General features: G+C 68.5%; 92 protein-coding genes, 2 tRNA genes and 1 pseudogene. 53 read left to right on the forward strand and 42 right to left on the reverse strand.

Annotation, left to right across the window (positions count from 1 at the left end):
• A pseudogene (locus tag KBY71_RS01540) lies at nucleotides 1-390 on the forward strand (CCA tRNA nucleotidyltransferase); the annotation flags it as partial.
• A gap of 9 nt (nucleotides 391-399) precedes the next feature.
• Nucleotides 400-1,182, forward strand: coding sequence for a 3-deoxy-manno-octulosonate cytidylyltransferase (gene kdsB / locus KBY71_RS01545; protein ID WP_254927245.1), 783 nt, complete (start codon nucleotides 400-402; stop codon nucleotides 1,180-1,182).
• Here kdsB and KBY71_RS01550 read toward each other — a convergent pair.
• The 5 genes from KBY71_RS01550 to galE are packed head-to-tail and all read right to left on the reverse strand — an operon-like array spanning nucleotide 1,179 to nucleotide 6,787.
• Nucleotides 1,179-1,748 carry a KdsC family phosphatase gene (locus KBY71_RS01550; protein WP_396095051.1) on the reverse strand — a complete coding sequence of 190 codons (570 nt, stop codon included), beginning with the start codon at nucleotides 1,746-1,748 and terminating at the stop codon, nucleotides 1,179-1,181. The genes kdsB and KBY71_RS01550 overlap by 4 nt on opposite strands.
• Nucleotides 1,745-2,575 carry a 3-deoxy-8-phosphooctulonate synthase gene (gene kdsA, locus KBY71_RS01555; RefSeq protein ID WP_254927246.1) on the reverse strand — a complete coding sequence of 277 codons (831 nt, stop codon included), beginning with the start codon at nucleotides 2,573-2,575 and terminating at the stop codon, nucleotides 1,745-1,747. The genes KBY71_RS01550 and kdsA overlap by 4 nt, the downstream gene beginning before the upstream one ends.
• A complete protein-coding gene (locus tag KBY71_RS01560) occupies nucleotides 2,572-3,603 on the reverse strand; it encodes an SIS domain-containing protein (protein ID WP_254927247.1) in 1,032 nt (343 codons plus the stop codon). Before KBY71_RS01560 ends, kdsA begins: the two co-directional genes overlap by 4 nt.
• A 54-nt stretch (nucleotides 3,604-3,657) precedes the next feature.
• Nucleotides 3,658-5,754: a selenide, water dikinase SelD gene (gene selD / locus KBY71_RS01565; RefSeq protein ID WP_254927248.1), complete on the reverse strand. Its 2,097-nt coding sequence runs from the start codon at nucleotides 5,752-5,754 to the stop codon at nucleotides 3,658-3,660.
• Nucleotides 5,744-6,787, reverse strand: coding sequence for a UDP-glucose 4-epimerase GalE (galE, locus tag KBY71_RS01570; RefSeq protein ID WP_254927318.1), 1,044 nt, complete (start codon nucleotides 6,785-6,787; stop codon nucleotides 5,744-5,746). Before galE ends, selD begins: the two co-directional genes overlap by 11 nt.
• 53 nt (nucleotides 6,788-6,840) lie before the next feature.
• Here galE and KBY71_RS01575 point away from each other — a divergent pair, with 53 nt between their 5' ends.
• The 5 genes from KBY71_RS01575 to KBY71_RS01595 all read left to right on the forward strand — a co-directional run bounded on the left by KBY71_RS01575 (nucleotide 6,841) and on the right by KBY71_RS01595 (nucleotide 12,549).
• On the forward strand, nucleotides 6,841-8,238 hold the full coding sequence (locus tag KBY71_RS01575) for a nucleotide sugar dehydrogenase (protein WP_254927249.1): 1,398 nt from the start codon (nucleotides 6,841-6,843) through the stop codon (nucleotides 8,236-8,238).
• Nucleotides 8,239-8,241: 3 nt separating this feature from the next.
• Complete coding sequence (locus tag KBY71_RS01580; protein ID WP_254927250.1) at nucleotides 8,242-9,183, forward strand: UDP-glucuronic acid decarboxylase family protein; 942 nt, start codon at nucleotides 8,242-8,244, stop codon at nucleotides 9,181-9,183.
• Nucleotides 9,184-9,293: 110 nt separating this feature from the next.
• Nucleotides 9,294-10,304 carry an NAD-dependent epimerase gene (locus KBY71_RS01585; RefSeq protein WP_254927251.1) on the forward strand — a complete coding sequence of 337 codons (1,011 nt, stop codon included), beginning with the start codon at nucleotides 9,294-9,296 and terminating at the stop codon, nucleotides 10,302-10,304.
• A 39-nt stretch (nucleotides 10,305-10,343) separates the two neighbouring features.
• Nucleotides 10,344-11,624, forward strand: coding sequence for a histidine--tRNA ligase (hisS, locus tag KBY71_RS01590; RefSeq protein WP_254927252.1), 1,281 nt, complete (start codon nucleotides 10,344-10,346; stop codon nucleotides 11,622-11,624).
• 91 nt (nucleotides 11,625-11,715) lie between these two features.
• Nucleotides 11,716-12,549 carry an LpxI family protein gene (locus KBY71_RS01595; protein WP_254927253.1) on the forward strand — a complete coding sequence of 278 codons (834 nt, stop codon included), beginning with the start codon at nucleotides 11,716-11,718 and terminating at the stop codon, nucleotides 12,547-12,549.
• 29 nt (nucleotides 12,550-12,578) lie between these two features.
• Here the strand turns inward: KBY71_RS01595 and hisB are convergent, their stop codons facing one another.
• The 3 genes from hisB to fabI form a co-directional block, all read right to left on the reverse strand.
• Nucleotides 12,579-13,196 (reverse strand): imidazoleglycerol-phosphate dehydratase HisB, encoded by a 618-nt coding sequence (gene hisB, locus KBY71_RS01600; protein ID WP_254927254.1) that lies wholly within the window; start codon nucleotides 13,194-13,196, stop codon nucleotides 12,579-12,581.
• Nucleotides 13,197-13,265: 69 nt separating this feature from the next.
• Nucleotides 13,266-14,156 carry a bestrophin family ion channel gene (locus KBY71_RS01605; RefSeq protein ID WP_254927255.1) on the reverse strand — a complete coding sequence of 297 codons (891 nt, stop codon included), beginning with the start codon at nucleotides 14,154-14,156 and terminating at the stop codon, nucleotides 13,266-13,268.
• Between the two features lie 4 nt (nucleotides 14,157-14,160).
• Complete coding sequence (gene fabI / locus KBY71_RS01610) at nucleotides 14,161-14,943, reverse strand: enoyl-ACP reductase FabI (RefSeq protein ID WP_254927256.1); 783 nt, start codon at nucleotides 14,941-14,943, stop codon at nucleotides 14,161-14,163.
• A gap of 26 nt (nucleotides 14,944-14,969) precedes the next feature.
• On the opposite strand from fabI, the gene KBY71_RS01615 reads away from it, so the two are divergent.
• A complete protein-coding gene (locus KBY71_RS01615; protein ID WP_254927257.1) occupies nucleotides 14,970-15,803 on the forward strand; it encodes an FAD-binding domain-containing protein in 834 nt (277 codons plus the stop codon).
• A 14-nt stretch (nucleotides 15,804-15,817) separates the two neighbouring features.
• Nucleotides 15,818-16,261 (forward strand): hypothetical protein, encoded by a 444-nt coding sequence (locus KBY71_RS01620; protein ID WP_261354546.1) that lies wholly within the window; start codon nucleotides 15,818-15,820, stop codon nucleotides 16,259-16,261.
• On the opposite strand, the gene KBY71_RS01625 is transcribed toward KBY71_RS01620, so the two are convergent.
• On the reverse strand, nucleotides 16,170-16,751 hold the full coding sequence (locus tag KBY71_RS01625; RefSeq protein ID WP_254927259.1) for a hypothetical protein: 582 nt from the start codon (nucleotides 16,749-16,751) through the stop codon (nucleotides 16,170-16,172). The genes KBY71_RS01620 and KBY71_RS01625 overlap by 92 nt on opposite strands.
• A gap of 33 nt (nucleotides 16,752-16,784) precedes the next feature.
• Between KBY71_RS01625 and KBY71_RS01630 the strand changes: the two genes are divergently transcribed.
• On the forward strand, nucleotides 16,785-17,402 hold the full coding sequence (locus tag KBY71_RS01630; protein WP_254927260.1) for a thioredoxin family protein: 618 nt from the start codon (nucleotides 16,785-16,787) through the stop codon (nucleotides 17,400-17,402).
• Nucleotides 17,403-17,412: 10 nt separating this feature from the next.
• Nucleotides 17,413-18,618 carry a DegT/DnrJ/EryC1/StrS aminotransferase family protein gene (locus tag KBY71_RS01635; RefSeq protein WP_254927261.1) on the forward strand — a complete coding sequence of 402 codons (1,206 nt, stop codon included), beginning with the start codon at nucleotides 17,413-17,415 and terminating at the stop codon, nucleotides 18,616-18,618.
• A gap of 12 nt (nucleotides 18,619-18,630) precedes the next feature.
• On the opposite strand, the gene KBY71_RS01640 is transcribed toward KBY71_RS01635, so the two are convergent.
• From KBY71_RS01640 to folK, 3 genes are read right to left on the reverse strand one after another with little or no spacing between them, the layout of a single operon-like run.
• Nucleotides 18,631-20,103 (reverse strand): deoxyribodipyrimidine photo-lyase, encoded by a 1,473-nt coding sequence (locus KBY71_RS01640; RefSeq protein ID WP_254927262.1) that lies wholly within the window; start codon nucleotides 20,101-20,103, stop codon nucleotides 18,631-18,633.
• On the reverse strand, nucleotides 20,103-20,663 hold the full coding sequence (locus KBY71_RS01645; protein WP_254927263.1) for an NUDIX domain-containing protein: 561 nt from the start codon (nucleotides 20,661-20,663) through the stop codon (nucleotides 20,103-20,105). Before KBY71_RS01645 ends, KBY71_RS01640 begins: the two co-directional genes overlap by 1 nt.
• Before the next feature lie 54 nt (nucleotides 20,664-20,717).
• Nucleotides 20,718-21,329, reverse strand: a complete 612-nt coding sequence (folK, locus tag KBY71_RS01650) for a 2-amino-4-hydroxy-6-hydroxymethyldihydropteridine diphosphokinase (protein ID WP_254927264.1) — start codon at nucleotides 21,327-21,329, stop codon at nucleotides 20,718-20,720.
• Between the two features lie 23 nt (nucleotides 21,330-21,352).
• Between folK and bchD the strand changes: the two genes are divergently transcribed.
• Nucleotides 21,353-23,506 carry a magnesium chelatase ATPase subunit D gene (gene bchD / locus KBY71_RS01655; RefSeq protein ID WP_254927265.1) on the forward strand — a complete coding sequence of 718 codons (2,154 nt, stop codon included), beginning with the start codon at nucleotides 21,353-21,355 and terminating at the stop codon, nucleotides 23,504-23,506.
• Here bchD and KBY71_RS01660 read toward each other — a convergent pair.
• A complete protein-coding gene (locus KBY71_RS01660) occupies nucleotides 23,493-24,419 on the reverse strand; it encodes an MlaD family protein (RefSeq protein ID WP_254927266.1) in 927 nt (308 codons plus the stop codon). The genes bchD and KBY71_RS01660 overlap by 14 nt on opposite strands.
• 4 nt (nucleotides 24,420-24,423) lie before the next feature.
• Nucleotides 24,424-25,182 carry an ABC transporter ATP-binding protein gene (locus KBY71_RS01665; RefSeq protein ID WP_254927267.1) on the reverse strand — a complete coding sequence of 253 codons (759 nt, stop codon included), beginning with the start codon at nucleotides 25,180-25,182 and terminating at the stop codon, nucleotides 24,424-24,426.
• A gap of 237 nt (nucleotides 25,183-25,419) precedes the next feature.
• On the opposite strand from KBY71_RS01665, the gene yvcK reads away from it, so the two are divergent.
• The gene (gene yvcK / locus KBY71_RS01670) at nucleotides 25,420-26,739 is read left to right on the forward strand and encodes a gluconeogenesis factor YvcK family protein (protein WP_254927268.1); all 1,320 of its coding nucleotides are present in this window, start codon (nucleotides 25,420-25,422) and stop codon (nucleotides 26,737-26,739) included.
• On the opposite strand, the gene KBY71_RS01675 is transcribed toward yvcK, so the two are convergent.
• Genes KBY71_RS01675 through ndhC form a run of 3 tightly spaced genes read right to left on the reverse strand, consistent with a single transcriptional unit; the run spans nucleotide 26,736 to nucleotide 28,462 of the window.
• Complete coding sequence (locus tag KBY71_RS01675) at nucleotides 26,736-27,347, reverse strand: NAD(P)H-quinone oxidoreductase subunit J (RefSeq protein ID WP_396095052.1); 612 nt, start codon at nucleotides 27,345-27,347, stop codon at nucleotides 26,736-26,738. The two genes, yvcK and KBY71_RS01675, sit on opposite strands and share 4 nt — an antisense overlap.
• A gap of 11 nt (nucleotides 27,348-27,358) precedes the next feature.
• Nucleotides 27,359-28,096 (reverse strand): NADH dehydrogenase subunit K, encoded by a 738-nt coding sequence (locus tag KBY71_RS01680; RefSeq protein WP_254927269.1) that lies wholly within the window; start codon nucleotides 28,094-28,096, stop codon nucleotides 27,359-27,361.
• Nucleotides 28,097-28,099: 3 nt separating this feature from the next.
• Complete coding sequence (ndhC, locus tag KBY71_RS01685; RefSeq protein ID WP_190388657.1) at nucleotides 28,100-28,462, reverse strand: photosynthetic/respiratory NAD(P)H-quinone oxidoreductase subunit C; 363 nt, start codon at nucleotides 28,460-28,462, stop codon at nucleotides 28,100-28,102.
• A 91-nt stretch (nucleotides 28,463-28,553) separates the two neighbouring features.
• Here ndhC and KBY71_RS01690 point away from each other — a divergent pair, with 91 nt between their 5' ends.
• The 12 genes from KBY71_RS01690 to KBY71_RS01745 all read left to right on the forward strand — a co-directional run bounded on the left by KBY71_RS01690 (nucleotide 28,554) and on the right by KBY71_RS01745 (nucleotide 38,430).
• Nucleotides 28,554-28,970 (forward strand): rubredoxin, encoded by a 417-nt coding sequence (locus KBY71_RS01690; protein WP_254927270.1) that lies wholly within the window; start codon nucleotides 28,554-28,556, stop codon nucleotides 28,968-28,970.
• Nucleotides 28,970-29,992, forward strand: a complete 1,023-nt coding sequence (locus KBY71_RS01695; RefSeq protein WP_254927271.1) for a photosynthesis system II assembly factor Ycf48 — start codon at nucleotides 28,970-28,972, stop codon at nucleotides 29,990-29,992. Before KBY71_RS01690 ends, KBY71_RS01695 begins: the two co-directional genes overlap by 1 nt.
• A gap of 125 nt (nucleotides 29,993-30,117) precedes the next feature.
• Nucleotides 30,118-30,366, forward strand: coding sequence for a cytochrome b559 subunit alpha (psbE, locus tag KBY71_RS01700; protein WP_254927272.1), 249 nt, complete (start codon nucleotides 30,118-30,120; stop codon nucleotides 30,364-30,366).
• 3 nt (nucleotides 30,367-30,369) lie between these two features.
• Nucleotides 30,370-30,507, forward strand: a complete 138-nt coding sequence (psbF, locus tag KBY71_RS01705; RefSeq protein WP_190388660.1) for a cytochrome b559 subunit beta — start codon at nucleotides 30,370-30,372, stop codon at nucleotides 30,505-30,507.
• 21 nt (nucleotides 30,508-30,528) lie between these two features.
• Nucleotides 30,529-30,648 carry a photosystem II reaction center protein L gene (locus tag KBY71_RS01710; protein WP_094559111.1) on the forward strand — a complete coding sequence of 40 codons (120 nt, stop codon included), beginning with the start codon at nucleotides 30,529-30,531 and terminating at the stop codon, nucleotides 30,646-30,648.
• A 31-nt stretch (nucleotides 30,649-30,679) separates the two neighbouring features.
• Complete coding sequence (locus tag KBY71_RS01715; RefSeq protein WP_094559112.1) at nucleotides 30,680-30,880, forward strand: photosystem II reaction center protein J; 201 nt, start codon at nucleotides 30,680-30,682, stop codon at nucleotides 30,878-30,880.
• A 151-nt stretch (nucleotides 30,881-31,031) separates the two neighbouring features.
• The gene (locus KBY71_RS01720) at nucleotides 31,032-31,694 is read left to right on the forward strand and encodes a lysophospholipid acyltransferase family protein (protein ID WP_254927273.1); all 663 of its coding nucleotides are present in this window, start codon (nucleotides 31,032-31,034) and stop codon (nucleotides 31,692-31,694) included.
• Nucleotides 31,691-32,989: a glycosyltransferase N-terminal domain-containing protein gene (locus KBY71_RS01725; RefSeq protein ID WP_254927274.1), complete on the forward strand. Its 1,299-nt coding sequence runs from the start codon at nucleotides 31,691-31,693 to the stop codon at nucleotides 32,987-32,989. The genes KBY71_RS01720 and KBY71_RS01725 overlap by 4 nt, the downstream gene beginning before the upstream one ends.
• Nucleotides 32,990-33,007: 18 nt before the next feature.
• Nucleotides 33,008-34,060, forward strand: coding sequence for a tetraacyldisaccharide 4'-kinase (gene lpxK / locus KBY71_RS01730; protein ID WP_254927275.1), 1,053 nt, complete (start codon nucleotides 33,008-33,010; stop codon nucleotides 34,058-34,060).
• Complete coding sequence (gene lpxB, locus KBY71_RS01735) at nucleotides 34,053-35,186, forward strand: lipid-A-disaccharide synthase (RefSeq protein WP_254927276.1); 1,134 nt, start codon at nucleotides 34,053-34,055, stop codon at nucleotides 35,184-35,186. The genes lpxK and lpxB overlap by 8 nt, the downstream gene beginning before the upstream one ends.
• Nucleotides 35,183-36,931, forward strand: a complete 1,749-nt coding sequence (locus KBY71_RS01740; RefSeq protein ID WP_254927277.1) for an ABC transporter ATP-binding protein — start codon at nucleotides 35,183-35,185, stop codon at nucleotides 36,929-36,931. The genes lpxB and KBY71_RS01740 overlap by 4 nt, the downstream gene beginning before the upstream one ends.
• Nucleotides 36,928-38,430, forward strand: a complete 1,503-nt coding sequence (locus KBY71_RS01745; protein ID WP_254927278.1) for a carotenoid oxygenase family protein — start codon at nucleotides 36,928-36,930, stop codon at nucleotides 38,428-38,430. Before KBY71_RS01740 ends, KBY71_RS01745 begins: the two co-directional genes overlap by 4 nt.
• A gap of 33 nt (nucleotides 38,431-38,463) precedes the next feature.
• On the opposite strand, the gene rdgB is transcribed toward KBY71_RS01745, so the two are convergent.
• Together rdgB and KBY71_RS01755 are read right to left on the reverse strand one after the other, a co-directional pair.
• Nucleotides 38,464-39,075, reverse strand: a complete 612-nt coding sequence (gene rdgB, locus KBY71_RS01750) for an RdgB/HAM1 family non-canonical purine NTP pyrophosphatase (RefSeq protein ID WP_254927320.1) — start codon at nucleotides 39,073-39,075, stop codon at nucleotides 38,464-38,466.
• A gap of 19 nt (nucleotides 39,076-39,094) precedes the next feature.
• A complete protein-coding gene (locus KBY71_RS01755; RefSeq protein ID WP_254927279.1) occupies nucleotides 39,095-40,564 on the reverse strand; it encodes a phosphoglucomutase/phosphomannomutase family protein in 1,470 nt (489 codons plus the stop codon).
• A gap of 82 nt (nucleotides 40,565-40,646) precedes the next feature.
• Here KBY71_RS01755 and KBY71_RS01760 point away from each other — a divergent pair, with 82 nt between their 5' ends.
• Nucleotides 40,647-42,140 (forward strand): TM0106 family RecB-like putative nuclease, encoded by a 1,494-nt coding sequence (locus KBY71_RS01760; protein ID WP_254927280.1) that lies wholly within the window; start codon nucleotides 40,647-40,649, stop codon nucleotides 42,138-42,140.
• Nucleotides 42,141-42,158: 18 nt separating this feature from the next.
• Here the strand turns inward: KBY71_RS01760 and KBY71_RS01765 are convergent, their stop codons facing one another.
• Together KBY71_RS01765 and pyrE are read right to left on the reverse strand one after the other, a co-directional pair.
• The gene (locus KBY71_RS01765) at nucleotides 42,159-43,118 is read right to left on the reverse strand and encodes a folate-binding protein YgfZ (protein ID WP_254927281.1); all 960 of its coding nucleotides are present in this window, start codon (nucleotides 43,116-43,118) and stop codon (nucleotides 42,159-42,161) included.
• Nucleotides 43,115-43,723, reverse strand: coding sequence for an orotate phosphoribosyltransferase (pyrE, locus tag KBY71_RS01770; RefSeq protein ID WP_396095053.1), 609 nt, complete (start codon nucleotides 43,721-43,723; stop codon nucleotides 43,115-43,117). Before pyrE ends, KBY71_RS01765 begins: the two co-directional genes overlap by 4 nt.
• Before the next feature lie 75 nt (nucleotides 43,724-43,798).
• On the opposite strand from pyrE, the gene KBY71_RS01775 reads away from it, so the two are divergent.
• From KBY71_RS01775 to KBY71_RS01790, 4 genes are all read left to right on the forward strand, one after another.
• On the forward strand, nucleotides 43,799-44,359 hold the full coding sequence (locus KBY71_RS01775; protein WP_254927282.1) for an Occludin/ELL family protein: 561 nt from the start codon (nucleotides 43,799-43,801) through the stop codon (nucleotides 44,357-44,359).
• Between the two features lie 11 nt (nucleotides 44,360-44,370).
• Nucleotides 44,371-44,443: transfer RNA gene (locus KBY71_RS01780), tRNA-Ile, on the forward strand.
• Between the two features lie 69 nt (nucleotides 44,444-44,512).
• Nucleotides 44,513-45,838: a hemolysin family protein gene (locus tag KBY71_RS01785; protein WP_254927322.1), complete on the forward strand. Its 1,326-nt coding sequence runs from the start codon at nucleotides 44,513-44,515 to the stop codon at nucleotides 45,836-45,838.
• Complete coding sequence (locus tag KBY71_RS01790; RefSeq protein ID WP_254927283.1) at nucleotides 45,835-46,827, forward strand: Gfo/Idh/MocA family protein; 993 nt, start codon at nucleotides 45,835-45,837, stop codon at nucleotides 46,825-46,827. Before KBY71_RS01785 ends, KBY71_RS01790 begins: the two co-directional genes overlap by 4 nt.
• Here KBY71_RS01790 and KBY71_RS01795 read toward each other — a convergent pair.
• Complete coding sequence (locus KBY71_RS01795; protein ID WP_254927284.1) at nucleotides 46,824-50,069, reverse strand: glycoside hydrolase family 15 protein; 3,246 nt, start codon at nucleotides 50,067-50,069, stop codon at nucleotides 46,824-46,826. The genes KBY71_RS01790 and KBY71_RS01795 overlap by 4 nt on opposite strands.
• Nucleotides 50,070-50,128: 59 nt before the next feature.
• Between KBY71_RS01795 and KBY71_RS01800 the strand changes: the two genes are divergently transcribed.
• Nucleotides 50,129-50,854: a WecB/TagA/CpsF family glycosyltransferase gene (locus KBY71_RS01800; protein WP_254927285.1), complete on the forward strand. Its 726-nt coding sequence runs from the start codon at nucleotides 50,129-50,131 to the stop codon at nucleotides 50,852-50,854.
• 51 nt (nucleotides 50,855-50,905) lie between these two features.
• On the opposite strand, the gene KBY71_RS01805 is transcribed toward KBY71_RS01800, so the two are convergent.
• Both KBY71_RS01805 and tgt read right to left on the reverse strand, forming a co-directional pair.
• On the reverse strand, nucleotides 50,906-51,049 hold the full coding sequence (locus tag KBY71_RS01805) for a photosystem II reaction center protein K (RefSeq protein WP_094589924.1): 144 nt from the start codon (nucleotides 51,047-51,049) through the stop codon (nucleotides 50,906-50,908).
• A gap of 29 nt (nucleotides 51,050-51,078) precedes the next feature.
• Nucleotides 51,079-52,212: a tRNA guanosine(34) transglycosylase Tgt gene (gene tgt / locus KBY71_RS01810; RefSeq protein WP_254927323.1), complete on the reverse strand. Its 1,134-nt coding sequence runs from the start codon at nucleotides 52,210-52,212 to the stop codon at nucleotides 51,079-51,081.
• A 37-nt stretch (nucleotides 52,213-52,249) separates the two neighbouring features.
• Here tgt and KBY71_RS01815 point away from each other — a divergent pair, with 37 nt between their 5' ends.
• Entirely contained in the window at nucleotides 52,250-53,017 is a 768-nt protein-coding gene (locus KBY71_RS01815; RefSeq protein WP_254927286.1) for an adenosylcobinamide-GDP ribazoletransferase, read from the forward strand.
• Here the strand turns inward: KBY71_RS01815 and KBY71_RS01820 are convergent.
• Nucleotides 52,986-54,110 (reverse strand): sensor histidine kinase KdpD, encoded by a 1,125-nt coding sequence (locus KBY71_RS01820; protein WP_254927287.1) that lies wholly within the window; start codon nucleotides 54,108-54,110, stop codon nucleotides 52,986-52,988. The two genes, KBY71_RS01815 and KBY71_RS01820, sit on opposite strands and share 32 nt — an antisense overlap.
• Before the next feature lie 436 nt (nucleotides 54,111-54,546).
• On the opposite strand from KBY71_RS01820, the gene KBY71_RS01825 reads away from it, so the two are divergent.
• Nucleotides 54,547-54,918, forward strand: coding sequence for a DUF3155 domain-containing protein (locus KBY71_RS01825; RefSeq protein WP_190388676.1), 372 nt, complete (start codon nucleotides 54,547-54,549; stop codon nucleotides 54,916-54,918).
• A gap of 35 nt (nucleotides 54,919-54,953) precedes the next feature.
• On the opposite strand, the gene KBY71_RS01830 is transcribed toward KBY71_RS01825, so the two are convergent.
• Nucleotides 54,954-55,577, reverse strand: a complete 624-nt coding sequence (locus tag KBY71_RS01830) for an alpha/beta hydrolase (RefSeq protein WP_254927288.1) — start codon at nucleotides 55,575-55,577, stop codon at nucleotides 54,954-54,956.
• 53 nt (nucleotides 55,578-55,630) lie between these two features.
• Between KBY71_RS01830 and purH the strand changes: the two genes are divergently transcribed.
• Nucleotides 55,631-57,175 carry a bifunctional phosphoribosylaminoimidazolecarboxamide formyltransferase/IMP cyclohydrolase gene (gene purH / locus KBY71_RS01835; protein ID WP_254927289.1) on the forward strand — a complete coding sequence of 515 codons (1,545 nt, stop codon included), beginning with the start codon at nucleotides 55,631-55,633 and terminating at the stop codon, nucleotides 57,173-57,175.
• Nucleotides 57,176-57,269: 94 nt separating this feature from the next.
• Nucleotides 57,270-57,734 carry a DUF4079 domain-containing protein gene (locus tag KBY71_RS01840; protein ID WP_254927290.1) on the forward strand — a complete coding sequence of 155 codons (465 nt, stop codon included), beginning with the start codon at nucleotides 57,270-57,272 and terminating at the stop codon, nucleotides 57,732-57,734.
• A gap of 17 nt (nucleotides 57,735-57,751) precedes the next feature.
• Here KBY71_RS01840 and KBY71_RS01845 read toward each other — a convergent pair whose 3' ends face one another.
• From KBY71_RS01845 to sfsA, 3 genes are all read right to left on the reverse strand, one after another.
• Nucleotides 57,752-58,381, reverse strand: a complete 630-nt coding sequence (locus KBY71_RS01845) for a DUF1997 domain-containing protein (protein WP_396095054.1) — start codon at nucleotides 58,379-58,381, stop codon at nucleotides 57,752-57,754.
• Between the two features lie 146 nt (nucleotides 58,382-58,527).
• Nucleotides 58,528-59,724, reverse strand: a complete 1,197-nt coding sequence (locus KBY71_RS01850) for a 4-hydroxy-3-methylbut-2-enyl diphosphate reductase (protein ID WP_254927291.1) — start codon at nucleotides 59,722-59,724, stop codon at nucleotides 58,528-58,530.
• A gap of 26 nt (nucleotides 59,725-59,750) precedes the next feature.
• Nucleotides 59,751-60,515: a DNA/RNA nuclease SfsA gene (gene sfsA / locus KBY71_RS01855; RefSeq protein WP_254927292.1), complete on the reverse strand. Its 765-nt coding sequence runs from the start codon at nucleotides 60,513-60,515 to the stop codon at nucleotides 59,751-59,753.
• Between the two features lie 75 nt (nucleotides 60,516-60,590).
• Between sfsA and murJ the strand changes: the two genes are divergently transcribed.
• Nucleotides 60,591-62,213, forward strand: a complete 1,623-nt coding sequence (murJ, locus tag KBY71_RS01860; protein WP_254927293.1) for a murein biosynthesis integral membrane protein MurJ — start codon at nucleotides 60,591-60,593, stop codon at nucleotides 62,211-62,213.
• Here the strand turns inward: murJ and KBY71_RS01865 are convergent.
• From KBY71_RS01865 to KBY71_RS01875, 3 genes are read right to left on the reverse strand one after another with little or no spacing between them, the layout of a single operon-like run.
• A complete protein-coding gene (locus tag KBY71_RS01865) occupies nucleotides 62,210-62,470 on the reverse strand; it encodes a cytochrome-c oxidase (protein WP_254927294.1) in 261 nt (86 codons plus the stop codon). The genes murJ and KBY71_RS01865 overlap by 4 nt on opposite strands.
• Before the next feature lie 24 nt (nucleotides 62,471-62,494).
• Nucleotides 62,495-62,785, reverse strand: a complete 291-nt coding sequence (locus KBY71_RS01870; RefSeq protein ID WP_254927295.1) for a DUF3181 family protein — start codon at nucleotides 62,783-62,785, stop codon at nucleotides 62,495-62,497.
• A gap of 3 nt (nucleotides 62,786-62,788) precedes the next feature.
• A complete protein-coding gene (locus KBY71_RS01875; RefSeq protein WP_254927296.1) occupies nucleotides 62,789-63,055 on the reverse strand; it encodes a hypothetical protein in 267 nt (88 codons plus the stop codon).
• Nucleotides 63,056-63,110: 55 nt separating this feature from the next.
• On the opposite strand from KBY71_RS01875, the gene KBY71_RS01880 reads away from it, so the two are divergent.
• From KBY71_RS01880 to KBY71_RS01905, 6 genes are all read left to right on the forward strand, one after another.
• Nucleotides 63,111-63,184: transfer RNA gene (locus tag KBY71_RS01880), tRNA-Arg, on the forward strand.
• Nucleotides 63,185-63,310: 126 nt separating this feature from the next.
• Complete coding sequence (glyA, locus tag KBY71_RS01885) at nucleotides 63,311-64,600, forward strand: serine hydroxymethyltransferase (protein WP_254927297.1); 1,290 nt, start codon at nucleotides 63,311-63,313, stop codon at nucleotides 64,598-64,600.
• Nucleotides 64,601-64,664: 64 nt separating this feature from the next.
• Nucleotides 64,665-65,762 (forward strand): glycosyltransferase family 4 protein, encoded by a 1,098-nt coding sequence (locus KBY71_RS01890; RefSeq protein WP_254927298.1) that lies wholly within the window; start codon nucleotides 64,665-64,667, stop codon nucleotides 65,760-65,762.
• A 4-nt stretch (nucleotides 65,763-65,766) separates the two neighbouring features.
• A complete protein-coding gene (locus KBY71_RS01895; RefSeq protein ID WP_254927299.1) occupies nucleotides 65,767-67,035 on the forward strand; it encodes a competence/damage-inducible protein A in 1,269 nt (422 codons plus the stop codon).
• Nucleotides 67,036-67,064: 29 nt separating this feature from the next.
• Nucleotides 67,065-68,474, forward strand: a complete 1,410-nt coding sequence (leuC, locus tag KBY71_RS01900) for a 3-isopropylmalate dehydratase large subunit (RefSeq protein ID WP_254927300.1) — start codon at nucleotides 67,065-67,067, stop codon at nucleotides 68,472-68,474.
• 75 nt (nucleotides 68,475-68,549) lie between these two features.
• Nucleotides 68,550-69,164, forward strand: coding sequence for a 3-isopropylmalate dehydratase small subunit 2 (locus KBY71_RS01905; protein WP_254927301.1), 615 nt, complete (start codon nucleotides 68,550-68,552; stop codon nucleotides 69,162-69,164).
• Here KBY71_RS01905 and KBY71_RS01910 read toward each other — a convergent pair.
• Together KBY71_RS01910 and KBY71_RS01915 are read right to left on the reverse strand one after the other, a co-directional pair.
• Nucleotides 69,151-71,505: a DUF3769 domain-containing protein gene (locus KBY71_RS01910; protein ID WP_254927302.1), complete on the reverse strand. Its 2,355-nt coding sequence runs from the start codon at nucleotides 71,503-71,505 to the stop codon at nucleotides 69,151-69,153. The two genes, KBY71_RS01905 and KBY71_RS01910, sit on opposite strands and share 14 nt — an antisense overlap.
• A 343-nt stretch (nucleotides 71,506-71,848) precedes the next feature.
• Nucleotides 71,849-71,968 carry a photosystem II reaction center protein I gene (locus tag KBY71_RS01915; RefSeq protein ID WP_006172424.1) on the reverse strand — a complete coding sequence of 40 codons (120 nt, stop codon included), beginning with the start codon at nucleotides 71,966-71,968 and terminating at the stop codon, nucleotides 71,849-71,851.
• A 114-nt stretch (nucleotides 71,969-72,082) separates the two neighbouring features.
• On the opposite strand from KBY71_RS01915, the gene KBY71_RS01920 reads away from it, so the two are divergent.
• Nucleotides 72,083-75,013 (forward strand): glycoside hydrolase family 38 C-terminal domain-containing protein, encoded by a 2,931-nt coding sequence (locus tag KBY71_RS01920; protein WP_254927303.1) that lies wholly within the window; start codon nucleotides 72,083-72,085, stop codon nucleotides 75,011-75,013.
• 3 nt (nucleotides 75,014-75,016) lie between these two features.
• Here KBY71_RS01920 and psbN read toward each other — a convergent pair whose 3' ends face one another.
• On the reverse strand, nucleotides 75,017-75,169 hold the full coding sequence (gene psbN, locus KBY71_RS01925; protein WP_094559147.1) for a photosystem II reaction center protein PsbN: 153 nt from the start codon (nucleotides 75,167-75,169) through the stop codon (nucleotides 75,017-75,019).
• A 121-nt stretch (nucleotides 75,170-75,290) separates the two neighbouring features.
• Here psbN and psbH point away from each other — a divergent pair, with 121 nt between their 5' ends.
• The 4 genes from psbH to KBY71_RS01945 are packed head-to-tail and all read left to right on the forward strand — an operon-like array spanning nucleotide 75,291 to nucleotide 76,778.
• Nucleotides 75,291-75,491, forward strand: a complete 201-nt coding sequence (gene psbH / locus KBY71_RS01930; RefSeq protein WP_190388692.1) for a photosystem II reaction center phosphoprotein PsbH — start codon at nucleotides 75,291-75,293, stop codon at nucleotides 75,489-75,491.
• 35 nt (nucleotides 75,492-75,526) lie between these two features.
• Entirely contained in the window at nucleotides 75,527-75,874 is a 348-nt protein-coding gene (locus KBY71_RS01935) for a TatA/E family twin arginine-targeting protein translocase (protein WP_254927304.1), read from the forward strand.
• A 6-nt stretch (nucleotides 75,875-75,880) separates the two neighbouring features.
• Nucleotides 75,881-76,516 (forward strand): aminoacyl-tRNA hydrolase, encoded by a 636-nt coding sequence (pth, locus tag KBY71_RS01940; protein WP_254927305.1) that lies wholly within the window; start codon nucleotides 75,881-75,883, stop codon nucleotides 76,514-76,516.
• Nucleotides 76,517-76,520: 4 nt separating this feature from the next.
• A complete protein-coding gene (locus KBY71_RS01945; RefSeq protein WP_190388695.1) occupies nucleotides 76,521-76,778 on the forward strand; it encodes a DUF3146 family protein in 258 nt (85 codons plus the stop codon).
• On the opposite strand, the gene KBY71_RS01950 is transcribed toward KBY71_RS01945, so the two are convergent.
• The 3 genes from KBY71_RS01950 to ntcA are packed head-to-tail and all read right to left on the reverse strand — an operon-like array spanning nucleotide 76,756 to nucleotide 79,230.
• Nucleotides 76,756-77,241: a resolvase gene (locus KBY71_RS01950; protein WP_254927306.1), complete on the reverse strand. Its 486-nt coding sequence runs from the start codon at nucleotides 77,239-77,241 to the stop codon at nucleotides 76,756-76,758. The genes KBY71_RS01945 and KBY71_RS01950 overlap by 23 nt on opposite strands.
• Nucleotides 77,238-78,446 (reverse strand): DUF3084 domain-containing protein, encoded by a 1,209-nt coding sequence (locus tag KBY71_RS01955; RefSeq protein WP_254927307.1) that lies wholly within the window; start codon nucleotides 78,444-78,446, stop codon nucleotides 77,238-77,240. The genes KBY71_RS01950 and KBY71_RS01955 overlap by 4 nt, the downstream gene beginning before the upstream one ends.
• A gap of 43 nt (nucleotides 78,447-78,489) precedes the next feature.
• Nucleotides 78,490-79,230, reverse strand: a complete 741-nt coding sequence (gene ntcA / locus KBY71_RS01960) for a global nitrogen regulator NtcA (RefSeq protein ID WP_254927308.1) — start codon at nucleotides 79,228-79,230, stop codon at nucleotides 78,490-78,492.
• A gap of 233 nt (nucleotides 79,231-79,463) precedes the next feature.
• Between ntcA and KBY71_RS01965 the strand changes: the two genes are divergently transcribed.
• Both KBY71_RS01965 and dcd read left to right on the forward strand, forming a co-directional pair.
• The gene (locus KBY71_RS01965) at nucleotides 79,464-80,114 is read left to right on the forward strand and encodes a cob(I)yrinic acid a,c-diamide adenosyltransferase (protein WP_254927309.1); all 651 of its coding nucleotides are present in this window, start codon (nucleotides 79,464-79,466) and stop codon (nucleotides 80,112-80,114) included.
• Nucleotides 80,114-80,707 (forward strand): dCTP deaminase, encoded by a 594-nt coding sequence (gene dcd / locus KBY71_RS01970; protein WP_254927310.1) that lies wholly within the window; start codon nucleotides 80,114-80,116, stop codon nucleotides 80,705-80,707. The genes KBY71_RS01965 and dcd overlap by 1 nt, the downstream gene beginning before the upstream one ends.
• Here dcd and thyX read toward each other — a convergent pair.
• On the reverse strand, nucleotides 80,704-81,429 hold the full coding sequence (thyX, locus tag KBY71_RS01975) for an FAD-dependent thymidylate synthase (protein ID WP_254927311.1): 726 nt from the start codon (nucleotides 81,427-81,429) through the stop codon (nucleotides 80,704-80,706). The two genes, dcd and thyX, sit on opposite strands and share 4 nt — an antisense overlap.
• Before the next feature lie 20 nt (nucleotides 81,430-81,449).
• Nucleotides 81,450-82,013 (reverse strand): thioredoxin domain-containing protein, encoded by a 564-nt coding sequence (locus KBY71_RS01980; protein WP_254927312.1) that lies wholly within the window; start codon nucleotides 82,011-82,013, stop codon nucleotides 81,450-81,452.
• 56 nt (nucleotides 82,014-82,069) lie between these two features.
• Between KBY71_RS01980 and KBY71_RS01985 the strand changes: the two genes are divergently transcribed.
• Together KBY71_RS01985 and KBY71_RS01990 are read left to right on the forward strand one after the other, a co-directional pair.
• On the forward strand, nucleotides 82,070-82,483 hold the full coding sequence (locus KBY71_RS01985) for an NIL domain-containing protein (RefSeq protein ID WP_254927313.1): 414 nt from the start codon (nucleotides 82,070-82,072) through the stop codon (nucleotides 82,481-82,483).
• Nucleotides 82,484-82,488: 5 nt separating this feature from the next.
• Nucleotides 82,489-82,965, forward strand: a complete 477-nt coding sequence (locus tag KBY71_RS01990) for a hypothetical protein (protein ID WP_254927325.1) — start codon at nucleotides 82,489-82,491, stop codon at nucleotides 82,963-82,965.
• Here the strand turns inward: KBY71_RS01990 and KBY71_RS01995 are convergent.
• Nucleotides 82,962-84,974 carry a lytic transglycosylase domain-containing protein gene (locus KBY71_RS01995; protein WP_254927314.1) on the reverse strand — a complete coding sequence of 671 codons (2,013 nt, stop codon included), beginning with the start codon at nucleotides 84,972-84,974 and terminating at the stop codon, nucleotides 82,962-82,964. The two genes, KBY71_RS01990 and KBY71_RS01995, sit on opposite strands and share 4 nt — an antisense overlap.
• A gap of 54 nt (nucleotides 84,975-85,028) precedes the next feature.
• Between KBY71_RS01995 and KBY71_RS02000 the strand changes: the two genes are divergently transcribed.
• Together KBY71_RS02000 and glmM are read left to right on the forward strand one after the other, a co-directional pair.
• Nucleotides 85,029-85,244, forward strand: coding sequence for a hypothetical protein (locus tag KBY71_RS02000; protein ID WP_190388705.1), 216 nt, complete (start codon nucleotides 85,029-85,031; stop codon nucleotides 85,242-85,244).
• 39 nt (nucleotides 85,245-85,283) lie between these two features.
• Complete coding sequence (gene glmM, locus KBY71_RS02005; RefSeq protein WP_254927315.1) at nucleotides 85,284-86,690, forward strand: phosphoglucosamine mutase; 1,407 nt, start codon at nucleotides 85,284-85,286, stop codon at nucleotides 86,688-86,690.
• A 1-nt stretch (nucleotide 86,691) separates the two neighbouring features.
• On the opposite strand, the gene KBY71_RS02010 is transcribed toward glmM, so the two are convergent.
• On the reverse strand, nucleotides 86,692-87,547 hold an 856-nt coding region (locus KBY71_RS02010), incomplete at its 5' end, for a BadF/BadG/BcrA/BcrD ATPase family protein (RefSeq protein ID WP_254927316.1).

Raw genomic sequence — 87,547 nt, forward strand, 5'->3', positions numbered from 1 at the left:
CCCCTGCTGGTGGCCCGGGTGGCCGGGGCCAGGGATCCGCTGGCCCTGGCGGAGCGGCTGCAGTTGCCCCATCGCCAGCACCGGCTGCTGGTGCACTGGTTGGAGCTGCGCCGCCGGCTCGGGGAGCAGCCGCAGGGCTGCAGCCTGGCGGTGGACCAGTGGTGTGCCCTGTTGGAAGCCCCGGGCTGCAGCGCCGAGGCGGTGGCCCTGGCCCTGGCCTGCGGCACCGGCCCGCGTCGGCCCCTGCTGCGCTGGTGGCTGCGCTGGCGCCACCTCAAGAGTGAACAGGCCGCGGCCGACCTGCTGGCCGCTGGGATGGGTCAGGGGCCGGAGCTGGGCCAGCGGCTGCGGGAGCTGCGGGCCGAGCGGCTGCGGCGGGAGCGGCTTTAGCGTCAGCCCATGACCGATCCGGTGCGTGATCCCTGCGTGGTGGTGGCCGTCCCGGCCCGGCTGGAATCGGCCCGGCTGCCTGGCAAGTTGCTCGCCGACATCGCCGGCAAACCCATGCTCCAGCACGTGCTGGAGCGCTGCCGCCAGGCCAGGGGTGTGGCGGCCGTGGTGGTGTGCACCGACAGTGACCAGGTGCGCGCGGGCGCCGCTGCCTGGGGCTTCCCGGTGCTGATGACCTCCGCCAGCTGCCGCTCCGGCAGTGAGCGCCTGGCCAGCGTGGTGGAGCAGCTGGTGGCTGCTGCGGGGGGATTGCCTGCGGAAACCTTGGTGATCAATGTGCAGGGGGACCAGCCCCTGCTGGATCCGGGGATCATCGAGGCGATGGTGGCCCAGTTCGTGGCCCTCGAGCGGCCGCCGGTGCTGACCCCCGTCTATCCGCTGGCCGCCGACAAGCTGCACGATCCCAACGTGGTGAAGGTGTTGCGGGCCGGCGACGGGCGGGCCATCACCTTCTCGCGCAGTGCCCTGCCCCACCTGCGCGGGGTGCCGCCGGAGCAGTGGGCCGACCACACCACCTACTGGGGCCATGTGGGCCTCTACGGCTACCGGGCCGATGTACTGGCCGGTTGGATGGCCCTGCCTGTCTCTCCCCTCGAGGATCTCGAGAAGCTGGAGCAGTTGCGACTGATCGACGCCGGTATTCCCCTGCTCACCTTCGTGGTGGATCAGGACTGTCTCTCGGTGGACACCCCGGAGCAGCTGGAGCAGGCCCGGGACCTGGCCCAGCCTTAGGCGTTGCCCTCGCGCCAGCCCTGCTGATGGAGCTGACGCCACAGCCCCCGCTGGTGCAGCAGGGACTCCGCCAGTTCGCGCACGGCGCCATCGCCGCCCCGGCGCTGCAGCACCCAGTCGGCCTGGCGGCGCAGGCCCGCGGCTCCATCGGCAGGGCTGATCAGCAGGCCCGTGGCGGGGCGCACCGTGAGGTCGTTGAGGTCATCGCCGATGAAGGCGGTGTGGTCCCGATCCAGCTTCAGGCTGGCCTGGAGTTGCTCCAGGGCCGCGAGCTTGTCGCCCACCCCCACCAGGCAGTGGCTCACCTGCAGATGGCGGGCCCGTTGCTCGATGGCGCCGCTGCGCCCGCCACTGAGAAAGGCCACCTCGATGCCGGCCCGTTGCAGCATCCGGATCGCCAGACCGTCCCGCACGTCGAAGCGCTTCACCACCCGACCCTGCTCGTCGTAGTGCAGGCCCCCATCGGTGAGCACGCCGTCGACGTCGCACACCAGCAGGCGGATCTGGCGCAGGCGTGGCCTGAGCAGGCGCCGCTGCAGCCGCGAGCGCAGATGCAACCGGCTCACAGGGTGCTCGCCGCCAGGCCGCCTTCTAGGCCCTGGCGCAGGGCCAGCAGCTGGCGCAGCAGGGCTTCGAGCCGGTGCAGCGGCACCATGTTGGGCCCGTCGCTGAGGGCGTTGTCGGGATCGGGGTGGGTCTCCATGAACAGGCCATCCACGCCCACGGCCACGGCGGCTCTGGCCAGGGGTGCCACAAATTCCCGCTGGCCACCGGTGCTGGTGCCGCGCCCTCCCGGCTGCTGCACGGCGTGGGTGGCATCGAAGATCACCGGGCAACCCAGGGCCTGCATCTGGGGGATACCGCGGTAGTCCACCACGAGGGTGTTGTAGCCAAAGCTGGAGCCCCGTTCGGTGAGCCAGAGGCGGCCGCTGGCGGGATCCAGGCCGAATTCCGCCATTTTGTTCACCACCTGGGCCATGTCCCAGGGCGCCAGAAATTGCCCCTTCTTGACGTTCACCACCTTGGTGGTGCCGGCCACGGCTTGGGCGGCCGCCTCCAGCAGGTCGGTCTGGCGGCAGAGGAAAGCGGGAATCTGCAGCACGTCCACGGCCTGGGCCGCGGCGGCAGCTTGATGGCTTTCGTGGATGTCGGTGAGCACCGGCACCCCGAAGCTCTGGCCCACCTCCTGCAGGATCGCCAGCCCCTCCTCGGGGCCTGGACCGCGAAAGGATTGGCCCGAGCTGCGGTTGGCCTTGTCAAAGCTGGCCTTGAACACGTAGCGAATGCCCAGCTTCTGGCAGAGCGCGCTCACCTGCTCGGCCACCCGCAGCACGAGCTCGCGGTTTTCGATCACGCAGGGCCCGGCGATCAGGGTGAAAGGGATGGCCGTCATGGGCGCTCCGCGGCGGGGCTGGTGGTGAACCCAGCCTGCACCAGATCGTGCAGCCGCAGCAGACCCAGCAGCTGGCGGGGCTGGGCCGGATCCACCACCGGCAGCACCGAAATCGCCTGGCGGGGGTTGCGCTCCATCAGCTCCAGGGCCGCGACGGCCAGGGTGTCCGGCGCCACGGTGATCGGGTTGGCGGTGGCCATGGCGCTGGCACGCAGGGCGGCCCAGCTGTCGGGGGCATGGCGTTGCAGGGTGCGGCGCAGGTCCCCGTCGGTGATCAGCCCGGCCAGCTCGGCGGGGTTGTGGGCGGCCTGCACCCAGGCGGCGCCGAGGCTGCCCTTGCCGTTGCTGCCCTCGGTGAGGCGACCGATCACCTCCGCCAGTGGAGCCTCGGGGGACAGGCCTTCCAGATCGGCGGCCGGCACCATCAAATCGGCCACGGTGAGGGTGAGCTGGCGGCCCAGGGATCCGGCCGGGTGGTTGATGGCGAAGTCCTCCGGCGAGATGCCGGCCCGCTCCATCCACACCGCCGCCAGGGCATCGCCGATCGCCATCGCCACTGCCGTGCTGGCGGTGGGGGCCAGGTTGAGGGGGCATACCTCCCGATCCACTGCGCCATCGAGAACCACGTCGCAGCCCAACGCCAGGCTGGAGGCCAGGCGTCCCACCAGGGCGATGCGGGCGGTGCCGCGGCGGCGCAGGTGGGGAAGGATCGCGAGCAGCTCTTCGGTTTCGCCGCTGTTGGAGAGCAGCAGGGCTACGTCGTCGGAAGCCACGATGCCCAGGTCGCCATGCAGGGCGTCGACCGGATTGAGAAACACGGCCGTCAGGCCGATCGAGGAGAAGGTGGCGGCGATCTTGCGGGCGACGATGCCGCTCTTGCCTACCCCCGTCACCACCAGTTTGGCCCGCCGCTGCCGGCAGCCTTCGAGCAGCTCCAGGGCCGCTTCCACCTGGGTGCTGCTGAGGCGCTGGGCGGCGGCGGCGATGGCGGCAGCCTCTTCCTCCAGGCAGCGGGTGAGGGCAGACACGATGCCGGGATCAGCAGTGGTGCCATTCTCCCTGCCGGCCCGCTGCGGCGGGACTCAGGTGTGCACCTGGCCGATCAGGGCCGCCTGGGCGAATCCCGCCTGCTGCAGGGCGGCGAGGGCGGCGTCGCATTGATCGGCGGGAATCGCTGCCAGCAGGGGGCCGCAGGTCTGGGGGTCGATCAGCAGGCCCTGGCGGGCGGCGTCGGCTGGGCCATCGAGGCGTACCCGCTTTTCCAGCAGGGCGAGGGCGCTGGCATTGGAGGGGGCCAGGCTGCTGGCCCAGCCCTGCTCCAGCAGGGGCAGGGCCCCGGCCAGGGCCGGAATTGCGGCGGCCTTCAGCCTCACGTGGCTGGGCTCGGGGCTGGCAGCCAGCATCTCGCCCAGGTGTCCCAGCAGCCCGAAGCCGGTCACGTCGGTGCAGGCCCGGCAGCCGTGGCGGGCCAGGAGCTCCACCAGGGCCGCCTGGCTCTGTTGCATCTGGAGCAGGGCGGCGTCGATCCAGGCGGGCTGGGCCCTACCCGCCATGGCGGCGGCAAACAGCACGCCGCTCCCGATCGGCCGGCTCAGCAGCAGGCCATCGCCCGGCCGCAACGGCCCCTTCGCCCAGGGCTCCCCGGCGGCCGTGCAGCCATTCACGCTCAGCACCAGGCTCAGGCCACCGGGATGTCCTAGAGGGCCTGCGCCATCGCGGGCCTCGAGGGTGTGGCCGCCGATCAGCCGGGCGCCCAGGGGGGCCAGCACCGATTGGATTCCGGCCAGGGTGTCGCTCAGCAGGTCGGCCTGGAGCTGCTCCGCCAGTTCCGGCAGGGTGACCACCGCCTGGACGGTGGTGACACGGGCGCCGCAGGCCCAGAGGTCGCTGCAGGCATGCAGGGTGGTGAGCCGGGCATTCAGCCAGGCGTCATCCACCAGGGCGGGGAAGCCATCCACGCTCTGCAGCAGGTGGCTGCCCTCCAGGGTTTGGCCGATCACGGCGGCGTCCTCGGCGCTACCCGGGGTGCCCCCGCCCAGACCGTTGCGGGCCAGGGCGTCCTGGAGGGGGCTGGCGGCCAGCTTGGCGGCACAGCCGCGGCAGGCCATGGGGCTGGCTCTGCCGGGATCCATGGCTTTGAGGCTGCTGAAGCGGGCCATGAAGCGTTGGTCCAGGGAGTGCTTCCAGCGCCAGAGCAGGGGGCTGGGCCCGATGGCCCAGGGCCCCCAGAAGGCGACCGCCTGGGGCTTCTGCCGCAGGCTGCCGCCATCCCCCAGCAGCTGCAGGGCCCAGCGCTGGGGCCGCCAGGGCCGCAGCGGCCGGCCCACCACCGCGGCGGTGAGGTTGTGGGCCAGGCTCGGGGCGCAGCGCACGGCCCACACGCCCGAGGGGGGCCGGGGATGGTCGGCGATCACGCCGCAGTCACCGCTGGCGAACAGTCCGGGATGGCCCAGCACCTGCAGGCTGGCCCCGGTGAGAAGCCGTCCCCGGGGGTCGCTCGGCAACCCACTGGCGGCGAGCCAACGGGGGGCTCGGCTGCCGGTGCAGGCCAGATCGGCGGGGGCCTCGGGGCTGGCGTCCTGGAGCGTGATGCCAGCGGCCTGGAGCAGCCGTTTTCCCAGTTGGTTGGCGGCCCGGGAGCCCAGATGCAGGTCGCTGCCCCGCAACAGCAGCTCCGGTTGCAGGCCCCGGGCCCGCAGGGCCAGGGCCACCTCCACGGCCGCGGCGCCACCGCCCCGGATGCGGACGCCGCCCTGGTGGTGCTGGCCGCACCACTGCAGGAACGGCTCCAGGGGCTTGATCGCCATGGTGGCCTGCTGGGTGTCGATGGTTTCGGCTCCCACATCGAGGCTGAGCCAGTCCCAACGCAGGCTGGGCCGTCCCTCCAGCTGCAGCTCCTGGGCCTGGGGATCGAGGCCCGTGATCTCCGCCTGCACGAAGGTCACCCCGGCCAGCCGGCAGAGGCGGCGCAGGTCGATGCTGCAGGCCTGGGTGTCGTAGAGACCGGCCACCAGCCCCGGCACCATGCCCGAATAGAGGGCTGTGCTGTGGCGACTCACCAGGGTGATCTGGGCCGGTGGGCGCCGATTGCTCTGGCGCCGTGCCATCGCCCACATCCGCAGCACCAGGGCATGGCTGTGGCCGCCACCGGCCAGCACCAGCCTGCCTTCAGCGGCCATAGCCGTGGGGGTTGGCCTGTTGCCAGCACCAGCCGTCGCGACACATGTCGGCCAGCCCGCGGCGGGTGCGCCAGCCCAGCCGCTCGGCGGCCAGGCGCGGATCGGCCACCGTGCTGGCTGCATCGCCATCGCGCCGCGCCACGATCGCGTAGGGCACGGGGCAACCGCTGGCGGCTTCAAACGCCCGCACCACCTCCAACACGGAGTGGCCCTCGCCGCTGCCCAGGTTGAGGGTGAGCAGCTGGGGCGGCTCTGCCAGCAGCACGTCGAGGGCGGCCCGGTGACCCTCGGCCAGATCCATCACATGGATGTAGTCGCGGATGCCGCTGCCATCGGGGGTGGGCCAGTCGCCACCGAACACCTGCAGCTCAGCCCGCCGGCCTACTGCCACTTGGCTCACAAAGGGGAACAGGTTGTTGGGGATGCCACTGGGGTCTTCGCCGATGCGTCCACTGGGGTGGGCCCCCACGGGGTTGAAGTAGCGCAGTCGGGCGATGCGCCAGCCGGGCTCACTGGCGGCCAGATCGGCCAGCAGCTGCTCCACGGCGGCCTTGCTGTGGCCGTAGGGATTGATTGGCTGGATCGGCGCCGTCTCGGCGATCGGCACAACCTCGGGATAGCCGTAAAGGGTGGCGCTGCTGCTGAACACCAGGGTGCGGCAGCCGTGGGCCTGCATCGCTGCCAGCAGCTGGCGGGAGCCGGCCAGGTTCACATCCCAGTAGCGCAGTGGTTCGCGCACCGATTCCCCCACCGCCTTGAGCCCGGCGAAGTGGATCACGGCCGCGACGGGCCCGTTGCCAGGGGCCGCGGCGAAGGCGCGATCCAGATCGGCAGCGGAGCGGATGTCGCCCTCGACAACCGTCAACCGGTGGGCTGCTTCAGGGCCGGCCAGCTCCCGCACCCGTCGCAGGGCTTCCGGGGCGCTGTTGGAGAAGTTGTCGAGCACCACCAGGCTGTGGCCGGCCTCCAGCAACACCAGGGCGGTGTGGCTGCCGATGAAGCCGGCACCTCCCGTGATCAACAGCTGGGCCAAGGGGCTGTTCCGCGCTTCCGGCATAGTCTCGCGTTCGGGAGATGCTGCGTTTCATGGGGTCACCAACCATCCGCAGCATTTGCTGTATTGGTGCCGGCTATGTGGGCGGACCAACGATGGCGGTGATTGCCGATCGCTGCCCGGCGGTGCAGGTCACGGTGGTCGACCTGAATGCCGAGCGGATCGCCGCCTGGAACGATCCCGATCTGGGCCAGTTGCCGGTCTATGAACCGGGCCTGGATGCGGTGGTGGGCCGCTGCCGGGGCCGCAATCTGCACTTCTCCACGGCGGTGGAGGAGTCCATCGCCGCCGCTGACATGGTGTTCCTGTCGGTGAACACGCCCACCAAAACCAAGGGTTTGGGGGCCGGCCAGGCCAGCGATCTCAAGTGGGTGGAAGCCAGCGCCCGCACCGTGGCCCAGGCGGCCCGGGGCCACACGATCGTTGTGGAGAAAAGCACCCTGCCTGTGCGCACGGCGGCGGCGGTGAAGGCGATCCTGGATGCGGGGCCAGCGGGCAAGAGTTTTGCGGTGCTCTCCAACCCCGAATTCCTCGCCGAGGGCACGGCGATTGCGGATCTGGAGGCTCCGGATCGGGTGCTGATCGGCGGGGAGGACGCTGATGCGATCGAGGCGCTGGCGGGTCTCTACAGCGCGTGGGTGGCGCCCCAGAAGATCCTGCGCACCAACCTCTGGAGCAGTGAGCTCTCCAAGCTCACGGCCAATGCCTTTTTGGCCCAGCGGATCAGCTCGATCAACAGCATCGCCGCCTTCTGTGAGGCCACGGGCGCTGATGTGCGGGAGGTGGCCCGGGCGATCGGGGCCGACAGCCGGATTGGCCCCAAGTTTCTGCAGGCCGGGCCGGGGTTTGGTGGCAGCTGCTTCCAGAAGGACATCCTGAATTTGGTGTACCTGTGCCGCCACTACGGCCTGGAGGAGGTGGCGGCCTACTGGGAGCAGGTGGTGACGCTCAACACCTGGCAGCAGCACCGCATTGCCAAGTTGGTGGTGACCAGGTTGTTTGGCACGGTGAGTGGCAAGCGGATCGGGGTGCTGGGGTTTGCCTTCAAGGCCGATACCAACGACACCCGCGAATCGCCGGCGATCCGCATCTGCCGGGATTTGCTCGAGGAGGGTGCCCAGCTGGCGATCGTGGATCCCAAGGTGAGCGAGGCCCAGATGGCACGCGATTTGGGCCAGCCGGCAGGTGCGGCCAGTGCTGAGCACGCAGCCGAGGGGAGCTGGCACGCGGTGAGCGATGTGCAGCAGGCGGCGAGCGGCGCCGATGCCCTGGTGCTGCTCACGGAGTGGCAACAGTTTGCGGCGATCGATTGGCCGGCAGTGGCGGCGGTGATGCGCCAGCCGGCCTGGCTGTTTGATGCCCGGGCGAAGGCCGATGGGCACGCTGCCCGGGCGGCGGGGCTGCAGGTGTGGACCGTGGGGGAGGGCTGAGCCATGCCCGCTTCTCTCCCCCGCAACCTGATCACCGGCGGCGCCGGGTTTGTGGGTTCGCACCTGGTGGACCGGCTGATGGAGGCCGGCGAGGAGGTGATCTGCCTCGACAACTACTTCACCGGCCGCAAGGCGAATGTGGCCCAGTGGATCGGCCATCCCCGCTTTGAGCTGATCCGCCATGACGTCACCGAGCCGATCAAGCTCGAGGTGGACCGGATCTGGCACCTCGCCTGCCCAGCCTCACCGGTGCACTACCAGCACAACCCGATCAAAACCGCCAAAACCAGTTTCCTGGGCACCTACAACATGCTGGGCCTGGCCCGGCGGGTGGGGGCCCGGCTGCTGCTGGCCAGCACCAGTGAGGTGTACGGCGATCCGGAGGTGCACCCCCAGCCCGAGAGCTATCGGGGCTGTGTCAACACCATTGGATTGCGCAGCTGCTACGACGAGGGCAAGCGCATCGCCGAAACGCTGTGCTTCGACTACCGGCGCATGCACGGCACCGAGATCCGGGTGGCGCGGATCTTCAACACCTACGGGCCGCGGATGCTGCCCGACGACGGCCGGGTGGTGAGCAACTTCATCGTGCAGGCGTTGCGGGGCGAACCGCTCACCCTCTATGGCACCGGCAGCCAGACCCGCAGTTTTTGCTACGTGGATGATCTGGTGGAGGGCCTGATCCGGTTGATGAACGGGGCGCACACCGGTCCGATCAACATCGGCAACCCCGGCGAGTTCACCATCCGCCAGCTGGCCGAGCTGGTGCGCTCTCGGATCAACCCCGAGCTGCCGCTGATCGAACAACCGCTGCCCGCCGACGATCCGCTGCAACGGCAACCGGTGATCGCGTTGGCGCAGCAGGAGCTGGGCTGGCAGCCCACGGTGCCTCTGGACCAGGGTCTGGAGCCCACCATCGCTTACTTCCGCGAGGCCCTCAGCTGAATGCGTAAGGACCCATTCCCCAAGCTGCCCTCCCTGATTCCGTACAGCCTGTACAGAATTCAGCACAGGCTCCTGTGGAGTGAACCGGCCGCTCCCCCCGCTCCCTGCTCATGACCATTGTCGTGACGGGTGCCGCTGGCTTCATCGGTGCGGCCGTTTGCGAGCGCCTGTTGGCCCGCGGTGAGCAGGTGGTGGGGTTGGACAACTTCAATCCCTACTACGAGCCTGCGTTGAAACGGGCGCGGATCTCCCAGCTGCAGGCCACGGAGTCGCGCACCTGGACGCTGATTGAGGCCGATCTGGAGGATCGGGCGGCGGTGGAGGCTGTCTTCGCCCAGCACAAGCCCAGGGGGGTGATCCACCTGGCCGCCCAGGCGGGGGTGCGCTACTCGCTGGAGAACCCGGCGGCCTACATCCAGAGCAATCTGGTGGGCTTCGGCCACATTCTCGAGGGCTGCCGCCACCACGGTGTGGAGCATCTGGTGTACGCCTCCAGTAGCTCGGTGTATGGCGGCAACACCAATCTGCCGTTCACGGAGCACCAGCCGGTGAACCACCCGGTGAGCCTGTACGCGGCCACCAAGAAAGCCAACGAACTGATGGCCCACACGTACAGCCACCTCTACGGGCTACCCGCCACAGGCCTGCGCTTCTTCACGGTCTACGGCCCCTGGGGCCGGCCCGACATGGCGCCGATGCTGTTCGCCAAAGCGATCCTGGCCGGCGAGCCGATCCGGGTGTTCAACCAGGGCCGTATGCGCCGGGATTTCACCTACATCGACGACATCGTCTCTGGGGTGATCGCCTGCGCCGACAAGCCGGCCACCCCCAATCCCGCCTTCGATGCTTCGGTGCCCGATCCAGCCACCAGCTGGGCGCCGCACCGGGTGTTCAACATCGGCAACAGCGAGCCGGTGGCGCTGCTGCGCTTCATCGAAGTGCTGGAGCAAGCCCTGGGCCGGCGGGCGATCCGCGATCTGCAGCCGATGCAGCCCGGCGATGTGGAGGCCACCGCTGCCGACACGGCCCTGCTGGAGGCCTGGGTAGGCTTCCGGCCCTCCACCTCGATCGAGGTGGGGGTGGAGCGCTTCGCCCACTGGTACCGCGCCACCTACGGCTGAGCGCCGGCAGGCAGACTCACCCCATCCGCTCCTTTCGCCTTGGCGTCGCTGCAGAGCCTGCGTGGCATGGTCGATCTGCTGCCTGAGCAGCTCGGCCTCTGGCAGCACGTGGAAGTCACGGCCCGGGAGCAGTTCCGCCGGTCGGCCATCCGCGAGATCCGCACGCCACTGCTGGAGGTCACCGAGCTGTTCGCCCGCGGCATCGGCGAGGCCACCGATGTGGTGGGCAAGGAGATGTACACCTTTTTCGATCGCGGCGAGCGCAGCTGCACCCTGCGACCGGAGGGCACGGCCTCGGTGGTGCGGGCGGCGATCCAGCACGGTCTGCTGAGCCAGGGGCCCCAGCGCCTTTGGTATGGCGGGCCGATGTTCCGCTACGAACGGCCCCAGGCGGGCCGCCAGCGCCAGTTTCACCAGATCGGGGTGGAGCTGTTGGGCTTTGCCGATGCCTGCAGCGATGTGGAGGCCATTGCGGTGGCCTGGGATCTGCTGGCCGAGCTCGGCGTGGGCGGTCTGGAGCTGGAGCTCAATTCCCTCGGCAGCGCTGAGGATCGGGCTCGCTACCGCGAGCAACTGGTGGCCTGGCTGGAGCAGCACCGAGCGGAGCTCGATGCCGATTCCCAGGACCGCATCCACAGCAATCCCCTGCGGGTGCTCGATTCCAAGCACCCTGGCACCCAGGCCCTGCTGGCGGAGGCTCCCAGCCTGGCCTCGGCCCTCAGCGACGCCAGCCAGTCCCGCTTTGCTGAAGTGCAGCAGGCCCTGACGGCCCTGGGGATCCCCTATGTGCTCAACCCCCGCTTGGTCCGGGGTCTGGATTACTACAGCCACACCGCCTTTGAGATCACCAGCAGCCAGCTGGGCGCCCAGGCCACCGTGTGCGGTGGCGGCCGCTACGACGGCCTGGTGCAGCAACTGGGCGGCCCCGCGACGCCGGCGATTGGCTGGGCCCTGGGGATGGAGCGGTTGGTGTTGCTGCTCAGCCAGCTCAAGCGTCCGGCCGCGGTTGCTTCGGCGTTGGATCTCTATGTGGTGAGCCGTGGTGAGGCGGCGGCCACCCAGGCGCTGGCCCTGGCGCGGCGCTGCCGCCAGGCCGGGCTGGCGGTGGAGCGGGATGCCAGTGGGGCGGCCTTCGGCAAGCAGTTCAAGCGGGCCGACCGCTCCGGGGCCCGCTGGGCGGCCGTGATTGGCGAACAGGAGGCGATCGATGGCGTGGTGGCCCTCAAGGATCTGCGCGCCGACGGCGGCGAGCCAGCCGATCGGCGGCTCAGCCCCGAAGGCCTGCTTGAGGCCCTCGGAGCGGCCCTGCCGAGGCCATGACGCCACAGGACCTGTCCACCGGAGCAGGCCACTCCAGGGTGCTGGGCCTTTGACTGCCCGTACCACTGAGTGCGGAGCAGTTTCGGCCCTGATGGGTGATCCGACCCTCGCGATCATTGCCGGAGAGGGCGCATTGCCGAGGATGCTCTCGGAGGCACTCACCCGCGCGGGCCGCGCCCACATTGCCTGTTACCCCCATGGACTGGAGGTGGAGGTGCCGGGGGCGGAGGAATTTTTCTTTGAGCGTTCGATCGCCTTCATCAAATCGCTGCAGCAGCGGGGCATCGATCAGATCGTGATGGTGGGCAAGTTTGTGCGGCCGCGCTCGCTCAACCTGCTGCGCTTCGAGGGTTCCACCCTGATGGCGGCCCCTCGCATCCTGGCGTCGCTGCGCAATGGCGATGACGCCTCCCTGCGGGCCCTGGCCCAGATCATCGAGGAGCACGGCCTGAAGGTGGTGGGCATCGAGGACGTGGCCCCGAATCTGCTGCCGGAGCCCGGCCTTTACGCCAGCACGGTGCCCAGCGATCTCGATCGGGCCGATGTGGAGAGGGCGGCTTACATCGTCGAGGCCATCTCCCAGGTGGATGTGGGCCAAGGTGCGGTGGTGGCCAAGGGCCTGTGCCTCGCCACCGAAGCCCTGCCCGGCACCGACGCCATGCTCGAGTGGGTGGCCTCCACCCGCACCGATCGGCCGGAGACAGGTCGCTCCGGGGTGCTCTACAAGGCCCCCAAGCTCAATCAGGACCGGCGCATGGACCTGCCCGGCATCGGCCCCACCACCGTGGCGAAGGCGGCGGCGGCAGGCTTGGCCGGCATCGCCTGGGAAGCCCGCAGCGCCCTGTTGCTCGATGCCGAGCAAACCATGGCTGACGCCGAGCGGCTAGGGCTGTTTTTGTGGTCGCGGGAGCCGAATGTGGACTGAACCGAGATCCGGTTCGGGCTCGATCCGACTCACCCTCCTGCCTGTTCCAGCACGCCCTTGCTGCTGGGCACCGCGCCGGCCCGGCGGGGATCCACTTCCACCGCCAGTCGCAGCGCCCGGGCGAAGGCCTTGAAGCAGGCCTCCACGATGTGGTGGGAGTTCACCCCATCCAGCTGGCGGATGTGCAGGGTCAGGCCACTGTTGTTGGCCACTGCCACGAAGAACTCCTTCACCAGCTCGGTGTCATAGCTGCCGATCTTCTGGGCCGGAATCTGCAGGCCGTAGCTGAGGTGGGGCCGGCCGGAGCAGTCCAGGGCCACTTGCACCAGGGCCTCATCCAGCGGTGCCACGAAGTGGCCGAAGCGGTGGATGCCGCGCCGCTCGCCCAGGGCCTGGGCCAGGGCCTGGCCCACCGCAATGCCCACGTCTTCGTTGGTGTGGTGATCGTCGATATGGGTGTCCCCCACCGCCTTGATCTCCAGGTCGATCAGCCCGTGGCTGGCCAGCTGGTGGAGCATGTGGTCGAGAAAGGGCACGCCGGTGTTCACCGTGCAGTGGCCGCTGCCATCGAGCCCCAGCGTCACGCGCACATCGGTCTCGCCGGTGACGCGGTGGATGGTGCCAACTCGCTCAAGGCCTGGGGGCATGGGTGCTGGGAGCGCTGTTCGGCGCCGATGCGGGCTGGACCGATCATGCCGAAGCCTCTTGCCCTTGGCTCAGGTCCACACCGTGGCGGAGCTGGGCTGGGGGCGCTGGGCCAGGGGATGGGCAGCCCCCAACAGGTCTCGGCTGATTGCAGCGCAAATGTGATGCTGAGGCAGACCCAGCAGCGGATCCCTCAGGGGCTGGTCGAGATAGGCCGCCAGCCGTTCCGCGGTGACGTATCCCACCATCAGGCCGAAGGCCACGACGTTGCCGAGGGCGGGGGTGAGCGGCTCGGCCTCTAACCGAAGAAACATCAGCCAGGCAAACAGCCACACCACCAGCCGGCTGAACAAGGTCACCGCTGCTGGGGGAGGCTGGCTCTGGATGCGCTCCAACCCACCGATGGCATTCTCCCCATCGCGCAGCAGTTCGGTGAGGAGGCCGCGCCCCGTGGGTTCCAGCATCCCCGCCTGGTAGGCCTGGGCAATGGCCTGGGCCTGGGCATCCAGGAGCCCCTGACTGTTGCTTTCCCCTGGAAAGCCCTGGCGCAGGCCGTCAAGCGGTAGGGCCAATTCCGCCGGGCACGGCGTTGCGGGCCGCAATTCGGCCGCCAGGGTCCACACCAGCAGCACCTGCCGCTCCAGCATCGGCTGCAAAGGCTCGACCGCCAGGGCCAGCAGTCCTGTCTTCCAGGCACGGCAGGCGTTGCGCAGCTGGCCCCAGAGGGTGCGGGCTTCCCACCAGCGGGCATAGGCCTGGGTGGAGCGAAAGCCGATCAGCACCGAGGCCACGATGCCCAGAAGGGGCAGTACCAGGTCGGGGGTGAGTTTCTGGCTGAGGGTCGGGCCCAGGGGCACCGTCAGCGCAGCGATCAGGAAGGCAACGGCCAGATCGGGCCAGAGCCGGCGCAAGAGGGCCGCCAGCAGGCGCAACGCTCCAAGGCGACCCGAGGCACGCAGCATCCGCTCACATCCCCGTGATGCAGTAGCCGGCATCCACGTAGATCACCTGGCCGGTGATGCCGGAGGCCAGGGGGCTGGCCAGGAAGGCGGCGGTGCTGCCCACCTCCTCCTGGGTCACGGTGCGCTGCAGGGGGGCCTTCGCCTCCACGTTGTGGATCATGTCGAGGATGCCGCCGATGGCGCTGCTGGCCAAGGTGCGGATCGGACCGGCGCTGATGGCGTTCACGCGCACCTGCTTCTCGGGGCCCAGCTCGGCGGCCAGGTAGCGCACCGAGGCCTCGAGAGCCGCTTTGGCCACACCCATCACGTTGTAGTTGGGGATGGCCCGCTCGGCCCCCAGATAGCTCAGCGTGATCACGCTGCCGCCTTCATTGAAGAGAGGCTTGGCCCAGCGGCACAGCGGCGCCAGCGAATAGGCGCTCACCTCCAGGGCCCGGGCAAAGCCCTCGGGGCTGATGGCGGAGTAGTCGCCGATCAATTCGTCCTTGCCGGCGAAGGCCAGGCAGTGCACCAGCACATCGATCGAGCCCCACTGTTCTTTCACCCGGGCGAACACGGCTTCGATCTGGGCCGGGTCCTGCACGTTGAGGGGTTCAAACAGGCTGGGGGCCAGGGGGGCGGTGAGCTCGCGCACCTTGCCCTCGAAGCGGCCCTTCTCATCGGGGAGGTAGGTGACCCCCAGCTCGGCGCCCGCGGCATGCAGCTGCTGGGCGATGCCCCAGGCGATCGACTTGTTGTTGGCGATGCCCGTCACCAGGGCTTTCTTGCCGCGCAGATCAAGGAGCATGGGAGCAGAAGCCGGGAGCCGGAACGATGCGATCGGGGGATTCTCTCCCACCCGGGGATCTGCCCCGCCAGTTCGCCAGCCGAACGGAGCTGCAGGCCAGCCTGCGGCAGCTGTTTCCCGAGGCAGTTGGCGACCTGAGCCCGATCCGGGGTGGGCACCAAGCCGCGGCGGCTGCCCTGGCGGCCATCGATCCGGCGGCCTATGGCCGCAGCCGCAATCACCTCGATGGGGCGGTGACGCACCTGTCGCCCTGGATCCGCCACGGCGTGCTCACCCTGGCGGAGGTGCGCGAGAGGGTGTTCGCCTGGCTGGAGTGCAGTGGCCAGCCGCCGCAGGCCGCCGCCAAGCTGATCAATGAGCTGGGCTGGCGCGACTACTGGCAGCGCCTGTGGCGCCGCCTGGGCGACGGCATTTGGCACGACCGCGAACCGCTCAAGACCGGCCATGCCCCCGAGGCCTACGCCGCGGCGTTGCCGGTGGATCTGCTGGAGGCCCGCACCGGTCTGGCCTGCATGGATGGTTTCGTGCAGGAGCTGCACACCACCGGCTGGCTGCACAACCATGCCCGGATGTGGCTGGCCAGCTACGTGGTGCACTGGCGCCGGGTGGGCTGGCAGGCCGGCGCCCGTTGGTTTCTGCAGCACCTGCTCGATGGCGACCCCGCCAGCAACAACCTCAGCTGGCAGTGGGTGGCCAGCAGCTTCAGCAGCAAGCCCTACCTGTTCAACCGCGACAACCTGGAGCGCTTCAGCTCCGGGCGCTATTGCTGCGTCTGCAGCGCCGCCACCGACGGCACTTGCCCCTTTGATGCCAGCTATGAGCAGCTGCAGGCCCAGTTGCTTGGTGGGCCGCCGTGTTGAAGCCCGTGCTCTGGATGCATGGCGAGGCCCTGGGGCCGGCCAACCCCGCCCTGGTGGCCCACCCGGGGGCGCCGGCGGTGTTCGTGTTCGACCGGGAGCTGATTGTGCAGGCGGGCCTGAGCCTCAAGCGCCTGGGCTTTCTCTACGAGTGCCTGCTGGAGTTGCCGGTGACCCTGCGCCACGGCGACGTGGCCGAGGAGGTGCTCGCTTTCGCCCGACGCCACGGGGCCGATGGGGTGGTGACCACCGCGGCGGTGGATCCGCGCTTTGCCCTGCTGCGCGAGCGGATCGCCGCCCAGCTGCCGGTGCAGGTGCTGGAGCCCGAGCCCTTCGTGGAGCTGCCGGAGTCGGTCGATCTGGCCCGTTTCAGTCGCTATTGGCGTCGGGCTGAGCCGGTGCTGTGGGCGCGGGCTGGAGCAGCCGCTCCTCCTGCTCCAGCACGGCGTTGGGATCGCTGAGCAGGTCGGGTTGCTCCAGCAGCGGGTAGGGCGCGGGTTTGATCTCTTGGGCCGTGCGGGGCGGCTCCACCCAGCTGAAGCTGCTGCGGGGTGCGCGCTCACGGCAGAGGGCCTCGCTCTGCTCGCGCAGGGCCCGGCGCACGTCCGCCCGGGCCACGGCCTGGAAGAACTCCTCGCGCGGCGCCAGCCCGGAGCTGAACGGCGCGCTGCCATTGCCGTTGAACAGGCGGGCCGCATCGGCGCTCCAGCGGGGCTGGCAGCGGCCGCTCTGGCGGGTGTCGGTGTCGATCCAGATGTGCAGGCCGTAGCCATCGGGCTGGCTCACCACGGCCAGGCCGTCGTGGGGCAGCCGGCGCTGCAGGGGGAAGATGGCCCAGGTGGCGTGACGGTGGGCTGGCACACAGGCACTGAGCACACTGGCGCCCAGGCCGGTGGCGAGGGCCGTGGCCAGGGCGCGGCCCAGGGGGGGGAGTCTCCGGAATGGGGTCACAATTGGCGGGCGCATTGCGGAGCGTTGGGAATCATGGCCCTCACCCCCTCCACGATGTTGCCGTTGGGCACACCGTTGCCTCTCGAGCGGATCGCCGCCGAGCTGGGTGCCGGCACCACCCGCCAGGTGAGCGGCGCCCCTCTGAATCTGGCGGAGCTGGCGGGGCGTCCGGTGCTGGTGCTGTTTCTCTGCGCCCATTGCCCGTTTGTGAAGCACATCGAGCCCGAGCTCACCCGGCTGGCGGGCGATCACGCGGGAGGCACGGGCCCCGCTGGGCTGCAGCTGATCGGGATCTCCAGCAACAGCACCCTCAGCCATCCCCAGGACGGCCCGGAGGGTTTGCGGGCCCAGGCCGCTGCCTGCCACTGGACCTTTCCCTATCTCTTTGATGCCGAGCAGGCTCTGGCTCGGGCGTTTCACGCGGCCTGTACGCCCGATCCGTTCCTGTTTGGCCCGGACCATCGGCTGGCGTATCGCGGCCAATTGGATGGCAGCCGTCCCGGTCAGGGCCAGCCCTGCGATGGCCGGGATCTCCGTGCCGCCCTTGCCGCCGTCGTTGCGGGAGATCCGGTGATCGGGGAGCAGCGCCCATCCATCGGCTGCAACATCAAGTGGCATCCCGGCCGCGAGCCGGAGTGGTGGGCGACTTAAGTTGCTCCCCATGCAAGTGCCCCCCTTCAGCCTCAGTGAGCAGATCCAGGAGCTGGGTGCAGCTCTCGATCAGGCCGTGCTGGAGGTGTTGCGCAGTGGTCAATACATCGGCGGCGCCACGATTGCCCGCTTTGAAGCCGACTTCGCCACGGCCTGTGGCGTTCCCCACGCCATCGGCTGCAACAGCGGCACCGATGCCCTGATCCTGGCCCTGCGGGCCCTGGGCATCGGCCCTGGGGATGAGGTGATCACCGCCTCCTTCAGCTTTTTCGCCACCGCCGAAGCCATCAGCGCCGTGGGTGCCACGCCGGTGTTTGTGGATGTGGAGGAGAGCAGCTACCTGATCGATCTCGACCAGCTGGAAGCGGCCATCACCCCCGCCACCCGGGCGCTGCTGCCGGTGCATCTGTTCGGTCGCCCCGTCGACATGGAGCGGGTGTGTGCGATCGCCGCCCGTCATGGGCTCAAGGTGATTGAAGACTGTGCCCAGGCCACGGGAGCCAGCTGGGCCGGCCGTCCCGTGGGCAGCTGGGGGGATGCGGGCTGCTTCAGTTTCTTCCCCACCAAGAATCTCGGTGCCGGCGGGGATGGGGGCGCGATCACCTGTCGGGATGCCGAGCTGGCCCAGGCCATCCGTGAGCTGGCGGTGCACGGCATGCCCCGCCGCTACCTCCACACGGCGCTCGGCTACAACAGCCGCCTCGACGCCATCCAGGCGGCCGTTCTCAACGTCAAGCTGCCCCATCTGCCCCGCTGGGTCGAGCGCCGCGGTGCCATTGCCCGCCATTACCGCGAGCACCTGGTGGCCCTGGGCGCCGTGGCCTTGCCGGAAGCCGGCCCCGCGGGTCATAGCTGGAACCAATTCGTGCTGCGGGTGCCCCAGTGCCCCGGTGCCCGGGCCTGCGAGGCGGCGCCCGGAACCTGTGTGCCCTCGTCCGACAGCGCCACCTTCGCCCTCCCCGAGGCCTGCTGCCGCGACTGGCTCAAGCAGCAGCTGCAGGACGCCGGCGTCAGCACGATCATCTACTACCCCATCCCCATCCACCGCCAGCCGGCCTACGACGGGCTGGGCTACGGCCCGGGGTCCCTGCCGATCACTGAGCGCCTCTGCAGTGAGGTGCTCAGCCTGCCGATCTTCCCCGAACTCACCGACGCGCAGCAGCAGCGGGTGATTGAGGTGCTCCGCAGCGTGGTGGGGCAACCCATCGCGGTTTGAGCGCTGCTTGGATCAGGTCTTGATCGTGGCGTAGAGGGCCTTGAATCGGGCCTGCTGGGTTTTGTGGTTCACCAAGGGCGCCGGGTAGCCCCGGCGCTCCAGCGGGGCGATCTCGCCACTGAGTAGGTCGCGGGTGCTCACGTGGCGCAGTTCCGGCAGCCAGGTGCGGATGTAGGTGCCCTCGGGATCGAACTTGCTGGCCTGGGTGGCCGGGTTGAAGATGCGCAGGGGCTTGGGGTCCATGCCGCTGCTGGCGCTCCACTGCCAGCCGCCGTTGTTGGCGGCCAGGTCGCCATCCACCAAACGCGCCATGAAGGCGGCTTCCCCCCAGCGCCAGTCGCAGATCAGGTCCTTCACCAGGAAGGACGCCACGATCATCCGGCAGCGGTTGTGCATCCAGCCGCTGGCGTTGAGCTGGCGCATGGCCGCATCGATGATCGGCATGCCCGTGAGCCCTTCTCGCCAGGCCTCAAGCCAGTCCTGGTCGTTGTCCCATGGGAAGGCCCGCCACTGGGGCCGGTAGGGGCCGCCTGCCAGCTCCGGGAAATGGAACAGGGCCTGCTGGTAAAACTCGCGCCAGGCCAGCTCCTGCTCCCACACCTGGATCGACTGCCGCTCCTCCTCGCTGCGGGCCAGCGAGCGGGCCTGCTGGGCGGCCCCCCAGGCCTGGCGGGGGCTGAGCGTGCCGAACTTGAGGGCGGCGCTGAGGGCCGAGGTGCCCGCCTCCCCAGGGATGTTGCGGCCCGGTTCGTAGCCCAGTAGGGGGATGGAGCGGCCATCCCCATCGCAGAAGGCCCGCAGCTGCTCCAGGGCCGCCCGTTCGCCGGGGCGGCAGGGGCAGAGCTCGGCGCCGCTAAAGCCATGCTCCAACTCCGGGCTGGCGAGCGGCAGAGCCTTCAGGGCCTGGGCCAGCTGGCCGGAATCGCAATCGATCAGGGAACGCGGCGGCGGCAGGGGATCCAGACCACCCGAGGCGGCCGAACCCAGGGCGCTGGCTTGCTCCACCTGGCCGCGCCAGTTGCGCCAGAAGGGGCCGTAGACCCGATACGGGTCGCCGCTGCCGGTTTTCAGGGCTTCCGGGGGGATCAGCAGCTGGTCCCAATCGGCCAGCACCTTGCGCCCCTCCGCCTGCAGGGCCCGCGCCACCCGCCGGTCGCGCTCCCGTCCGAATGGCTCCACGTCCCGGTTCCAGGCCACCACGTCGGCGCCGATCGCGCTGGCCAGGCGGGCCAGGAGTTCGGCCGGATCCCCGCGGAGCACCACCAGCCGGCTGCCGGCCTGCTGCCAGCTCTGCTCCAGCTCCCGCAGGCTCTCAGAGAGAAACCACAGCCGTGCCGGCGCCATGGTGCGGTCCGAGAGGATGGCTGGATCCAGCACGAACACGCCGGTGACGGCCGGGGTGGTGGCGGCCGCAGCAGCCAGGCCCCGGTTGTCCGCCAGGCGCAGGTCGCGGCGGTGCCAGAACAGCCAGCGGGGTGGAGTCATCAGAGGCCCAGCAGTTGCTTGGCCCGCAGCCAGGCGGTCACGCTCTTGCCGTCGAGATATTCGTTGCCGCTGGCCAGGGCTGCATCGAGTTCGGCCGGTTCCATCAACAGCACCTCCAGGTCCTCGTCGTCGTCGCCGGCGGGGGGCTCGGCCAGGGGGCTGAGTTCGCGGGCCAGGAACAGGTGGATCACCTCATCGGAGTAGCCCGGGCACGGCAACATCGCCCCCAGGGCATCCCAGCGGCTGGCGCTGTAGCCGGCCTCCTCCTGGAGCTCCCGCTGCATGGTGCTGAGGGGATCCTCGCCGTCATCGAGGGTGCCGGCGGGAAATTCCAGCAGCCGGGTGGCCACGGCGAACCGATACTGGCGCAGCAGCACCACCCGGCCGTCGTCGAGCACGGGTACGGCGAGGGAGGCGCCGGGGTGGCGGATCAGGCCGAAGCTGCCCACCACGCCCATCGGCAGCTCGACCCGGTTCACCTCAAAGCGGATCTTGCGGGCCTCGAGCACCGCGGTCGTTTCCAGGTGGCGCGCGGGCTCAGGAGCGGGGAGGGGCGCCATGGGCGAGCGGTGATTGCAGCAGTGCGGTCAGCATCGCGCAGGGATGGCTGCTGTTCACCCACCCCGCTTGCCCTCCAGCTGCTCGGGCCAGCCGGCTCGACCGGGGAGGGCCATCGCCGTGCCGCCGGGCCCGAGGGCTGCACGTCCCAGCGCCGCACCGAGGTTCGGATCCAGGGCCGCCAGCGGGGCCAGCACGAAGTCCCGCTCGCGCCACAGGGGATGGGGCAGGTGCAGTCGGGGGGTCTGGCAGCGCAGATCTCCCCACCACAGCAGGTCGAGGTCGAGGCTGCGGGGTGCCCAGCGTTCGTGGCGCTCCCGGCCAAAGTGCTGTTCCAGTCCTTGCAACTGCTCCAGCAGTGCCTCGGCTGCTTTGGTGTGGGGGGGGCTGGGGCCATCCACCAGCACCACGGCATTGAGGTAGTTGGGTTGGCCCGGGGGGCCGCCGACGGGTTGGGTTTCGAACAGGGGCGACCAGCGAAAGGTTGCTGGTTCCCCTGGGGGCGGTAGGCCCTCCCGCCACTCCTGCACCCTGGCCTCGAGCAGGGGCCGTACGGCGATCAGGGTGGTGAGCGGGCTGCCACCGGGGCCCGGCAGGTTGGCTCCCAGGGCAATGGCCAGGGTCGCCGAGGCGCCTGGGCCGGTCTGATCAGCGAGACTGGCGCGCACGTGAATCGGACCCGGGCCTCCCCATGGTTGCAAGCGGATCGACGCCCGGCGCCACCGCCACCAGCAGCGATATCGCATCGAGGGCCTTCCCCCTGGCTGCCATCACCGGCCACGGCACCCTCAAGCTGGCCCTGCTGCTGGCGGCCGTGGATCCGGGCCTGGGGGGGGTGGTGATCGCGGGCGGCCGCGGCACCGGCAAGTCCGTGCTGGCGCGAGGTCTCCATGCCCTGCTGCCCCCGATCGATGTGCTCGATCTGGGTGCCTCCGCTCCCGGCCAGCCCGCCCCCGCCGCGCTCAACATCGATCCCCAGCGCCCCGACGACTGGGACGCCGTCACCTGCGCCCGGCTCACCGAGCTCGGTGCCGATCCCACGGGTGCCGACGCCCAGGCCCTGCTGCCCACGCGGGTGATTCCGGCTCCCTTCGTGCAGGTGCCCCTCGGCATCACCGAAGACCGGCTGGTGGGCTCCGTGGATGTCACGGCCTCTCTGGCCAGCGGCCAGGCGGTGTTCCAACCCGGCCTGCTGGCGGAAGCCCACCGGGGCGTGCTCTACGTCGATGAGCTCAACCTGCTCGACGACAACATCACCAACCTGCTGCTGGCGGCGGTGGGCTCCGGCGAGAACCGCATCGAGCGCGAGGGCCTCAGCCTCAGCCATCCTTGCCGCTGCCTGCTGATCGCCACCTACAACCCCGAGGAGGGGGTGGTGCGCGATCACCTGCTGGATCGCTTCGCCATCTGCCTGAGTGCCAACCAGGCGTTGGAGCTCGAGCAGCGGGTGGCGATCACCCGCAGCGCCATCGGCCACGCCGAATCGAGCGAGCAGTTCCGCCAGACCTGGCAGGAGGAGACCGACGCCCTCGCCACCCAGCTGCTCCTGGCGCGCCAGTGGCTGCCGGATGTCCAGATCTCCCGCGAACAGATCACCTATCTGGTGGCCGAGGCCCTGCGCGGCGGCGTGGAGGGCCACCGCAGCGAGCTCTATGCCGTGCGGGTCGCCCGCGCCCATGCCGCCCTCAGTGGCCGCGACCGGGTGGAAGCCGACGACCTGCAGGTGGCCGTGCGGTTGGTGATCGCGCCGCGGGCGCTGCAGCTGCCGCCCCCCGATCCCGACCAGCCGCTGGAACCGCCACCGCCACCCCCGCCCCCGCCCCAAGGCGAGCAGGAGCCCGAGCAGCCCGAGCCCCCCGACAACGAGCAGGAGCCCGACGAGCCCGAGGACGACAACGAAGACGACAACGACCAGGAGGAGGACACCCCCGAGGATCAGGCACCCCCCCAGGTGCCTGAGGAGTTCCTGCTGGATCCGGAGGCCCTCGCCATCGACCCCGACCTGCTGCTGTTCAATGCCGGCAAGGCCAAGAGTGGCGGCAGCGGTAGCCGGGCCGTGGTGTACAGCGATTCCCGCGGCCGCTACGTCAAGCCGATGCTGCCCCGTGGCCCCGTGAAGCGCATCGCCGTGGATGCCACCCTGCGGGCGGCGGCGCCCTATCAGAAATCCCGCCGCGAGCGCGAACCCCATCGCACCGTGATCGTCGAAGACGGCGATCTGCGGGCGAAGCAACTGCAGCGCAAGGCCGGGGCCCTGGTGATCTTTTTGGTGGATGCCAGTGGCTCGATGGCCCTCAATCGCATGCAGAGTGCCAAGGGCGCCGTGATCCGGCTGCTCACCGAGGCCTACGAAAACCGCGATGAAGTGGCCCTGATCCCCTTCCGCGGCGAACAGGCTGAGGTGCTGCTCCCCCCCACCCGCTCGATCACCGCCGCGCGCCGTCGCCTGGAATCGATGCCCTGCGGCGGCGGCTCACCGCTGGCCCACGGCCTCTCCCAGGCCGCCCGGGTGGGGGCCAATGCTCTGGCCACCGGCGACCTGGGCCAGGTGGTGGTGGTGGCCATCACCGATGGCCGCGGCAACGTGCCCCTCAGCCGCTCCCTCGGCCAGCCCCAGCTGGAGGGCGAGGAGCCGGTGGACCTCAAGGAGGAGGTGAAGCAGGTGGCCAGCAAATACCGGGCCCTGGGCCTGAAGCTCCTGGTGATCGACACCGAGCGCAAGTTCATCGGCAGTGGCATGGGCAAGGATCTCGCCGAGGCCGCTGGCGGCAAATACGTGCAGCTGCCCAAGGCCAGCGATCAGGCCATCGCCGCCATTGCCATGGAGGCGATCAGCGGGGTTTAGCGGCGCCTGCTGCGCGGGCCGCCTTGTCCCGTTCCACTCCGGTCTGGGCGGGGTACAGCTCGTCGAAGAATTTGCCCAGGCCCACGGCCACGCTGCGGATGCCGTCCATGAAGCGGGGATCGTCGGTGAGTTTGGTCACATCACCCCCCACCGCATTCCATTTGGCGGTGAGCTGTTCCGCGTTGCTCACGGTGGTCTGCAGCTCCTGCAGCGTTTTGGGATTGTCCAGGGCGGCCAGCAGCTGCTTCAGGTGGGCGCTGCTGCTGTTGAGGTTGGTGATCGTGGGCTGGGCCGACTTCACCGTGGATTCCAGCTCTTTGGCCAGCGCTTGGCCATCCTTCATGAAGGCGGAGGTGTCCTTGGCCGTGCGATCAAAGCTGCTCGCGGCCGTAGACACCTTGCTCAGCAGTTTCATCTGGTCCGTTTCCACCAGCATCTTGTGCATCAGCGTCGTCACGCTGCTGAGGCTCGGCCCCTGAACGCCGGCGATGGTGGCCCCATTGCAGAGGGCCAGGGAGGGGTTGCAGGCCTTGGAGCGGGGATTCGGCGATCCCGCCGGTAGGGCTTTGCCCGCGCTGATCAGGGCGACTTCCGCTTCCCCGCCCAAGAGGGAGGCTTCGCCGATCTCAGCCATGGCGGGCAGGGCCAGATTGAGGTCGGGATGGTTGATTTCCAGCTCGGCAATCACCGCCTCCGGGGTGACCCGCACCTTTCGCACGCTGCCCACCAGCACTCCCCGATACACCACGGGAGAGCGCTCGGCCAGCCCTTCGGCTTCCTCGAAGCTGGCGTTCACCGTCCAGTTCTGACGGCCTAGGGAAATGCCGCGCAGCCAGAAGGACAGCCCCACTGCGCTGGCGATGGCGGCCAGCAGGGAGAAGCCGACGATCGCTTCACGGATACTGCGGCGCATCGACTCAGAGCTCCGCCGGCTGCATCGGTCCGCGCAGACTACCGCTCCTGAACTGCACCACGTAGGGATCGTCGCAGCTGCGGTACTCCTCCACGGTGCCGTTCCAGCGGAATTGGCCGTCGTAAAGCAGCACCACGCGCTGCGCTGAGCGTTCGATGGTGCTGTGCACGTGGCTCACCACCACGGAGGTGGCTCCCGCGACATCGGTGGTGCGCACGATCAGGTCTTCGATTCGGGTGCAGGCCACCGGGTCGAGTCCGGCGGTGGGTTCGTCAAACAGCAGCAGGGGCATCTGGTCCGTTGATTTGCCGGGATCGTCGATCAGGGCCCGGGCAAAGCTGACCCGCTTCTGCATGCCGCCGCTGAGTTCGCCGGGCAGCTGCTCTTCGATGCCCTGCAGTCCCACGGCATTGAGGGCGGCGCCCACCCGGTCGCGAATCTCCCGTTCGCTAAGGCGGCCGTAGCGGTAGAGAAGGAAACCAACGTTTTCGCGCACGGTGAGCGAGCCGAGCAGCGCTGGGTTCTGAAACACCAGTCGCACATCAGGTGGGGTGCGTTGATCCAGCCGCAGATAGGTCTGGGGGAGCCCGTAGAGGCTCAGGGATCCGGAGCTGGGCAGCTGCAGCCCGGCCAGCAGCCGCAGGATGGTCGACTTGCCGGCTCCGGACGGTCCGACCACCACCAAGCGCTCCCCAGGGGCAATGCGCAGGTTGACGGCGTCCAGCACCCGGCGGCTGCCCCAGCGCACGCTGAGGTTGGCCATCTCCGCCAGAGGCTTGGGTTGGGGTGGCGTCGGGGTGGCCAGAACGGGGCGCAGCGGACCGACTCCACTCTGGCCCTTTGCGCCCGGGTTGGGCCTCCGTAAAGTTCAGCCACTTGCGGCAGCGTCCTCCCCCGCCCTTTGCGCCCCCCCGCTCCGGCTTCCCGATTGCGGCGATCCCGCCGACCGCTGCCGAAACCGGGCTGGCTGGGCCGCGGAGATCTGCGCCAAAAAGATCTGATGAGCCGCTCCCGCCGGGCGGCCCGCTGGCTGCAACCCGGGCTGGTGGTGAAGCGCTGGGTGCTCACCTCAGGCCTGGGCTTGCTGGTGGCCCTGCTCGGCGCGGCGGTGTGGGCCGATCTGCAGCCGATCTACTGGATGATTTCCAGCATTCAGTGGCTGCTGGCCCAGGTCACCGGGGTGTTGCCCCGCAAAATCACCGGGCCCCTGGTGCTGCTGGTGGGCGCCGTGTTGATCTGGCTTGGCCAAAGCCGCAGTTTTGGCTCCATCCAGCAGGCCCTGGCTCCGGAAAAGGACACCTTGCTGGTGGACGCCCTGCTCGCCCAGAGACGCCTCAACCGGGGGCCAAGCATCGTGGCGATCGGCGGTGGCACCGGGCTCTCCACCTTGCTTAGCGGGCTGAAGCGCTACAGCAGCAACCTCACCGCGATTGTCACGGTCGCCGACGACGGCGGCAGCAGTGGCGTGCTGCGCCGGGAACTGGGGGTGCAGCCACCGGGGGACATTCGCAATTGCCTGGCCGCCCTGGCCCGGGAGGAACCCCTGCTCACCCGCTTGTTCCAGTACCGCTTCAAGGCGGGCAGTGGGTTGGAGGGTCACAGTTTCGGCAATCTGTTTCTCTCGGCCCTCACCGCCATCACCGGCAATCTCGAATCGGCCATCACCGCCAGCAGCCGGGTGCTGGCGGTGCAGGGGCAGGTGGTGCCCGCCACCAATGCGGATGTGCGGCTGTGGGCAGAGCTGGAGAACGGGGATCGGATTGAGGGGGAATCCAAGATCGGCCATGCGGCCAGCCCGATCGTGCGGCTGGGCTGCACGCCGGAGCGCCCGCCCGCCTTGCCCCGGGCCCTGGAGGCCATTGCCCATGCCGACCTCATCGTGCTCGGTCCGGGCAGTCTTTACACCTCCCTGCTGCCCAACTTGCTGGTGCCCGAGTTGGTGGAAGCCATCCGCCGCAGCAAGGCCCCCCGGCTGTACATCTGCAACCTGATGACCCAGCCCGGCGAAACCGATGGCCTGGATGTGGAAGGGCACCTGCGGGCCATTGAGGCCCAGCTGGCCAGTCTCGGTGTGGAGGAGCGTCTGTTCACCGCCGTGCTGGCCCAGGAGGATTTCGGCGATTCCCTCCTGGTGGACCATTACCGCCATCAGGGAGCTGAACCGGTGGCCTGTGATGTGCGCCAGTTGCGTCGTCAGGGCTATGACGTGACCCTGGCTCCCCTGCAGGGCGCCAGGCCTACAGCCACCCTCCGGCACGATCCGCGCAGCGTGGCTCTCGCCGTGATGCGTTTCTTCCGTAAGCACCAGCGAGGCGCCTAGTAGGCGTCCTGCATTTCGTAGAAGTCGGGCTGCACGTAGTCCTTGCGCAGCGGGTAGCCCTTCCAGTCCTCCGGCATCAGCAGCCGTTTGGGGTGGGGGTGGCCCTCAAAGCGGATGCCGTACATGTCGAAGGTTTCCCGCTCCTGCCAGTCCGCGCCACGGAACAGGCCATAGAGGGTGGGGATGGTGAGGTCGCCATCGCGCTCCAGGAACACCTTGAGGCGGACCTCTTCCGGGGCTGCTCCAGCAGGCGGAGCTCCCGCGGTGCTGCGATCAGCCAGGTCGGCCAGCTTCACCAGGTGGTAGAAGCTCACCAGCCGGCCTCCGGGGCCTTCGTCGTAGCCGCCCTGGCATTGCAGGTAGTCGAAGCCCTGGGTTTTCAGGGCGGTGGCGATCACGGGCAGGAACAGCGGTTCGACGCCGATCATTTCCACACCGAGATGGTCGGTGCCCAGCGCAACCTGGTCGAATCCCTGGCTGGTCAGCCAGGCGCCCACGGCCCCCGCAGCGGGAGACGCTGGACTCTGCAGCGCCATCGCTTCTGGAGCCGCAGCAGGGGTGGCCTGGGGTGATGGCTCAGGCGAGGGGATGGGGGTCTCTTCGGGCATGACGGGGGCGCTCAGGCGTTGGCTTTGGCAGGGATGGCGGCTGCCGGAGCAGGCATCGGCAGGGCGCTGGCCGCAGCCAGGGCTTGCTTCTGGGTTTCGGCGGCGAGGTATTGGCCGTTGACGATGGGCTCCACCGCCTTCATCTGGTGGGACACCGTGCAGTAGCGGTGCGTCTGCTGGAGGTTGCCGCGCTCGGCCAAGGCCTCGTTGCCCACCTTCTTGCGCAGCTTGATCACCGCATCGAAGATCGCCTCCGGCCGGGGCGGGCAGCCGGGCAGGTAGAGATCCACGGGAATCAGTTTGTCCACGCCACGCACCGCGGTGGTGGAGTCGGCGGAGAACATGCCTCCGGTGATCGTGCAGGCCCCCATGGCGATCACGTACTTCGGCTCCGGCATTTGCTCGTAGAGGCGCACCAGGGCCGGGGCCATCTTCATGGTCACGGTGCCGGCCACGATCAGCAGGTCGGCCTGGCGGGGGCTGGAACGGGGCACGAGCCCGAAACGGTCGAAGTCAAAGCGCGACCCGATCAGGGCCGCAAACTCGATGAAGCAGCAGGCGGTGCCGTAGAGCAGGGGCCAGAGGCTGCTGAGTCGGGCCCAGTTGTGGATGTCATCGAGGGTGGTCAGGATCACGTTCTCGGACAGGTCCGAGGTCACCGTGGGAGCCCCCACGGGATTGCAGCTGGCTGCCCGCAGATCCTTGAGGGCGTTGATGGAGAGGCTGTCAGCGGGAATCGTGTTGGTCATGGGTCAGCTCCACTCGAGGGCGCCCTTGCGCCAGGCGTAGGCCAGGGCCACCACGAGGATGGCGATGAAGATCAGGGCCTCGATGAAGGCCAGCAGGCCCAGACGGTGGAAGGCCACGGCCCAGGGATAGAGGAAGACGGTCTCCACGTCAAAGATGACAAAGACCAGCGCAAACATGTAATAGCGAATATTGAACTGGATCCAGGCACCACCAATCGGCTCCATGCCCGATTCATAGGTAAGTTCCCGTTCACCCACCCGGCTCTTCGGGGAGAGCAGCTTGTTGGCCACCAACGCCAGCACGGGTACGGCCGCTGAGATCAGCAGGAAGCCAAGAAAGGCGTCGTAGCCGGAGAGCACGAACATTCGGGCTGGCCAAACTTGGCCCGCAGTCTGGCATCCGCGCCCGGGGCCTGGGGCCCGTCGATACAGTGGGTCCACCACCTCAGGCCCTGGGATGAGCTCCACCGAAACGCCCGAGCCCCTTCCTGAGGCCACTTCGGCCCCTGAGCCCAATCCGGCTCCTGCGCCCACCCCAGCCGCCGAGCCCGCGGTGGACCCGGCGACCCATCGCTTTGAGTGCCGCAGCTGTGGCTTCGTCTACGACCCGGCCGAGGGGGTTCGCAAGCTGGCCATTGAGCCCGGCACCCCCTTCGTGGAGCTGGATCCCATCGGCTTCCGTTGCCCGGTCTGCCGCAGCCGGGTGGGCGCCTTCAAGGACATCGGCCCCCGCAACAAGCCCAGTGGCTTCGAGGAGAATCTCAATTTCGGCCTCGGGGTCAACCGCCTCACGCCTGGCCAGAAGAACGTGCTGATCTTCGGGGGCTTCGCCCTGGCCTTCGCCTTCTTCCTCTCCCTTTATTCCCTGCGCTGATGACTGGCTCGTTTCTGTCCCGTCCCTTTCAGCCTCTGCTGCGTCCCCTGATCAGCCTGCTTCTGGTGATCGGACTGGGCTTCGGGCTCTCCGGCTGTGTCACCACGGGGCTGCCGGCGGCCGCCACCAGTCCCTGGCAGCCCGTAGCCCTGGCCACCAAGGCCAATCCCCTCGATGTGGCCTTCACCAATGACCGTCATGGCTTTCTGGTGGGCAGCAACCGGTTGATCCTGGAAACCGACGACGGCGGGGCCAGTTGGGCCGAGCGGGCCCTCGACCTACCGGAGGAGGAAAACTTCCGTCTGATCAGCATCGATTTCCGTGGCGATGAGGGCTGGATCGCTGGCCAGCCCGGCCTGCTGCTGCACACGACCGACGCCGGCCAGAACTGGAGCCGCCTGTTTCTCGACACCAAGCTGCCCGGGGAGCCTTACCTGATCACGGCTCTGGGTCCCAACCAGGCGGAACTGGCCACCAACGTGGGAGCCATCTACAACACCCGTGACGGGGGCACCAACTGGCAGGCGGAGGTGGATGACGCCGCTGGAGCGGTGCGGGAGCTGCGCCGCTTCGATGACGGTCGCTATGTGAGCGTCAGCAGCTTGGGCAACTTCTTTTCCACCTGGGATCCCGGTCAGGGCACCTGGCAGCCCCACCAGCGCATGAGCAGCCAGCGGCTGCAGTCGATGGGCTTCCAGCCCGATGGAACCCTCTGGATGTTGGCCCGCGGCGCCCAGATCCGCTTCAACCCCGATGCCGCCAACGTGGAGGAGTGGGGCAAAGCCGTGGTGCCGATCACCAATGGCTATGGCTACCTCGACATGGCCTGGGCCCCCGATGGCTCGATCTGGACGGGTGGCGGCAGCGGCACCCTGCTGGTGTCCAGCGACGGCGGCAAGAGCTGGCAGAAGGATCCGGTAGGGGCTGCCCAGCCCTCCAACTTCACCCGCATCAGCTTCAGCCCCGATGGCAAGGGCTTTGTGCTGGGGGAGCGGGGCTCGCTGCTGCGCTGGGTGGGTTGAGCTGGTGTGGCTTGGCTGCTCTCCCGACGATGGCCGCAGCCGCCAACTTCTGTAACCAAGCCGCCGTTCCGCTCCCATGCGCCGGCGGCGCACCCCTAGGATCTCCGAGCTGAACGCTTGTCGCTATGGCTGCCGGCTCAACTGGAGAACGCCCGTTCTTCGAGATCATCACGAGCATTCGTTACTGGGTCATCCATGCGGTGACCCTGCCTGCCATCTTCCTGGCTGGCTTCCTGTTCGTGTCCACGGGCCTGGCCTACGACGCCTTTGGCACGCCTCGCCCTGACGCCTATTTCCAGGCTCAGGAAAGCAAGGCTCCTGTCGTGAGCCAGCGCTACGAGGGCAAGAGCCAGCTTGACCAGCGCCTGCAATAAGCCATGACCCAGTCTCCCGTTTCGACCACGCCCCGCAACTACCCGATCTTCACGGTCCGCTGGTTGTCGGTGCATGCCCTTGGCATCCCCACGGTGTTTTTTCTGGGGGCCCTGGCCGCCATGCAATTCGTTCGCCGTTGAGCCGGTTTCTCACCACCAGCCATGCAACGCTCCCCCAACCCCAACAACCTGCCGGTTGAGCTCAACCGCACCAGCCTCTTTCTGGGGCTGCTGTTCGTCTTCACGATCGGCATCCTCTTTTCGAGCTATTTCTTCAACTGATCCCTGATTCACGTCACCAGGAGAGCCCCCGATGAGCGGCAAGAAGTCCAACCTGCCTGACGGCCGGATTCCCGATCGTCTGCCCGATGGCCGTCCGGCCGTCGCCTGGCGTTCCCGCTGGACCGAAGGGGTGCTTCCCCTTTGGCTCGTGGCCACCGCCGGTGGCATGGCCGTCATTTTTGTGGTGGGTCTGTTCTTCTACGGCTCCTATGTGGGTGTGGGTTCCGCCTGAGGCGCCAGGGGTGCCGTTCTGAAAGCCCCTTCAGGCTTGCCTTCGGGCGGTCTGCGGGGGTTTTCTGGTGATCGGCACGACCCATCGGCCCCTTGTTGATCCACGGTCGAGCAGGCTGGGGGATGGGGCTTGCCGAAGCAGGTGACTTGGTTTGGCGAAGAAACGAACGCTGTTCAACAACCGCCTCCTGGCCACCTTGGCCGGGGTGCTTCTCAACGCCTATGGCGAGCTGTTTCGCCGCACCTCCCGGATCCGCTTTCAGGCCCACCCCGGGGTGGAGCAGTTGGTGAAGGAGCAGGGCTCAGCCGTGATCTTCGCCCTTTGGCACCGCCATGCCTTTTTCGTGCCGCTGTTGCGGGGCTTCCAGCGCCAGCCCATCACCGTGCTGCTCAGCGCCCATCGGGATGCCCAGATCGTGGCGGTGGCGGTGCGGCTTCGGGGTCTGAAGGTCGTGGCTGGCTCCTCAACCCGCGGTGGGCTGAAGGCCTATTTGCAGCTCCGCAGGGTTCTGGACCAGCGCCAGTCGGTGTGCATCACGCCCGATGGTCCGAAGGGGCCGGCCGAGCAGGTCAAGGCTGGGGTGATCCACCTGGCCCAGCTCTCCGGTTGCGCGATCGTTCCGGTGGCGGTTGCCTGTTCCCGTGTCCACCGTCTGCGCTCCTGGGATCGATCGGTATTGCCCTTGCCCTTCTCGCGTGTGGTGATCGCCCTCGGTGAGCCGTTGCGTTCGGAGGGCCCCCTCGAAAAGGGGCAGGACCACCTGGCTGCGGGTCTTCGTCAGGCGGCCGCTTGGGCCGGTGAGTCGTCGCCGTGACCCTGCCCCCCCTGTTTCTGCTGAGCCTGTATCGGCTGCTCGCCCTGGCGCTGACGCCCCTGTGGTTGGGGGTGTTGTTGCTTCGGCTGGCCCAGGGCAAGGAAGACCCACGGCGCGTCAGGGAGCGGCTGGGCTGGCCCACCTGCCGCCGGCCCCCGGGCCCGTTGGTGTGGTTTCACGCCGCCAGCGTCGGGGAACTCAACAGCCTGCTGCCGGTGTTGGCTGCGCTGCAGAGTCGCGATGGTGCTCCTGTGGTGCTGATCACCACGGTGACGCGCACGTCCGCTGCTCTGGCGGCGCGCGTCCTGCCACCTGGCGTGATCCATCAATATGTGCCGATCGACCATTGGCTGGCGTTCCTTCCCTTTCGCTGCCACTGGCGGCCCCGGCTGGGTCTGTTGGCTGAGGCCGAGCTCTGGCCAGAGCTCATGCAGGCGATGCCCCATCTCCAGCTCATCAACGCCCGAATGAGCGAGCGCTCCTTTCGGAGCCATCGACGTCTTCCCTGGTATGCGGGCTGGTTGCTCTCCAGGGTGGAGGTTTGCCTGGCCCAGTCCCAGGCCGATGCCGAGCGCTTCCGCAGGCTGGGCGCCCGCGACGTACGTGCTGCCGGGTCGACCAAGCTCGATGCGGCGCCGCCGCCGGTTGATCCAGGGCACCTGCAACGGCTGCAGCAGCTGTTCGCCGGCCGGCCGGTCCTGGTGCTGGCCAGCAGCCATCCCGGTGAGGAGGAGCAATGGCTGCGGGCCTGGTGCGGCCGAAACTTGGCGGCCCGCGGTTTCGGACTGCTGCTGGTTCCCCGCCATCCCCAACGGGCTGTGGAGGTGCGCGCCCTGGTGCGCTCCTGTGGGCTGTCGGCCACCCTCTGGAGTGAATGGGCCTCTGGGGCCTCGGTGTCCTCGGGGTCGCCGGCCGATGTGCTGGTGGCGGATGTGATCGGCGAGATGGGGACCTGGATCGCCGCGGCGACGGTGGTGGTGATGGGCGGCAGTTTCTATCCCTTGGGCCAGCCCCATGGAGGCCAGAATCCCCTGGAGCCCGCCGCCTTGGGGCGTCCGGTGCTCTGCGGCCCCGACATGGCCAACTTTTCTGACTTGATCGATCCCTTGGTGGCGGCAGGCTGCCTGCAGCAACAGGGTGATGTGGAAGGCTCCCTGGCCGCAGCCCTGCCACTGCTGGAACAGGCCGCGGCGCCCCCATCCACGGCCCAGGCCGTCCAGGCGCCGCCCGCCCGGCTGCGGTGGCAGGGCCCCTCGGCGCTGGTGGCCGATCTGGTGTTGGCCCGCTGCCTGTGATGCCACGTCTGTGACGCCATGCCCCTAACCACGCCGCGCTTCTGGTACGCAAGCCATCGCAGCTGGCAGGCCTGGCTGCTCGGGCCCTTCGGCTGGCTCTATGGCAAGGCCGTGGGCCTGCATCGCCGCCGCACGCGCCCCTGGCGTTGCGGTGTGCCCGTGCTCTCGATTGGCAACCTCACGCTCGGGGGAACGGGCAAGACCCCCTTGGGCATTGCCCTCTCCCAGGGGTTGGCCCAGCGGGGGTGGCGGGTGGCCGTGTTGCTGCGGGGCTATGGGGCCCGGCGGCGGGAGTCGCGTTTGCTCACCCCGGGCAGTCGCTTCGAGGATGTGGGCGATGAGGCCCTGGAATACGGCCTCGGTCTGGGAGCTGGTCCAGGCCCCTGGCCCGTGGCGGTGTGGGTGGGGTCCCACCGCTGCCACAGCGCCCAGCGGGCGATCGCCGCTGGCGCGGATCTGATCGTGCTGGACGATGGCCTGCAGCACTGGCCCCTCGCCCGCGACCTGGACGTGTCGGTGCTGGATGGCCGCCATGGCCTCGGCAACCGGCAGGTGTTTCCGGCGGGGCCCCTGCGGGAGCCGATCGAGCAGCTGGCCCGAGCCGACGTGCTCGTGCTCACTGGCTCCGGACCGGCGGCCCGGGCTCCGGCCGCGACCGGCTTGGCGTGTCCGGCGGAGTGGCCCCTCGGCCAGCCCTGGTTTGCGGTGCGTTTTCGACTGGAGCCGCCGCCGGAGCTGGTCGGCCAGCCCTTGTTGGCGTTCTGTGGCATCGGCCTGCCCCAGAAATTCTTTGCGGCGCTGCGGGCCTGCGGCCTCCAGCTGATGGCGACGGAATCCTTCCCGGATCACCACGTCTATGCTGACGCCGACCTGAATCGCCTGTTGGATTTGGCCCACGCCAACGGCGCCCATCTGGTCACCACGGTCAAGGATGGGCAGCGCCTGCCCCCTGGTTTTCGTGAGGCCGTGACGCTGGTGCCCCTGCGGGTCGAGCCCACCAGCCTGGAGCCGGTGCTGGAGCTCCTGGATCGTCGCTTGTCTGCCCTTGCCGGCCCCCATCGCCATGGTTGAGCTGGGTCGCCGTCGGGTCTTGGTCGTGGCCGGTGAGGCCTCCGGTGACCTCCACGGCGGCTTCCTCGTGCAGGAGCTCCAGCGTCAGCTGCCTGGGGTTGACGTTGCCGCTGTGGGCGGCGACCACCTGCGGGCCTGTGGCATCGACATCCTGGCTGATGTGCGCCTGCTCTCGGCGGCGGGGTTGGTCGAGATCGTCAGCAGCCTGCGCCGCCACCACCGGGTGATGGAGCTGCTCAAACAGCAGATGGACCAGCAGCGTCCCGACGTGGTGGTGTTGGTCGACTACCCGGGCTTCAACATGTTTGTGGCCAAGGAAGCCAAGAAGCGGGGGATTCCGGTCTTTTTCTACATTGCCCCCCAGGTCTGGGCCTGGGGCAAGGGCCGCGCCAAAAAGATGGAGCGGCTGATCGAAAGGCTGGCTGTGATTTTTCCCTTTGAAGAGGCGATCTTCAACGCCCATGGCCGAAACTTTGCCCGTTACGTGGGCCACCCCCTGGTCGATGAGCTGCACGTCAGCGGCACCCGGGAGCAGATTCGGGAGCGCCATGGCCTCTCGCTCAACCAGCCTCTGCTGGTGTTGATGCCCGGCAGTCGCCGCTCCGAGGTGCGGCTGCTGTTGCCCTCGATGCTGCAGGCAGCCGAGCAGCTCAAGAGTGACGGCTGGCAGGTGGTGTTGCTCAAGGCTCCCACGATTGATCGCTCCTATCTCGAAGAGGTCATAGGGGGGCGGCCCCTGCCGGTTGCCCTGATCGATGGGGATGCCTACAACCTGTTGCATGCCGCCGATGCCGGCGTCATCGCCTCTGGCACGGCGACCCTGGAGGCGGCCCTGCTGGGTTGTCCCCATGTGATTCTCTATCGCTTCTCCAGGCTCACGTATCTGATCGCCAAGTTGGTGATCGGTCGGCGCATCATTGGGCTGCCCAATGTGATCCTTGGTAGGCCATTGTTTCCTGAGTTGATTCAGAGAGATGTCACCGCTGCCAACATTGTGAGGTCGGTGCGGCGGATTGTTGCTGATCGAGGAGCCTTCGACCAGGCCGTGGCCGAATTGCAGGCCACCATGGGCCCCCCTGGGGCCTCCCGGAGGGCCGCGCAGGAATTGGTGGGGCTGATGCAATGAAATCCACGATTTACCGTCGATTGGCTCGTTATGGCCGGCGTCACCTTTGGCCAGCATTTTCTTTCGCCCTCTTCTTCAATTTCCTGTATGGCGCCTCCACGGGATTTGTTCCCCTGGTGATCCGCTATTTGTTCGACGATATTTTGCCTTCGAGTGATCGCAGCAGGCTTTATCTGGCCCCAATTGTTATTTTGTCGGTTATTCTTTTGCGGGCTGTTTCTCAATACCTGGGAGCTTTTCTCACCGAGTCTGTTGGTCAGTCCATCACCGCTGATCTTCGTCACGATCTTGCTGAGCGGATTCTGGATCTGCCCCAGGCCTACGTGGATCGCAATCCTTCTACTGTCTTGGTCTCACGGGTGCTCACGGATGTCAACCTGGTCAAAACTGGGATCGTGGATGGATTTTCCTCGCTTTTTAAAGACAGCCTCACCTTGGTGGTGTTGGTTGGCGTGGCCTTTTACCAGGATTGGTTGCTCTCCATCATTGCCTTCATCCTGTTTCCTCTGGCGATTTATCCCGTACTGAATTCCTCCAAGAAGGTACGCCGCCACTCCAGTAAGGGGCAGCTGAGCTTGGCTCGGTTGGCTTCCTTTTTGCAGGAGTCGGTCGTCGGTTTGCGGGTGGTGAAAATCTTTGGGATGCAGTCCTATGAGTTGGCCCGTTTTGAGGAGGAAAACCAGTCAGTGCTGCGGGCGGCGCTGAAGACCACCAGGGCCAAGCTGGCCAATCAGCCGTTGATTGAAGTTCTGGGGGCGATTGGTTTTAGTGCGGTGTTGGTGTATGGCGGTGAAAATGTCATTGCTGGTACCAGAACAACGGGTAACTTTTTTGCCTTCTTGACATCCCTCTACCTTTGTTACGCCCCATTCAAAGGGATTGCTCGCTCTAATTCAACCCTGCAGCAGGGGGTGTCGGCTGCTCAAGATTTGTTTGGCATTCTTGATACCCAGGCCGATCCTCCTGAGCCCGCCTCGCCCCGCGAACTCACCTCCATCTCCCGCGGCATCAAGGCCAGTCAGGTTTGTTTCGCCTATGAGGAAGAGCGGGTCATCGACAACCTGGATTTGGACTTGCCCATGGGCTGCACCATTGCCCTGGTGGGGGCTAGCGGTGGGGGCAAGAGCACAATCATTGATCTGTTCTGCCGTTTTTATGACCCCACCTCAGGGGTCATCACCATCGACGGGGTCGATCTCCGGGACGTGTCCCTGGGGTCGTTGCGTGCCCTGATCTCGGTGGTTGACCAGAACACGTTTCTGTTCAACGACACCGTGTCTGGAAACATTGCCTATGGGCTGGCCACCGCGAGCGCGGAGCAGATTGAGCAGGCGGCCCGGGCCGCCAATGCCCATGACTTCATCAGCCAGTTGCCCGATGGTTACGCCACGGTGATTGGCGAAAACGGCACCATGCTGTCCGGCGGGCAGCGCCAGAGAATTGCCATTGCCCGGGCCCTGATCAAGAACGCCCCGCTGCTCTTCCTCGATGAGGCCACCTCGGCGCTGGATTCGGCGTCCGAACAGGTGGTGCAGGAGGCGCTGGATCGGCTGATGGCGAACCGCACCACCTTGGTGGTGGCCCACCGACTCTCCACCGTGGTGAACGCCGATCGGATCTGCGTCATCGACGCCGGACGACTGGTCGAGTCGGGAACCCACGCCGAGCTGCTCGCTCGCGGTGGCCGTTATGCCCACCTATTTTCGACTCAATTCGCCAGCGCTGACGCGGGATCTCCTGGATGACCATCACCGCCGCCGCTGAGCAATCGGGCCTCGATCCCACCTACGACCGCCACGACTGGTCCAGTGCCTTTTGCAATGTGGAGGTAGAGCTCGATGGCGCCCCGCTGAGCGTGGTGCGTGGCACCATCCCCGAGGAGCTCAAGGGCACCCTGTACCGCAACGGCCCTGGTCGGCTGGAGCGCGGCGGCCAATGGGTGCATCACCCGTTCGATGGCGACGGCATGATCGCGGCCCTGCGCTTTGAAGGCGGCAAGGCCACCCTTCGCAACCGTTTCGTGCGCACCGAGGGCTGGTTGGCTGAGGAGCAGGCGGGCCAGATCCTGTATCGCGGTGTTTTTGGGACCCAGAAGCCCGGCGGCCCCTTGTCCAATGCCTTGGATCTGCGGCTCAAGAACATTGCCAACACCCATGTGGTGCGGCTGGGCGATCAGCTGCTGGCCCTGTGGGAAGCGGCTGAGCCCCATGCGCTCGACCCCGAAACCCTGGAGACCAGGGGCATCACCCTGTTGGATGGGGTCCTGCGCAAGGGTGACGCGTTCAGTGCCCATCCCCGCTTTGACCCAGGTCACCACGGTGCGCCGCGGATGGTCACCTTTGGCGTCAAGGCCGGTCCGCGCAGCACGGTGCGGTTGATGGAGTTTGCCGTGGAGGACGACCCGGCCGCTGGTGTCAAAGCGGGCCAGTTGCTCAGTGACCGCCGCGACAGCTTCAACGGCTTTGCCTTCCTGCACGACTTCGCCATCACCCCCAACTGGGCGCTGTTTCTGCAGAACGCGATCGCGTTCAATCCGCTGCCCTACGTCACCGGTCAGAAGGGCGCTGCCCAGTGCCTGCAGTCCAAGCCCGGCGGTCAGGCCAAGTTCTGGTTGATCCCCCGCGAGAGCGGGGCCTTTGCCGGCCAGCCGCCGCGCATCCTCGATGCACCCGACGGCTTTGTGTTCCACCACCTCAACGCCTGGGAAGACGAGGGAGCTGTGGTGGTGGAGAGCATCTACTACAGCGATTTCCCCTCGATCGGGCCTGATCAGGATTTTCGTGCCATCGACTTCGAGCTGCTGCCCGAGGGGTTGCTCGAGCAGTGCCGCATTGATCTGGGTGCCGGCACGGTCAGCACCACGCGGCTGAGCGAGCGCTGTTGCGAATTCGCCATGGTGAACCCCGAACGGGAAGGGCTGCCTTCCCGCTATGCCTGGATGGCGGTGGCCGAGCGCGAAACCGGTAACGATCCCCTACAGGCGATCAAGAAGCTCGACCTCCAGAGTGGTGAACGGCGCGTCTGGAGCGCTGCACCGCGGGGCTTTGTCAGTGAGCCAGTGATGGTGCCACGGCCTGGGTCCCAAGCGGAAGACGACGGCTGGGTGCTGGTGTTGGTCTGGAATGGAGCCCGCGGCGCCACCGATTTGGTGATCCTGCAGGCGGGGGATCTGAGCGAGCAGGCGGTGCTGGAGCTCCCCTTGGCGATTCCCTACGGCTTGCATGGCAGCTGGGCCCAGGCCTGAAGGCCGGCCCATCCGCCAGCGTGGCCATGCCGATCAGCGCTCCAACAGCTGGAGCAGGGCCGGCGCGAGCAGGGCGAAAGCCCTGCCCCGGTGGCCGATCTGGGCCTTCAGCGCTCCGTCCATTTCCGCAAAGGTGAGGCCGACCTCCGGCACCAGGAACACCGGGTCGTAGCCGAATCCTCCCGTGCCCCGTGGCGTCTCCAGGATCAGGCCTGAGCAGCGCCCCTCCACCTCGAGCTGGATGTGGCCGCTGGGGTCGGCCAGGGCCAGGGCGGCGGCGAAATGGGCCTGGCGGTTGGGGGTGCCCGCGGTGGCTTGGGCTTGCCCCAGCTCCTGCAGCAGCCGGGTGATCCTGGAGCTGTCGCTGTCGGCGTAGCGCGCTGAATGCACGCCGGGTGCACCCCCCAGGGCATCCACGCTCAGGCCCGAATCGTCGGCGAGGGCCCATTCGCCGGTGGCTTGGGCAACGGCGATGGCCTTGAGGCGGGCATTTTTGGCAAAGGTGGTTCCGGTTTCCTCCACCTCCAGCCCTTCGGGCTGGGGCTGGATCGCCAGGCCCAGGTTGGCCAGCAGGGCGCTGAATTCGCGCACCTTGCCGGCGTTACCACTGGCGATCACCAGTTTGGTGAGGGGTGAGGGGGCCATGGCATCGGCAGGCACGGCGTCAGCTCCCCTCCGCCAGGGCGCGCGCCCAGCCCAGCACCTCTTGCACCCGGGCCTCACTGGGGGCTTCGCAGTAGAGCCGCAGCAGCGGTTCGGTGCCGGAAAAGCGCAGCATCAACCAGTGGCTCGGGCCAAGACGCAGCTTCACCCCGTCGGTGGTGATCACGTCCAGCACGGGGCTGCCGGCCACCTCGCGCGGTGGGGTGGCGGCCAACGTTGCCTCCAGCCGCCGGCGGGACTCCATGTCGGGCAGACGCAGGTCGAGCCGGTCGTAGGCGGCGGCGCCCCCGCAGCGCTGCTGCAGGGCATCGATCCGCTCGCCCAGGGGCACGCCTCCCTCCACCAGCGCCTCGATCAGCAGCAGGGCCGCGAAGGGCGCATCGCGCTCGGGCAGGTGCATGCCGAATCCCACCCCGCCCGACTCCTCACCGCCCACCAGCACCTCACCCTGCAGCATTTCGGCGGCGATGTATTTGAACCCCACGGGCTTTTCCACCACCGTGCGACCCAGTCCCTCGGCCACCAACTGCATCAGGTCGGAGCCGCTGACGGTTTTGATCACGCAGCCCGGGAGCTGGCGGGCCCGGGCCAGGTGGTCGATGAACAGGGGCATCAGCAGCTGGGTGCTGCAGAAGCGGCCGCGTTCATCCACCGCGGCGATGCGGTCCCCGTCGCCGTCGAACACGATCCCCACCGCTGGTCGGCCAGCGGCCGTGCTGGCCCGTACCGCGGTGATCAGGTCGACCAGGTAGGGGGCGAGGGGTTCGGGTGGATTGCCCCCAAACAAGGGATCGCGGTTCGCCCGGATTTCGCGGATGGCGCCGCTGGCGGTGGCCCGTTCGCCCAGCAGGGCCGGCAGCACCCCAGCCGCCGAGCCATGCATCGGGTCGACGATCACGGTGAGCCCCAGGCGCTCGAGTCCCTCCGCCAGGGCGGCGGTGTTCACCTTGGCCTGGAGCCCGCTCACGTACGCGTCCAGGGCCGCCAGGCGGGGCGGTTGCCCTCCAATGGGCACGCTGATGCCGCCGGCGGCCAGCCGGGTTTCAACGCGGCGGGTGAAGTCCCCTTCCACCGAGCCGCCGAAGGGGCCCTTGATTTTTAGACCCAGCCATTCGGGCGGGTTGTGGCTGGCGGTGATCACCAGGGCGCCGAGGGCTTGGCGTTGCACCACCGCCCAGCTGGAGGCAGGGGTGGGGGTGGGGGTGTCGCTGAGCAGGGGTTCGAGGCCACAGCCCCGCACGGCGCTGCAGATCGCTTCAGCCAGTTCGGGGGCCAGGAAGCGGCGGTCGTAGCCGATCACCACCTCCTTGCTGGCCAGGCCCTCGGGGGCGGAGTGGGCCAGTTCCTGGGCGGCGGCGGCTGCCACCGGCAACAGGCGTTCCATGGTGATGTCGACGCCGAGGATGCCGCGCCAGCCATCGGTGCCAAAGGCGATCGGACTGGCCTCCAGGGGCAGGGGGGCTGAGGCCATGGGGGCGGGAACGCCGAGCTGGGTTGATTCTGCTGTGCCGCTGGCGCTCCAGCCCTAGCGTTTGCACTGGTGGATGCCCTCCTTGACGCCACTCCCACGAACGCCACTGCCCCAGCCGCCAGCTCCCCTGACCGATCGGCTGCTGCGCAGCTGGCTGCGCTGCCGGCGCCGCGCCTGGCTCGATCGATTTGGGGTGCCGGAGGAGCGTCAGTGGAATGCCCACCGCGCCCTGGCCCTCAACGACCAGCTGCGCAGTTTTCAGACCCTGCTGCCCAAGAGGCCTGGCCACGGTGAGGCCGCCTGCGCCGCTGGGGCACCCGGCGTGGTGGGGTTGCGGCTGCGGGGGACGGCCCCCCCGGCGCTGGGGGTTCCCCTGGAAGCCCATCCCGCCCTGTTGGAACGCATCGCGGGGCAGAGCCGCTGGGGCGCGTTCGCCTACCGGCCCGTGCTGGCCCGGCAGGGTCGGCGACTGACGCGGGAGGCGCGGTTGGTGCTGGGGCTGTGGGGGCGTTTGCTCGCCGACCACCAGCAAGCCCCGGTGCCCCATGGGCTGGTGGTGGCCGGGGAGGGCCGGGCTTTGCAGCGGGAGCGGCTCGCCCTCGGCGGCGGGCTCCAGCACCAGCTCGATGACAGCCTGCTGCGCCTGGCCGGCGATCTCGACCAATCCACCCCTCCGCCCCTGGTGAGTGACCGCAAGAAATGCACGCTGTGCAGCTGGCGCGGCCTTTGCGACCGGGAGGCCGTGGGGGTGGGGCACCTCAGCGAGGTGAGTGGCATTGGCGGCAAGCGCCGCGAGATGTTGCTGGAGCTGGGAGTCACCAGCCTGGCGGCCCTGGCGGCCCGGGAGCCCGAGCAGCTGGCCGAGGAGCTCGCCGTCTATGGCGAGCAGCATCGGGAGATCGCCGCTGAGCTGGTGGCCCAGGCCCGGGTCCAGGCCAGCGGCGTGCCCCAGCGGCTGGGGGACGAGCCGGTGCTGCCGGAGCTCGAGACAGCGCCGGGAGTGCTGCTGTACGACATCGAATCCGATCCCGATGCCCGCGACGACTTTCTGCACGGGTTCCTGGTGCTGGAGCGGGAGCCCGGGGGGGGCTGGAACCTGGACTCGGCGCGGTATCAGCCGTTGCTGGCCCTCCAGGAGCATGGAGAACCACGCCTTTGGCAGCGGTTGCAGCGCCTGCTGGACCGCTATCCGGGCTGGCCGGTGCTGCACTACGGCGAAACCGAGGTGATTGGTTTGGTGCGCCTGGCCCAACGCCAGGGTGCCAGTGAGGCCGAGGTGCAGCGGTTGCGCGGGCGGATGCTGGATGTGCACGCCCGGCTACGGCGCCACTGGCGTTTGCCGGTGAGCAGCTACGGCCTCAAGGCGGTGGCGGCCTGGTTGGGCTTTGCCTGGAGCCAGAAGGGGGTGGATGGGGCCCGCTGCCTGCTCTGGTGGCGGCAGTGGCGGCAGTGGCATCGCGCCGGTGGGGCCCGGGGGCGGGCCAGCCGCCACCAGCTGCAGCGCATCTTTCTCTACAACCGCGACGACAGCCTCGCCACCGGGGCCGTGGTGCGCTGGCTCTTGGCCCAGCCCTGATTCGTCAGGTTGAAGGCTTTAGGGCTGACGGCCCGCTCCAACCGGCGGATCCACAAAGGTTGGCGGCCGTGACAGCTGCAGGCTGGGTGCCTGGGGCCCGTTGCCGGCCTCGAGCTCAGTCCATTCTAGGGCCTGGCGGCGCACCAGGGCCAGGCCGATCCAGAGGCCATCGCCGAGGTGCAGGGCTGAGGTGATCTGGCCGGCCCGTCGGCTGCTGTCGTCCCCTTCCCCTGGGCTGAACAGGGCGCTGGGGGGGGCACTGGCGGGGCTGTCGCCGGCCGGTGATTGCCAGTGCCAGCGCCGCAGCTGTCGTTTCACTCCGTCGTAGGTGGCCAGTTTCGCCAGGGTTTCCTGGCCCACGTAGCACCCTTTGCTCAGGCTCACCCGATCGGCCAGGCCCACTTCAAAGGGGTTGGTGTCTTCGTTGATTTCGCCTGGGGCGGCTGGGGTGCCCTGTTGGATCCGCCAACGCTCCTGCTCCTGGGGGGAGAGGGGAGGGCGATCGGCCAGCCAGAGGGGCAGTGCCGCATCAGGTCGCAGCACCAACCGCGACCCCAGCAGCCAGCCGCTGCCATTCTCCAGGGCCAGCCAGCCGCCCTCGGGGCTCTCGGGCAGGCTTCCGGTGGCGTCTCCAAGGGGAGCAACCAGCTGGGCTGGCACCACGGGGCCCAGCCGCACCTGATCGGCGGGGAACAGCACCCGATCGAGGGCCTGCCAGATGCCCGCTGCCTCGCCACTGGTGAGCAGCAGCCAGGCGCCGTCGTCATCCACCAGCACCTCCGCGAGGGCCCTGAGGCGGCCTGTGGCGCTGATGCAGCAGGTGGGAATCCAGCTGCCCGGGGGCTGGGTTTCGATCGCGGCACTGGTCTGGCCGTGCAGGAACCGGCGGGTGTCAGGGCCGTCGAGTCGGATCAGGCTGGCGTCTTGCTGACGGCGGCGGGGCCCGTCGGGTTGCCAGTCCCAAGGGGTGGCCGTCATGGGGTGGCCAGCTGGGCGGCCGCGGCGGCCACCTCGTCCAGCAGAAACAGGCTGCGCAGGTCCAGCCCCGCTGCCGTCATGGCCTCGAGGCCCCCTTCCTGGCGATCCACGATCGTCACCACCCGCTGCACCTGATACCCCGCTTCCCGCAGCTGGTGCACGGCCTTCAGTGACGACCCGCCGGTGGTGACCACGTCCTCGAGCACGGTGATGGTGCTCCCGGGCTCCGGCAGCGGACCTTCCAGCCAGGCGCCGGTGCCATGGCCCTTGGCTTCCTTGCGCACGATCAGGGCGTCGAGCTCCCGTCCCGCCAAGGCGGCCCGCATCGCCACGGCGCTCACCAGGGGGTCGGCTCCGAGGGTGAGGCCGGCGACGGCGATGGCTTCAGGCTCCACCTGCTCCAGCATCAAGGCCCCCAGCAGGGCCAAGCCCGTGCCGCTGAGGCTCACGGGCTTGCAGTTGACGTAGTGGTGGCTGGTGCGCCCGGAGGCCAGGGTGAACGTGCCGTGGCGGTAGGCCCGGGTGGCGAGCAGCGGTAGCAGGGCCACCCTCAGCTCGGCAGAGGTGGCGGTGGGGGAGGTGGCAGCTGGAGAAACGGTCGACAAGATCTGGTGCAATTGCGATTGGTTGACTAGTTTGCGTCCAACGTGACATGTCCAGCTGTAGGGCGGACTGGATCCATGGCGATTGCCAACCCCTTCACCGTTTCGACCAGTGCTGTTGGTCACCGCTTGGCACTGGGCGTGGCCTGTGCGGCGATCGGCGGCCTACTGGCGGCTCCAGCCTCGGCAGGCCCTGTGGTCTGCACCACAACCCTGGAAGCCCCAGTCGCCAACGGTCAGACGGCGGCCACCGGGCCTGTGGAAGTGACGCGCTGTGGCGCTGTGCAGACGTCCTCCCAACTGATGGAGCAGCGCTTCTTCAGTTACACAGCCCCCTTCGCCCGGGGCGTCAGCCTGACCAACCAAGTCACTGACCTGCTTGGAATCGCCATGGGTGGTGGCGATGGCACCAAGGTCATGGGCTTTGGCTTCCCTGAGCAGACGATCATCTGGGATGGCACCGCCGTCGAGAACACCTACCAGGTGTTGCTGGAGAAGCAGAGTGATCCGATGCCCTGGCGCACGGCTGATGTAACCAATGGCTACTCCGGCAGCCTGGGTTCGGCCGGGGTGTCCCAGCAGAGCGCTTGGCAGGATGGCGGGGCCAGCTATGGGGCGCCGGTTCGAGGCCTCTGGTAGGCCTAGCCCCCGGGGGTCTAGCAATCTGGTGAATGCAGCGAACTCATAATTCGCCTTAGGCGAGTTCGATCCTCGCGACCCCCATCTGGCTGGGGACTCCAGCCGCTCCTATTCTCGGGCCAGTGATGGCTCCCCGGGTGGGGTCTCCCCGTGATTCAAGTCCTGGCGCTGGCCATTCTGCTGGCCATGTTGGCCTTCTTTGCGGCTGGGGAATTCGCCCTGATCCGGCTGCGGCCCAGCAGGGTGCGTCAGCTTGAGGAGGCTGGCGAGCCCGGTGCCAAGGCCGTCGCCAAGCTGCAGCACCGGCTCCGGCGCGTGTTGGTGGCCACCCAGTTGGGGGCGGTGCTGGCCCTGGTGGCCCTGGGTTGGGCCGGCCGGGGGCTGGCTGAGCGACTGGGGGCCTGGCTGGCCAGCCAGCCTGGCTTGGGCCCCTGGCCCCAGGGGTGGCTCGATGCCGCCGTTTTTCTCGTGCTGGTGCTGCTCGCCACCGTGCTGGGAGGGCTGCTGCCCAAGGCCTGGGTGTTGCACCGCCCCGAGGTTTCGGCCCTGCGGCTCGCCCCCCTGCTGGATTCCGTCAGCCGCAGTCTGGCGCCGCTGCTCTCCCTGATCGAACGCTTCAGTGGCGTCCTGTTGCGCTTGCTGGGACTGCCGCGCAACTGGGATGAGCTGGTGCCCGCCCTATCCGCCGGCGAGCTCGAAACCCTGATTGAAACGGGCAGCGTTACGGGTCTGATGCCCGACGAACGCAACATCCTGGAGGGGGTGTTCTCGTTGCGGGACACGCTTGTGCGCGAGGTGATGGTGCCGCGCGCCGGCATGGTCACCCTGCCGCTTGACGTCAGTTTTGCTGAGCTGATGCGCGAGGTGCATGACACGGCCCATGCCCGCTTTCCCGTGATCGGCAGCTCCCTCGACGATGTGCGTGGCCTGCTGGACCTCAGGCGGTTGGCGGATCCCATCGCGCGGGGCCTGCTCAGTGCCGATACGCCGCTGGCTCCCTATATCACCCCCGTGACGCGCGTTCAAGAGAGCACACCGCTGGCAGACCTGCTCCCCTTGATCCGCAGTGGCCAGCCCCTGCTGGTGGTGGTCGATGAACACGGCGGCACCGAAGGGCTCGTCACCGTGGCCGACCTCACCAGCGAGATTGTCGGTGAAGACGACGGTTCCCTGGAGGCGGCGCAGGACCTCCAGCAGCTGGGGGAGGGCAGTTGGTCGGTGGCCGGGGATCTCGAGATCTTCGAGCTCAATCGCCAGCTGGCCCTGCAGTTGCCGGAGGCCGAAGGGCACCACACCCTGGCGGGCTTTCTGCTCGAGCGGCTCCAGCACATCCCCTCTCCTGGAGAAGGCTTGCGCTGGAAGGGTCATCAGTTTCTGGTGCTGGCCATGGATGGCCCCCGGATCGAACGGGTCCAGATCGATCGACCGCTGGCCGAGCCGATCACTGATAATGCCGCCAGCCGCGAGCCCTTGCCTTGAACCCTGTGCGTGTGGGTGTCATCGGCATTGGCAACATGGGCTGGCACCACGCCCGGGTGCTGAGCCTGATCAAGGATGCCCAGCTGGTGGGGGTGGCTGATCCTGATCCGGTTCGGGGACAACTCGCCACCGAACAGTTCGGCTGCCGCTGGTTTCCGACCTACGAGACCCTGCTGGCGGAGGTGGATGCGGTCTGCATCGCCGTGCCCACCCTGTTGCACCATCGGGTCGGTCTGGCCTGCCTCCGGGCTGGTGTGCACGTGTTGATCGAGAAGCCGATCGCCGCCAGCCAGGAGGAAGCCGCTGAACTGATCCATGCCGCTGAGCAGGCGGGACGCCTGTTGCAGGTGGGCCATATCGAGCGCTTCAACCCCGCCTTCCGCGAGTTGGTGAAGGTGGTGGCCAATGAGGAGGTGGTGGTGCTCGAGGCGCGGCGCCACAGCCCCAACGCCGACCGGGCCAATGACGTGTCCGTGGTGCTGGATCTGATGATCCACGACATCGATCTGGTGCTGGAGCTGGCCGGGGCCCCGGTGATTCGGCTGGCGGCCGCCGGAGGGCGCAGCGCCGAAGGCCCGATCGATTACGTCAATGCCACCCTGGCATTCGCCAACGGGGTGGTGGCCAGCCTCACGGCCAGCAAGATGGCCCACCGCAAGATTCGCAGTCTTTCGGCCCACTGCCGCAGCAGCCTGGTGGAAACGGATTTCCTCAACCGCACGCTGCACATTCACCGCCGCGCCCATGAGTCGGTGAGTGCCGATCACGGTGAGCTGGTGTATCGCTCCGATGGCGTGATCGAGGAGGTGAGCACCACATCGATCGAGCCTCTCTACGCCGAGCTGGAGCACTTTCTTCAGTGCGTGCGGGGGGTTGAAACGCCCGCCGTGGATGGGCTGCAAGCCTCCCGGGCCCTGCAACTGGCCGACCTGATCGAGCAGTGCGTGGAGCAGCCCAACCTCTGCATGAGCCTCGACGAGCCGATTTAGGCGCCGCTGGTCTCGGTGAGCTGGCGCAAGGCCTCCAGTTGCCAGTGGCGGCAGTCCGCCGGGGAGGAGAGGTAAAACGCATCCCAGGCGTCCGCCTTGTGCTGGCCGTACTGCCCTGCCGGGATGGTGGGGTGTCGTTGTTGCCAGCCCACCCGCACGGCGTGACCGATCACCACATCGAGCACGAGGTCATCGTCGAAGACCACCTTGGGGTTGGCTCCCACGAAGGCGATCAGGGTGATCAGGGTTTCGGTGCAGAGCTGGCGGTAGTCCGGGGCCTCAATCTTGCTCAACAGGTGATCCACCAAGGCCGCGAAGTTGTGTTCGCCCGGGGTCTTCTCGCTCAGTAGCGGAGCGCTGTCGAGCCGGTTGCGTTTCTCGAGTTTGTCGCCGATCACGATGCCGCGGCAGTGGTGCAGCAGATCCCAGATGCCGGGGTAGAAATCGCGGGGTACCCGGCCCAGGGCGCCGAGGCGCAGGCGGTGCTGCAGCCAGCAGCCCCCCCGGGGCAGCTCGCCCTGGGGATCGGGTACATCCCAGCGCACCCGTCCGCTCACATGCAGTTGCTCCTTGCGCTGCAGGGCGGCCTTGGCGTGCTCCAGGTCGGCGAGCACGGCCCGCAACCGCCGTTGGATGGCGTGGGGCGGTTGGTCGCAGAGGGCTTCAAAGGCGTCGATCGGACTGAGGTCGGCCTCGGTGGCCAGCTCGCCGGTGAGCAGCAGCAGCAGCTGCCCCAATTGCAGGGTGAGGCTGCCACTGAGCAGGTCAGGCTCGCGGCGGGCCAGGCCATCGAGGGCCAGCAGCAGTTCCTGCTGCAGCATCCATTCCCGGCCGTCTTCACCGCTGAACCGCTTGATCATGGCGGCGATGCTGGCGCTGCCCTGGGGTTCGCTGATCCGGGAATCGCTGGTGTAGTTCCGCCCGACCACCACCTGCTTCTGGCGCACCAACAGGTCGGTGAGGGCATCCTCCAGCTGGGGATGCACCAGGTCGAGGGACCCTGCCACCCGTCGCACCACGTTCCAGTCGGCTTCGGCCAAGGCGCGGCGGTAGACCTCTTCAAGCAGGTCCCGCAGCCGAACGGCCTGGCTCCCCGCGGGCCCCTGCAGACGGGAATCGGGCCCCAGGCGCCGCACCAGCTGCTCCAGCACTTCGCCCTGCTCCTCCAGGGACGAACTGAGCCAGAGCCGCTCGGCCAGTTCGCCGATGCTGATGTCGTCGCGCTCGAGATCCTGCTCTTCCCGGGCGGAGAGGGGGGCCTGGCTGGTGCTGGCCCGCAGGGGGATGGGCGACGGGGACTCCGGGCCGGATCCGGTGCCGGCCTGGGGCGGCAATGGGATCCAGCAGGCCTGGTCCACCAGCTCAGCCAGGGGGGCCAGCTGCACGGGCACGCCGTCGAGCAGCCCCCCCTGCAGCTCGCGCCCCAGCCTCAGAAAGGCCTCGGGATTGGCCTGGAAGGCCCCTGCGGCCACCGGCACCAGCAGCAACGGGGAGCCGCTGCCCCGCCAGTGCCGTTGCAGCAGGCGCAGTTCCGCCCGGACGGTGTCGACCAGCTGTTCGGGGTCGTCGGCGAGATAGAACGTGTCCTCCTCCAGAACGGCGGGCAGAAAGGCGTGCTGGCTGTCGCCTTGCCGATAGAGGCGCGCTGTGGCCATGGTTTCCATCCGCACCGGGGGATGGCCCGTGAGCCCCAATCTGGGGTTGGCCCCCACCTGGGCCATGCGCTGGGCCAGGGCCCGGGAGCTGCCGATCTGCACGCCCCCGGGCTGGGCGCTGTCGTGGGCCACGGGGAGGCCCGCGGCCTGCAAGGCCGTGGCGATGGCCCCATTGCCGGGCACCAAGGCGACAAGCACCTGCTCAGCGCCGAGGGGGCTGGGCCGACGTCGCCCGAGCGGATCCAGGTCGTCCGGGGTGATCAGTCCATGCAGGAGTAGGTCGGAGAGCCAGGTGAGGCTCTGGGTCCACAGCAGGGGAACGTTGGGATTGGCCACCCGGCGCTGGCTGCCCGGCTGGCGCCGCTCGGCTTCGATCGCCTCCTCGGGCACGAGGTAGAGCTCGGGCAGCAGCGCCCCCCCCTCCTGGTCCAGGCTCACCGCCGCCAGGCGCTGGCGCCACGCGCGCGCTTCCTCCCAGCGCTCCTCGCAACAGGCGGTGATCAGCTCGTAGGCCCAGAACAGGGGCCACTCACACTCCAGGTGCTCGAACTCGGCCAGTTCCTCCCGCTCGTAATGCAGGCGGGTGTGGTCTTCCACCACGGTCTGGTGGCCATCGCGGCGAAAGCGCTTGTAGCCGTAGGTGCCCCCCAGCTCCGTCCGGATCTTGTCCCGGGTGCGCTGGCGGAGCTGGGGATCCTCCACGGCCCAGGCCGGATAGCCAATCACCGAGAGGCAGGCACTGTCGACCTCCTTGCTGGCTGATTCCCGGGGCAGCAGGCTCCGCAGGGCGCGTCGCAGCCGCACGATCGCGTCGTGGGGGATCACCAGACAGCAGCTGCCGTCGCCATGGGGGCCGAAGAGGTCCAGGCCTTCCAGGGATTCGAGGGCGGCCTTCACCAGGCCGATGGAGCTGGCGTTGCGCTCGGGTTGGCCGTGGTTGCCCTTGTCTCCCCGCTCCCAGATGCCGTAGTCGGACACCCGGTAGGCCCGTGCCACGTAGTACACGAGGTTTTGCACGAAGTCGCACTCGTGGCTGCTCTGGAGCACCACCAGGCCGGAGCGGGTCAGCTGGGCCAGCTGCAACAGGAACAGGGCGGTGGCATCCAGCTGGAGATGGCCCCAGCCGTCGTCGGGCACCACCGGGGCCCCGGTGGCCGTGTCGAACTTGGCGTGGATGGCATGCAGCCGGTGCAGGCTGTGTTTGAACCGCTCCACCTTCGGCGCCTGGCGAAGCATGGCGTTGAGCAGGCCGCGCATCAGCTGCAGCACCCGGGCTTCCAGCTCATAGACCCGCCGGTTCGCGCCCCGCAGCCGCCGATGGGCCAGGGCCAGTCCCCAGACGCATTGGATCGAATAGACGCAGTCGCGCACCCAGGCATCGCCGTAGTTGCCGTGCACCGTGTGGGCCGTGCTGGCGGGCAGGAGGCCGGTGATCGGATGCTGGCGGGCCAGCACCACCCGATCGATCTGGGCATCCAGCTCCTGCAGCACCGCCCAGGCCTGGGCAGGATGGACCACGTCCGGCTCTGAGGCGTCGGCTGCACCGGTGCTGTCGGTGGAACCCTTCATCGGCAGGGATTGCGCCATCGATGTCCCAGTGCCAGTGACGGGCCAGCCATAGATTCTCCACCCCCACCGCACCCCTGATGGCAGCAACGGCAACCGAACCTCTCCGCACTGGCGTCCTGGGGGTCCCGGTGAGCGTGTGCCCCGACGTGTTCGACGCTGCCCTGGCTCTGCACCAGCGGGGAGGGGGCCAGATCGTCACCCTCAATGCGGAGATGACCATGGCGGCCAAGGCCGACCCTGCCCTTGGCGGGGCGATCGCTGCGGCGGCCCTGGTGATTCCCGATGGCGCCGGGGTGGTGTGGGCCCTCGGGCGCCAGGGCTACCGGGTGCGGCGCAGTCCCGGGATCGAGCTCGCCCGGGATCTGTTGGCCCATGCGGCTGCCCAGGGCTGGAAGGTGGCCCTTGTGGGGGCCTCCCCGGCGGTGATGGACCAACTCACCCAGCGACTGCGCCGGGAGCTCCCCGGGCTCCAGTTGGTGCTGACCGCCCACGGCTACCAGCCCCCCGAGGCCTGGCCAGGCCTCGAGCAGCAGCTCCTGGCGGCCCGCCCGGACCTGGTGCTGGTGGCCCTCGGGGTGCCGCGGCAGGAAACCTGGATTCAGCAGTTTCCGGGGCGGCGCTGTGGCCTCTGGATGGGCGTGGGTGGCAGCTTTGACGTCTGGGCTGGGGTCAAAAAAAGAGCCCCCGCCTGGATGGGAGCTCTGCAGATTGAATGGTTGTACCGCCTGCTTCAGGAGCCGGCCCGCTGGCGCCGGATGCTGTCCCTGCCGGCCTTCGCCTGGGCCGTGCTCCGGCAGGGATGAGGGGTGGATCTGAACTGGGGGGTACGCCCCGGTTCAGGGGAGCTGCCGGGTTTAGCGGAAGCCCACAGAGGCCTGCCACACGAAGGCCAGCAACAGGAAGAACAGGGGGATGATCGGCAGGATGTCGACCAGGGGACCGAAGGCCTGGTAGGCCTCGGGGAGCTGGGCCAGGGTCTGCAGGGCGTAGGCGGCCATCCCGAAAATCGCTGAGCGTGAGGCGGACGCTACCACGTGTGGGCGGCTGGGGACTCGGGTTCCCAGGGAGCGAAATCCTCTGCAAAACAGCCGTCCTCGATGGCCCGGCCCATGGCGCTGGTGAAGCGCACCAGCTGGGTGATGTTGTGCAGGCTCAGCAGGATCTTGCCCAGCAGTTCCTCGCTCTTGATCAGGTGGTGCAGGTAGGCCCGGCTGTGCTGCCGGCAGGCCAGGCAGGGGCAGCTGCCATCGAGGGGGGTGTGGTCGTGGCGGAAGCGGGCGTTCTTGAGGTTCCAGCGCTCGCCGCCCACCAGGGCAGCGCCGTGGCGGCCCAGACGGGTGGGGATCACGCAGTCGAACAGGTCGAAGCCGTTGGCCACCGCGATGGCCATCTCCCGCAGGGTGCCCACCCCCATCAGGTAGTGGGGCACGGCCTCCGGCAGCAGCGGCCCCACCTGGCGCACGATCCGGTGCATCTCCTCGGTGGGTTCCCCCACACTCACGCCCCCCACGGCGATACCCGGCAGGCCCATCGAGGCCACCACCTGGGCTGAGTCCTGGCGCAGGTGGGGGAAGCAGCCCCCCTGCACGATGCCGAAGAGGGCCTGATCGGGCTTGGTGTGGCGGGTGATGCAGCGCTCCAGCCAGCTGTGGGTGCGCCGGCAGGCGGCGGCCACGTCCGCCTCGCTGGCGGGATAGGGGGGGCATTGGTCGAAGGCCATGGCCACATCGGCCCCCAGCGCCATCTGGATCTCCATGGCCCGCTCCGGCGTGAGCTCGATGCGGGCTCCGTCGCGGGGGGACCGGAACACCACGCCGTGGTCGTTGATCGTGTTGATGTCGCCCAGGCTGAACACCTGGAAGCCGCCGGAATCGGTGAGCATCGGGCCGCTCCAGCCCATGAAGCGGTGCAATCCGCCGGCCTCCGCCACGATCGCCTCGCCCGGTTGCAGATGCAGGTGGTAGGTGTTGGAGAGCACCATCTGGGCGCCGGTTTCGCCCAGCTGGCTGGTGGTGATTCCCTTCACGGTGGCCAGGGTGCCCACGGGCATGAAGCGCGGGGTGGTCACCACGCCATGGGGGGTGTGGAAGCAGCCGCAGCGGGCCCGGGTGCGCGGGCACTGGGCCGTGATGGAGAACGAGAAGGCGGGTGGGAAGCTGATTGCGCCGAACAGGTGCTGTTCTGACGCTAGGTGTCGCTTGTCGAAGCCTTTCTCTGCGTTGACCCCAGGCTGGCTCGCCGATCTGGCCGGGGCTTGGGTGTTCTACTCCGTGTTGCCCGCCTGGCCTGGGCTGACGCCGCGCTTTGAGCGAATCGCCCGCTTCGGTCCCCTGATCGGTCTGGTGCTGGGGGGCATCCAGGCGCTCTTCTGGGGGCTGACGGCCAGCTGGCTGCCGCTCGGCGCCCAGGTGGCCCTGGTGCTCGCCCTGGGCCTGGTGCTCACGGGTGGCCTGCATGTGGATGGGGCCATGGACACGGCCGATGGCCTCGGTGCCGGTCCCCGGGCCTTGGAGGCGATGGCGGACAGCCGCGTCGGGGCTTCCGGGGTGCAGGCCCTGGCGCTGCTGCTGTTGCTGCGGGTGGCGGCGCTGGTCTGCCTGGCTACGGCGGCTCCGCTGGCCCTGCTTTGGGCTGCGTTCTGGGGCCGGGTGGCCCCCCTGCTGGCGATGGCCTGGTTCCCCTATCTCCGGGATCAGGGCAGTGCCGCCTTCCACCGGCAGCACTGGCGGGGGTTGCTGCCGGAGTTGGCACCGGCGCTGCTGGCCCTGCTGCTGGCCCTGCTGGGCTGGGCCTGGGCCGGCTGGCCGCTGCCGGATGGAATCGGCATCGTGCCGGCGCTGCTGGTGCCCCTGTGGTTCGGGCGCCGGCTGGGTGGCCACAGCGGGGACACCTATGGCGCTTGCGTGGAGTGGGTGGAGACCCTGGCTCTGTTGCTCAGTGGCCTGGGGTTGCGGCTGGCAGGCTGAGGCAGAACGCATTGCCGTGCCCAGGCAGCTCCGGGGCGATGGCGGCTGGCGGGAGCACCAGGGTCAGGTCGCCGTCCAGGTTGCGGGCCAGGTCCCTGGCCAGGGCCAGGCCCAGGCCCGTGCCCGTTCGGGTCTGGCCCGCGCGGCCCCGGAAGCCCCGTTCGAAAATCGCCTCACGCTCTTCGGCGGCAATCGGCTCGCCGCCGTCCCAGACCGTCAGTTGCCAGGGGCCTGCCGTGGTGGCCTGGCAGTGGAGTCCGATGGCGCTGCCGGCGGGGCTGTAGCGGAAGGCATTTTCCAGCAGGTTGGCCAGGATCTCGGCCACGGCGCCACTGTCGCCCCGCCAGCTCGGCATGCAGGCCGGAGGGTGCCAGGGGCGGCCCTGGAGGGCTGCCGTGGCAGCGGCCCGTTGCAGCAGGGGCTCCAGCCAGTCCTGCAGAGGCTCTCCCTCGGGTCCGATCAGCACGGGGGGCAGCAGCAGGGGCTGGCTGGCATCGCCCGTGACCGCCGGCGTCTCGCGCTGGCCCAGCTGGGAGAGCGCATCCACGTAGCGGTTGAGCTGGCGCTCCTCCGCCAGGAGCCCCTCCACCAGGGGCCGATTCTGGTTGTCCTGCTCGAGGCGCCGCAACAGCAACTGGCCAAAGGTGCGCAGGGCGGCCAGGGGGTTGCGCAGCTGATGCAGCAGCAGGTCCAGTTCCGCGTGTTGCTCCTGCAGGGTGCGTTGCAGCCGCTGTTGTTCCAGATCCAGGCAGAGGGCCTCGGTGAGGCACAGGGCGACAGCCTGCAACCGCTGACCGAGGGTGTCAGGCCAGGGCACCACCGTGGTTTCCACCTGAATGGCCCCCAGCAAGACGTTCTGGTGCCGCAGCGGCAGCCAGCGCCGCTCCTCGGATGGCACCCTCAGGGGGCTGCTGGCCTCCACGGGCGGGAGGGCCCGACCATCGCTGGGCCACTGGCCGATGGGCACCAGGCTGGGGGCGCTGCCATTGCCTGGCTGGGTCACGTACACGACCAGGGACCGCAGATCAGCCCGGTCGGCGAACTGGGCCAACTGGAAACGGAGCAGGGCTGAAAAGCGGTTGGAGACTTGCATCTGGGGCGTTCAACCGCCGTCCTGCCGCAGAAATTTTCGAACGGGTGTGTGAAAACCGGGAAAAAGTCTTAAGATCCTTGGTATCGACCAATACGACGCGGTCCGCAAGCGGGCAGCGGCTCATCGTCGTGACACCCTCACCCTCGGTTGCCCTTTCAGGTTTTCGAGGCTACAGCAGAGACAGATCCGACTTCTCGCCGATCCCTCCTCTCTGCTGTTCCGCAACCCGAATGGGCGGGTTGTGGCGTCACTGACCTCCAGGCCTGCTGACCCCTCCGGACAACAGAACGTTTGGGCGTCGCCCGTGCTGTCCGGCCTTTCGGATGGCTGGGCGGGCTGAGTCACGGGCCCTGCGCATGTCTTGCGCTCCCAAGGTCCGTTCCCCCCCTCCGGTTTCTTCTCGTCCCCTCAATCCTCCCCCACCGGGAGCAGCTCAATGTCTAAGAAGCGCAAGCGGATCAGCCGTCGCCGGCTCGCAGGCCAGCGGGTGCTGGCGCATGTCCCCACCTTCAATCTGGAGACCGGCTCCCATAAACCGGTCACCGCCGCCCGTCGCTACATCGCCGAGGAGCTGCTGGTGCCCCCGGCGATCCTCAACGTCCGCCGCAACGAGCACACCACCGACCGCTTCTTCTGGGGCGAGAAGGGCCTGTTCAGCGCCCAGTACGCCGAGGAGAACCACTTCCTGTTCCCGTCCCTGCGTTCGATCGTCGATCGCATCGGTGAGGAGGTCCTGTTCGAAGGCATTGAGGCCCTTGCCGCCGACGACTGGGAGGAGATGGAGGAGTACGAGTACGCCTTTGTCTGAAGACTGACGCCGCGTCAGTGCGCCTGGCTGGCCACTCAGCCAGGCCATTGGTGGCTCAGGTATTGGCGCAGGGCTGGGAACAGGCTGCTGTCGATGGTGTGTCCACCGGCAAAGCCGATCAATTCCGCGCCGATCCCGCTCCGGCGCAACTGCTCTTGCAGCACTTCACTGGCCCCGTAGGGCACCACCGGATCCTGCTCGCCGTGCGTGAGCAGGATCGTTTTGTTGGCTTGAAGGCCCGGCTCCCAGGCTGGATGGGGGTAGCCGCTGCAGCTGATCAGGCCTGCCAGGGGCAGCCCCTCCCCGGCGGTGGCCACATCCAGGGCCATGGCGGCCCCCTGGGAGAAGCCGAGCACCACCGTCTGTTCCAGCGGCACCTCGGCAGCCAGCGCCCCCAGCCGCTCGAGCAGGTTGGCTCTGGCTGCCGGGAGCTGGGGCCAGTTTGGCTGCTGCAGGTCGTACCACTGGCGACCGCTGCCGCCGGGGTGGGGCAAGGGTGCCTGCAGGGCCACCACGCTCACCGTGGGCTCCACCAGCACCTCTGCCAGGTCGAGCAGGTCGTCGGCGTCGGCTCCCCAGCCGTGCAGGAGCACCAGCCGTCGCTCGCTGCGGTCGGGGCCCAGCCGGATCAGGCCGGGCTCGGGGTTGGGATGGGTCACGGCGGGGGAGCTGCTGCTGCGTAGGTTGGCTCCAGACCCGCAGTTCGGCAGCCATGGCGCCCACGGCCCTTCTCAGTGTGTCCAATAAGGAGGGGTTGGTGCCCCTGGCCCAGGGACTGCTGCAGGCGGGCTATGCCCTGATCTCCAGCGGCGGTACCGCTGCGGCCCTGCAGGCGGCCGGACTGCCCGTCACCAAGGTGGCCGAGCACACCGGGGCTCCGGAGATCCTCGGGGGCCGGGTCAAGACCCTGCATCCGCGGATCCACGGCGGCATCCTGGCCCGTCGCGACGAGCCCAGCCACCAGGCCGATCTGGCCGCCCAGGGCATCGCTCCGATCGATGTGGTGGTGGTGAACCTCTACCCCTTCCGCGAGACGGTGGCCGATCCGGCGGTGGCCTTTGAGACCGCCATCGAAAACATCGACATCGGTGGGCCGGCCATGGTGCGGGCCGCCGCCAAGAACCACGCCGATGTGGCGGTGTTGACCAGCCCCAGCCAGTACGGGGCCTTCCTCGCCGCCCTGGGGACCGGTGGGCTGACGGCGGCCCTGCGGCGCCAACTGGCGCTGGAGGCGTTCCAGCACACCGCCAGCTACGACGCCGCGATCAGCAGCTGGCTGGAGGCCCGCCTGGCGGTTCAGTCGGAGGCGGAACCCCTGCGCCTCGACCTGCCGGCCCGCCAGAGCCTGCGCTACGGCGAGAACCCCCACCAACCGGCCACCTGGCACAGCGAGCCCACGGCTGGCTGGGGTGCCGCCCAGCAACTGCAGGGCAAGGAGCTCAGCTACAACAACCTGATCGATCTCGATGCGGCGCTCGCCACCGTGCGGGAGTTTGGCTACGGACCCGGAGCCCAGCCGGCTGCGGTGGTGGTCAAGCACACCAATCCCTGTGGTGTGGCCACGGGCCGGGATGGGGCCGATGCCCTGACCCGGGCCCTGGATGCCGATCGCCTCTCGGCCTTCGGGGGCATCGTCGCCCTCAACACCCCGGTGGGCCTGGCGGCGGCGGAGCAGCTCTCCAGCCTCTTCCTGGAGTGCGTGGTGGCGCCGGGCTTTGACGGGGCGGCCCGGGAGCAACTGGCTGCCCGGGCCAATCTGCGGCTGCTCGAGCTGGCCCCGGAAGCCATCGCCTGCGCCTCCCGTCGCCAGCTGCGCAGCCTGCTCGGCGGGGTGCTGGTGCAGGAGCTCGACGACCAACCGGTGGCGGAGGTCGACTGGCAGGTGGTCAGCGACCGCCAGCCCACGGCCCAGGAGCTGGATGATCTGCGCTTTGCCTGGAAGCTGGTGCGGCACGTGCGCTCCAACGCCATCACCGTCGCCCGGGGTGGCCAGAGCCTCGGCATCGGTGCGGGTCAGATGAACCGGGTGGGCTCAGCCCGCCTGGCCCTCGAGGCCGCCGCAGACAAGGCCCGAGGCGCCGTGCTGGCCAGTGATGGCTTCTTCCCCTTCGATGACACCGTGCGGCTGGCGGCGGGCTTCGGCATCACGGCCGTGATTCAGCCTGGAGGGAGTGTGCGCGATGCCGATTCCATCGCGGCCTGCAACACCCTGGGCCTGGCGATGGTGGTGACGGGTCGCCGCCATTTCCTCCACTAGATCCCTACCGCGGTCGGCGTGAGTTGTAGCTTCGCTCGATCAGCCCAGTTCTTCTGCGGCTCCCCGCTGCCCCTCTCTGGCCCCCTTTGACGCCATGTCTGAAGCGCTTGCCTACAACCTGAACTTTCTCCATCCCCTGCTGATGGGGGGCCTGCTGGCCCTCTCCGGCTATGGGATGTTCCTGGGCATCAAAGCCAAGAAAACCCGCACGGCCGCGGCCGAAGATCGCAAGGAGCTGATCAAGGGGCAGTACGCCCGCCGCCATTTCCAGATCGGCAGCCTGATCCTGGTGCTGATGGTGCTGGGCACCTTCGGCGGCATGGCTGTCACCTACTTGAACAACGGCAAGCTCTTCGTGGGCCCCCACCTGTTGGTCGGCATCGCCATGACCTGCCTGATTGCTCTGGCGGTGTCGCTCTCACCCTTGATGCAGCAGGGCAATCTGATCGCCCGCAAGGCCCATGTGGGTCTGAACATGGCGATGATGACCCTGTTCCTCTGGCAGGCCTTCACTGGTCTGCAGATCCTGGCCAAGATCTGGGAGAAGCGGCCCGCCTGAGCCGTTCAGGCTGCGCCTCAGAACTGGGCCCGCCGCCGTGGCGGGCAGTCGAGGTTGTGGCTGGCATGGAAATCCTCCTGAACCTTCCAGGTGAGCTTGCGGGAGATCTGCCGCACGATCTGCTTGAGCAGGTGGTCGCCGCTGGATTGCACCAGGCCCTCGGGCAGCAGGGTGATCACCCCGGGAAGCCGGATCCAGACACTGAGATCAAGCTGCCAGCGCACCAGCGTCAAGGTGCTGGTCTCATCGAGTTGCAGCGAGGCGTTGAACTCCACGTCATAGAGCCCATCGAGATTGGGGTCGCTGCAGGGCTGCGGCACGGTGAGGATCCGATAGAGCCCCTGGTCCTGCGGCAGGAGTTCCAGGCCGATGGTGGGTTCCACCTCGAAGCCGAAGTTGCCAAAGGTGCCCAGGGTCAGGGAGTAGCCCCGGTGGCCGATGGGCTCCACTTTCATCGGGGCGGCACAGCGCCGAAACCAGCCCTCGTGGTGGTCCAGGTAGTCGGACACCACCGGCGACGCTGCCCGCATTTCCATCACGTCGGCGAAGGCGCTCGCATAGCGCCGGACGCGCTGGTCCTCGCTGTGGCGGAGGCCCTGGGGATCGCCCTGGGCGAGGCCTGGGTCCAGCGGTGCGGTCGACAACAGCAGAGACAACGGCTGAAACTCCTGGCGGGTGGCCAGATCGGAGACGGACAGACTCAATCTTTAATCAATGTAAAGCCAGTGCGGCGTCCCGTCGGGCTCCGCTGTGACACCCGGACATCAACCGTGCGGGTCCAGTGGGGAGCGGATCAGGCCTCGCAGAGTTCGATCAGGCGCTCGATCACGTCCTCCACCACCCGATCGGGAGTGGAGGCGCCGGAGGTGATGCCCACCCGGATCGGCCCCTCGGGCAGAAAGGGCCGTTCAGTCTCCAGCGCACCGCCCAGCGGCATGTGCTCGATGCGGTTGCCGGGACCGATGCGCTCGGGGGTGTCGATGTGGAAGGAGCGGATGCCCCGGCTCACGGCGATTTCCTGCAGGTGGGTGGTGTTCGAGGAGTTGTAGCCGCCGATCACCACCATCAGATCGAGGGGCTCATCCACCAGGGAGAACATGGCGTCCTGACGCTCCTGGGTGGCGTCACAGATGGTGTTGAAGGCCAGGAAGTGCTCATTGAGCTCGGCGGGGCCAAAGCGCTGCAGCATGGTGCGCTCGAACAGGCGGCCGATGTCCTCGGTTTCGCTCTTGAGCATGGTGGTCTGGTTGGCCACGCCCACCCGCACGAGGTCCCGGTCGGGGTCGAAGCCCGGGGAGCAGGCCTTGGCGAAGCGCGTCATGAAGGCTTCCCGGTCGCCACGGCCGAGGATGTAATCGCACACCAGCTGGGCCTCTGCCAGATCCAGCACCACCAGGTAAATGCCGGCGAAAGAGCTGGTGGCGAGGGTTTCCTCGTGCTTCACCTTGCCGTGAATGATCGAGGTGAAGTCATGCTTCTTGTGCTTCTCCACGGTGTTCCACACCTTGGACACCCAGGGGCAGGTGGTGTCGACGATGTGGCAGCCGCGCTCGTTCAGCAACTGCATCTCCTGCACGGTGGCGCCGAAGGCCGGCAGGATCACCACATCGCCGCTGGCCACGTCGGAGAAGTCCTTCACCCCCTCATCCACCTGGATGAACTGCACGTCCATCTCCCGCAGGTGGTCGTTCACCGAGGGGTTGTGAATGATCTCGTTGGTGATCCAGATCCGCTCGGTGGGGTAGTGGCGCCGGGTTTCGTAGGCCATGGCCACGGCCCGCTCCACGCCCCAGCAGAAGCCGAAGGCCTCGGCCAGGCGCACGGTCAGGCGGCCGCGCTGGAGCACGTAGCCGTTGCCGCGCAGCTTGGCGATCAGATCGCTTTGGTAGGCCTGCTCCAGGCTGCCGGCCACTTCTTCGCCCAGGCCGAAACCGCGGCGGTTGTAGCGCTCGGAGTGGTGCAGCGAGCGTTTGAAGGCGCGGGTATCCACAACATCTGGAGCTTGGTGACCCGACTCTATGGGCCCTCGGAGGGACCCCGTTGCTCAACGTTGGCCAGCCCCTGCCAGCTCACCGTGTCGGCCGTGAAGCTGTAGCGGCAGGGCAGCACCTCCACGCCGGCCGCCAGGGCCTGGCGGAACAGCTCGCCGTAGCGCGGGTCGGCCGCATCTCCCGGGGCGAAACGGTTCACGTCGCCGCGGCTGAGGCAGGGCACCAGCACGGCTCGGGATTCCGGCAGCAGCGCCATCAGTTCCACCAGGTGCTTTTGCCCCCGTTCGGTGACGGTGTCGGGGAACAGGGCCAGCTCCCCCTGGGTCCAGGTGGTGTTCTTGACTTCGAGATAGATGGGCCTGGGATCGGCGGCCCCTTCGGCTGGGGTGAGCAGCAGATCGATGCGGCTGCGACGCCCCTCGCCGTAGGGCACCTCCGCCCGGATGGCGCCGATGGGGCCGAGCCAGGGCTCCAAGCACCCGGCCTCGATCGTGGCCCGCACCAGATGGTTGGGCAGGGCGGTGTTGATGCCCACCCAGATGGGGGTGCCGGCTGCGCCGATCACCTCGGCCTGCTCCCAGGTCCAGGCCAGCTTGCGGCTGGGGGAGGGGGCATGGCGCAGCCGAACCCGGCCGCCCGGGTGCAGCACGCCGGTCATGGGGCCGGTGTTCGGGCAATGGGCCGTGACCACCTCGCCGCCCTCCAGTTCCACATCGGCCAGGAAGCGCTTGTAGCGCTTCACCAGGGTGCCTTCCACCAGGGGACCAAGGCTGAGCACAGGGGTGGCCATGGCGGCGGGGCTGGGTTGGCTGGTTGCGTGCCAGCCATACTGCCGCTCAACTCCAAGGGCCCAGGTCCCCACCGGATGGCGAAGTCCCTCAGGCGCATTGCCCTGGTCGTGGCGCTCGCCACGGCCCTCAGCAAGGTGGCCGGCCTGGTGCGGCAGCAGGCCATCGCTGCGGCCTTCGGCGTGGGTGCGGCCTACGACGCCTACAACTACGCCTATGTGCTGCCGGGCTTTCTGCTGATCCTGCTGGGCGGCATCAATGGCCCCTTCCACAGCGCCATGGTGAGCGTGCTGGCACGTCGGCCCCGCCAGGAGGGCGCCCATGTGCTGGCGGCGATCAACACGCTCGTGGGCACGGGCCTGATCGGGGTCACCGTGCTGCTGCTCATTTTTGCGGACCCCCTGATCACCCTGGTGGGTCCGGGTCTGGATGCCACCCGACACGACATCGCCGTCCTGCAGTTGCGCTGGATGGCGCCCATGGCCCTGTTCGCCGGGCTGATCGGGCTGGGCTTCGGTGCCCTCAATGCGGCCGATGAGTTCTGGCTGCCCTCGGTGAGCCCCCTGCTCTCCAGCGTGGCGGTGATTGCTGGCATCGGCGTGCTCTGGTGGCAGCTCGGCGCCTCCATCACCCTGCCCGCCACGGCGGTGCTGGGTGGGGTCGTGCTGGCCGGCTCCACCACCCTGGGGGCGGTGTTGCAGTGGTTGATCCAGCTGCCGGCCCTGGCCCGCCAGGGGCTGCACCGGTTCCAGCTGGTGTGGGACTGGAAGGATCCCGGGGTGCGTGAGGTGTTGCAGGTGATGGGGCCCGCCACCCTCTCCTCGGGGATGCTGCAGATCAATGTGTTCGTGTCGCTGTTCTTCGCCTCCGGCATTCCGGCTGCGGCCGCCGGACTCGGCTACGCCAATCTCCTGGTTCAGACCCCCCTGGGGCTGCTCTCCAATGCCCTGTTGGTGCCGCTCCTGCCGGTGTATGCCCGGCTCACGGCCCCAGAGGACCGGCCCGAACTGATCGGCCGCATCCGCCAGGGCTTGATGCTGTCCAACGCCAGCATGCTGCCGCTGGGCGCCCTGATGGTGGGGCTGGCGGTGCCGATCGTGGCCTTGATCTACGAGCGGGGGGCGTTCAATGCCGGTGCGGCCGAGCTGGTGGGCACCCTGTTGATGGCCTATGGCATCGGCATGCCCGCCTATCTGGCCCGCGACGTGCTGGTGCGCGTGTTTTATGCCCTCGGGGATGGGGTCACCCCGTTCCGCTGGTCGATGGCAGGCATTGGCCTGAACGCCGTCTTCTGCTGGGCCTTCGTCGGCGGACCGGTGCCGGTTCAGGGCCTGCTGTTGCCCCGGCTCTACTGCGGTGCGGCGGGTCTGGTGCTGGCCACGGTGGCGGTGAACCTGATCACCTGCGTCGGGCTGTTGCTGGCACTCCAGGCCCGCCTGGGCGGACTGCCCCTGCGGCTGTGGTTGCGCGACACCCTGCTGTTGTTCGGTGCGGCCGTGCTGGGCGGTTTGGCGGCCTGGGGTCTGGCGGCCGGGGTGGCCTGGCCCTCGGGCTTGGTGGGGCGCCTGTTGGAGTGTGGTTTCGCCGGGGGCGTCGGCGTGCTGGTGTATGGCGTGCTGGCGAGCCTGGCCCAGGTGCCTGAGGTCACGGATCTGCTGTCCCAGGTGCGGGGCCGCCTGCCGCGTCTGGGGCGGCGCTAGCTGTCCAACCGCACATCCCGTTCCGCCCGAACCTGCACCGGGATCTCCAGATGGGAACGCCCCAACATGCGGGGCCCATCCACCGAGAAGATCCGGGCTTCGATGCCGAACTCCTTGAAGGCGGTTTCCAGTTCCTGGATGAGCGCTTTCTCCACCTGGGCGTCGGCATCCACCACCTTGCCGATCAGGCGGCTTCCGAGCCGGCCCATGCGTTGACGCACCACCTCGCGGGCGTTGGTGACCTCAATGACCAGCACAGCCCGTCGCCAGGTGGCGCAACCTTATCGGCAAAACGGTTCCAGCACCTCTTCGAGATCGCGCAGCTGACCGGCTGGCACGAGCCGGGCCAGGGGCAGTCGGGTGGGCCCGCCACCGATCGGCACCTGCACCGCTTCCAGGGCCTGCCTGGCGCAGACGCCGGCCCCCTGGTCGAGTCGGGCGGAACACTCGATCGCCAGGGTCTGGGCCAGGCCGGCATCGCCCAGGTAGAGGTGCCAGCTGGCCACCTGCAGATAGAGCCGGTCGGCGAGGGCCAGCTCGAGCTCCTTCAGGTCGGCGGCATTGAGGGTCATGGCTCAGGGTTGCTGGGTGGGCTGGGGGCTTTTGGGTTCCGGTCCTGGGCGCAGGGCCACCACCACGCCGGCGTGGACCAGCAGCACCAGCAGCCAGCCAAGGCTGAGCCAGTTGAGGTGACTCCAGGGGTGCCGCAGCTCCTGAACCACCCAGAGGCCGCTGTTGAGGGCGGCGAACAGGGCGGCGTGGAGCGTGAGGTTCACAATCCGCTCGAAGTGCCTGTAGGTGGGGTCTTCGGGGTTGGCGGGGCCGTACCAGCGAATGGGCATGGGAAGGGGCAGGGATTTGACGGATGGGCCCTCCGTGCGGTGAGAATGGGCCCATGCGCTTGTAGCTCAGCGGATTAGAGCATCTGACTACGGATCAGAGGGTCGGGAGTTCGAATCTCTCCAGGCGCGCTTCCTTCCTAAACCGCCTTCGGGCGGTTTTTTTGTGTCTGATGGCCCAGCGGTGGCCAGTTCCCAACCGAGCTCCCCGCTGCGGGGGCCCTTCCTTACGATCGGGCAACGAAGCGTTCCCTCACCATGGCCCACTCCGGCGGTGCTGCCCTCAACCAGTCCCTGGCTGCCGGCGATCCCGCCATTGCTGGGCTGATCGATCAGGAGGCTCGCCGGCAGGAAACCCACCTGGAGCTGATCGCTTCGGAAAACTTTGCCTCCCGGGCCGTGATGGAGGCCCAGGGCTCCGTGCTCACCAACAAGTACGCCGAAGGTCTGCCGTCGAAGCGCTACTACGGCGGCTGTGAGCACGTGGATGCGATCGAGGAACTGGCGATCGAGCGGGCCAAGCAGCTGTTCGGCGCCGCCTGGGCCAACGTGCAGCCCCACAGCGGCGCCCAGGCCAACTTCGCGGTGTTCCTGGCCCTCCTGCAGCCCGGCGACACGATCCTGGGCATGGACCTCAGCCACGGCGGCCACCTCACCCATGGCTCGCCGGTGAATGTGAGCGGCAAGTGGTTCAAGGCGGTGCACTACGGCGTCGACCCCGACACCCAGCAGCTCAATTTCGACGCGATCCGCCAGCTGGCCCTGGACCACAAGCCCAAGCTGATCGTGTGCGGCTACTCCGCCTATCCCCGCACGATTGATTTCCAGGCCTTCCGCGCCATCGCCGATGAGGTGGGCGCCTATCTGCTCGCCGACATGGCTCACATCGCTGGCCTGGTGGCGGCGGGTGTGCACCCCAACCCGGTGCCGGTGTGTGATGTCGTCACCACCACCACCCACAAGACCCTGCGCGGCCCCCGCGGCGGCCTGATCCTCTGCCGCGACGCCGAGTTCGGCAAGCAATTCGACAAGGCCGTGTTCCCCGGCAGCCAGGGTGGTCCGTTGGAGCACGTGATCGCCGCCAAGGCGGTGGCTTTTGGCGAAGCCCTGCTGCCCTCCTTCCGTGTCTACAGCCAGCAGGTGGTGGCCAATGCCCAGGCGCTGGCTGCCCGCATCCAGGAGCGGGGCATTGCCGTGGTGAGCGGTGGCACCGACAACCACCTGGTGTTGCTGGATCTGCGCAGCATCGGCATGACCGGCAAGGTGGCCGACCTGTTGGTGAGCGATGTGCACATCACCGCCAACAAGAACACGGTGCCCTTCGATCCCCAGTCGCCGTTCGTGACCAGCGGCCTGCGCCTGGGCACGGCAGCCTGCACCACCCGGGGCTTCGACGAGGTCGCCTTCCGCGAGGTGGCCGATGTGATCGCCGATCGCCTGCTCAACCCCGAGGACGCCGGCATCGAACAGCGCTGCCGCGAGCGGGTGGCGGCCCTGTGCGGGCGCTTTCCCCTCTATGCCACCGAGCGTGAGCTGCAGCACGCCTGATCCCGGCATACGTCCGTAAGGTGGGGCCCAAAGGCCGCCCTTCGGCTTCCTTCGGTCTGGTCCTGTGACCCTCGCCTACAGCCCCAACGCGGCCGCCCTGCTCACCTTTGCCGTGGCCGCCGTGTTGACGGCGCTGGTGGTGCCTGTGGTGCGTCGCCTCGGACTGCGCTGGGGGTTGGTGGACCCACCCGATGCCCGCAAACAGCACACCACGCCCATGGTGCGCCTGGGTGGGGTGGGCATTGTCATCGCCTTCAGCCTGGCCCTGGGCCTCACCTGGGCCTTTGGCGGTTTTGCCAACCTCCCCCTGGAAAAGGACCAGCTGATCTGGACCACCCTGGCTGGGGCGCTCTGCTTTTTTCTGATCGGTCTGGCGGACGACCTGTTTGCCTTGCCCCCCCTGCCCCGCCTCGCTGGCCAGCTGGCGATTTCGATGGTGGTGTGGAACGAGGGGGTGCGCATCGGCAGCATCGAGCTGCCCATGGGCTGGTTGGGGGGGGCTGATCTGATGCTGCAGTTGCCCGATTGGTTGAGTCTGCTCGCCACCTTGATTTGGCTGGTGGGGATCACCAACGCCATCAACTGGCTCGATGGCCTCGACGGCTTGGCGGCAGGCGTGAGTGGCATTGCCGCCGTGGGCCTGCTGTCGGTGAGTTTCAGCTTGCACCAGCCAGCGGCTGGGCTGCTCGCGTCCGCCCTCGCCGGCAGCTGCCTCGGCTTTCTGCGCCACAACTTCAACCCAGCCCGCATTTTCATGGGGGACGGGGGGTCCTATTTCCTCGGTTTCGCCCTGGCGGCGATCAGCATCGTCGGCCCGGCCAAGGGGCTCACCAGCGTCAGCCTGCTGCTGCCCCTGCTGATTCTGTCCCTGCCGCTGGCTGATATGTCGGCGGTGATCATGGGGCGCCTCAGCGAGGGCCACTCCCCCTTCTACCCCGACCGGCGTCACCTGCACCACCGCCTGCTGCGCAGTGGACTGAGCCATCGCCGCACGGTGTTGTTGATCTACGCCTTCACCCAGTGGTTGGGGTCCCTGGCGCTGGTGCTGGTGAACGCGGAGCTGCGCTTCCTCTGGCTGGCCCTGGCCACCGCCGTGTTGATCTGGGTGCTGGTGAGCACCCGGCGGGCCCTGCAGCGGCTTCCCGCCAGCCCGGAGCCGTGAGGTCGTGAGCGCCGAGATCCTCTGCATCGGCACCGAGCTGCTGCTCGGCAACATCACCAACGGCAATGCCCGCTGGCTGGCTGAGCAATTGGCCGCCCTCGGCCTCCCCCATCACCGCCAGACGGTGGTGGGCGACAACCGGGAGCGCCTGATGGCCGCGGTGCGCGAGGCGGCCGGCCGCTGCCTGGTGCTGATCACCACCGGTGGCCTCGGCCCCACCCCGGACGACCTCACCACCGAGGCCCTGGCGGCCGCCTTCGACACGCCCTTGGTGGAGCACCCCGAGATTTGGGCCGAGATCCAGGCCCGCCTCCATGCCCGGGGCCGGGTGTGCTCCCCCAGCAATCGCCAACAGGCCTTCCTCCCCGCTGGAGCCCAGGTGCTGCCCAACCCGACCGGCACGGCGCCGGGCATGATCTGGACTCCCCCCGCTGCAGCCGGAATCCAGCCGGGGTTCACCGTGCTCACCTTCCCCGGGGTGCCCAGTGAAATGGAGGCCATGTGGCGCGCCACCGCCGCGCCCTGGTTGCGCGCTGCCGGTTTGGCCGAGGGGGTGTTTGCCAGTCGCATGCTGCGCTTCTGGGGGGTCTCGGAGTCGGCCCTGGCCGAGCAGATGGCGGATCTGCTCGAGGGCGAGAACCCCACCCTGGCGCCCTATGCCGGAGCCGGTGAGGTGAAGCTGCGCCTCACGGCCCGCGCCGGCAGCGACTCCGAGGCCCAGGCCCTGCTGGCCCCACTGGAGGCCGAGATCCGCTCCCGCACCGGCACGGCCTGCTTTGGAGTCGATGACGACAGCCTGGCTTCGGTGGTCCTCGAGCTGCTGCGGCGGCGGGGGGAGAGCCTGGCCGTGGCCGAGAGCTGCACGGGTGGCGGACTGGGAGCTGCGCTGGCGGCCGTGCCGGGGGCTTCCGATGTGTTTCGGGGCGGGGTGATCGCCTACGCCAACGCCGTCAAGCAGGAGCTGCTGGGCGTGCCCGCAGCGCTGTTGGACAGCCATGGCGCGGTGAGCGATCCGGTGGCGCTGGCCATGGCCGAGGGGGCCCGCCGGGTCACCGGCGCCAGCTGGGCGATCGCGGTGACCGGGATCGCCGGACCGGGAGGCGGCACGGCGGAGAAGCCCGTGGGGCTCGTGCACATCGCCGTGGCCGGGCCTGACGGCAGCCGCAGCGAGGCGGTGCGGTTCGGCTCCAGCCGGAGGCGCAGTTGGATCCAGGCCCTCACGGCCGGAGAAGCGCTCCAGCGCCTGCGCTCCCGCCTGATGGTGCAGCTTTAGGCTGGTTTGCTCAGTCGAACGGGTCATCCGTGAGTGCCGGCACCCTCTACGACAAGGTCTGGGATCTGCATCGGGTCGCCGAGCTCCCGGGGGGCTCCACCCAGCTGTTCATCGGTCTGCACCTCATCCATGAGGTGACCAGCCCCCAGGCCTTCGCCGCCCTGAAGGACCTGGGGCTCTCCGTGCGCCATCCCGAGCGCACCGTGGCCACGGTGGATCACATCGTGCCCACCACCTCCCAGGCGCGGCCCTTTGCCGATCCCTTGGCCGAGGAGATGCTTGCCACCCTGGAGGCCAACTGCGCCGCCCATGGCATCACCCTGCACGGCCTCGGCAGCGGCCGCCAGGGCATCGTGCACGTGATTGCCCCCGAGCTGGGCCTCACCCAGCCAGGCATGACCGTGGCCTGCGGCGATTCCCACACCTCCACCCACGGCGCTTTCGGGGCCATTGCCTTTGGCATTGGCACCAGCCAGGTGCGCGACGTGCTGGCCAGCCAGAGCCTGTCGATGGGCAAGCTCAAGGTGCGGCGTCTCTGGGTGGAGGGGCAGCTGCAGTCGGGGGTCTATGCCAAGGATCTGGTGCTGCACGTGATCCGCACCCTGGGGGTGAAGGGCGGTGTGGGCTACGCCTATGAATTCGCCGGTCCGGCCATCGACGCCCTGTCGATGGAGGAGCGCATGACCCTCTGCAACATGGCGATTGAGGGCGGCGCCCGCTGCGGTTACGTCAATCCCGACGCGGTCACCTTTGCCTATCTGCAGGGCCGTCCCTGTGCGCCCAGTGGTGAGGCCTGGGATCGGGCCGTGGCCTGGTGGACCAGCCTGGCCAGTGGCCCGGATGCCGTTTTCGATGACGAGGTGCGCTTCGATGCCGCCTCGATCGCTCCCACGGTGACCTGGGGCATTACCCCCGGCCAGGGCATCGGTGTCGACGAAACCGTGCCCACCCTGGAGCAGGTGGATCCTGACGAGCGCCCCCTGGCGGAGGAGGCCTACCGCTACATGGATCTGCGGCCCGGCGCGCCCATTGCCGGCACGCCCGTGGATGTGTGCTTCATCGGCAGCTGCACCAATGGCCGGCTCTCCGACCTCCAGGCCGCGGCGGCGGTGGCGCGGGGCCGGCACGTGGCTCCAGGCATCAAGGCGTTTGTGGTGCCCGGCAGTGAGCAGGTGGCCGCGGCGGCCGAAGCGGAGGGCCTCGACCAAGTCTTCACCGCCGCTGGCTTCGAGTGGCGTGAGCCTGGCTGTTCCATGTGTTTGGCGATGAACCCGGACCGACTGGAGGGCCGTCAGATCAGCGCCAGCTCCAGCAATCGCAACTTCAAGGGGCGTCAGGGCTCCGCCACCGGCCGCACCTTGCTGATGAGCCCAGCCATGGTGGCGGCGGCCGCCATTGCCGGCCAGGTGAGCGACGTGCGCCAGCTGTTGCCGGTCTGAGTCGCCGCTCTGTTGTTGGGCCCAAGCCCCCCTTCTTCCCCCCTACGCGTTCCACCCCCTGCCGTGCCAGCAGCGATGACCAGCCCTTCCCTCCCCATGGGTCCGATCACCGGGCTCCGCGGCCGTGCCGTGGTTGTTGCCGGAGACGACATCGACACCGATCGGATCATTCCAGCCCGCTTCCTCAAGTGCGTCACCTTCGATGGGCTCGGGGAGCAGGTGTTCGCCGACGATCGGGCTGAACGCCCTGGGGAGCACCCCTTGGATCGGGCCGAGGTCCAGGGGGCGTCGTTGCTGGTGGTGAACCGCAACTTCGGCTGCGGGTCGAGTCGTGAACATGCGCCCCAGGCCCTGATGCGCTGGGGGATCCGCGCGGTGGTGGGCGAGAGCTTCGCTGAGATTTTTTACGGCAATTGTCTGGCCCTGGGGATTCCCTGTTTCACGGCCTCCCATGACGCCGTGCTCAGCCTGCAGGCAGCCCTGGCGGCGGCTCCAGCCCAGGAGCTCGAGGTGTCGCTGGATCCTCCGGCCATCGTGTTCTCCGACGGTCAGCGCTGGGATCTGGAGCTCCAGGCCGGCCCCCGCCAGATGTTGCTCACCGGGCAGTGGGATGCCACCTCCCAGCTTTTGGCCCATGGCGCTGAGCTGGAGCGCACCGCCCTAGCCCTGCCCTATCTCAACGGTTTCTAGGCCGCGGGACGAAGGGGGTGCCTGTGCCTGCGAAGTTGAAGTCGTTCAGCTTCACCCGGATGCCGCCGATGCCGTCGTAGGGGCTGTAGTAAACCCCGACTTCGTAGGAGCGGCGTTGCAGCTTCAGTTCCACATAGGAATAGGACACATCACCGTAAAACTCTGAGTTGTTGTCGATGTTGAAGGTGGCGCCGGCCTCCAGCACCAGCGGCCCATAGATCTGTTGGGCGGCCTGGAAGCTCAGGGTGCGCAGGTCTACCGCCCGATCAAAGCCGAAGGGACTGGCGCCCCCGAGGAACGTGCCGGCGATGGAGGCGGAGAACCGGGTGTAATCGAAGAAGGGCTTGTCAAATTGGCCGATGGTGAAGCTCGGGCCGCCCCAGAGGGTGAGGGTGTTCTGGTTGGCGCCATCGCTGTAACTGGCCAGATAGCCGTTGGCGCCGACATTCAGGCCGAATCCAGGAGTCACCGGGGTCGGTGAATACCGAAGTCCCCGCGCTGGATCTTCGCCGGCATCCAGGGCCCGTCCCTGCCAGAGCTGCAGGGTGCTGCTCACCGCGACATTGGCATAGCTGCGCCAAAGCGTATCTAGGGTGTTGGTTTCAAAGAGCGTGGCTTGATAGTTGCCGGATTGGGCCGCCCAGTTGAGGGTCACCGGGGTGAAAAAGGGGCCTTTCTGGCGCAGGGGTTCAGCTTCAGGGCCGCTGTTGTCGACCGGTTGTTTGGGCCGGTTGAAGACGGCTGTGCCCGCGAGGTTGGCTCCGTAGGAGTACACCACGGTCTGCAATCCCAAGCTGCCGTTGTAGATGCGTTCCCGGTAGGAACCGAACAATGCCGCGCTGGCCGTCTCGTGGCCAGGAAGGTTCAGGGGGGCGCTGAAGCGGGTGGTGCTGCGGGTGCCCGAGGGGACATTCTCGGGATTCAAGGTGGACAGGCTGGCCTCAGCGTCCAGGGAGGCCCAGCCCATTGGCAGGTTGAGGGCGGCGAGTAGGCCGAACATGTCGCCAAAGGTGGCCCCTTGCTCTCCAGGAGGGCTGGCCAGACTCTCCCCGGGCAGCACGAAGCTGCTGGTCCGGCCTTCGATGGCCCGCTGCACCATCAGTTGGGGCTGCAGTTGCAGGCTGCCGCTGCGGCCCAGTTGGATCGGCTCGAGGTTGTAGCCGATGTAGAAGCCATCGCGATCTTCCTTGTCGGTATCCCAAGCAAACCGCGCCTCTTCGGCGCCAACCGTCGTGTTGGTGATGGCCGGCAAGGAGACCTTGTCGTCCAGCAGGATCTGGGTGCTGCGGCTGTTGATCCGCGTGACTCCCCGCCCATCCATGACGGCCACCACCTTGCGGGCCAGGCTCCAGGAGGCGGCGGGGGTAAAGGGATCGTTGGTGAAGGCCATTTGTTCGGCCGTCCAGCGGTTGCCCCGGATCCGGATTTGGGATCCTTGAAAACGCAGGCGGCTGATGGTTCCGGCTGGGTTGGTGGGTGGGCGGTAGCCCTGCCCCGCGCTGTTGAGCGAATCGGTGGTGTCGATCACGGCGGCCAGATTCAGCTTCAAGCTGGTGCTCCAGCTCTGTTGAAAGGCCACATTGCGCACCCGTGGGTCCACCTTGCTCGACGAGGGACCAGTTGTGCCCGGCGAGGGTTTGGTCTCCGGGGATGAACTGAGTGCGGAGGATGGGCTGGTGGGTTGAGGGGTCTCGGCACCCGTCTGCGGAGGACCGAACGCCACCGATTCCAAAACCTGCTCCAGGGGGAGAACGGGCTTGGAAAGCTCACTCCCTGGGCAGCCATCCGGGGCCGGCATGGTCGGCAGGCCGATGCGACCCGGCGGCACCACCCGCACCACGGTGCGCCCCCGGGGATCCGCCGTGAGCTGGGGGCAGGCGAAGGCCGGCCCCGGCTTCACGGAAGCCGGCGTGGCGGCTCCTGACTGGGCATCCCGGGCCAGGGTGTCCTGGTCGATGACGCCATAGACATCGTCAATTTCGCCGGTGGCTTCCCAGTCGCTGTAGCGCAGGCGACTGGCCTGGAGATATTGATCGCCCTTGGTCAGTCGAATGCGGCCGGAGGCAAACACACTGCGGCTGCGTTCCGCCAGCTCCACCCGGTCGGCGAGGAGTCGCCAGCCGTTGAACTCGGCCTCCACGTTGCCTGTGGCCACGAAGCGGCCGAGTTGCTGGTCGTAGCCCTGTTGATCGGCGCGGACCACCACAAAGGTGGGTGTGGGCAACGGGGGAGGCATTGGGGTCGCCGCCGTTGGCGCCGCCCGGGAAGGCGACATGGCTGGGGCCGCCGCGACCAGTGCGGCAGGCCAGAGGATGGCCGGCAGGATCGCGCTGGGCAGCATCACCCGCCTCAGGCAGCGGGCAGGGCGTTCAGGCCATGGAATGGTCTTGAGGAGCTGAAGAAAATCCAAGGTCATCGGCCCCTGAATTCTTCTCGAGTCCGCAATACGGGAGCGGGGGTACCACTGGCGTTCACAACGGATTGGCGGCCAGTCACCCTTCAACCAGGATCATCCCACAGGGATTCGGATCGCTACCGGTTGCGGTGGCCAGTTGGATCTCAGGCGGAATGGGGGGCCGGGGCTCTTGTCAGAAACAAAACTCTGATCCCCGACCGAGTGCTGGTTGGAGACTGAACACTGCTCGGAGACTGAGCTCAAAGCGACCTCAGACGCCTAAATGACCTCAGTCTTCGAGGTCCTTGCGGCTCGGGGTCCGGCTGGGATCGCTGGCCAGGAAACCGAAGACGAAGATCCCGATAAAGAAGAAGACGACCGAATAAACCGAGATCTTGAGGGCGAGCATGGTTCGGCCTTGGGGAACGGCGAGCGGGTGACAGGGAGTGACAGGCGCTTGGAAGGGCCTGGCCGACCCCGCGACAGCGGGATCATCCTATGGGACTTGGCTTGCCATCCAACGATGCCTGAGGCCTCTGCAGCAGGGCAGCCCCCCCGGATTGAAACGTTTCAGTCACGTTCCTGCCCCTCGGGGGGCCGCTGGGATCTGCAGCCGCTCTGGAGCGGCGAGCGCACCGATGGGGGTCAGGGGCCAGCTCTGGACGATCCCTGGGGCGCGCACCATCGACCTGATTGGCAAGCGCGTGGGCTGGTGATCTGGCCCCGGGGGGGGCAGTGGCAGCGGCTGACCCTGGATCTGGTCTGCCCAGGGGCCTGGCGGCAGTTGCAACGCCCGGCTCCAGTGGCTCAGGCCCGGCTGGTGCTGCGCTGGTGGGCTGACCAGGTGGAACTGCGGGTGGACGGCGAGCCCGTGCATGCCGGCGACCTGTTTGACACCGCCTGCCGCTGGGTCGTTCCGCAGCGCTGGTGGCAGGGGGAGGTGCTGCAGCTGGAGCTGCGGCTGCGCAGTCCCCTGCACGACGATGGGGCCCTGATTGAAAGCCGCCTGGAGCTCGAACCCCTCGATCCGGCCGACCCGGCGGATCTGCTGGGCGAGACCAAGGCCGAGCTGGCCGCGCTGCGGGCTGACCAGTCCCTGGCGGGGGGATTTCACGTGCTCGGGCATGCCCATTTGGATCTGGCCTGGCTGTGGCCTGTGGCGGACACCTGGCAGGCCGCCGAGCGCACCTTCGCCTCCGCCCTCGATCTGATCGAGCGCTTCAAGGAGCTCCACTTCGGCCACTCCACGCCAGCCCTTTATGCCTGGCTGGAGCAGAACAGGCCGGCCCTGTTTGCCCGCCTGCAGCAGGCCGTTGCCGCCGGTCGCTTCGAGCCGCTCAACGGCCCTTGGGTGGAGAGCGATTGCGTGCTGATCAGTGGCGCTTCGCTGCTGCGCCAGTTCCAGTTGGGCCAGCAGTACAGCGCCGCCACCTTTCCCGGGTTGGAGCACCCGCTGGCCTGGCTGCCGGACAGCTTCGGGTTTGCGGCCGGCCTGCCGGCCGTGGCCCCCAGCACCGGTGTGCGCTGGTTCTGCACCCACAAGCTCTTCTGGAACGCCACCAACCCTTTCCCCCACCGGCTGTTTCGCTGGCGCAGCCGCTGTGGTGCCGAGCTGCTTGCCCTGATGACCGCCCCGATCGGCACCGATGGGGATCCGGTGGCCATGGAGCGGTATCGGCTGGCCTGGCGAGGGGCGACGGGGGTGGACGAGGCCCTCTGGCTGCCGGGGGTCGGTGACCACGGCGGCGGCCCCACCGCTGAAATGCTCGAGCAGCTGCGGCTCTGGCAGCAGCAGCCCCAGGCCGCGCCCCAGCGCCATGGCAGCCTTCGCGCCTACCTGGCCGAGCTGGAACCACTGGCCTCCGGGTTGCCGGTGTGGCGCGATGAGCTCTACCTGGAGCTGCATCGCGGCTGTGCCACGTCGCGGCCGGATCAGAAACGCCACAACCGCACCCTGGAGCGCCTGCTGCGGGAGGCGGATCTGGCTCAGGCCCTCGCGGCGAGCTGTGTTGGAGCGGACGCCGCGGCGGCTCCGGTGGATTGGCGTCCGCTGCTGTTTCAGCAGTTCCATGACATCCTTCCCGGCACCTCGATTCCAGAGGTGTTCGAGCAGGCCGAGCCCCAGTGGCGTGCGGCCCGCCGCAGCGCTGGCCGGCAGCGGGATCGCGCTCTGCACGCCTGGCTGGGGGGTGGTTCGGGATGGTGGGTCGCCCAGTTGCAGCCCTTGGCCGCCCGGGCCCGCACCCTGCGGGTGCCCCCAGGTGGCTGGAGCCACGGCGGCATCGGCTTGCCCGCGCAGTCGGCCCGGAGCGGTGGCCAGTGGGTCCAGGTGCCGGCCCTGGCGGGAGTGGAGGCCCTGCCCCTGACGCGCACCCCAAGCGGGCCCGCCGTGGTCGCGCCTGCGGCCCCGGTGGAGGGACTGGTGTGGGTGGAGGGCTGGCGCTGCGGCAACGGCCTGGTGAGTTTCGAGCTGGGCCCCAGGGGCCTCGAGCAGCTCTGGGATACCGCCGGCGCCCCCCAGCTGGCCGGCCCCCTGGCCTGGCGGCGCTTTGGCGATCGCGGCGAGTTCTGGGATGCCTGGGACATCGCCGCCGACTACCGGGACCATCCGCTCGACTGGACCTGGCAGGGCGAGCCGAGCTGGCTGGAACAGGGACCGCTCTGCACGAGCTTTCTCTGGCGAGGCCGCTGTGGTGCCAGTGCGGTGCGCCTGGAGGGGAGACTCCTGGCCAACAGCCCCTGGCTGGAGCTGATCCTCCGCGTCGACTGGCGCCAGCGCCATGAGCTGCTGCGCCTGGAGATTCCCCTGGCGGCCCCGGCCCAGCGTTGGGCCGCCGACACCTCCGCAGGGGTGCTGGAGCGGCCGGCTGAGGCTCTGACGGCCCGGGAGCAGGCCCGCTGGGAGGTGCCGGCGATCAGCTGGCTGGCCTCGGTGGCGGCCGTCGGCGGCGGCCTGGCGGTGCTGCTCGACGGGCCCCAGGGCGTTTCGGCCAGCCCGGAGCAGCTGGGGGTGTCCCTGTTGCGGGGCCCCACCTGGCCCGATCCGGGCGCCGACAACGGCGACCAGCGCCTGCGCCTCGCCCTGCTGCCCTGCCCCTTGGGCTGGAGCTCGGGCCAGGTGCCCCAGCAGGCGGTGGCGTTTCGCGAGCCCCTCTGGCTGCGGCCGGCGGGGGCCCAGGGCCGGGATGGGCGGCGTCAGGGCCTGCCCCCCCTGGGCGAGGGGCTCGTGCTGCTGGGCTGCCGGCGCTCAGGCGACGACGGCACCCTCGTGCTCAGCGTGCAGAACTGTTCTCCCTGCCGGCGCCAGCTCCAACTCGGCCCGTCCTGGCAAGTGCTGCAGCGCGTGGATGGCCTGGATCAACCGCTGCCACCAGACCAGAGGCCTGGTGGTGATCCCTCGCTGCTGGCCCCCTGGAGCCTGGGCTTCTGGCGGCTGCGTTGGACTGGGCCGTAGGGATCAGTCGTCGTGGTCGTCGAAGGGATCGGTGAGGCCCTTGGAGGGGGGGCCGAAGGCCTGGTACACCCCGAATCCGGTGAGGGCCAGGAGCACCGCCAGCACGGCAAGGGCCACGGAGAGGGCCGGGGAGCTGGTGGTGGCGGTGGGATCCATGGAGGGAAAACGGGGTGCAGGTGACGGGTTGCGTCACAACTCTCGACGGCTCGCCGCGGCGCGGCACGCAAGGCCCTTACAGTAACGAGAGCGAATCCATGCCCGAGAGGCTCCAGCAGACATGGCCCAACGCACCCGCCTCGGAGACATCCTGCGCCCGCTCAATTCCGAGTACGGGAAAGTTGTTCCCGGTTGGGGCACCACGCCCGTGATGGGCATTTTCATGGTGCTCTTCCTGGTGTTCCTGCTGGTGATCCTCCAGCTGTACAACAAGTCCCTCCTGCTCGAGGGCATCACCGTTAACTGGAACGGCCTCGGCTGAGCCCCTGAGCTCCGCTCCGACCCAACCCCCTCCCCATGAACGTGTTCGGCATTGGCCTCCCGGAACTGGCGGTGATTGCCGCCATCGGGCTGCTGGTGTTTGGCCCCAAGCGTCTGCCTGAGCTGGGCAAGACCCTGGGGAGGACCCTCAAGGGTTTCCAGTCGGCCTCCTCGGAATTTGAAAAGGAATTCCGCTCGGCGATCACCACACTGGATGTGGCCTCAACCGAGGCCTCGGCAACACCCCAGGCGGTCATGGTCTCCGATCAGTCGCTGAATGATCAGCCTGTTGCCGATCAGCCTGTTGCCGACCAGCCGGTGTCCGACCAGCCGATGGGAGCCCAGCCGATGGAAGGCCAGCCGGTTGATGGGCCTGTCGCCTGAGCTTTGGTGACCTCCGCCAGTCCAGTGCCGCCCTCGGCTTTGCACCTGGTGGTGGGCCTGGGCAATCCCGGTGCCAAGTACGCCGACACCCGACACAACGTCGGCTTCATGGCGCTCGAGCGGCTGGCCGCTGCAGCGGGCACGACGTTTCGCCAGCAGGCCAAGTTGCAGGGGCTGTTGGCCGAGGTGGGTCAGGGCACCAGCCGATTGCGTCTGTTGATGCCCCAGACCTTCATGAACGAGAGCGGTCGCTCGATTCGGGCGGCCCTCGACTGGTTTGATCTGGCGCCCTCCCAGCTGCTGGTGGTGGTGGACGACATGGATCTCCCCCTGGGCAAGTTGCGCCTGCGGGCCTCTGGCAGTGCCGGGGGGCACAACGGATTGCGCAGCACCATCAGCCATCTGGGCACCCAGGATTTTCCGCGGCTGCGCATCGGGATCGGTGCCCCGGCCGAGGATCCCGCCGAACGCAGGGCCCGCACCGTGGGTCACGTGCTGGGACGCTTCAGTGCCGCCGAGCAGCCCCTGCTGGAGGCGGTGCTCACTGAAGTGGAGGCCGGCATTGGCCTGATCCAGCGCCTGGGCCTGGAGCGGGCCGGTAACCGTCTCAACAGTTTTCAGCCGGAAGGCGCTCCAGCCTGAGTCGATGGCCCGCCTTCCCGCCACCACCGCCCAGCTGCGCGTGCTCCATCAGAGCTTCAGCCAACGGGTGCTGGAGGGGGAGGTGAGTGCTGGTGGCTACCAGTGGAGTTTTCGCTGGGCTTTTGACCGCGGCGAACTCCATGTGGAGCCGTCGCTGGGGCGTGCCCTCATCCAGGACGCCCTGCTCCGCTATCTGCTCAAGGTGGATTACCAGCTCGAGGCCGGCGGCGATTACGTCTTCACCGTGCGGGCGAAGTTTTAGGGGCCGCCAGCGTTCGCTGCACCGCCGTTGAGGTGCGTTGCAGCCGGATGCCGCGATGGCGTTCCACCAGCAGCTGGGCCACGACGTCGTCGATGTCCCGTGGGGGCAGGCGCAGACCTGGCGGCAACAGGCGCGTCCAGGGGCTGGGCGGGCACAGCTCCCAGTAGCGCTGCCGCGCGGCCAGGGTGCTGCCGTGCTCATTCACCAGCGCCGGTTGGAGGTGCAGTTGGTGCAGCTGCTGCCGCCAGCTGCTGCTGCCCGTGCCGTCGCCCACCACGACGCACTCCAATCCTTGCTCTCGCCAGCCCTGGAGCAGGCTGGCGCAGTCCTGGGCAGGAAGGATGGCGGCTTCGAGAACCAGTTTTCGCTCGGTATCGGCCAGCACCAGGCCGCATTTGCTGCGGCCGGGATCGAGCCCGGCGATCAGCGGCCCTGTCTGGGGAGCGGTTGGTGGGCCGCTCATGGCCGTCGCGGGCCGACCGGTGCCGTCGTCGCCCGCACCCAGCGCAGTTCAACCCCGATGGGATCGGGGGTGTCGGCATCTCCGAGGGCGATGGCTTCCAATTGGGCCACCTGCCCCTCGGGCCGTTCGCTCAGGTCACGGCCCAGTTGGGTTAGCGCAGCCGCATTGAACTGCAGTCCTTCCACGAGGGAGCCCTGGCGCTGGGCCCTTGCGTAGGCGGCGGCCAGCAGCAGGTTGAGCCGCCGATTGATCGGCTCCAGGCCCGTGAGGTCACCCTCGATCGTGGTGCTGGCCAGCACGTCCCCTGCCTTGACGACGGGGCGGTTGGGGCGCAGGTCGGGGAAGGCCAGCACCTGCCGTTCGCCCCGCAACACGTTGGCAGCCGAGAGGATGCTCACCACCCAACTGCCGGGCTTGGCGAGCAGTCCCTCGAGTTTGGTGATGTCACTTTTGGGCACCAGCAGGATCTGGCGGTCCACCGGCTGGCCGGGCAGCACCCGCCGGAAGGCCTTGAGGTTGGCCTGCTGCAACAGGGCCGTGATCACCGCCTTGGCCTGCTCGGGACGCTCCAGGGTCACCTTGGCGCTGGCCAGGGTCTGGCCGCTGGTGATCACCACATCGCCGCGGCGCAGGGCAATCAGGTTGGCTTCCAGATCCTTGAGTTCCTGGGCCCCGGCGGCAATGCGCCGGCGCACTTGGGCCAGTTCGGCTTCGGTGCGACGGATTTCCGCGTCCCGGCCCTGGACTTCCTGGCTGAGGCGGCTGCGTTCCGCTTCGAGCTGGTTGCGCTGGGCCAGCAATGGGGCCAGCTCCCGGCGCAGTTGGCTGGCCCGGGCCTGGGCTTGCTCAAAACGCTGTTGCGCCTGCCGTTGTCCCTGTTCGGCCCGGCTGAGCTCGGCCTGGCTGGTGACCAGTTGACGCTGGCTGGCGGCCAGTTGACGGCGACCGTTGGCCAGGCGTTCCTCCAGCCGGTCGAGCTCGAACAGACCCGTGCGCAGGCGCTCGCTCACCAGCAACATCAGGCCGAGGGATACGGCACTGATCAGGCTGCCGGTGAGCACGGTGATCACCACAGCCGTGCGCCGTGGCCGCATCCGGAACAGGCTCAGCCGTGCTTTGCCGACCCGGCTGCCCAGCCGGTCGCCCAGGGTGGAGAGCACTCCCCCCAGGGCGAGCAGCGCCAGGATCAGCAGCCAGCCCGTCACATGCGTCAGCGAACGGGCCCCAGTATCCCTGGTCTGGCGCCGTTCAGCTGAAGCGCTTGGCCAGGGCGATCGGGTCGAAGACGGTGATCTTCTTGCGGTCGATCTGCACGAGTCCCTCGTTGCGGAGATCGCCGAGCAACCGGGTGATCGTCACCCGCGTCGAGCCGATGGCTTCGGCGATCGCCTGATGGGACAGGCGCAGGTCAATGGTGATCCCCTCACTGCTGGGCACGCCGAAGTCACGGCATAGCACCAGCAGGAAACTCACCAGTCGCGAACTCATGTCGCGGTGGGTGAGGGTTTCGATCATCGTTTCGGTCTGCAGGATGCGGGAGGACAGGCCCTGCAGGAGCAGCAGCCCGACGCTGGCGTCCTGCTCGATGGCGCGGCGCACGGAGGTGGCCGGTGCGGTCACCATCTCCACCCGGGTGAAGGCAATGGCGTGATAGAAGCGATCGGACCGCTGGCCCGTCAGCAAGGAGAGCACGCCAAACAGGCTGTTTTCCCGCAGCAGGGCCACCGTGATCTCCTCCCCCGATTCGTAGACCCGGGACAATCTCACCGCCCCTCGGCGCAGCAGGTACACCCGCTCGGCCGGGTCCCCCGGGAAAAAGATCGTCTTGCCGCGCTCGATGGTTTCGACGCTGCTGCCGGCCAGGCCGCGGATCACCTCCAGCAGGGTGGGGTTGCCCTGGCCTGCGCTCCCCATCCCGGCCACCACGCCAGGAGCCCCCGTCGAGGGGGTGTTGGCGGTACGGCTGAATCCGTGGGTAGCGCCAACCATGGGGGCAAGGCAAGTGGCGGGACCCTAAGGATCACCCGGGGTCATCCCTGTAGCAATGCACACGCTTTGGCCGGGGCCCTGACTGGCTCGGTCTTCGTAGTACACATGTTTCCACCATGGATGGTGTCATCGGCTTGTGGAACGGCCCGATCCCGCTACATTCAGCTTTGCGAGGTCGCCTGGCGGCTTTGCTCCCAGGGTTCTCCCTGCAGGACGTTTCCCGGAGGGTGTGAATGACCGCCAGCTTGCCTGTCCCAGGCCTGACCTCCGCATCCGGAGCGGGCTCCTCTGGTGCGACCCAAGCTGGTGCCGCTGTCCCCTGGACCCAGCGCCATCCCCAGCGGCCTGGCCATCGCCCCCTGGGCGTGGCTGCGCCGGCTCCGCTGTTGCGGTTGGTTGCCCAGCAGGAGGGCCTGCTGCAGATCCACACCGCTCCCTTCCGGGGCAGCTTCGGCGCGGTGTTGAGTCAGGCCCTGCGCACCGCCGGGCTGGGCAGCCGGGTGTTGGTCAGCCAGTTCCTCAAGGGCGGCGTGGATCAGGGGCTCGACAGCAGTCTCTGGTTGTGCGGGCGTCTCCAATGGCTCAGGCCCGGTGTGCCTGCCTGCCTTTCGGAGCTGGCCGCCGACCAGGATCTGGACGCGGTGGAAGCGGTGCGCCAGGTTTGGGCCTTCAGCCGCGAGCAATTGCTCAGTGGCGCGGTGGATTTGATGGTGCTCGATGAGCTGGGCCTGGCGGTGGATCTGGGCTACATCGAGAAGGCTGAGGTGCTGGCTGTCCTGGAGCGCCGACCGGCCCATCTGGATGTCATCCTGACGGGGCCAGCCATGGCCACGGAGTTGATGGCGATGGCAGACCAGGTCACCCAGCTGCGTCGAGGTCTCTGATGCTGAAGAACGACCGCTGGATCAATGAGCAGGCTGCCGCCGGGATGCTCCAGCCCTTTCAATCGAGCCTGGTGCGCCACCTCGATCCTGAGAATTCCGGTTCGCCGGTGCTCAGCTACGGCTGCTCCTCCTACGGCTACGACCTGCGTCTCTCGGCCAAGGAATTTCTGATCTTCCGTCACGTTCCCGGAACGGTGATGAACCCCAAGCGGTTCAATCCCGCCAATCTGGAGCCCGCGCCCCTGCATCACGATGACGATGGCGCCTATTTCATCCTGCCGGCCCACTCCTACGGCCTAGGGGTGGCACTGGAGAAGATGAAGGTGCCAGCCAACATCACGGTCATCTGCCTCGGTAAGAGCACCTACGCCCGGCTGGGCATCATCGTGAACACCACGCCGGCGGAAGCCAGTTGGGAGGGCCATCTCACGCTGGAGTTCAGCAACTCGTCCGGCGCGGATTGCCGGATCTATGCCAACGAGGGCATCTGCCAGCTGCTCTTTTTTGAGGGTGACCCCTGCGAAACCACCTACCAGGATCGAGCCGGCAAGTACCAGCACCAACCTGAGCGCGTCACCCTCGCCAGGATCTAAGGCGCCAGCCGAGCTTTATGGAGCCGGCTTTTTTCGTACCAGTCGGCGAACTGGGGCGTCCAGGCCTGGAGGTGGGGCCACATCAGGTCGCAGAGCTCGCGGATTTCCTGCTGGGCGTCGAGCTTGGCCCGCAGGTCGAGGAAATGCAGGAAAGCTCGCAGGGTGAAGCTCACCACAAAGTGTTGGCGGTAGTCGAAGGGGAGGATGCCGCGGGCATGCTCCTCGGCGAAGCCTGCAGCCAGGAGATCGCGGTAGCGCTCCGCCGCCGCCCGGCAGAGATCCAGATCCACAGCCCGCTGCTCGGCGGTGTAGGCATATTTTTTGCCCTGCCGGTCGCTGTAGCTGCCGATGGGCCGGAGATAGAACACCTCCTCCATCTCCAGGTCGCCATTGGCTGCCTTGCAGATGCGATCGCCCGTGTAGCGCATGGATTGCACGTCAAAGCTCACGCCCACCCGGTGGGTGCGGGCCTGCTGCATCACGGAGTGGGGAAACCAGCCCACGTTCAGCACGATCTGGGCATGCTCCAAGGGGCCGTAGTGCCCCCGCTCGCCGGCCAGCAGCCGCTTGACGCAAATTTCGCCGGCCTTGGCTTCCTCGGGCCAGTTGGGAGAGTCCGCGGCCACGAACCCCTCGCTGTAGTCCTGGTGCATGCCGGCATACACGCACTGCTGGGGATTGGGGGTGGCGGCGATCAGGGCGACGCGGAAACGGGGATCCATGGCGGATTGCGGGGGGGAAATTAGGCGTGGCTGCGGGGTCCCGCCATCGTGGCAGCATCTGACGCCGTGGTGGGTTCGCCGGTATCCAGGCTGCTCACCGCTCCGACACCGGCGAAGGCCGGTAGCGGGCTGCCGGTGAGGAGGGCGCCCGTCAGGGCCTGGAGTTCATTCAAGGTGCGGGCCCCGATGGAGCGGCCGACGGCCTCGCCAGCGGCGTTGAACAGCTCCAGTTGGGGAATGCCGTTGACGTCATAGCGCTCCAATTCGGGTTGCCAGCGCGGGTTGTCGACGTTGAGCAGCACCACATCGAGGTTGCCCCGGTGTTGGGCTTCGATCGTCTCCATGGCCGGCGCCATGCTGCGGCAGGCCTCGCACCAGTCGGCGTAGAACTCCACCACCGTCGGCTTGCCGTTGCCCAGGGCCACCGGCAGATCCAGGGACTGGCGGGCCAGCCGCTCCAAGGGAGCCTCGGGATGGAGGCCGCCGCGGAACCAGAACAGGCCGGCCGCCAGCAGAGCTGCCAGAACCACGAGCAGCAGCCGTTCGCTCTGACCCAGTCCAGGGTTGGGGGAGGAGTTGGTCATGGCAGCACTTTGCCAGTGCTTGCTAGCGTTTTGAAGACGGCACTGGGGCCCTTTCTGTGAAGCGGCGCCTCACCCTGCACTTTCCCCGGGAAGCGGTGCATCAGCCGATCACGTATCGGCTGGCGGTGGATTTCGATATTGCCGCCAAGATTCTGCGGGCCCAGATCGCCCCCAACCAGAGCGGCACCATGGTGGTGGAGCTCTCGGGGGATATCGACGAGCTCGCGGCGGCGGAGGCCTGGCTCGAGAGTCAGGGTCTTGGCCTCAACCGCGCTCCGGGGCAAATCGCCGTGGATCGTGGGCGCTGCGTTGATTGCGGCTTGTGTTCCAGCGTTTGCCCCAGTGGTGCCCTGGCGCTGCGTCAGCCGGCTTGGCAGCTGCACTTCGATGCGCAACGCTGTCTGGTGTGCGAGCAGTGCATTCCGAGTTGTCCTCTGGATGCGATTGCCCTGGTGCTGGCCCCCCCGTGAAGGCGATGTTCCGTCTGCTGCTGCTGCCCCTGAGGGCGCCCATGCTGCTGGTGCTGGTGGCCATCGCCGTCTACGAGGGACTGCAGTGGAGCCAGCCCCTCCAGGGCGCCGTGCCTTCGGGCATGGCCCAGCTGTCCAGCCTGTTCTGGTCACTGGACTGTCTTCACGCCCTGCTGGTGGTGGTGGTGTGCACGATGCCCGATCTGTTGTTGCAGCGGGTGTCCAGCCTGATGGCCGCCAGTCGGGTGATGAGCCTGGTGATCAGTCTGTTGATCGTCACGGTGGGTGGCCTTTACCTGCTGCACCTCAAGGTGCTGACCAACGTGCTGATCCTGGGCACCACCGTGTTGCTGGCCCGTCTGGATTTGGCCCGGGTTCGGGTGGCACCTCCGCCCCTGCTGATGGCGGCCGTGCTCGGGGTGCTCGTCTTGGGCGGTGCTGGGGTGGGCCGCTGGTTGGCCAGCAGCGGGGGCAGCTTCTAACAGGCTGGACGCGGTTGCTGTTGGAAGTTCCAGAGGTTGCCGAGCACTTTTTTGACGTACAGGCGGGTTTCGGGATACGGGATCGCTTCGATCCAGAGTTCGGGATCCTGCTGCAGCTGGGGACTCACCCAGCCCGCCACCGCACCGGGGCCTGCGTTGTAGCTGGCGGCCATCAGCACGGGATTGCCTTGCCATTGGCGCAGCAGTTGCGCGAGGTAAAGGGCTCCCAGCTGGGCATTGCGGCTGGGATCGGTGAGGGCTCCGGGCTGGAGCGGGCCGCTGGCCAGTTCGGCTGCGGTTTCGGGCATCAGTTGCAGCAGCCCCACCGCTCCGGCAGGGGAACTCACCCCAGGGCTGAAGCGGGATTCCTGCTTGGCCACAGCGGCCAGCAGGGTGGCAGGAATCCCGGTGGTGGTGGCAGCTTGGTTGAGCTCCGCCACGAAGGCGGGGGTCTGCAGGCTGCGGGCCAGTTGGCGGGCCAGGGTGCAATGCGGCCCAGGGGGGAGGCCGGAGCGTTGTGGCGTGAGGCGCAGGCTCGCCTGCTCGAGTTGGCCCAGGCCGATCCAGTGGTCGCCCACGCCCCGGCGCAGCCGGCCCTCCAGCACCAGCTCCTGCGGCGTGCTGGCGGGTTGGGTCCGTGCCGTGCGCCAATGCTCCCAGGCCTCCAGGGGCTGGTCGAGGCGCCAGAGCCGGTCCAGTTCCCCATTGCCGCTCTCCAGGGGCTGCCAGCCGGGGGCGGCCAGGGCAGAGCTGGGCTCGTGATCGAGGCTGAGATCTCCCTGGCCCAGTCGCACGGCCGCCCGCCAGCCGTAGTAGCCCTCGGGCTGTTGGCTGAGCAGCGCGCTCCAGGTGCGGCGGGCTGCCGTGCGCTGCCCTTGCTGCCATTGGCTGAACCCCAGCCAAAAGCGCTGGCGGCCAGCCAGGGCCGGGGGCAGCTCCTGCCCGATCGGCGCCAGCAGCAGGGTCTCGGCCGTGGCCCACTGGCCGGCCAGGAGGGCTTGGCGGCTCCGCTGCCATTGCAGTTCCCAGCTGGCCGGATCGCTGGGCCAGCGCTGCAGCACCGCCAGCACCGCCCCGGTGCCCGAACTCTCCAGAGCCCGCCGGGCCTGCACGGGGGCCGTGGCCTGCAGGGATGGCGGCAGGCTGGACAGGGCCTGCAGGGTGCTGGCTCCGGGCTGGTCAGAGAGCAGGGCGACGGCTTCGCTCGCCTGGGGGGATCGGGGAGCGGATCGGGCCAGCTGCAGCAAGCGCTCCCGGGCCTGGCTCTGTTGGGCGTCGCCGCCTGCCAGCAGGGCCTTGGCCAGGGCCAACTGGGTGTCCAGATCTGGCTGCTGGCCCTGCAGGCAGGCCAGGGCGGCGTCGCCGTTGCCAAGCTGGGCCAGGCCTGCGGCCAGCTGATCGCGCTGGGCCGGGCTGGGAACGGCGGTTCTGTTCTGGCAGGCCTGGCGCAGCCGCAGTTCGGCGCCCGGCCAGCGCACGCCATGGCGGGCTAGGTGGAGGGCCCCTTCGAGGCGGACCGAGGGCGCAGGACCAGCCTCCAGGGCTGCGGCCAGGGCCGCTGGATGGGCGGCAAAGCGCTTCAGCAGCTGCTGGCGCAGCTCGGGGCGTTGGCGACCCAGGGCATAGAGCCCATCGGCCGCGGCCGGGGTCTGGGGAAAGCGCCGCAGCAGCAGCTGCCAGCGTCGTTGGGCGGTGGCTGGATCCCCCAGGGCTTCGGCCGCCAGGGCATCTCGCTTGAGCACCAGGGCCGCGAGGGAATCGGGCCCCCATCCCTGACCGCGCAGCAGAACGCGCTCGCTGGCGGGATCATCCCCCTGCCGCTGCACCAGCAGCAGCCGTGCCTCCCGCCGCCGTTCCGGATCCGGCGAGAGCACGGCCAGGCGCTGCAGGGTGGAGGTGGAGGTCTGGGGATCGGCTGCGGGAATCCAGGCCAGCAGGGCTCCGCCGGCCACCAGCCCGGCGCCGCTGCACAGGCAGGTGAGCGCCAGCAGCAGGGGGAGGCGAGCCAAGGGCAAGGGCGGCGGATCTTCGGCATTCTGGAGACGTGTGAATCGGCTTCGCCGGTGCGTCTGCCTTCCCTGCCTCCCTACCTTTCCAGCCTGCCAGGGGCAACCCAGCGTCTGCGGGCGCTGCGGGTGCTGGCGGCGGCGGGTCTGGTGTTGCTGTTGCGCCCTTGGTGGCCGCTGATCTGGCTGCCCGGTTGGGTGGTGGGCCTGCTGTTGCTGTGGGCCGTGTGGGAGCTGGTGCGCTGGATCTGGTGGCCCCGGCGCTGGAGCTGATCACGCCACGTAGCCTGGGTCCCTTCGCGGCATCTGCCCATGGCCGAGCTGGCTCCCCATCCCGTCGGTCACCCCCTGCGCGGAGGCGTGGCCGGCTTCGGCACCGATGGCATCCGCGGCCGCGTGGGCACCCAGGTGAGTCCAGCCCTGGCGATGCAGGTGGGGTTCTGGTGCGGCCAGGTGCTGCCGCCGGGTGCGCCGGTGCTGATCGGCACGGATTCCCGCAGCAGTGGCCCGATGCTGGTGGCGGCGTTGACGGCCGGCCTTACCGCGGCGGGCCGCGAGGTGTGGACCCTGGGCCTCTGCCCTACCCCGGCCATCCCGGGGGCGATCCGGCGCCTGGGGGCGGCCGGTGGGCTGATGGTGTCCGCCAGCCACAATCCCCCCCATGACAACGGCATCAAGGTGTTCGGCCCCTCCGGCGCCAAGTTGAGCCGGGGCCAGCAGCAGGCGATTGAGGCGGGTCTCCAGGGTGTGGGGGGCGGCTCGGCCCTGGGAGCTTCGGGTGGTTTCAGCGGTACCGGTGTCGTCTGCGAGCGCCACGACCTGATCGCCGACTATCAAAAGGCCCTCGTGGCCAGCGTGATGGGGCGGCGCCTCGAGGGTTGCCGCATCGTGCTTGACCTCTGCTGGGGCTCGGCGACGGCCTGCGGCGAGGCGGTCTTCCGCGCCCTCGGCGCTGAGCTCACCGTGCTGCATGGCCAGCCCGATGGCGGGCGCATCAACGTGGGCTGCGGCAGCACCCACCTGGAGCCCCTGCGGCAAGCCGTGCTCGAGAAGGGGGCCACCATGGGCTTCGCCTTTGATGGCGATGCCGATCGGATGCTGGCCGTGGATGGCCGGGGCCGGGTGGTCGACGGCGACCAGATCCTCTATCTCTGGGGGTCGTCGCTCCTGGCCGATGGCCAGCTGCCGGCCAACCGCATCGTGGCCACCGTGATGTCCAATCTCGGTTTCGAGCGGGCCTGGCAGGCCAAGGGCGGCGTGCTGGAGCGCACCGCCGTGGGGGATCAGTACGTGCACCAGGCGATGGAGCAGATGGGGGCCGGGCTCGGCGGCGAGCAGTCGGGCCATATCCTTTCGGCGCGCCACGGCATGAGCGGCGATGGACTGCTCACCGCCCTGCAGGTGGCCACCCTGCTGCACCGCTCCGGCCAGAGCCTGGCGGACTGGATGGACAGCAGCTTCCAGCCCTATCCCCAGACCCTGGTGAACGTGACGGTTCCCGACCGTCAGCGGCGCCAGCAGTGGCAGCAGTGCGAACCGCTCCGGCAGGCCGTGGCCGCGGCTGAGGCGGCCATGGATGGCTGTGGCCGGGTGTTGGTGCGGGCCAGTGGCACTGAGCCTCTCCTTCGGGTGATGGTGGAGGCGGCGGAGCAGCAAATGGTCGACCATTGGGCCGCCCAGCTGGCCGCCGAGGCGGAGCTGCATCTCAACGCCGCCTAGATCAGGCGTTGTTGAGGCAGTCGCGGGCCAGGCTGAGGGCGCCGCTGCAGGCATCCCCCGCCGGGGTCAGCAGCTGGGCTCCGGGGCAGAGGTTCTCCAGGTTGGCGGCCAGCCGGCTGCGTAGCAGCTCCAGGTGCTCGAGTGCACCGCCCATGGGCCACACAGGCGGGGCGGCGAGCTCCAGGTGCTGGGTGATGGCTGCCACCATGCGCGCCAGGGCTAGGGCGGAGCGCTCCACGACCGCAGCTGCCGCCGCATCGTCCTCAGCGGCGGCGGCCACCACCAGAGGAGCGAGTCGGGCAAAGCCTGCGGGCCCGAAGTCAGGTGCGACCACCAGGGCTTTGATGGTCTGGGCGGCTTGGGGGTCGTCGGCTGCCAGGCCCAACCCGGCCCAGAGGCGGGCGCGCAGGGGTGATTCCGGTTGGCGGCCATCGGCCATCTCCAGGCTCAGGGCCAGGCCATCGCGTCCCAGGTCCATGGCCGATCCGGCTCCGTCGAGCAGCCAGCCCCAGCCGGCACAGCGGTGTTCCACCCCGGCCGCATTGCGGCCAACGGCAATGGTGCCCGTGCCGCTGATCACGACAATCCCTGCGCGGTGATGACCCATCGCACCTCGCAGGGCGGTGCGTTCATCGCCGGTGACCACCACGTTCTGCATGGCGAGGCCGAGGGCTTCCGATGCCAGCCTCTGGGCCGCCGCCTGCACCGGGCTGCCCACCTCAATGCCACTCGCCCCAATGGCGGCTGCCAGCAGCTCACCTTGGGCCTGGAGGTGCCCGCAGGCGTCGTCGAGGCTGGCTTGCAGGGCCCGGCGGAAGCGGCTGGGGCCGTCGGGGGCGGCCCGGTGGCACACCCCC

Source organism: Cyanobium sp. T1B-Tous (genome assembly GCF_024345475.1).
Taxonomy (GTDB): Bacteria; Cyanobacteriota; Cyanobacteriia; order PCC-6307; family Cyanobiaceae; genus Cyanobium_A.

What these genes read in the sequence shown, in the direction of transcription:
- KBY71_RS01665 (WP_254927267.1), bottom strand. Translation starts at nt 25,182, where the DNA reads ATGGCCAACCTCAGCGTGCGCTGGGGCAGCCGCCGGGTGCTGGACGCC.
- KBY71_RS01680 (WP_254927269.1), bottom strand. Translation starts at nt 28,096, where the DNA reads ATGACCAACACGATTCCCGCTGACAGCCTCTCCATCAACGCCCTCAAG.
- KBY71_RS01620 (WP_261354546.1), top strand. Translation starts at nt 15,818, where the DNA reads ATGCATGGCGAGGCCCTGGGGCCGGCCAACCCCGCCCTGGTGGCCCAC.
- KBY71_RS01645 (WP_254927263.1), bottom strand. Translation starts at nt 20,663, where the DNA reads ATGGCGCCCCTCCCCGCTCCTGAGCCCGCGCGCCACCTGGAAACGACC.
- KBY71_RS01640 (WP_254927262.1), bottom strand. Translation starts at nt 20,103, where the DNA reads ATGACTCCACCCCGCTGGCTGTTCTGGCACCGCCGCGACCTGCGCCTG.
- psbE (WP_254927272.1), top strand. Translation starts at nt 30,118, where the DNA reads ATGGCTGCCGGCTCAACTGGAGAACGCCCGTTCTTCGAGATCATCACG.
- thyX (WP_254927311.1), bottom strand. Translation starts at nt 81,429, where the DNA reads ATGGATCCCCGTTTCCGCGTCGCCCTGATCGCCGCCACCCCCAATCCC.
- KBY71_RS01695 (WP_254927271.1), top strand. Translation starts at nt 28,970, where the DNA reads ATGACTGGCTCGTTTCTGTCCCGTCCCTTTCAGCCTCTGCTGCGTCCC.
- KBY71_RS01945 (WP_190388695.1), top strand. Translation starts at nt 76,521, where the DNA reads ATGGCCCGCCTTCCCGCCACCACCGCCCAGCTGCGCGTGCTCCATCAG.
- KBY71_RS01870 (WP_254927295.1), bottom strand. Translation starts at nt 62,785, where the DNA reads ATGACCCTCAATGCCGCCGACCTGAAGGAGCTCGAGCTGGCCCTCGCC.
- KBY71_RS01820 (WP_254927287.1), bottom strand. Translation starts at nt 54,110, where the DNA reads ATGCAAGTCTCCAACCGCTTTTCAGCCCTGCTCCGTTTCCAGTTGGCC.
- KBY71_RS01765 (WP_254927281.1), bottom strand. Translation starts at nt 43,118, where the DNA reads ATGACGGCCACCCCTTGGGACTGGCAACCCGACGGGCCCCGCCGCCGT.
- KBY71_RS01740 (WP_254927277.1), top strand. Translation starts at nt 35,183, where the DNA reads ATGAAATCCACGATTTACCGTCGATTGGCTCGTTATGGCCGGCGTCAC.
- rdgB (WP_254927320.1), bottom strand. Translation starts at nt 39,075, where the DNA reads ATGGCCCCCTCACCCCTCACCAAACTGGTGATCGCCAGTGGTAACGCC.
- KBY71_RS01950 (WP_254927306.1), bottom strand. Translation starts at nt 77,241, where the DNA reads ATGAGCGGCCCACCAACCGCTCCCCAGACAGGGCCGCTGATCGCCGGG.
- kdsB (WP_254927245.1), top strand. Translation starts at nt 400, where the DNA reads ATGACCGATCCGGTGCGTGATCCCTGCGTGGTGGTGGCCGTCCCGGCC.
- dcd (WP_254927310.1), top strand. Translation starts at nt 80,114, where the DNA reads ATGCTGAAGAACGACCGCTGGATCAATGAGCAGGCTGCCGCCGGGATG.
- KBY71_RS01775 (WP_254927282.1), top strand. Translation starts at nt 43,799, where the DNA reads ATGGCGATTGCCAACCCCTTCACCGTTTCGACCAGTGCTGTTGGTCAC.
- psbN (WP_094559147.1), bottom strand. Translation starts at nt 75,169, where the DNA reads ATGGATCCCACCGCCACCACCAGCTCCCCGGCCCTCTCCGTGGCCCTT.
- KBY71_RS01710 (WP_094559111.1), top strand. Translation starts at nt 30,529, where the DNA reads ATGCAACGCTCCCCCAACCCCAACAACCTGCCGGTTGAGCTCAACCGC.
- KBY71_RS01825 (WP_190388676.1), top strand. Translation starts at nt 54,547, where the DNA reads ATGTCTAAGAAGCGCAAGCGGATCAGCCGTCGCCGGCTCGCAGGCCAG.
- KBY71_RS01575 (WP_254927249.1), top strand. Translation starts at nt 6,841, where the DNA reads ATGGGGTCACCAACCATCCGCAGCATTTGCTGTATTGGTGCCGGCTAT.
- kdsA (WP_254927246.1), bottom strand. Translation starts at nt 2,575, where the DNA reads ATGACGGCCATCCCTTTCACCCTGATCGCCGGGCCCTGCGTGATCGAA.
- psbH (WP_190388692.1), top strand. Translation starts at nt 75,291, where the DNA reads ATGGCCCAACGCACCCGCCTCGGAGACATCCTGCGCCCGCTCAATTCC.
- KBY71_RS01805 (WP_094589924.1), bottom strand. Translation starts at nt 51,049, where the DNA reads ATGGCCGCCTACGCCCTGCAGACCCTGGCCCAGCTCCCCGAGGCCTAC.
- KBY71_RS01690 (WP_254927270.1), top strand. Translation starts at nt 28,554, where the DNA reads ATGAGCTCCACCGAAACGCCCGAGCCCCTTCCTGAGGCCACTTCGGCC.
- KBY71_RS01935 (WP_254927304.1), top strand. Translation starts at nt 75,527, where the DNA reads ATGAACGTGTTCGGCATTGGCCTCCCGGAACTGGCGGTGATTGCCGCC.
- KBY71_RS01745 (WP_254927278.1), top strand. Translation starts at nt 36,928, where the DNA reads ATGACCATCACCGCCGCCGCTGAGCAATCGGGCCTCGATCCCACCTAC.
- KBY71_RS01715 (WP_094559112.1), top strand. Translation starts at nt 30,680, where the DNA reads ATGAGCGGCAAGAAGTCCAACCTGCCTGACGGCCGGATTCCCGATCGT.
- sfsA (WP_254927292.1), bottom strand. Translation starts at nt 60,515, where the DNA reads ATGGCCACCCCTGTGCTCAGCCTTGGTCCCCTGGTGGAAGGCACCCTG.
- KBY71_RS01595 (WP_254927253.1), top strand. Translation starts at nt 11,716, where the DNA reads ATGGGTGATCCGACCCTCGCGATCATTGCCGGAGAGGGCGCATTGCCG.
- bchD (WP_254927265.1), top strand. Translation starts at nt 21,353, where the DNA reads ATGGTTGCAAGCGGATCGACGCCCGGCGCCACCGCCACCAGCAGCGAT.
- glmM (WP_254927315.1), top strand. Translation starts at nt 85,284, where the DNA reads ATGGCCGAGCTGGCTCCCCATCCCGTCGGTCACCCCCTGCGCGGAGGC.
- psbF (WP_190388660.1), top strand. Translation starts at nt 30,370, where the DNA reads ATGACCCAGTCTCCCGTTTCGACCACGCCCCGCAACTACCCGATCTTC.
- ntcA (WP_254927308.1), bottom strand. Translation starts at nt 79,230, where the DNA reads ATGGTTGGCGCTACCCACGGATTCAGCCGTACCGCCAACACCCCCTCG.
- KBY71_RS01905 (WP_254927301.1), top strand. Translation starts at nt 68,550, where the DNA reads ATGACCAGCCCTTCCCTCCCCATGGGTCCGATCACCGGGCTCCGCGGC.
- fabI (WP_254927256.1), bottom strand. Translation starts at nt 14,943, where the DNA reads ATGCTCCTTGATCTGCGCGGCAAGAAAGCCCTGGTGACGGGCATCGCC.
- murJ (WP_254927293.1), top strand. Translation starts at nt 60,591, where the DNA reads ATGGCGAAGTCCCTCAGGCGCATTGCCCTGGTCGTGGCGCTCGCCACG.
- glyA (WP_254927297.1), top strand. Translation starts at nt 63,311, where the DNA reads ATGGCCCACTCCGGCGGTGCTGCCCTCAACCAGTCCCTGGCTGCCGGC.
- KBY71_RS01910 (WP_254927302.1), bottom strand. Translation starts at nt 71,505, where the DNA reads ATGCTGCCCAGCGCGATCCTGCCGGCCATCCTCTGGCCTGCCGCACTG.
- KBY71_RS01800 (WP_254927285.1), top strand. Translation starts at nt 50,129, where the DNA reads ATGGCAGCAACGGCAACCGAACCTCTCCGCACTGGCGTCCTGGGGGTC.
- lpxB (WP_254927276.1), top strand. Translation starts at nt 34,053, where the DNA reads ATGGTTGAGCTGGGTCGCCGTCGGGTCTTGGTCGTGGCCGGTGAGGCC.
- KBY71_RS01580 (WP_254927250.1), top strand. Translation starts at nt 8,242, where the DNA reads ATGCCCGCTTCTCTCCCCCGCAACCTGATCACCGGCGGCGCCGGGTTT.
- KBY71_RS01840 (WP_254927290.1), top strand. Translation starts at nt 57,270, where the DNA reads ATGTCTGAAGCGCTTGCCTACAACCTGAACTTTCTCCATCCCCTGCTG.
- lpxK (WP_254927275.1), top strand. Translation starts at nt 33,008, where the DNA reads ATGCCCCTAACCACGCCGCGCTTCTGGTACGCAAGCCATCGCAGCTGG.
- KBY71_RS01675 (WP_396095052.1), bottom strand. Translation starts at nt 27,347, where the DNA reads ATGCCCGAAGAGACCCCCATCCCCTCGCCTGAGCCATCACCCCAGGCC.
- yvcK (WP_254927268.1), top strand. Translation starts at nt 25,420, where the DNA reads ATGAGCCGCTCCCGCCGGGCGGCCCGCTGGCTGCAACCCGGGCTGGTG.
- KBY71_RS01605 (WP_254927255.1), bottom strand. Translation starts at nt 14,156, where the DNA reads ATGCTGCGTGCCTCGGGTCGCCTTGGAGCGTTGCGCCTGCTGGCGGCC.
- KBY71_RS01965 (WP_254927309.1), top strand. Translation starts at nt 79,464, where the DNA reads ATGACCGCCAGCTTGCCTGTCCCAGGCCTGACCTCCGCATCCGGAGCG.
- KBY71_RS01615 (WP_254927257.1), top strand. Translation starts at nt 14,970, where the DNA reads ATGCGATCGGGGGATTCTCTCCCACCCGGGGATCTGCCCCGCCAGTTC.
- KBY71_RS01795 (WP_254927284.1), bottom strand. Translation starts at nt 50,069, where the DNA reads ATGGCGCAATCCCTGCCGATGAAGGGTTCCACCGACAGCACCGGTGCA.
- KBY71_RS01755 (WP_254927279.1), bottom strand. Translation starts at nt 40,564, where the DNA reads ATGGCCTCAGCCCCCCTGCCCCTGGAGGCCAGTCCGATCGCCTTTGGC.
- KBY71_RS01585 (WP_254927251.1), top strand. Translation starts at nt 9,294, where the DNA reads ATGACCATTGTCGTGACGGGTGCCGCTGGCTTCATCGGTGCGGCCGTT.
- KBY71_RS01920 (WP_254927303.1), top strand. Translation starts at nt 72,083, where the DNA reads ATGCCTGAGGCCTCTGCAGCAGGGCAGCCCCCCCGGATTGAAACGTTT.
- purH (WP_254927289.1), top strand. Translation starts at nt 55,631, where the DNA reads ATGGCGCCCACGGCCCTTCTCAGTGTGTCCAATAAGGAGGGGTTGGTG.
- KBY71_RS01875 (WP_254927296.1), bottom strand. Translation starts at nt 63,055, where the DNA reads ATGCCCATTCGCTGGTACGGCCCCGCCAACCCCGAAGACCCCACCTAC.
- KBY71_RS01990 (WP_254927325.1), top strand. Translation starts at nt 82,489, where the DNA reads ATGTTCCGTCTGCTGCTGCTGCCCCTGAGGGCGCCCATGCTGCTGGTG.
- hisB (WP_254927254.1), bottom strand. Translation starts at nt 13,196, where the DNA reads ATGCCCCCAGGCCTTGAGCGAGTTGGCACCATCCACCGCGTCACCGGC.
- KBY71_RS01630 (WP_254927260.1), top strand. Translation starts at nt 16,785, where the DNA reads ATGGCCCTCACCCCCTCCACGATGTTGCCGTTGGGCACACCGTTGCCT.
- KBY71_RS01660 (WP_254927266.1), bottom strand. Translation starts at nt 24,419, where the DNA reads ATGCGCCGCAGTATCCGTGAAGCGATCGTCGGCTTCTCCCTGCTGGCC.
- KBY71_RS01635 (WP_254927261.1), top strand. Translation starts at nt 17,413, where the DNA reads ATGCAAGTGCCCCCCTTCAGCCTCAGTGAGCAGATCCAGGAGCTGGGT.
- ndhC (WP_190388657.1), bottom strand. Translation starts at nt 28,462, where the DNA reads ATGTTCGTGCTCTCCGGCTACGACGCCTTTCTTGGCTTCCTGCTGATC.
- selD (WP_254927248.1), bottom strand. Translation starts at nt 5,754, where the DNA reads ATGGCCGCTGAAGGCAGGCTGGTGCTGGCCGGTGGCGGCCACAGCCAT.
- KBY71_RS01915 (WP_006172424.1), bottom strand. Translation starts at nt 71,968, where the DNA reads ATGCTCGCCCTCAAGATCTCGGTTTATTCGGTCGTCTTCTTCTTTATC.
- KBY71_RS01980 (WP_254927312.1), bottom strand. Translation starts at nt 82,013, where the DNA reads ATGACCAACTCCTCCCCCAACCCTGGACTGGGTCAGAGCGAACGGCTG.